Source organism: Empedobacter sp. ULE_I140, assembly GCF_053482575.1.
Genome location: NZ_JBQMTX010000001.1, coordinates 2,998,914 through 3,114,256, shown reverse-complemented (window position 1 = coordinate 3,114,256; position 115,343 = coordinate 2,998,914). Strand labels below are relative to the sequence as shown.

The 115,343-nt window shown below is 32.7% G+C and carries 103 protein-coding genes, 3 tRNA genes, 3 rRNA genes and 2 pseudogenes (2 of these 111 cut by a window edge); 73 read left to right on the top strand and 38 right to left on the bottom strand.

Features of this window, described 5'->3' with window-relative positions; all coding sequences use genetic code 11:
* The 6 genes from atpB to atpG form a co-directional block, all read left to right on the top strand.
* Nucleotides 1–359: the final stretch of a F0F1 ATP synthase subunit A gene (atpB, locus tag ACTS9J_RS15040; RefSeq protein WP_291065329.1), read on the top strand. The gene continues 775 nt to the left of window position 1, outside the view; the window shows 359 of its 1,134 coding nt (coding positions 776–1,134); the start codon falls outside the window, past its left edge; its stop codon occupies nucleotides 357–359.
* Between the two features lie 55 nt (nucleotides 360–414).
* Entirely contained in the window at nucleotides 415–624 is a 210-nt protein-coding gene (gene atpE, locus ACTS9J_RS15035; protein WP_013598300.1) for an ATP synthase F0 subunit C, read from the top strand.
* Between the two features lie 97 nt (nucleotides 625–721).
* Complete coding sequence (locus ACTS9J_RS15030) at nucleotides 722–1,216, top strand: F0F1 ATP synthase subunit B (protein WP_038335122.1); 495 nt, start codon at nucleotides 722–724, stop codon at nucleotides 1,214–1,216.
* A gap of 2 nt (nucleotides 1,217–1,218) precedes the next feature.
* Nucleotides 1,219–1,779, top strand: a complete 561-nt coding sequence (gene atpH / locus ACTS9J_RS15025) for an ATP synthase F1 subunit delta (protein WP_114997871.1) — start codon at nucleotides 1,219–1,221, stop codon at nucleotides 1,777–1,779.
* Between the two features lie 11 nt (nucleotides 1,780–1,790).
* Nucleotides 1,791–3,365 carry a F0F1 ATP synthase subunit alpha gene (gene atpA / locus ACTS9J_RS15020; protein WP_038335134.1) on the top strand — a complete coding sequence of 525 codons (1,575 nt, stop codon included), beginning with the start codon at nucleotides 1,791–1,793 and terminating at the stop codon, nucleotides 3,363–3,365.
* 71 nt (nucleotides 3,366–3,436) lie between these two features.
* The gene (gene atpG, locus ACTS9J_RS15015; RefSeq protein ID WP_448353425.1) at nucleotides 3,437–4,309 is read left to right on the top strand and encodes an ATP synthase F1 subunit gamma; all 873 of its coding nucleotides are present in this window, start codon (nucleotides 3,437–3,439) and stop codon (nucleotides 4,307–4,309) included.
* Between the two features lie 399 nt (nucleotides 4,310–4,708).
* Here atpG and glyA read toward each other — a convergent pair whose 3' ends face one another.
* A complete protein-coding gene (gene glyA / locus ACTS9J_RS15010) occupies nucleotides 4,709–5,983 on the bottom strand; it encodes a serine hydroxymethyltransferase (RefSeq protein ID WP_135834919.1) in 1,275 nt (424 codons plus the stop codon).
* A 563-nt stretch (nucleotides 5,984–6,546) separates the two neighbouring features.
* On the opposite strand from glyA, the gene ACTS9J_RS15005 reads away from it, so the two are divergent.
* From ACTS9J_RS15005 to ACTS9J_RS14925, 17 genes and pseudogenes are all read left to right on the top strand, one after another.
* Nucleotides 6,547–7,602 (top strand): anhydro-N-acetylmuramic acid kinase, encoded by a 1,056-nt coding sequence (locus ACTS9J_RS15005; protein WP_291069036.1) that lies wholly within the window; start codon nucleotides 6,547–6,549, stop codon nucleotides 7,600–7,602.
* A gap of 215 nt (nucleotides 7,603–7,817) precedes the next feature.
* Nucleotides 7,818–8,153, top strand: a pseudogene (locus ACTS9J_RS15000) (alpha/beta fold hydrolase); the annotation flags it as partial.
* A gap of 27 nt (nucleotides 8,154–8,180) precedes the next feature.
* A complete protein-coding gene (locus ACTS9J_RS14995) occupies nucleotides 8,181–8,387 on the top strand; it encodes an alpha/beta fold hydrolase (protein ID WP_291091468.1) in 207 nt (68 codons plus the stop codon).
* A gap of 2 nt (nucleotides 8,388–8,389) precedes the next feature.
* Nucleotides 8,390–9,604 (top strand): sterol desaturase family protein, encoded by a 1,215-nt coding sequence (locus tag ACTS9J_RS14990; RefSeq protein ID WP_448353424.1) that lies wholly within the window; start codon nucleotides 8,390–8,392, stop codon nucleotides 9,602–9,604.
* An 83-nt stretch (nucleotides 9,605–9,687) separates the two neighbouring features.
* Nucleotides 9,688–10,848, top strand: coding sequence for a Na+/H+ antiporter NhaA (gene nhaA / locus ACTS9J_RS14985; protein WP_448353423.1), 1,161 nt, complete (start codon nucleotides 9,688–9,690; stop codon nucleotides 10,846–10,848).
* Between the two features lie 100 nt (nucleotides 10,849–10,948).
* Nucleotides 10,949–12,169 (top strand): bifunctional folylpolyglutamate synthase/dihydrofolate synthase, encoded by a 1,221-nt coding sequence (locus tag ACTS9J_RS14980; RefSeq protein ID WP_416411043.1) that lies wholly within the window; start codon nucleotides 10,949–10,951, stop codon nucleotides 12,167–12,169.
* Between the two features lie 410 nt (nucleotides 12,170–12,579).
* On the top strand, nucleotides 12,580–13,455 hold the full coding sequence (locus tag ACTS9J_RS14975) for an IS982 family transposase (RefSeq protein WP_448353422.1): 876 nt from the start codon (nucleotides 12,580–12,582) through the stop codon (nucleotides 13,453–13,455).
* A gap of 766 nt (nucleotides 13,456–14,221) precedes the next feature.
* Nucleotides 14,222–15,740 (top strand): 16S ribosomal RNA (locus tag ACTS9J_RS14970).
* A gap of 184 nt (nucleotides 15,741–15,924) precedes the next feature.
* Nucleotides 15,925–15,998 (top strand) — tRNA-Ile (locus ACTS9J_RS14965).
* A gap of 15 nt (nucleotides 15,999–16,013) precedes the next feature.
* A tRNA-Ala gene (locus ACTS9J_RS14960) sits at nucleotides 16,014–16,087 on the top strand.
* Nucleotides 16,088–16,293: 206 nt separating this feature from the next.
* Nucleotides 16,294–19,079 (top strand): 23S ribosomal RNA (locus ACTS9J_RS14955).
* A 226-nt stretch (nucleotides 19,080–19,305) separates the two neighbouring features.
* Nucleotides 19,306–19,414 (top strand): 5S ribosomal RNA (gene rrf / locus ACTS9J_RS14950).
* Together the 16S, 23S and 5S rRNA genes with 2 tRNA genes alongside form the textbook arrangement of a ribosomal RNA operon.
* 702 nt (nucleotides 19,415–20,116) lie before the next feature.
* Nucleotides 20,117–21,499 (top strand): NAD(P)-binding domain-containing protein, encoded by a 1,383-nt coding sequence (locus ACTS9J_RS14945; protein ID WP_221856503.1) that lies wholly within the window; start codon nucleotides 20,117–20,119, stop codon nucleotides 21,497–21,499.
* A gap of 127 nt (nucleotides 21,500–21,626) precedes the next feature.
* Nucleotides 21,627–22,235: a trimeric intracellular cation channel family protein gene (locus tag ACTS9J_RS14940; RefSeq protein ID WP_291077216.1), complete on the top strand. Its 609-nt coding sequence runs from the start codon at nucleotides 21,627–21,629 to the stop codon at nucleotides 22,233–22,235.
* Nucleotides 22,236–22,273: 38 nt separating this feature from the next.
* Complete coding sequence (locus ACTS9J_RS14935) at nucleotides 22,274–22,879, top strand: trimeric intracellular cation channel family protein (RefSeq protein ID WP_286495872.1); 606 nt, start codon at nucleotides 22,274–22,276, stop codon at nucleotides 22,877–22,879.
* A 2-nt stretch (nucleotides 22,880–22,881) separates the two neighbouring features.
* Nucleotides 22,882–23,823 (top strand): formimidoylglutamase, encoded by a 942-nt coding sequence (gene hutG / locus ACTS9J_RS14930; protein ID WP_416426711.1) that lies wholly within the window; start codon nucleotides 22,882–22,884, stop codon nucleotides 23,821–23,823.
* Nucleotides 23,824–23,947: 124 nt separating this feature from the next.
* Nucleotides 23,948–24,814 carry a sigma-70 family RNA polymerase sigma factor gene (locus ACTS9J_RS14925; RefSeq protein ID WP_019975176.1) on the top strand — a complete coding sequence of 289 codons (867 nt, stop codon included), beginning with the start codon at nucleotides 23,948–23,950 and terminating at the stop codon, nucleotides 24,812–24,814.
* Nucleotides 24,815–24,852: 38 nt separating this feature from the next.
* Here ACTS9J_RS14925 and mgtE read toward each other — a convergent pair whose 3' ends face one another.
* Nucleotides 24,853–26,172: a magnesium transporter gene (gene mgtE / locus ACTS9J_RS14920; RefSeq protein WP_416410871.1), complete on the bottom strand. Its 1,320-nt coding sequence runs from the start codon at nucleotides 26,170–26,172 to the stop codon at nucleotides 24,853–24,855.
* A 101-nt stretch (nucleotides 26,173–26,273) separates the two neighbouring features.
* Here mgtE and ACTS9J_RS14915 point away from each other — a divergent pair, with 101 nt between their 5' ends.
* The 6 genes from ACTS9J_RS14915 to ACTS9J_RS14890 all read left to right on the top strand — a co-directional run bounded on the left by ACTS9J_RS14915 (nucleotide 26,274) and on the right by ACTS9J_RS14890 (nucleotide 30,090).
* Nucleotides 26,274–26,660 (top strand): hypothetical protein, encoded by a 387-nt coding sequence (locus ACTS9J_RS14915; protein ID WP_291062292.1) that lies wholly within the window; start codon nucleotides 26,274–26,276, stop codon nucleotides 26,658–26,660.
* Between the two features lie 60 nt (nucleotides 26,661–26,720).
* A complete protein-coding gene (locus ACTS9J_RS14910; protein ID WP_291062290.1) occupies nucleotides 26,721–27,308 on the top strand; it encodes a hypothetical protein in 588 nt (195 codons plus the stop codon).
* Between the two features lie 86 nt (nucleotides 27,309–27,394).
* Nucleotides 27,395–28,042, top strand: coding sequence for a ribulose-phosphate 3-epimerase (rpe, locus tag ACTS9J_RS14905; protein ID WP_291062288.1), 648 nt, complete (start codon nucleotides 27,395–27,397; stop codon nucleotides 28,040–28,042).
* Nucleotides 28,043–28,233: 191 nt separating this feature from the next.
* Nucleotides 28,234–28,734, top strand: a complete 501-nt coding sequence (locus ACTS9J_RS14900; RefSeq protein ID WP_280036966.1) for a regulatory protein RecX — start codon at nucleotides 28,234–28,236, stop codon at nucleotides 28,732–28,734.
* Nucleotides 28,735–28,828: 94 nt separating this feature from the next.
* Nucleotides 28,829–29,476, top strand: coding sequence for a hypothetical protein (locus ACTS9J_RS14895; RefSeq protein WP_291091039.1), 648 nt, complete (start codon nucleotides 28,829–28,831; stop codon nucleotides 29,474–29,476).
* A 23-nt stretch (nucleotides 29,477–29,499) separates the two neighbouring features.
* Nucleotides 29,500–30,090, top strand: coding sequence for a hypothetical protein (locus ACTS9J_RS14890; RefSeq protein ID WP_291091041.1), 591 nt, complete (start codon nucleotides 29,500–29,502; stop codon nucleotides 30,088–30,090).
* A gap of 40 nt (nucleotides 30,091–30,130) precedes the next feature.
* Here ACTS9J_RS14890 and ACTS9J_RS14885 read toward each other — a convergent pair whose 3' ends face one another.
* The 3 genes from ACTS9J_RS14885 to ACTS9J_RS14875 form a co-directional block, all read right to left on the bottom strand.
* Nucleotides 30,131–30,763 carry a CatA-like O-acetyltransferase gene (locus ACTS9J_RS14885; RefSeq protein WP_291091043.1) on the bottom strand — a complete coding sequence of 211 codons (633 nt, stop codon included), beginning with the start codon at nucleotides 30,761–30,763 and terminating at the stop codon, nucleotides 30,131–30,133.
* Between the two features lie 29 nt (nucleotides 30,764–30,792).
* Nucleotides 30,793–31,677 carry a DMT family transporter gene (locus ACTS9J_RS14880; RefSeq protein ID WP_291091044.1) on the bottom strand — a complete coding sequence of 295 codons (885 nt, stop codon included), beginning with the start codon at nucleotides 31,675–31,677 and terminating at the stop codon, nucleotides 30,793–30,795.
* A 63-nt stretch (nucleotides 31,678–31,740) separates the two neighbouring features.
* The gene (locus ACTS9J_RS14875; protein WP_448353421.1) at nucleotides 31,741–33,279 is read right to left on the bottom strand and encodes a serine hydrolase; all 1,539 of its coding nucleotides are present in this window, start codon (nucleotides 33,277–33,279) and stop codon (nucleotides 31,741–31,743) included.
* Nucleotides 33,280–33,452: 173 nt separating this feature from the next.
* On the opposite strand from ACTS9J_RS14875, the gene ACTS9J_RS14870 reads away from it, so the two are divergent.
* On the top strand, nucleotides 33,453–34,445 hold the full coding sequence (locus tag ACTS9J_RS14870) for a 2-hydroxyacid dehydrogenase (RefSeq protein ID WP_221856523.1): 993 nt from the start codon (nucleotides 33,453–33,455) through the stop codon (nucleotides 34,443–34,445).
* Here the strand turns inward: ACTS9J_RS14870 and ACTS9J_RS14865 are convergent.
* The 3 genes from ACTS9J_RS14865 to ACTS9J_RS14855 all read right to left on the bottom strand — a co-directional run bounded on the left by ACTS9J_RS14865 (nucleotide 34,440) and on the right by ACTS9J_RS14855 (nucleotide 37,091).
* Nucleotides 34,440–34,784 (bottom strand): DUF4260 domain-containing protein, encoded by a 345-nt coding sequence (locus ACTS9J_RS14865; RefSeq protein WP_286495883.1) that lies wholly within the window; start codon nucleotides 34,782–34,784, stop codon nucleotides 34,440–34,442. The two genes, ACTS9J_RS14870 and ACTS9J_RS14865, sit on opposite strands and share 6 nt — an antisense overlap.
* A 93-nt stretch (nucleotides 34,785–34,877) precedes the next feature.
* On the bottom strand, nucleotides 34,878–36,674 hold the full coding sequence (gene lepA / locus ACTS9J_RS14860; protein ID WP_038332533.1) for a translation elongation factor 4: 1,797 nt from the start codon (nucleotides 36,672–36,674) through the stop codon (nucleotides 34,878–34,880).
* Between the two features lie 126 nt (nucleotides 36,675–36,800).
* Entirely contained in the window at nucleotides 36,801–37,091 is a 291-nt protein-coding gene (locus ACTS9J_RS14855) for a helix-turn-helix transcriptional regulator (RefSeq protein ID WP_219035376.1), read from the bottom strand.
* 263 nt (nucleotides 37,092–37,354) lie between these two features.
* Here ACTS9J_RS14855 and ACTS9J_RS14850 point away from each other — a divergent pair.
* From ACTS9J_RS14850 to prfH, 6 genes and pseudogenes are all read left to right on the top strand, one after another.
* Nucleotides 37,355–37,696 (top strand): annotated as a pseudogene (locus ACTS9J_RS14850) (glycosyl hydrolase 2 galactose-binding domain-containing protein).
* A 67-nt stretch (nucleotides 37,697–37,763) separates the two neighbouring features.
* A complete protein-coding gene (locus tag ACTS9J_RS14845) occupies nucleotides 37,764–37,913 on the top strand; it encodes a glycosyl hydrolase 2 galactose-binding domain-containing protein (RefSeq protein WP_409410977.1) in 150 nt (49 codons plus the stop codon).
* Nucleotides 37,892–39,832 carry a beta-mannosidase gene (locus tag ACTS9J_RS14840; protein ID WP_448353420.1) on the top strand — a complete coding sequence of 647 codons (1,941 nt, stop codon included), beginning with the start codon at nucleotides 37,892–37,894 and terminating at the stop codon, nucleotides 39,830–39,832. Before ACTS9J_RS14845 ends, ACTS9J_RS14840 begins: the two co-directional genes overlap by 22 nt.
* A gap of 357 nt (nucleotides 39,833–40,189) precedes the next feature.
* A complete protein-coding gene (locus ACTS9J_RS14835; protein ID WP_448353419.1) occupies nucleotides 40,190–40,747 on the top strand; it encodes a hypothetical protein in 558 nt (185 codons plus the stop codon).
* Between the two features lie 198 nt (nucleotides 40,748–40,945).
* Nucleotides 40,946–42,337 carry an RtcB family protein gene (locus ACTS9J_RS14830; RefSeq protein WP_291076479.1) on the top strand — a complete coding sequence of 464 codons (1,392 nt, stop codon included), beginning with the start codon at nucleotides 40,946–40,948 and terminating at the stop codon, nucleotides 42,335–42,337.
* Between the two features lie 6 nt (nucleotides 42,338–42,343).
* Complete coding sequence (gene prfH / locus ACTS9J_RS14825) at nucleotides 42,344–42,964, top strand: peptide chain release factor H (protein WP_448353418.1); 621 nt, start codon at nucleotides 42,344–42,346, stop codon at nucleotides 42,962–42,964.
* A 30-nt stretch (nucleotides 42,965–42,994) separates the two neighbouring features.
* Here the strand turns inward: prfH and ACTS9J_RS14820 are convergent, their stop codons facing one another.
* The 6 genes from ACTS9J_RS14820 to ACTS9J_RS14795 all read right to left on the bottom strand — a co-directional run bounded on the left by ACTS9J_RS14820 (nucleotide 42,995) and on the right by ACTS9J_RS14795 (nucleotide 52,191).
* Nucleotides 42,995–47,833 carry a DNA repair ATPase gene (locus ACTS9J_RS14820; RefSeq protein WP_221856599.1) on the bottom strand — a complete coding sequence of 1,613 codons (4,839 nt, stop codon included), beginning with the start codon at nucleotides 47,831–47,833 and terminating at the stop codon, nucleotides 42,995–42,997.
* An 85-nt stretch (nucleotides 47,834–47,918) separates the two neighbouring features.
* Nucleotides 47,919–50,003: a flotillin family protein gene (locus ACTS9J_RS14815; protein WP_221856601.1), complete on the bottom strand. Its 2,085-nt coding sequence runs from the start codon at nucleotides 50,001–50,003 to the stop codon at nucleotides 47,919–47,921.
* A gap of 99 nt (nucleotides 50,004–50,102) precedes the next feature.
* On the bottom strand, nucleotides 50,103–50,795 hold the full coding sequence (locus ACTS9J_RS14810; RefSeq protein WP_125350042.1) for an OB-fold-containig protein: 693 nt from the start codon (nucleotides 50,793–50,795) through the stop codon (nucleotides 50,103–50,105).
* A gap of 19 nt (nucleotides 50,796–50,814) precedes the next feature.
* Nucleotides 50,815–51,012, bottom strand: a complete 198-nt coding sequence (locus ACTS9J_RS14805) for a DUF4177 domain-containing protein (protein WP_125350043.1) — start codon at nucleotides 51,010–51,012, stop codon at nucleotides 50,815–50,817.
* A gap of 69 nt (nucleotides 51,013–51,081) precedes the next feature.
* Nucleotides 51,082–51,786, bottom strand: a complete 705-nt coding sequence (locus ACTS9J_RS14800; RefSeq protein ID WP_125350044.1) for a PspA/IM30 family protein — start codon at nucleotides 51,784–51,786, stop codon at nucleotides 51,082–51,084.
* A 12-nt stretch (nucleotides 51,787–51,798) separates the two neighbouring features.
* Nucleotides 51,799–52,191, bottom strand: coding sequence for a YbjN domain-containing protein (locus ACTS9J_RS14795; protein WP_219034890.1), 393 nt, complete (start codon nucleotides 52,189–52,191; stop codon nucleotides 51,799–51,801).
* A gap of 93 nt (nucleotides 52,192–52,284) precedes the next feature.
* Here ACTS9J_RS14795 and ACTS9J_RS14790 point away from each other — a divergent pair, with 93 nt between their 5' ends.
* On the top strand, nucleotides 52,285–52,944 hold the full coding sequence (locus ACTS9J_RS14790) for a helix-turn-helix domain-containing protein (RefSeq protein ID WP_448353417.1): 660 nt from the start codon (nucleotides 52,285–52,287) through the stop codon (nucleotides 52,942–52,944).
* A 53-nt stretch (nucleotides 52,945–52,997) separates the two neighbouring features.
* Here ACTS9J_RS14790 and ACTS9J_RS14785 read toward each other — a convergent pair whose 3' ends face one another.
* Nucleotides 52,998–54,206 carry an acyltransferase family protein gene (locus ACTS9J_RS14785; protein WP_291064095.1) on the bottom strand — a complete coding sequence of 403 codons (1,209 nt, stop codon included), beginning with the start codon at nucleotides 54,204–54,206 and terminating at the stop codon, nucleotides 52,998–53,000.
* A 108-nt stretch (nucleotides 54,207–54,314) separates the two neighbouring features.
* Here ACTS9J_RS14785 and aspA point away from each other — a divergent pair, with 108 nt between their 5' ends.
* Nucleotides 54,315–55,712, top strand: a complete 1,398-nt coding sequence (aspA, locus tag ACTS9J_RS14780) for an aspartate ammonia-lyase (protein ID WP_291064104.1) — start codon at nucleotides 54,315–54,317, stop codon at nucleotides 55,710–55,712.
* Nucleotides 55,713–55,829: 117 nt separating this feature from the next.
* Nucleotides 55,830–56,063: a hypothetical protein gene (locus ACTS9J_RS14775; RefSeq protein WP_448353416.1), complete on the top strand. Its 234-nt coding sequence runs from the start codon at nucleotides 55,830–55,832 to the stop codon at nucleotides 56,061–56,063.
* A 71-nt stretch (nucleotides 56,064–56,134) separates the two neighbouring features.
* Here the strand turns inward: ACTS9J_RS14775 and ACTS9J_RS14770 are convergent, their stop codons facing one another.
* On the bottom strand, nucleotides 56,135–57,277 hold the full coding sequence (locus ACTS9J_RS14770; RefSeq protein ID WP_448353415.1) for a DEAD/DEAH box helicase: 1,143 nt from the start codon (nucleotides 57,275–57,277) through the stop codon (nucleotides 56,135–56,137).
* 243 nt (nucleotides 57,278–57,520) lie between these two features.
* Here ACTS9J_RS14770 and ACTS9J_RS14765 point away from each other — a divergent pair, with 243 nt between their 5' ends.
* Entirely contained in the window at nucleotides 57,521–58,696 is a 1,176-nt protein-coding gene (locus tag ACTS9J_RS14765) for a trans-sulfuration enzyme family protein (protein WP_416410853.1), read from the top strand.
* Nucleotides 58,697–58,789: 93 nt separating this feature from the next.
* A complete protein-coding gene (locus tag ACTS9J_RS14760) occupies nucleotides 58,790–59,299 on the top strand; it encodes a hypothetical protein (RefSeq protein ID WP_280036982.1) in 510 nt (169 codons plus the stop codon).
* A gap of 38 nt (nucleotides 59,300–59,337) precedes the next feature.
* Here the strand turns inward: ACTS9J_RS14760 and ACTS9J_RS14755 are convergent, their stop codons facing one another.
* Nucleotides 59,338–60,354: a threonine aldolase family protein gene (locus ACTS9J_RS14755; RefSeq protein ID WP_280036984.1), complete on the bottom strand. Its 1,017-nt coding sequence runs from the start codon at nucleotides 60,352–60,354 to the stop codon at nucleotides 59,338–59,340.
* Nucleotides 60,355–60,448: 94 nt separating this feature from the next.
* On the opposite strand from ACTS9J_RS14755, the gene ACTS9J_RS14750 reads away from it, so the two are divergent.
* The 3 genes from ACTS9J_RS14750 (at nucleotide 60,449) to ACTS9J_RS14740 (ending at nucleotide 62,889) form a co-directional block, all read left to right on the top strand.
* On the top strand, nucleotides 60,449–61,120 hold the full coding sequence (locus ACTS9J_RS14750) for a response regulator transcription factor (protein WP_221854497.1): 672 nt from the start codon (nucleotides 60,449–60,451) through the stop codon (nucleotides 61,118–61,120).
* Between the two features lies 1 nt (nucleotide 61,121).
* Nucleotides 61,122–62,396 (top strand): sensor histidine kinase, encoded by a 1,275-nt coding sequence (locus tag ACTS9J_RS14745; RefSeq protein ID WP_448353414.1) that lies wholly within the window; start codon nucleotides 61,122–61,124, stop codon nucleotides 62,394–62,396.
* Nucleotides 62,397–62,460: 64 nt separating this feature from the next.
* On the top strand, nucleotides 62,461–62,889 hold the full coding sequence (locus ACTS9J_RS14740; protein WP_180905227.1) for a PepSY-like domain-containing protein: 429 nt from the start codon (nucleotides 62,461–62,463) through the stop codon (nucleotides 62,887–62,889).
* A 48-nt stretch (nucleotides 62,890–62,937) separates the two neighbouring features.
* Here ACTS9J_RS14740 and ACTS9J_RS14735 read toward each other — a convergent pair whose 3' ends face one another.
* Nucleotides 62,938–63,585: a protein-L-isoaspartate(D-aspartate) O-methyltransferase gene (locus tag ACTS9J_RS14735; RefSeq protein ID WP_038332579.1), complete on the bottom strand. Its 648-nt coding sequence runs from the start codon at nucleotides 63,583–63,585 to the stop codon at nucleotides 62,938–62,940.
* 71 nt (nucleotides 63,586–63,656) lie between these two features.
* Here ACTS9J_RS14735 and ACTS9J_RS14730 point away from each other — a divergent pair, with 71 nt between their 5' ends.
* The 3 genes from ACTS9J_RS14730 (at nucleotide 63,657) to ACTS9J_RS14720 (ending at nucleotide 66,940) form a co-directional block, all read left to right on the top strand.
* Nucleotides 63,657–64,661, top strand: a complete 1,005-nt coding sequence (locus tag ACTS9J_RS14730) for a Gfo/Idh/MocA family protein (RefSeq protein WP_114997742.1) — start codon at nucleotides 63,657–63,659, stop codon at nucleotides 64,659–64,661.
* A gap of 277 nt (nucleotides 64,662–64,938) precedes the next feature.
* Entirely contained in the window at nucleotides 64,939–65,916 is a 978-nt protein-coding gene (locus tag ACTS9J_RS14725; RefSeq protein WP_038337380.1) for an IS110 family transposase, read from the top strand.
* A gap of 133 nt (nucleotides 65,917–66,049) precedes the next feature.
* Nucleotides 66,050–66,940 carry a 3-hydroxyacyl-CoA dehydrogenase family protein gene (locus ACTS9J_RS14720; RefSeq protein ID WP_114997739.1) on the top strand — a complete coding sequence of 297 codons (891 nt, stop codon included), beginning with the start codon at nucleotides 66,050–66,052 and terminating at the stop codon, nucleotides 66,938–66,940.
* Nucleotides 66,941–67,007: 67 nt separating this feature from the next.
* Here the strand turns inward: ACTS9J_RS14720 and tpx are convergent, their stop codons facing one another.
* A complete protein-coding gene (gene tpx / locus ACTS9J_RS14715) occupies nucleotides 67,008–67,508 on the bottom strand; it encodes a thiol peroxidase (RefSeq protein WP_114997736.1) in 501 nt (166 codons plus the stop codon).
* A 112-nt stretch (nucleotides 67,509–67,620) separates the two neighbouring features.
* On the opposite strand from tpx, the gene ACTS9J_RS14710 reads away from it, so the two are divergent.
* The 3 genes from ACTS9J_RS14710 (at nucleotide 67,621) to ACTS9J_RS14700 (ending at nucleotide 70,280) form a co-directional block, all read left to right on the top strand.
* Entirely contained in the window at nucleotides 67,621–68,802 is a 1,182-nt protein-coding gene (locus ACTS9J_RS14710) for a pyridoxal phosphate-dependent aminotransferase (protein ID WP_219034881.1), read from the top strand.
* Nucleotides 68,803–69,005: 203 nt separating this feature from the next.
* Nucleotides 69,006–69,079, top strand: a tRNA-Met gene (locus ACTS9J_RS14705).
* A gap of 148 nt (nucleotides 69,080–69,227) precedes the next feature.
* Entirely contained in the window at nucleotides 69,228–70,280 is a 1,053-nt protein-coding gene (locus ACTS9J_RS14700; RefSeq protein WP_115001902.1) for an NAD(P)/FAD-dependent oxidoreductase, read from the top strand.
* A 61-nt stretch (nucleotides 70,281–70,341) separates the two neighbouring features.
* Here the strand turns inward: ACTS9J_RS14700 and ACTS9J_RS14695 are convergent, their stop codons facing one another.
* Both ACTS9J_RS14695 and ACTS9J_RS14690 read right to left on the bottom strand, forming a co-directional pair.
* Nucleotides 70,342–71,787, bottom strand: a complete 1,446-nt coding sequence (locus ACTS9J_RS14695; RefSeq protein WP_280049431.1) for a DUF5723 family protein — start codon at nucleotides 71,785–71,787, stop codon at nucleotides 70,342–70,344.
* A gap of 112 nt (nucleotides 71,788–71,899) precedes the next feature.
* Complete coding sequence (locus ACTS9J_RS14690; protein ID WP_115001895.1) at nucleotides 71,900–72,691, bottom strand: TIGR00266 family protein; 792 nt, start codon at nucleotides 72,689–72,691, stop codon at nucleotides 71,900–71,902.
* Nucleotides 72,692–72,834: 143 nt separating this feature from the next.
* Here ACTS9J_RS14690 and ACTS9J_RS14685 point away from each other — a divergent pair, with 143 nt between their 5' ends.
* Together ACTS9J_RS14685 and polA are read left to right on the top strand one after the other, a co-directional pair.
* The gene (locus ACTS9J_RS14685; protein WP_180905218.1) at nucleotides 72,835–73,167 is read left to right on the top strand and encodes a 2Fe-2S iron-sulfur cluster-binding protein; all 333 of its coding nucleotides are present in this window, start codon (nucleotides 72,835–72,837) and stop codon (nucleotides 73,165–73,167) included.
* 96 nt (nucleotides 73,168–73,263) lie between these two features.
* Nucleotides 73,264–76,101: a DNA polymerase I gene (polA, locus tag ACTS9J_RS14680; protein ID WP_448353413.1), complete on the top strand. Its 2,838-nt coding sequence runs from the start codon at nucleotides 73,264–73,266 to the stop codon at nucleotides 76,099–76,101.
* A gap of 11 nt (nucleotides 76,102–76,112) precedes the next feature.
* Here the strand turns inward: polA and ACTS9J_RS14675 are convergent, their stop codons facing one another.
* The gene (locus tag ACTS9J_RS14675) at nucleotides 76,113–76,322 is read right to left on the bottom strand and encodes a hypothetical protein (protein ID WP_291091721.1); all 210 of its coding nucleotides are present in this window, start codon (nucleotides 76,320–76,322) and stop codon (nucleotides 76,113–76,115) included.
* A 211-nt stretch (nucleotides 76,323–76,533) separates the two neighbouring features.
* Between ACTS9J_RS14675 and ACTS9J_RS14670 the strand changes: the two genes are divergently transcribed.
* The 3 genes from ACTS9J_RS14670 to ACTS9J_RS14660 all read left to right on the top strand — a co-directional run bounded on the left by ACTS9J_RS14670 (nucleotide 76,534) and on the right by ACTS9J_RS14660 (nucleotide 79,210).
* Nucleotides 76,534–77,055 (top strand): hypothetical protein, encoded by a 522-nt coding sequence (locus ACTS9J_RS14670; protein WP_291091723.1) that lies wholly within the window; start codon nucleotides 76,534–76,536, stop codon nucleotides 77,053–77,055.
* Between the two features lie 367 nt (nucleotides 77,056–77,422).
* Nucleotides 77,423–78,457, top strand: coding sequence for a hypothetical protein (locus tag ACTS9J_RS14665; RefSeq protein ID WP_448353412.1), 1,035 nt, complete (start codon nucleotides 77,423–77,425; stop codon nucleotides 78,455–78,457).
* Between the two features lie 18 nt (nucleotides 78,458–78,475).
* Nucleotides 78,476–79,210 (top strand): GLPGLI family protein, encoded by a 735-nt coding sequence (locus ACTS9J_RS14660; RefSeq protein ID WP_286484275.1) that lies wholly within the window; start codon nucleotides 78,476–78,478, stop codon nucleotides 79,208–79,210.
* A 62-nt stretch (nucleotides 79,211–79,272) separates the two neighbouring features.
* Here the strand turns inward: ACTS9J_RS14660 and ACTS9J_RS14655 are convergent, their stop codons facing one another.
* The 5 genes from ACTS9J_RS14655 to recQ all read right to left on the bottom strand — a co-directional run bounded on the left by ACTS9J_RS14655 (nucleotide 79,273) and on the right by recQ (nucleotide 85,116).
* On the bottom strand, nucleotides 79,273–80,022 hold the full coding sequence (locus ACTS9J_RS14655; protein WP_221411924.1) for a class I SAM-dependent methyltransferase: 750 nt from the start codon (nucleotides 80,020–80,022) through the stop codon (nucleotides 79,273–79,275).
* A 34-nt stretch (nucleotides 80,023–80,056) separates the two neighbouring features.
* Entirely contained in the window at nucleotides 80,057–80,866 is an 810-nt protein-coding gene (gene map / locus ACTS9J_RS14650; protein ID WP_448353411.1) for a type I methionyl aminopeptidase, read from the bottom strand.
* Complete coding sequence (locus ACTS9J_RS14645; RefSeq protein WP_115001885.1) at nucleotides 80,863–81,285, bottom strand: BT0820 family HAD-type phosphatase; 423 nt, start codon at nucleotides 81,283–81,285, stop codon at nucleotides 80,863–80,865. The genes map and ACTS9J_RS14645 overlap by 4 nt, the downstream gene beginning before the upstream one ends.
* A 27-nt stretch (nucleotides 81,286–81,312) precedes the next feature.
* Entirely contained in the window at nucleotides 81,313–82,848 is a 1,536-nt protein-coding gene (gene gpmI, locus ACTS9J_RS14640; protein ID WP_221854507.1) for a 2,3-bisphosphoglycerate-independent phosphoglycerate mutase, read from the bottom strand.
* A gap of 66 nt (nucleotides 82,849–82,914) precedes the next feature.
* Nucleotides 82,915–85,116: a DNA helicase RecQ gene (gene recQ / locus ACTS9J_RS14635; protein ID WP_448353410.1), complete on the bottom strand. Its 2,202-nt coding sequence runs from the start codon at nucleotides 85,114–85,116 to the stop codon at nucleotides 82,915–82,917.
* Nucleotides 85,117–85,280: 164 nt separating this feature from the next.
* On the opposite strand from recQ, the gene ACTS9J_RS14630 reads away from it, so the two are divergent.
* From ACTS9J_RS14630 to ACTS9J_RS14605, 6 genes are all read left to right on the top strand, one after another.
* Nucleotides 85,281–86,246, top strand: coding sequence for a KpsF/GutQ family sugar-phosphate isomerase (locus ACTS9J_RS14630; RefSeq protein WP_125349795.1), 966 nt, complete (start codon nucleotides 85,281–85,283; stop codon nucleotides 86,244–86,246).
* Between the two features lie 4 nt (nucleotides 86,247–86,250).
* Entirely contained in the window at nucleotides 86,251–87,084 is an 834-nt protein-coding gene (gene tatC / locus ACTS9J_RS14625) for a twin-arginine translocase subunit TatC (protein WP_115001876.1), read from the top strand.
* Between the two features lie 68 nt (nucleotides 87,085–87,152).
* Nucleotides 87,153–87,899 carry an electron transfer flavoprotein subunit beta/FixA family protein gene (locus ACTS9J_RS14620; RefSeq protein ID WP_448353409.1) on the top strand — a complete coding sequence of 249 codons (747 nt, stop codon included), beginning with the start codon at nucleotides 87,153–87,155 and terminating at the stop codon, nucleotides 87,897–87,899.
* Nucleotides 87,900–87,925: 26 nt separating this feature from the next.
* On the top strand, nucleotides 87,926–88,882 hold the full coding sequence (locus ACTS9J_RS14615; RefSeq protein WP_115001872.1) for an electron transfer flavoprotein subunit alpha/FixB family protein: 957 nt from the start codon (nucleotides 87,926–87,928) through the stop codon (nucleotides 88,880–88,882).
* Between the two features lie 108 nt (nucleotides 88,883–88,990).
* Nucleotides 88,991–89,623, top strand: a complete 633-nt coding sequence (locus tag ACTS9J_RS14610; RefSeq protein ID WP_038332620.1) for a bifunctional nuclease family protein — start codon at nucleotides 88,991–88,993, stop codon at nucleotides 89,621–89,623.
* A gap of 18 nt (nucleotides 89,624–89,641) precedes the next feature.
* Nucleotides 89,642–90,976 (top strand): MFS transporter, encoded by a 1,335-nt coding sequence (locus tag ACTS9J_RS14605; protein WP_180905208.1) that lies wholly within the window; start codon nucleotides 89,642–89,644, stop codon nucleotides 90,974–90,976.
* 59 nt (nucleotides 90,977–91,035) lie between these two features.
* Here ACTS9J_RS14605 and ACTS9J_RS14600 read toward each other — a convergent pair whose 3' ends face one another.
* From ACTS9J_RS14600 to ACTS9J_RS14590, 3 genes are all read right to left on the bottom strand, one after another.
* Nucleotides 91,036–91,524, bottom strand: coding sequence for a dihydrofolate reductase (locus ACTS9J_RS14600; protein ID WP_115001867.1), 489 nt, complete (start codon nucleotides 91,522–91,524; stop codon nucleotides 91,036–91,038).
* A 67-nt stretch (nucleotides 91,525–91,591) separates the two neighbouring features.
* Nucleotides 91,592–94,126: a M1 family metallopeptidase gene (locus ACTS9J_RS14595; protein ID WP_286495522.1), complete on the bottom strand. Its 2,535-nt coding sequence runs from the start codon at nucleotides 94,124–94,126 to the stop codon at nucleotides 91,592–91,594.
* 89 nt (nucleotides 94,127–94,215) lie between these two features.
* On the bottom strand, nucleotides 94,216–95,010 hold the full coding sequence (locus ACTS9J_RS14590) for a thymidylate synthase (RefSeq protein WP_180905207.1): 795 nt from the start codon (nucleotides 95,008–95,010) through the stop codon (nucleotides 94,216–94,218).
* 43 nt (nucleotides 95,011–95,053) lie between these two features.
* Here ACTS9J_RS14590 and ACTS9J_RS14585 point away from each other — a divergent pair, with 43 nt between their 5' ends.
* Genes ACTS9J_RS14585 through ACTS9J_RS14570 form a run of 4 tightly spaced genes read left to right on the top strand, consistent with a single transcriptional unit; the run spans nucleotide 95,054 to nucleotide 96,961 of the window.
* A complete protein-coding gene (locus ACTS9J_RS14585) occupies nucleotides 95,054–95,317 on the top strand; it encodes a hypothetical protein (RefSeq protein ID WP_221854513.1) in 264 nt (87 codons plus the stop codon).
* 28 nt (nucleotides 95,318–95,345) lie between these two features.
* Nucleotides 95,346–96,095 (top strand): 23S rRNA (guanosine(2251)-2'-O)-methyltransferase RlmB, encoded by a 750-nt coding sequence (gene rlmB, locus ACTS9J_RS14580; RefSeq protein WP_219034413.1) that lies wholly within the window; start codon nucleotides 95,346–95,348, stop codon nucleotides 96,093–96,095.
* A 12-nt stretch (nucleotides 96,096–96,107) separates the two neighbouring features.
* On the top strand, nucleotides 96,108–96,422 hold the full coding sequence (locus ACTS9J_RS14575) for a hypothetical protein (protein ID WP_219034412.1): 315 nt from the start codon (nucleotides 96,108–96,110) through the stop codon (nucleotides 96,420–96,422).
* A 2-nt stretch (nucleotides 96,423–96,424) separates the two neighbouring features.
* Complete coding sequence (locus tag ACTS9J_RS14570) at nucleotides 96,425–96,961, top strand: hypothetical protein (protein ID WP_286495525.1); 537 nt, start codon at nucleotides 96,425–96,427, stop codon at nucleotides 96,959–96,961.
* A 14-nt stretch (nucleotides 96,962–96,975) separates the two neighbouring features.
* On the opposite strand, the gene ACTS9J_RS14565 is transcribed toward ACTS9J_RS14570, so the two are convergent.
* Both ACTS9J_RS14565 and xrtF read right to left on the bottom strand, forming a co-directional pair.
* Nucleotides 96,976–97,422, bottom strand: coding sequence for an exosortase F system-associated membrane protein (locus ACTS9J_RS14565; protein ID WP_125349788.1), 447 nt, complete (start codon nucleotides 97,420–97,422; stop codon nucleotides 96,976–96,978).
* Entirely contained in the window at nucleotides 97,412–97,954 is a 543-nt protein-coding gene (xrtF, locus tag ACTS9J_RS14560) for an exosortase family protein XrtF (protein ID WP_221854516.1), read from the bottom strand. Before xrtF ends, ACTS9J_RS14565 begins: the two co-directional genes overlap by 11 nt.
* Before the next feature lie 95 nt (nucleotides 97,955–98,049).
* Here xrtF and ACTS9J_RS14555 point away from each other — a divergent pair, with 95 nt between their 5' ends.
* The 3 genes from ACTS9J_RS14555 to gyrB all read left to right on the top strand — a co-directional run bounded on the left by ACTS9J_RS14555 (nucleotide 98,050) and on the right by gyrB (nucleotide 101,563).
* On the top strand, nucleotides 98,050–98,496 hold the full coding sequence (locus tag ACTS9J_RS14555) for a GAF domain-containing protein (RefSeq protein WP_038332644.1): 447 nt from the start codon (nucleotides 98,050–98,052) through the stop codon (nucleotides 98,494–98,496).
* Nucleotides 98,497–98,502: 6 nt separating this feature from the next.
* Nucleotides 98,503–99,129 carry a 16S rRNA (guanine(527)-N(7))-methyltransferase RsmG gene (gene rsmG, locus ACTS9J_RS14550; protein WP_125349806.1) on the top strand — a complete coding sequence of 209 codons (627 nt, stop codon included), beginning with the start codon at nucleotides 98,503–98,505 and terminating at the stop codon, nucleotides 99,127–99,129.
* A gap of 490 nt (nucleotides 99,130–99,619) precedes the next feature.
* Nucleotides 99,620–101,563, top strand: coding sequence for a DNA topoisomerase (ATP-hydrolyzing) subunit B (gene gyrB, locus ACTS9J_RS14545; RefSeq protein WP_125349786.1), 1,944 nt, complete (start codon nucleotides 99,620–99,622; stop codon nucleotides 101,561–101,563).
* 89 nt (nucleotides 101,564–101,652) lie between these two features.
* On the opposite strand, the gene ACTS9J_RS14540 is transcribed toward gyrB, so the two are convergent.
* From ACTS9J_RS14540 to ACTS9J_RS14525, 4 genes are all read right to left on the bottom strand, one after another.
* Complete coding sequence (locus ACTS9J_RS14540; protein WP_448353408.1) at nucleotides 101,653–103,869, bottom strand: cation:proton antiporter; 2,217 nt, start codon at nucleotides 103,867–103,869, stop codon at nucleotides 101,653–101,655.
* Nucleotides 103,870–104,027: 158 nt separating this feature from the next.
* Nucleotides 104,028–104,687: a LytR/AlgR family response regulator transcription factor gene (locus ACTS9J_RS14535; RefSeq protein ID WP_416410441.1), complete on the bottom strand. Its 660-nt coding sequence runs from the start codon at nucleotides 104,685–104,687 to the stop codon at nucleotides 104,028–104,030.
* Between the two features lie 31 nt (nucleotides 104,688–104,718).
* On the bottom strand, nucleotides 104,719–105,414 hold the full coding sequence (locus ACTS9J_RS14530) for a sensor histidine kinase (protein WP_291062017.1): 696 nt from the start codon (nucleotides 105,412–105,414) through the stop codon (nucleotides 104,719–104,721).
* A 159-nt stretch (nucleotides 105,415–105,573) separates the two neighbouring features.
* Nucleotides 105,574–107,196 (bottom strand): ABC-F family ATP-binding cassette domain-containing protein, encoded by a 1,623-nt coding sequence (locus tag ACTS9J_RS14525; protein WP_038332655.1) that lies wholly within the window; start codon nucleotides 107,194–107,196, stop codon nucleotides 105,574–105,576.
* Nucleotides 107,197–107,262: 66 nt separating this feature from the next.
* Between ACTS9J_RS14525 and smpB the strand changes: the two genes are divergently transcribed.
* Together smpB and ACTS9J_RS14515 are read left to right on the top strand one after the other, a co-directional pair.
* On the top strand, nucleotides 107,263–107,715 hold the full coding sequence (gene smpB / locus ACTS9J_RS14520) for an SsrA-binding protein SmpB (protein WP_291062019.1): 453 nt from the start codon (nucleotides 107,263–107,265) through the stop codon (nucleotides 107,713–107,715).
* Between the two features lie 66 nt (nucleotides 107,716–107,781).
* Nucleotides 107,782–109,284 carry an OmpA family protein gene (locus tag ACTS9J_RS14515; RefSeq protein WP_448353407.1) on the top strand — a complete coding sequence of 501 codons (1,503 nt, stop codon included), beginning with the start codon at nucleotides 107,782–107,784 and terminating at the stop codon, nucleotides 109,282–109,284.
* 76 nt (nucleotides 109,285–109,360) lie between these two features.
* Here the strand turns inward: ACTS9J_RS14515 and ACTS9J_RS14510 are convergent, their stop codons facing one another.
* A complete protein-coding gene (locus ACTS9J_RS14510) occupies nucleotides 109,361–110,992 on the bottom strand; it encodes an ABC1 kinase family protein (RefSeq protein ID WP_448353406.1) in 1,632 nt (543 codons plus the stop codon).
* Nucleotides 110,993–111,233: 241 nt separating this feature from the next.
* Here ACTS9J_RS14510 and rpsA point away from each other — a divergent pair, with 241 nt between their 5' ends.
* From rpsA to ACTS9J_RS14495, 3 genes are all read left to right on the top strand, one after another.
* On the top strand, nucleotides 111,234–113,066 hold the full coding sequence (rpsA, locus tag ACTS9J_RS14505; protein ID WP_291091147.1) for a 30S ribosomal protein S1: 1,833 nt from the start codon (nucleotides 111,234–111,236) through the stop codon (nucleotides 113,064–113,066).
* A gap of 189 nt (nucleotides 113,067–113,255) precedes the next feature.
* The gene (locus tag ACTS9J_RS14500; RefSeq protein WP_291091145.1) at nucleotides 113,256–113,732 is read left to right on the top strand and encodes an Lrp/AsnC family transcriptional regulator; all 477 of its coding nucleotides are present in this window, start codon (nucleotides 113,256–113,258) and stop codon (nucleotides 113,730–113,732) included.
* Nucleotides 113,733–113,746: 14 nt separating this feature from the next.
* Nucleotides 113,747–114,754, top strand: coding sequence for an EamA family transporter (locus tag ACTS9J_RS14495; protein ID WP_221854523.1), 1,008 nt, complete (start codon nucleotides 113,747–113,749; stop codon nucleotides 114,752–114,754).
* A 56-nt stretch (nucleotides 114,755–114,810) separates the two neighbouring features.
* Here the strand turns inward: ACTS9J_RS14495 and ACTS9J_RS14490 are convergent, their stop codons facing one another.
* On the bottom strand, nucleotides 114,811–115,343 hold the 3' portion of the coding sequence (locus ACTS9J_RS14490) for a gliding motility protein GldB-related protein (protein WP_219034404.1). 781 nt of this gene lie beyond the right edge of the window; the window shows 533 of its 1,314 coding nt (coding positions 782–1,314); the start codon falls outside the window, past its right edge; it ends in the stop codon at nucleotides 114,811–114,813.

Here is a 115,343-nt window from a genome sequence, read left to right as displayed (position 1 = left end):
TAATCGTAATTAATTTCTCAGGAAACAAAGGTTACTGGGGACATATGTTATGGATGCCAGGTGTACCGGTTCCAGTAAAATTAATCTTAGCTCCAATTGAGTTAATCGGGATTATTACAAAACCTTTCGCCTTAATGATTCGTTTATTTGCGAACATTACAGCAGGTCACATTATTATTATGTCGTTAATTTCGTTAATCTTTATTTTCCAAACAGAAGCTATGGCAGGTGGATCTATTCCATTAGCGTTATTTATCTACTGTTTAGAGTTATTAGTAGCCGCACTACAAGCGTTCGTATTCACAATGTTAGTTTCGTTATTCATCGGAACAGCAGTAGCAGAACACGATCATCATTAAGAATAGAACATAAAAAAACAATAAAATAATTTTTTAATAATTAAATACAATTATCATGACAGGAAGTATTGCAGCAATCGGAGCTGGTTTAGCAGTTTTAGGAGTTGGTTTAGGTATCGGTAAAATCGGTGGATCAGCTATGGAAGGAATCGCTAGACAACCAGAAGCGGCTTCAAAAATTCAAACAGCTATGATTATCGCAGCAGCCTTAATCGAGGGTGCAGGTTTATTCGGTATCGTAGTTGCGTTATTAGGTAACGGATAATATTTGAATTAAAAATTAGCTTCAATAACGGTTGGTTGTTGAAGCTAATTCATTAAAAAATTAATTAGTAAAAAATAAAATTTAATACATACACACAATGGATTTAATTACACCTTCAGTTGGTCTTATTTTTTGGACTGCGGTCGTATTTATCATCTTATTAGTATTGTTAAGATCATTAGCTTGGAAACCAATTCTATCTGCAGTTAAAGAAAGAGAACAATCTATCGAGGATGCATTAAACGCAGCTAAAAAAGCGAAAGAAGAGATGGCTTTATTAAACGCTCAAAACGAGAAAATCATGAAAGAAGCTCGTGCTGAACGTGATGCTATCTTGAAAGAAGCGCGTGAAATGAAAGAAAATATCATCAACGAGGCGAAAAATTCTGCAACTGTAGAAGCAAACAAATTAATTGAAAATGCTAAGTCAGCTATCCAAAATGAAAAAGCATCAGCTATGGCTGATATCAAAAATCAAGTTGGACAGTTGTCAATTGAAATTGCTGAAAAAATCTTAACTAAAGAATTGTCAGATAAATCTGCACAAGAAGCTTTAGTGAATGATGTTATTGATCAAGTTAAATTCAATTAATCATGGCAGGATTCAGAGCAGCACATAGATATGCTAAAGGTTTGATGGAGTTTGCGAATGGAGCAAGCCAAACAGACGTAGTGTATGCTGAAATGAATGATGTTCGCAAAGTCATTAAAGAGAATGATGATTTAAGAGTTTTCTTAAATTCTCCAGTGATTGATGCAAAGAAAAAAGAAGCTGTATTGAGTGAGATTTTCAAATCTTTATCAAAAACTTCTCAAACATTCATTTCGTTAGTCGTAAGACATGGTAGAGAAAATATTTTGTCTAAAATTGCAGATCAGTTTATTTCATTATACGATTTAGCAAATAATATTGTAACAGCAGAAATTACTTCGGCAGTACAATTAGATCAAAATACAATTGATAATATTGTAGCAAAAGCAAAACAAACTTTAGCTACAAATAGTCAAGTAAAAGTAGAGAACAAAATTGATGCATCTTTAATTGGAGGTTTCGTTTTAAAAATAGGAAACAATCAAGTTGATTCGTCAATCAAAACTAAGTTAGCTACATTAAAAAAAGATTTTTCGAAAAACGAATACATTCCTAAATTTTAAATATTTCAGAAATGCCAGAAATAAATCCAGCTGAAGTTTCAGCTATATTAAAACAACAACTTACAAGCTTTGATTCATCAGTTGAATTAGCAGAAGTAGGAACCGTTCTAACTGTTGGGGATGGTATTGCTCGTGTTTACGGGTTAGACAATGCTCAATACGGAGAATTAGTAGAATTCTCAAACGGGTTAGAAGGAATGGTACAAAACCTTGAAGAAGACAACGTAGGTATTGTACTTTTCGGACCTTCAAAAGGTATTAAAGAAGGTGACACTGTAAAACGTACAAACAAAATTGCATCTATTAACGTAGGTGAAGGAATGTTAGGACGTGTTGTAGATATGTTAGGAAATCCTATCGATGGTAAAGGACCAATCGAAGGACAATTATATGAAATGCCTATCGAGCGTAAAGCTCCTGGGGTTATCTATCGTCAACCAGTAAACGAACCATTACAAACTGGTATCGTTTCTATTGACTCGATGATTCCAATTGGACGTGGACAACGTGAGTTAATCATTGGTGACCGTCAAACAGGTAAAACTTCTGTTGCTTTAGATGCAATCTTAAATCAAAAAGAGTTTTACGATAGAGGTGAAACAGTTTTCTGTATCTATGTTGCAGTAGGACAAAAAGGTTCTACAGTAGCAGGTATCATGAAAACATTACAAGACCACGGTGCAGATAAATATACAGTAGTAGTTGCTGCTAATGCATCTGATCCAGCTCCAATGCAAGTATATGCTCCAATGGCAGGTGCTGCAATCGGAGAGTATTTCCGTGACTCTGGTCGTCCAGCGTTAATTGTTTATGATGATTTATCTAAACAAGCCGTTGCATACCGTGAGGTGTCTTTATTATTACGTCGCCCACCAGGACGTGAAGCATATCCTGGAGACGTTTTCTACTTACACTCTCGTTTATTAGAGCGTGCTGCAAAAGTAATCAAAGATGATGCAATTGCATCTCAAATGAATGATTTACCAGAATCTATGAAAGGTATCGTAAAAGGTGGTGGTTCTTTAACTGCTTTACCAATTATCGAAACTCAAGCTGGTGACGTTTCTGCATATATCCCAACAAACGTAATTTCGATTACAGATGGACAAATCTTCTTAGAGTCTGATTTATTCAACTCAGGTGTTCGTCCAGCGATCAACGTAGGTATCTCTGTATCTCGTGTTGGTGGTTCTGCACAAACAAAACCAATGAAAAAAGTATCTGGTACATTAAAATTAGACCAAGCACAATACCGTGAGTTAGAAGCTTTCGCGAAATTTGGTTCTGATTTAGATGCAGCTACAATGAACGTAATTGGTAAAGGTGAACGTAACGTTGAGTTATTAAAACAAGGTGTTAACGCTCCAATTCCAGTAGAAGAACAAGTAGCAGTTATTTATGCGGGTACTAACGGTATGTTGAAAAACGTTCCAGTTAACCAAGTGAAAGAGTGGCAAGCTGACTTTGTTGAGTTAATGCGCAACAAATATGCAGACACTTTAACATCTATCCGTTTAGGTAAATGGACTGATGAAATTATGGATGTATTGAAGAAAGTTATCACAGAAACTACTTCTAAATACTAATAAAATATAAATGAAACTTAGAGGTTTCCGAATCTCTAAGTTCCTTTTAATCCTTCATCTCAAATAGAATTATGCCAAATTTAAAAGATATACGTAACCGTATTACTTCTGTAGGTTCTACAATGCAGATTACAAGTGCTATGAAATTAGTTTCTGCTGCAAAACTAAAACGTGCTACAGATTCTATCGTACAGTTACGTCCTTATGCAGATAAATTACGTGAACTTTTACAAAATGTAAGTTCTACTTTAGAAGCTGAAGTAGGAGGTGCATTAACAGAAGAGCGCGAAGTTAATAAAGTACTTTTAGTCGTTATTAACTCGAATAGAGGTTTATGTGGAGGATACAACTCAAGCATCATCAAAAAAGTAAATGCGTTATTAGCTGGCGAATTAGCAAGTAAACACGTAGAGATTTTAGCAATTGGTAAAAAAGCTAATGATACTTTTAGTAAAACACAAACTATCTATAAAAATGCATCAAGCATTTGGGATAATTTAAATTTTGCAGATGTGGCTGAAATTGCAGACGATTTAGTAGAGAAATTTACTGTAGGTGACTTTGATCAAATCAGAATTATCTACAATCAATTTCAAAATGCAGCTGTTCAAATTGTACAAGACGAACAATTTTTACCAGTCGTTTTAGAGAAAACTGAAGAAGAAGCAAACAATTCAGCAGAGTTAGATTATATCTTCAACCCTTCGAAAGAAGAAATTTTAAGAGACTTGATCCCTCAAACGTTGAAAACGCAATTATTCAAAGCCATATTAGATGCTAACGCTTCTGAACATGGAGCACGTATGACTGCAATGCATAAAGCAACAGACAACGCAAGCGAATTACAAAAAGGATTGAAAATTCAATACAACAAAGCTCGTCAAGCTGCTATTACAAACGAGATCTTAGAGATCGTTGGTGGTGCAGAAGCATTGAATGCGTAAAAACAAAGACTTATCTTATTTTTAAATAGAAAAGCAACTTCATCTCGAAGTTGCTTTTTTTTATAATGTTTACTTTAGATTATAAAGAAGTAATAAACACTTTTGAATAATTATTCTTTAACATATGTATTGAAGAAATACTTCTACTTAGTTATTACTTTATTCAGGATGATAATTTTTGTAATCATATATCTAATTAGAATTCTCATTATTTTATTCTTTTTATAAATTAAAATGAAATAAATTATTTCCTCAAGACATTTCAATAAAAACGTCAAGTGATTTTACCTAAAAGCTAAGGTGGTTTTGATTAAAACGTCTCGACATTTTATATCAAACAAAAAGTCCTAAGAAATACTCAGGACTTTTCTATTGTTATCATCGAAACTAAGTTTCTATTTATTTCATTTGAAATAATGGGCGAGAAGACATGAACTCGTTTACACGATCTGCAACTCCATCAATGATTTCTTCGTTATCAATATTCATTAATACTTCGTCAATCAAGTCAGCAACAGTTTGCATATCTGCTTCAACCAACCCACGAGTTGTTACAGCTGCCGTACCCAAACGAATCCCCGATGTAACGAAAGGAGATTTATCATCGAAAGGAACCATGTTTTTGTTACAAGTGATTTCTGCCAAAACTAAAGCGTTTTCTGCTTGTTTCCCAGAAATACCTTTGTTACGTAAGTCGATCAACATACAGTGATTATCTGTACCTCCAGAAACAATGTCATAACCTTTTGCAACCAATGCCGCAGCCAAAGCCTTCGCATTCTTCACAACTTGTACAATATAGTCCATATAACCGTCAGATAAAGCCTCTTCAAAAGCAACAGCTTTAGACGCGATTACATGCTCCAAAGGCCCACCTTGTGTACCAGGGAACACTGCTCCGTTCAAGATTTGAGACATCATTTTCACTTCACCTTTAGGAGTTTTTGCTCCCCAAGGGTTCTCAAAATCTTTCCCCATCATAATGACTCCACCACGAGGACCACGTAAAGTTTTGTGAGTTGTCGTCGTTACGATATGACAATGAGGCATAGGATCGTTTAAGATTCCGCGGGCAATTAACCCAGCAGGATGCGAGATATCAGCCAATAACAAAGCACCAACTTCATCAGCTACCTCACGAAATTTAGCATAATCTATGTCTCTTGAGTATGCCGAAGCACCACAAATTATCATTTGAGGCTTCTCTTTACGAGCAGTTTCTGCCATAGCTTCGTAGTCAATTCTCCCCGTCTCTTTGTCCACTCCATAGAAAGAAGTTTGGTAAGTTAACCCAGAAAAGTTAACAGGAGAACCGTGAGTTAAGTGCCCTCCGTGCGATAAATCGAATCCTAAGATCTTGTCTCCTGGTTTCAAACATGCTAAGTAAACAGCTGCATTTGCCTGAGATCCTGAGTGAGGTTGCACATTCGCATACTCTGCATTAAACAACGCTTTCAAACGATCAATTGCAATAGTTTCTACTTCGTCTACAACTTCGCAACCACCGTAGTAGCGCTTTCCAGGATAACCTTCTGCATATTTATTTGTCAAAACAGAACCCATCGCGCGCATTACGTTGTCCGAAACAAAGTTTTCTGATGCGATTAATTCAATTCCATTCAGTTGTCTTTCTTTTTCTTCTTCAATCAAATCGAAGATTACATCTTGTGCCATGTTTTGTTTGTATTAATTGTGTTTCAAATATAAGCTTTTATCATTAGAATTTCTAACTGATATATTCGCAATAACCTAAGAATTATCAAAACAATTTTTCTAATGATTTGGGCGTTCCCTTCGGGCGGGCTATTCGTTGCAATCTTTGCGTTGCAACTCCGCTATCGCTTCGTTTCACGCAAAGGATTTCCACTACTATCCCTAACGCATCTCGAGTTGTGAGTAATAAGTTCTGAGTTTTGAGTAATAATATTTATACTTTTTTCAGAATCATACCTTATTAATAATTGAAAACTAATTTACTTATTCAAAGGAATTTCAAATGACCTTTCAATAAAAAGGCATTAAAAAAATGAAGAAATTCGAAGCGATAAAAAAGATTTAACCGATAGGTTTTTAAATCTTTTCGCGTAGAATTAATCATTTTCAGCCGATTTATTGAGGTCTTGATTTTTTTGTTTCGTTTTTTCATCAAGGAAAAAATGAAAGATGGTTTCTTAGATATTTAAAATTTCTAATTTCTAAACCAACCAACTATCAATTTCTCTCATTAAATTTACAGCATGAAAAACCCTACTTTTTGCATTGGTTTAATGTCTGGAACTTCGTTAGATGGTTTGGATATTTGCTATGTACGATTTGATGGTAACCAACATTTCGAAATTTTACATGCCGAAACTATAGATTATTCATCCGATTGGCGAACAAAACTAACAGAAGCTTTTCAATATTCGGCAATGGATTTATGCCAACTAGATGTAGAGTATGGTTATTTTCTTGGAGAACAAGTAAAAGAATTTATTCATAAAAATAAGATTAGAAAAGTAGATTTTGTTGCATCTCACGGGCAAACTATTTTTCATCAACCGCAGAAATCATTCACTTTGCAAATAGGAAATGGTTTAGCAATTGCGTCGCGTTGTCAACAAAAAGTGGTGTGCGATTTCAGAACACAAGACGTTATTTTAGGAGGACAAGGAGCGCCTTTGGTTCCGATTGGGGACGAATTATTATTTTCTAACTATGATGCATGTTTAAACCTTGGAGGTTTTTCTAACATTTCGATGAATAGAAATGGAAAACGAATTGCATTTGATATCTGCCCAATTAATATTGTCTTGAATCATTATGCAAAACAACTCGGTTTTGATTTTGATAAAAATGGAGAACGAGCAGAACAAGGACATATTAATATCGCATTAGTTGAAGAATTGAATCTTTTGAATTTTTATCATCAACCTTTCCCAAAATCATTAGGTTTTGAATGGGTTATGAATGAGTTTTTAACAATTGTTGATAAGTACGATATTTCTATCGAAGATAAGCTGAGAAGTTGTGTGGAGCATTTCGTAATTCAAATTAAAAATACCTTTGCTTTATATGATATCAACAACGTGTTGATAACTGGAGGAGGAGTTCGAAATACATTTTTTATCAATCGTTTAGGAGAATTATCAACTGTTGAAATCATTATTCCAACTGATAATTTAATCGATTTTAAAGAAGCCTTAATATTTGCATTCCTTGGTTATCGTCGTGTTTATAACGAAATAAATTGTTTGGCATCTGTAACAGGAGCGAGCAAAGACCATTCGTCTGGAATTATATATCACTTATAAAGTCTATCTAAATAATAGAGTTTAAAAAATATTTTATTTACATTTATTCGATAACCAAGAATAAATGCGATATGAAATATTCGAAAAATAAAGATGTTATTTTACTTCATAGCTTATTTGGAAGCCTTAGTAATTGGGGAAATGTTATCAAGAATATTGAAATAAATTATAATGTTTAAACGCCAACATTTCCTTTATTTTCTACACATTTCAAAAGAAATTCACTTCAAAATTTAGTTCAATTTCTAGAAAATTATATTCAATCTAATAAAATTGAAAATCCAATATTAATTGGAAATTCTTTGGGCGGTCATGTTGTACTGCTGTATGCGTTGGCACATCCAAATTTGTTTGATAAATTGATTTTAGCTGGAAGTTCAGGTTTGTATGAAAGCAATTTGCAGGCTTCTTTTGTGCGTGTGCGAGATTACGAGTATATCAAAAATAAGGTAGAAGATGTTTTTGAAACAAAAAATGTTGTAACAAAAGAGTTGGTTGATGATGTTTTTTCGGCCGCTAATACGCCTACAAAAGCTTTGTCTATAATTTAAATTGCGCGAGATGCAAAGCGACAAAATTTGAAACATCTTTTACATAAAATAGATCAGCCAGTTTTATTGGTTTGGGGAAAACAAGATATTGTGACACCGCCAAATGTTGCTGAAGAGTTTTTTGCACATTTACCTAATGCAAAATTAGCTTATATCGATCATTGTGGTCATGTGCCGATGATGGAGCAGCCGATACTTTTTAATCAACATATTAATCAATTTTTAAGTGCTTAAAAATGAATCATCCCGAGTATTTAGCTTTTGCTTTACCAGCTTTTTTTCTTTTTTTATGGCTTGAATATGTAGTTGTTAAAAAGAAAAAATTAAAGAATATTTATAAGTATGAAAGTTCGGTTTCTAATATTTCAATAGGAATTGCAGAACGATTATTGAATCTTTTTATTACGGTAAGTTTTTACAATTTGTATGTTTGGATTTACGAAAATTATCGTCTTTTAGATATTTCAAATGCTTGGTGGATTTGGGTTGTGATGCTTCTAGCGACAGATTTTGTTTGGTATTGGTATCATCGTTTGGGACATGAAGTCAATATTTTTTGGGGAGCCCATATTGTGCATCATCAATCCGAAGAATTTAATTTTACGGTGGCGGCACGTATAACGACTTTGCAAGCAATTGTTCGCAATATTTTTTGGTGTATTTTGCCTTTTATTGGTTTTCATCCAAATTTAGTGATGACGATTTTGGTGGTTCATGGCGTGTATTCTTTTTTTACGCATACGCAGATTTTGGAGAAACAAAAATGGATTGAATATATTTTTATAACACCTTCTCTTCATGGTGTTCATCATGCTTCTGACGAAAAATATTTGGACAAAAATTATGGAGATGTATTTGTTTTTTGGGACATATTATTTGGTACTTTTCAGAAAGAAGAAGAAAAACCAAGATATGGATTGACGCATCCTATCAATAGTTACAGTTTTTTGTGGCAACATTTTCATTATTATTTAGAGTTGTATGAAGCTGCTCGAAGAAAATCCTCCATTAAAGAAAAATTGACGATATATTTTGGTAGTCCAGCAGTGATGGATCAGGAAATAAGACCAATTATTGAAAAGAAATGGATGTCTAAGAATAAAGTGAATAGTTATCATTTCAAATACAAAGGTTATATTAATTTACAATTGATTTTATCGTTTTTTGCGATGAGTATTCTAACATATTACTTTGATCAATTTGATAATTTAACCAAAGGTTTCTTCGTTGTATTTGTCTTGATTACATTTATAAATATTGGTGCACAATTAGAACAAAAAAGATGGGTACCGTATTTAGAACATATTAGATTTTTAATGTTTTGTAGTTTTTTTATCATTCAATCTCATAATTATTTCTTGCTGATTTTACCTTTCATATTCGTTTTTATCATCGAAAAGATGTTTAATTTTAGTAATTGGTATCAAAAAAGTATTTTGAAGATTATATAAATGATAATTTAGGTCTTATTGTTTCGTTTAGATTAGGCGGTTAAAAACGAGTTCATTATTTTTACCAAACTAAAAAAAATATAATGATAGTTTCTAAACTTTTTAACCAATTTTTTCATAGCCAAACCTCAGGAGGAATTTTATTGATTTTCTGTACTGCGTTTTCTTTATTATTAGCCAATTCACCAATTGCAGAATCTTATGATTCTATTTGGGAAATTAATCTATTTGGTCATCATTTTTCACATTGGATTAATGATGGTTTGATGGCTATTTTCTTTTTCTTGATTGGTTTAGAATTAAAACGCGAAGTTTTTGTAGGTGAATTGTCGGATACTAAAAAAGCAATTTTACCTGTTTTTGCAGCTTTGGGAGGAATGTTAATTCCTGCATTTATTTTCTTTTTTACGAATAAAGGAACGGATACCATTCATGGTTTTGGAATTCCGATGGCGACAGATATTGCTTTTGCTGTTGCTATTATAACTATGTTAGGAAAAAGAGTTCCATTATCATTAAAAGTATTTTTAACAGCTTTAGCTGTGATTGACGATTTAGGAGCAATTATCGTGATTGCATTATTTTATCCAAACCCAGAATTACCTTTAGATTTTACACAATTCGGAATTGCAATAGCCATTTTATTAGGTCTTTTCGCTTTAAATAAATTAAAAATAAAATCAATGATTCCTTATATCATTGGAGGGATTGCTGTTTGGTGGTTTATGTTGCATTCGGGTATTCACGCTACAATTGCGGGAGTTTTGGTTGCATTTACAATTCCATTTGATAAGGACGATTCTAAATCACTTTCAGCTAAAATGGAACATGCTTTACATTTACCAGTCGCATTTATTATTTTGCCTTTATTTGCCTTAGCAAATACAGCAATTAGAATTGATGGCGGAGGATTAGCGCATTTTAGTATTCCATTAGCTTCGGGTATTTTTTTAGGATTAGTTGTCGGAAAACCAGTCGGAATTACATTATTTACATGGATTGCGGTTAAATTAGGATTGTGTGAATTACCTACAGCAGTAAATTTCAAACGAGTTTTTGGTGTCGGAATTTTAGGAGGAATTGGATTTACAATGTCTATTTTTGTTTCGATGTTGGCCTTCAAAGACCCAAGTTATATAAATGAAGCGAAATTGATGATTTTAGTAGCTTCGTTAACAGCTGCTATTGTTGGATTTATTGTTTTAAAAATATTATTAACTACAAAACAAGATTATTCAGATTAAGAATAGTCAATTCATAAATAATAGAATCGAATTTTTCTTCGGAGAAATTCGATTTTTTTTTGAAGATGATTCCGTAACTTCGTGTAAAATTTTTGAATAAATGAGAACGTATCAAGAAACAATCGATTGGTTGTTTACAAATTTACCAATGTTTCAACGTGTTGGAGCATCAGCAATGAAAGCAGATTTAACAAATATTACAGCGTTATGCGAGTATTTGGGAAATCCTCAAACTAAGTTTAAAACGGTTCATATTGCAGGGACAAATGGTAAAGGAAGTACGTCTCATATGTTGGCCTCTATTTTTCAGGAAGCAGGTTATAAAACAGGTTTGACAACTTCTCCACATCTCAAAGATTTCCGTGAACGAATATGTGTAAATGGAGAAATGGCTGATGAAGAATTTGTGATTGATTTTGTGAATAAGCATGAGCAAAAAATAATTGATCAAAAAGCATCTTTTTTTGAAATTGCAATTGCGATGGCTTTCGAATATTTTGCACAACAGAAAGTTGATATAGCGATTATAGAAACTGGTTTGGGCGGACGATTAGATTCAACGAATATTATTTTACCAGAACTTTCTGTGATTACGAACATTGGTTTAGATCATACACAATTTTTGGGTGATACATTGGACAAAATTGCATTTGAAAAAGCTGGTATCATAAAACCAAATACAGCGGTTGTAATTGGTGAAACAACAGCAGAGACAAAAACAATTTTTGAACAAGTAGCGAAAGATAGAAATGCAAAAATCATTTTTGCTGAAGAAAAACATTTTCAAGATTTAGCTTCAGATTTGAAAGGGTCTTATCAAATCAAAAATAAACGTACCGTTTTAACCGCTATTGAACAATTGCAAAAACAAGGTTGGGCAGTCTCTCCTGAAAATATTACGAATGGCTTATTGAATGTTGTAAAGAATACAAATTTGCGCGGACGTTGGGATATTTTAGGACAACACCCATTAATTGTTGCTGATACTGCGCATAATCCACATGGTTTAGCAGAGGTTTCAAAACAAATAAATGAGCAAGCTTATAATCAATTGCATTTGGTTTTAGGATTTGTGAATGATAAAGATGTTTTATCTATTTTAAATTTCTTTCCTAAAAAAGCAACTTATTATTTCTGTCAACCAGATGTTCCTCGAAAATATGACATTGACGACTTGTATAAAATCATACCAGAAGATATTACCGATAAACACTTTTTTGATACTGTAGAAAAGGCATTAATTGCTGCAAAATCAAATGCAACAGAAAATGACATGATTTACGTTGGAGGTAGTACATTTATTGTTGCAGAAGTCATCTAATTTTAAAATAATATGAAATAAATCATGATAGACTCCGCTTGAATAGCGGAGTCTATATTTTTTATAACCTATAATAATTATTTTATGTATTAAATGCATGTAATTCATGATTTTGAAAGTTTTTTTACTGAATTTACGATGGTTTTGTTAACTCAAAAAATATGAAAAAAGTTTTATTTGTTTTTACACTTATAGCAACTGCGACATTTGTAAAATCACAGGTAGATGGATATCCCCTGAATTTTATAGTATAAGTTAAGCTACATATTTTAAAAATTGTAAATTATTATTAAACTCAAAGATCGTATTATAACTAAAGCTTTATACCTGTTATACATTTGATTAATAAATAATAAAGTAGTCCATTTAATTGAAAATAAGTAAATTAATTTGAATACAAAATATTTACAATGAACAACTTACTTGCAAATTACGAAAGAATATTGGAAGTTCTACGAAAAATTTCCACAGATACACTTTTAATTTATCAACGTAGAAGACCTAAACTTTTTAATTTAGAACTCATAAGTCTTGTTTTAACAGCTGAATTTATGGGTATTGATAGTGAAAATCATTTATTTCGAAATCTTCCTAAAGCGCTAAGTTGTAAAATTGAGCGTAGTATTTACAATCGTAGAAAACGTAGATTATCAGAGCAAATTAATAGTATTCGACTTAAATTAGCGAAAGAATTTAATGAATTTGAAAATTGTTTTATTGTTGATAGTATGCCGTTGGAGGTGTGTAAAATAGCAAGAATTAATCGCTCTAAAATTTGCAAAGAACATCAGTATAGCGCACCAAATAGAGGTTTTTGTGCTTCTCAGCAAATGTCTTTTTATGGCTATAAACTTCATGCTGTTTGTTCTTTAAATGGTGTTTTCCAGAGTATTGATATCAGTCCCGCATCTGTTCATGATATTCATTTTTTGAAAGATATAAAATCTCAACTATCAGATTGTGTGCTACTTGGTGACAGAGGCTATTTGTCGCAAACAATTCAAATTGACTTATTTAATGAAGCTAATATTCGATTAGAAACACCGAAAAGATCCAATCAAAAAGAGTATAAACCTCAGTTTTATCCATTCAAAAAGTATCGAAAAAGAATTGAAACTTTATTTTCTCAACTATGCGATCAGTTTATGATTAGACGAAATTATGCAAAGACTTTTGAAGGGTTTAAAACAAGGATACTATCAAAAATACTAACGCTTACTATTATTCAATCAATAAACAGAAACCAAAATAGAAATATTAACAACTTAAAAATTAATATTACCTAAATGCACTACGGGTTATTAATATTATTTAGATAACTGTCCATTCAAATCTTGAAAGAGACAATTATATTATGAAATAAAACAAATTTCTACAATTAAAAACATGATAGCTTTGAAATTTCATATAGAAAACTTGCTGAAAAGGCGAGAGTCAATTTAGCGTAATGAGCGTAAAAATGGCTTACTGTTCGCGCAATCTTCCTCTCGTAAACCCAAAATAGTAACTCAAAAAGCGTGCTTTTCTCGTTAAAAATCTAATATCTCACATCTCATATCTAAAAAAATCAAAAAATATTTTCCATTGTACCAGTAACTTAAGAGTCGAATGTTAAATAAATGTAAAGTATGTTTGGAAGTTCGGAAAAATGGGTTGTATATTTGCAACCTCAATACGAAAGACGAGTAGTATTGTAGTTGACATAAGGACTTATATATCGCTAAAAATTATTTAAAAATAAATTTGCGAGTTTAGAAATAAGTTTTACCTTTGCAAACCGATTCCGAAAGGAGTTTGAAAGTGAGAGTAAATTTGACTTGTTGAAATAAAAACTTTAAAAATTTATCAAAATAAATTTTGTTAGTTAAAAAATAAGTTTTACCTTTGCAACCGCAAATACCGAGAGGATTTGCTAAGATGAGAAGTTCATTTGAAATTATAAAATATACAGAAGAAAAAATAGCCGAATAAAACGAAGTCAATCCTTTAATAATGGAGCTATAGGAAATTCGAAGTTGTAAAAACATAGGTAGCAATACCAAAAGAAAAATTACAATGGAGAGTTTGATCCTGGCTCAGGATGAACGCTAGCGGGAGGCTTAACACATGCAAGCCGAGGGGTATAGTTCTTTCGGGAACTAGAGACCGGCGCACGGGTGCGTAACGCGTATGCAACTTGCCCTACTGAAAAGGATAGCCCTTCGAAAGGAGGATTAATACTTTATAACAGATTTAATGGCATCATTAGATTTTGAAAGATTTATCGCAGTAGGATAGGCATGCGTAAGATTAGTTAGTTGGTGAGGTAACGGCTCACCAAGACGATGATCTTTAGGGGGCCTGAGAGGGTGAACCCCCACACTGGTACTGAGACACGGACCAGACTCCTACGGGAGGCAGCAGTGAGGAATATTGGACAATGGGTGGAAGCCTGATCCAGCCATCCCGCGTGTAGGATGACGGCCTTATGGGTTGTAAACTACTTTTATCTGGGGATAAACCTACTTACGTGTAAGTAGCTGAAGGTACCAGAAGAATAAGCACCGGCTAACTCCGTGCCAGCAGCCGCGGTAATACGGAGGGTGCAAGCGTTATCCGGATTTATTGGGTTTAAAGGGTCCGTAGGCGGATTAATCAGTCAGTGGTGAAATCTCATAGCTTAACTATGAAACTGCCATTGATACTGTTAGTCTTGAGTGATGTTGAAGTTGCTGGAATGTGTAGTGTAGCGGTGAAATGCTTAGATATTACGCAGAACACCAATTGCGAAGGCAGGTGACTAAACATTAACTGACGCTGATGGACGAAAGCGTGGGGAGCGAACAGGATTAGATACCCTGGTAGTCCACGCCGTAAACGATGGATACTTGCTGTTGGGTTTTCGGATTCAGTGGCTAAGCGAAAGTTATAAGTATCCCACCTGGGGAGTACGTTCGCAAGAATGAAACTCAAAGGAATTGACGGGGGCCCGCACAAGCGGTGGAGCATGTGGTTTAATTCGATGATACGCGAGGAACCTTACCAAGGCTTAAATGCAATTTGACAGAACTAGAAATAGTTTTTTCTTCGGACAGAATGCAAGGTGCTGCATGGCTGTCGTCAGCTCGTGCCGTGAGGTGTTAGGTTAAGTCCTGCAACGAGCGCAACCCCTATCATTAGTTGCCAGCGTTTAAAGACGGGGACTCTAATGAGACTGCCGGTGCAAACCGCGAGGAAGGTGGGGACGACGTCAAGTCATCACGGCCCTTACGTCTTGGGCTACACACGTGCTACAATGGTAAGTACAGAGGGCAGCTACTTGGCAACAAGATGCGAATCTCAAAAACTTATCTCAGTTCGGATTGGAGTCTGCAACTCGACTCTATGAAGCTGGAATCGCTAGTAATCGCATATCAGCCATGATGCGGTGAATACGTTCCCGGGCCTTGTACACACCGCCCGTCAAGCCATGGAAGCTGGGGGTACCTGAAGTCGGTGACCGTAACAGGAGCTGCCTAGGGTAAAACTGGTAACTAGGGCTAAGTCGTAACAAGGTAGCCGTACCGGAAGGTGCGGCTGGAACATCTCATATTTAGAGAACGACGAATTTTCTTCTATTGTAAGAAGATTGATTTTGATTCGGCTTTTTATTCTGTAATATTTATAAATATATTAGAAGTTAGATATTAGAATTGAGAACTTAGATAAATCTAAATACTCATATCTCAATACTAAAATCTTACAACTAAAAAGACCACTCTTTAAGAGTATTAAAGAGTCTCATAGCTCAGCTGGTTAGAGCGCTACACTGATAATGTAGAGGTCGGCAGTTCGAGTCTGCCTGAGACTACTAATATAGTAAAGAGGGGGATTAGCTCAGCTGGCTAGAGCGCTTGCCTTGCACGCAAGAGGTCATCGGTTCGACTCCGATATTCTCCACGAAGCGATAAACGAATTTCGAAATTCGTCTAAAGCAGAAGAGTTCATTGACATTATTAGAAACAGATTATAAATTTATTTATAATCGCATACAATCAAAAACAAACAGATTTAGAAATAAATTAAAGTTTTATAAAGGTATACAATTAATCAAGAAAACGAGTAAGATTAACATAACCGCTCAATAATATGACGGTTAAATCGAGAAAAAAGTTACAAAGGGCGTACGGCGGATGCCTAGGCTTTGAGAGGCGATGAAGGACGTGATAAGCTGCGATAAGCTACGGGGAGCGGCACATACGCATTAATCCGTAGATTTCCGAATGGGACAACCCGGCATGTTGAAGGCATGTCACTCTAATTTATTAGAGAGCGAACGTTGGGAACTGAAACATCTAAGTACCAATAGGAAAAGAAATCAATTGAGATTCCGTAAGTAGTGGCGAGCGAACGCGGATTAGCCCTAAAGACTTTATAAGGATAACAGAATAACCTGGAAAGGTTAACCGTAGAGGGTGATAGTCCCGTAAGTGAAATTTTTATATAGTTGATAACGAGTAAGGCGGAACACGAGAAATTCTGTCCGAATATGGGAGGACCATCTTCCAAGGCTAAATACTCCTCAAAGACCGATAGTGAACTAGTACTGTGAAGGAAAGGTGAAAAGCATTTCGAATAGAAAGTTGAAATAGAACCTGAAACCGTACGCCTACAAGCGGTCGGAGCACGTAAGTGTGACGGCGTGCCTTTTGCATAATGAGCCTACGAGTTAATGTTGCTGGCAAGGTTAAGCACTTCAGGTGCGGAGCCGTAGCGAAAGCGAGTCTGAATAGGGCGCTATAGTCAGTAGTATTAGACGCGAAACCTTGTGATCTACCCATGGGCAGGTTGAAGCTTTGGTAACACAAAGTGGAGGACCGAACCGGTTGACGTTGAAAAGTCTTCGGATGACCTGTGGGTAGGGGTGAAAGGCCAATCAAACTGGGAAATAGCTCGTACTCCCCGAAATGCATTTAGGTGCAGCGTTTAGTAAAGTATATTAGAGGTAGAGCTACTGATTGGATGCGGGGGCTTCACCGCCTACCAATTCCTGACAAACTCCGAATGCTAATATATGTTTCTAGGCAGTGAGGGCATGGGTGCTAAGGTCCATGTCCGAGAGGGAAAGAACCCAGACCATCAGCTAAGGTCCCCAAATATATGCTAAGTTGAAAAAACGCGGTTGGATTGCATAGACAGCTAGGATGTTAGCTTGGAAGCAGCTATTCATTTAACGAGTGCGTAACAGCTCACTAGTCGAGCGATCCGGCATGGATAATAATCGGGCATAAGCATATTACCGAAGCTATGGATTAGTACATTAGTACTACTGGTAGGGGAGCATTCTAACGGCGCAGAAGTCATCTGGTAATGGATGGTGGAGCTTTTAGAAAAGAAAATGTAGGCATGAGTAACGATAAAATAAGTGAGAAACTTATTCGCCGTAAGACTAAGGGTTCCTCAGCTATGCTAATCAGCTGAGGGTTAGTCGGGACCTAACACGAACCCTAACGGGGTAGTGGATGGCAAACGGGTTAATATTCCCGTACCTGCACTCAATAAAAGTGACGAATGATTGTAGGAGGTGCGTACTGACGGAATAGTACGTTGAACCTACGTAAAGTAGGGATAGTACACGAAGACTTCGGTTAGAGTGATAATCCTCTGAAAATTGTTCCAAGAAATAGCGAGATGTGCAGCCCGTACCGTAAACCGACACAGGTGGTCGAGGAGAGTATCCTAAGGCGCTCGAGCGATTCATGGTTAAGGAATTAGGCAAAATAGACCTGTAACTTCGGGAGAAAGGTCGCTGACAGCAATGTCAGCCTCAGTAAAAAGGCCCAGGCGACTGTTTATCAAAAACACAGGACTCTGCAAAATAGAAATATGACGTATAGGGTCTGACACCTGCCCGGTGCTGGAAGGTTAAGGAAGGAGCTTAGAGGTAACTCGAAGGTTTTGACTGAAGCCCCAGTAAACGGCGGCCGTAACTATAACGGTCCTAAGGTAGCGAAATTCCTTGTCGGGTAAGTTCCGACCTGCACGAATGGTGTAACGATCTGGGCACTGTCTCAACCATGATCTCGGTGAAATTGTAGTATCGGTGAAGATGCCGGTTAATCGCAACGGGACGAAAAGACCCTGTGAACCTTTACTATAGCTTTGTATTGACTTCGGGTAAATAATGTGTAGGATAGGTGGGAGACTATGAAGCAGTATCGCTAGGTATTGTGGAGTCATTGTTGAAATACCACCCTTTATTTACTTGGAGCCTAACTTCTTTATGGAAGGACAGTGCATGGTGGGTAGTTTGACTGGGGTGGTCGCCTCCAAAAGAGTAACGGAGGCTTTCAAAGGTACCCTCAGCACGCTTGGTAACCGTGCGTAGAGTGTAATGGCATAAGGGTGCTTGACTGTGAGACCAACAAGTCGATCAGGTGCGAAAGCAGGACATAGTGATCCGGTGGTTCCGTATGGAAGGGCCATCGCTCAAAGGATAAAAGGTACTCCGGGGATAACAGGCTAGTCTCCCCCAAGAGCTCACATCGACGGGGAGGTTCGGCACCTCGATGTCGGCTCGTCACATCCTGGGGCTGGAGAAGGTCCCAAGGGTTGGGCTGTTCGCCCATTAAAGTGGCACGCGAGCTGGGTTCAGAACGTCGTGAGACAGTTCGGTCTCTATCTGTTGTGATCGTTAGAAGTTTGAGCGGAGTTGACTCTAGTACGAGAGGACCGTGTTGAACAAACCTCTGGTGTATCAGTTGTGCCGCCAGGTGCACCGCTGAGTAGCTACGTTTGGAAGAGATAAGCACTGAAAGCATATAAGTGCGAAACTCGCCGCAAGATAAGACTTCTTTAAAGGGTCGTTGTAGACTACAACGTTGATAGGCTATAGATGTAAAGGCAGTGATGTCATAGTCGAGTAGTACTAATTACCCATAGACTTTTTCTAAAAAAGTAGAACGAATCAAAGCTAATGATAGCAATATCAAAAATAAAAAAGATTAAATACTAAGATTGATTTAATCGTCATAGAGAAGGTTAGTTAATCTTATTTGGATTAATAGAGTAATACCAAAGATTGTGTGAAGGCTTTAGGCCTAAAGCTTTAAGCTTAATGCATAAAGCTATCTAATAATGTCAAAATATACTAGGAACTAAGACCTATACAAAAATATTAGGGTGACTATAGCTGCAGGGCTCACCTCTTCCCATTCCGAACAGAGAAGTTAAGCCTGCCTGCGCCGATGGTACTGTTACTTACGGGAGAGTAGGTCGTCGCCAGTTTTTATTAAAAGCCTCAAGATTTATTTCTTGAGGCTTTTTTGTATTTATGGTTTTCGCTTTAGGCTGAAGGCTGTAAGCTTTACGCTAACTCAAAACTATGTTTTATAAAACAAGAAGCTTGCTTTCATCCAACAAGAAGCTTCTAATTAGTCAACGAGAAGCTTCTTCTTAATAAAAAGGAAGCTTCCTTTTTACAACTAACTTAAAATTTACTACTCATAACTCGATAACACTCCTAGTTTGTTTAGATTTTTATTGTCAGTCTTAAATCTTACGTCTTATAACTTATTACTCAAAACTCAGAACTTACAACCCGCGTTAGGGATAGTAGTGGAAATCCTTTTGTAGAAATTGGATTTTCCTGTAATCACTTCCAATTTTCTTCTACAAAAGATTGCAACGGATAGCCCGACCGAAGGGAACGCTATAATAATTAAGCTTATTATTATGTTTCATAAATATTTGTACATCTGCTATAATTTTAGTACATTGAAGAATAATTTAATTTTGAATAAAATTTTATTTATTCAGCAAGAGGTTTTCTATCTCTTTATATGTTGTAATCATTAGATTACACATTCTATTCTGTTTTACACAATTTTTATAGATGTTTTTTTCTATATCAGGTCGTTTCAGGCATAAAAATCAATTACTATTGAGAGATAGTTGAGTAGTTCATATAAGTTTAATTAAAAACAATTCATGAGTTTAAAAGTAGGCATTATCGGGGCTGGACCAAGTGGTTTGGCAATGTTAAGAGCATTTGAGTCAGAAGAGAAAAAAGGTAACAAAATTCCAGAAATTAAATGTTTTGAGAAGCAAGACAACTGGGGGGGAATGTGGAACTACACTTGGCGTACAGGAGTAGGTAAATACGGAGAGCCATTGCATGGCAGTATGTATAAATATTTATGGTCGAATGGACCAAAAGAATGTTTAGAATTTGCAGATTATACATTTTCTGAACACTTTGGTCAAACAATATCTTCTTATCCACCTAGAGAAGTATTATTCGATTATATAGAAGGAAGAATTAAACAAAGTAATGCGCGAAAGTACATTCAGTTTAATACCGTTGCAAGGTGGGTAGATTATGTAGAGGATAAAAAACAATTTCGCGTTGTTTTTGATGATTTAAAGAAAAATCAAACTTTCGAAGAATATTTCGATTATTTAATTGTCGGAACTGGACATTTTTCTACACCAAATATGCCTTATTTTAAAGGGATCGAGAATTATACAGGAAATGTAATGCATGCGCATGATTTTCGTGGAGCTGATCCATTTAGAGGTAAAGAAATTTTATTGATCGGTAGTAGTTATTCGGCAGAAGATATTGCGGTACAATGTTATAAACACGGAACTAAATCGGTCACAATTTCTTATCGTACAAATCCAATTGATTGTAAATGGCCAAATGGAATAGAAGAATTGCCTTTGGTGACACATTTTGAAGATAAGAAAGCATTTTTCAAAGACGGAACATCAAAAGAGTTTGATGCAGTAATTATGTGTACAGGTTATCAACACAAATTTCCGTTTTTACCAGATAATTTGCGTTTAAAAACCAAAAATTGTTTGTATCCAGAAGGAATGTATAAAGGTGTAATATCAGATGTAAATGCTCAATTGTTATTTTTGGGAATGCAGGATCAATATTACACATTTAATATGTTTGATGCGCAAGCATGGTTTGCACGTGATTATATTTTGGGACGAATTAATTTACCTTCAAAAGAAGAAATTCAAAAAGATATTCAGAAATGGATTGATTATGAAAAACAATCGATTTCTGCTGATGATCATGTTGATTTTCAAACTGATTATTTGAAGGATTTAATTCATTTAACTGATTATCCTATGTTCGATTTGGATAAAGTTGCTAATATGTTCAAATCTTGGTTAAAAGATAAAGAAGAAAATATTTTAACTTATCGAGATAAAACCTATACCTCTGTTATGGACGAAACGAAAGCAGAAAAACATCACACACCTTGGATGAAAGAATTGGATGATAGTTTAGAACGCTATTTGGATGAAGATCCAATTGATGAAAAGCAATTAGAAAAAACAAATTATTATTAATATTAACAAAAAGACTAACAAATGTGTTGGTCTTTTTTTATTTTCGATTGTATATTTAAACATCGTTAAAAAAGAAAAGTGTTTATTTTTGACAGAGCACAACACAATATGATTTAATACAATAGAAATGGAGATTCAATATTTTTTCGAATTATTTGGTACACTTTTTTTTGGAATTTCGGGCGCTTTAGCAGCAGATGAAAAATCTGGTAACGATTGGTTTGGTGTAACCTTTATTGCTTTCCTAACTTCAATTGGAGGTGGTACAATTCGTGATATTTTACTTTCCGTTGAAATTATGTGGATAAAGGATGTTAATCTTATTTATGCAGTAGGGATTGGTGTTATTTTAGCGGCAATTTTCTATGAGCCTCTGTTGAAACTTCGTAAAACATTTATGCTTTTTGATACGTTAGGAATTGCTTTATTTACGATTGTTGGTTTAGAAAAAGCTCTAAATCTTGGAATTCATCCTGTAATTGCACCTGTAATGGGAATGTTTACGGCGGTTTTTGGATCCATTATTCGCGATATGATGTTGAACGAAGTTCCTATTATCTTCAAGAAAGAAATTTATGCGTTTGCATGTCTTTGTGGCGCAGTTATTTATATGATTTTATGGAAATTGGGACTTGATCGTAACATCAATTTCTTTTTTTCGGGAGCTGTAATTGTCGCAGTTCGTTTGACTGCAATTAAGTACAACTTATCATTACCGAAATTCAAAAGCCATTAATTTATAGATTCGTATCTTAGCGAACTAATTTTTTATAGATGGAAATTCAATACATTTTTGAATTATTTGGGACGGTTGTGTTTGCTATTTCTGGTGCTTTAGCTGGAGATGAAAGACAAAAACATGATTGGTTCGGAATTGCTTGTTTTGCTTTTATAACGGCTGTTGGTGGCGGAACTTTACGCGATCTATTTCTTAACAGTTATCCGTTAGTTTGGATAAATGATATGAATGTCATTTATGCAGTTTTTGTTGGAATTTTATTGGCAGGATTATTTTTCAAATATTTTTCACGATTAAGAGTAACATTAATGCTTTTCGATACTTTAGGAATTGCTTTGTTTACGATAGTTGGTTTAGAAAAAGCACATTCTTTGGGCGCAAACAATTTTATTTCTGTAATGATGGGAATGATGACCGCTGTAATGGGTGGTATGTTGCGCGATGTTTTAATGAACAGAACACCAACAGTTTTTGTAAAAGAAATTTACGCAATGGCATGTATTGCAGGTGGAATAATGTATTTGGTTTTTGATAATTTCGGATTAGATCGAAATATAAATTTCATTGTTTCAGGAGCTATTATTGCGACAATTCGTATTGTAACGGTGAAATATAAATTGTCTTTACCTAAATTTTATTAAGCATGCAAAAAATACCATTTAATCAAGAAAATTGGACAGGAAGAATTGATTCTGAAGATGGAGAATTAGGTTTAAGAATTCATCAAGTAATTTCTAATTATGATAATTTTCAGTCATCATCCGTTCAACCAAAAGTACTATTAGGATTTTGTTCGGAAGTAGGTGTTAAACGGAATAAAGGTAGAATTGGTGCGAAAGATTCACCAGATTTGATTCGAAAAAGTTTAGCGAATTTGCCTTTACATTTTTCCGAAACTGATTTTATTTTTGATGCTGGAAATATTCATTGTAATGATAATAATTTAGAATCTGCACGTGAAGAACAAATCAATCAAGTGGATAAAATCATCCAACAAAATCATTTTCCGATTGTAATTGGAGGAGGACACGAAACGGCTTTAGGAGATTTTTTGGCTTTAGCAAAATCATACAAAAATATTGGAATTATCAATCTTGATGCGCATTTTGATTTGAGAACGCCAAATCCGCAATCAACTTCTGGAACGCCTTTTTACGAAATGGCCAAGTATTGCGAAGAAAATGAAATAGGGTTTAATTACATTCCAATTGGTATTCAAGAATTAGGAAATACAAATGCTTTATTTCAGCGCGCAGAAAATTTAGGTGTTAATTTTATCATGGCAGACGAAGTTCATCTTAATTTGAATAAAGTGATAGATGATTTGAAAACGATTCTTCAACAATTTGATGCGCTTTATGTTTCGTTGGATATGGATGTTTTTGATGCAGCTTATGCGCCAGGTGTAAGTGCAACGACAATTAATGGTTTGACTCCTTTTCAGGTTAAATATATTTTGAAGGTTTTAATGAACTCAAACAAAGTGAAAATCTTTGATTTAGTTGAATATAATTCGCTTTTTGATGTTGATAACTCGACAGCGAAACTCTCTGCACAAATGATTTACGAAGTTTTAAGACATTAATTCTGAAATATTTTACAATATTTTGTAACCTTTTTCAGTTATCTGCGTATACATATATAGTGGTGTTGATAAAATGCCAAAAGAAATCGATAATAATCATTAATAATAGGAGGGTTTTAGTTAAATGAGACAGCTTAAAATTACAAAGCAGGTAACAAATCGTGAAACTGCGTCGTTGGATAAATACTTACAAGAGATTGGTAAAGTAGATTTGATTACAGCGGAGGAGGAAGTAGAGTTAGCACAACGTATCAAAGCAGGAGATCGTGTTGCCTTAGAAAAATTAACAAAAGCAAACTTACGTTTCGTGGTATCTGTTGCGAAACAATATCAAAATCAAGGTTTAAGTTTACCAGATTTAATTAATGAAGGAAACTTAGGTTTGATAAAAGCTGCACAACGTTTTGACGAAACGCGTGGTTTCAAATTTATCTCTTATGCGGTTTGGTGGATTCGTCAATCTATCTTACAAGCATTAGCAGAGCAATCTCGTATTGTACGTTTACCATTAAATAAAATTGGATCGATCAATAAAATTAATAAAGCCTATGCTTTATTAGAGCAAGAACATGAACGTGCTCCATCTGCAGAAGAAATTTCTGAAGTTTTGGATATGTCTGAAGGTGATGTAAAAGAGTCGATGAAAAACTCTGGTCGTCACGTCTCAATGGATGCACCATTAGTAGAAGGAGAAGATTCTAACTTATACGATGTATTAAACATTGGTGAATCTCCATCTCCAGATGTACAATTGATGATTGAGTCATTACGTGTAGAGATTGAACGTGCATTGCAAACATTAACGCCTCGTGAAGCTGATTTAATTCGTTTATACTTCGGATTAAACGGTCAACATCCAATGACGTTAGAAGAAATTGGAGAAACGTTTGATTTAACAAGAGAACGTGTTCGTCAAATTAAAGAAAAAGCAATTCGCCGTTTAAAACATACTTCGAGATCTAAGATTTTGAAAACATATATCGGACGATAATAAAAATAAAAAAATCCAGCCAATTGGTTGGATTTTTTTTATAATAATTTTCCGCTTAGTAAGAATGCAGCAATTGTAAAGTAGATAATCAATCCTGAAACGTCAACCAAAGTTGCGACAAAAGGCGAGGATGCTGTTGCGGGATCAAATCCAATTTTTCTCAAAATAAATGGAACTAAAGATCCAGAAAGTGTTCCCCATAAAACAATAACGATTAAGGATAAAGCGACTGTTAAAGCTACATACAACCAATATTCTCCATAACTATAAATTCCAGTTTTTTGCCAAATTAAGATTCGGATAAAACCCACAAATCCTAGAATTGCACCTAAGATTAATCCCGAAGCAAACTCTTTCTTCATTACATACCACCAATCTTTTAGTTTCAATTCGCCCAAAGCCATTGCTCGGATAATCAGCGAAGCCGCTTGAGAACCAGAATTTCCGCCACTCGAAATAATCAATGGAACAAATAAAGCGAGTACAACCGCTTTTTCGATTTCTTGGTCATAATAACTCATAGCAGAAGCAGTAAACATTTCGCCAATAAATAAGATAACCAGCCAACCTGCGCGCTTTTTAATTAATTCCGCAATAGGTGTTTTAGTATACGAAACATCCAATTCTTCCATCCCTCCGAATTTCTGAATATCTTCTGTATCACGCATTTTCATTCGATCCAAGATGTCGTCGAAGGTTACAATTCCGACCAAAACATCATTCTCTGTCACAATTGGGATCGCAGAACGATCGTATTTATCAAAAACTTCTAACGCATCTTCTAAAGGAGTCGTCGTCTTGATTGAAACAAAATTATGATCGATCAAATCTTCTACTTTCGTATCTTCATCAGCCAAAAGAATTTCGCCAATTTTTAAATCATCAATCAATCTATTTTTTCCATCAACAATAAAAATATACGTCAACGTTTCCGCTTTTTTTCCATATTTTTTGATGTGCGCCAAAACTTGTTTTACAGTATAATGTTCTTTTACCTGAATATAATTTGGCGTCATCAAACGCGCAATCGAATCTTCTTTGTATCCAATCAAATTTAGTGCTGTAGCGCGTTCTTCAGGATTTAAAAGATTAATGGAATGTTTGATTAATTGATCTGGGAAATTTTCAAATAGTTCTGTTCGGTCATCAGGATCAAGATTGTTCAAAACTTCAGCTAAATCTTCGTCCGTCAAACTTTTTACAATTTCGTACTGAATATCGGGTTCAAAATAGGAGAATACTTCAACTTTATCATCATTCGAAAGCGAATAAAAAGCGATATTTCTTTTCTTTACGTTCAGTGCAGTCAATTGTTCGGCAATATCTGCTGGATGTTGATTAAGCATATTATTTTCCATAAATTTGTTGTTTTTATCCCAAGCTGCAAATTAAGTCTTTTTGAGATGAGAAGAAGTATAGATTGGCTACTTTTAAGCTAATTTTAATATAGAAAATCATTATGAACAAAGCTGATCAAAACCAAATGAAAGAGTATATAAAATCTATGGATGTAGATGACAGATTCGTTGGAATTTGGTCTGGAACTGATCATGGGAAATTTTTTAAAGGAGAAACAAATAGTTGGATGGTCAATAGAAAAGCTGACGGCACAATGACGGTTAACTTTAAAACGATTTATAGTGATGATCGTGTAACTTTTTCTGAAGACGAAGGTGTTTGGTGCACGATTGGTGATGAATATTACGAGTTTAGAGATTCTGATGAGATGGCAGATATTTATACTTATATTTTTATGTCAAAAGATTCGATTCATTTTATTATCAACGAAGAATTGAAAGACGAAGAACCTTATAACTTTATTGACAATAGAGTTTTCTTGGATTAAAAATAATTTTTCTGAATCATTTTTTCAGTTATATTCGTATTGAATTAATTAACACTGAAAATGAAAAAACTAATATTTACTTTCTTATTATCATCTTCTCTTTTTGCTCAAGAAAAAGCAACAGATTTGTTTAATGCAAACGTTAGTTTTATTGGAATCGGAATTCAATATGAAAAAGCTTTATCCGAAAATTTCACAGCTGTTGGATCTTTAGACTATTTGGGAGGTTTTAAATACAGTTATAGCGATTTTTATGGAAGTGATTTTGAGTATATTTTAACAACAAATATAGCTTTAGAAGGACGTTATTACTATAATTTTGACCGAAGAATTGGCAAAGGAAAAAATACCAAGAATAATTCTGGGAATTATATTGCTGTAAAAGGAACTTATACGCCAGATTGGTTAACAACTTCTAATAGTGATAATTTAGGTGTTAATCCACAAGGTTCTATTACGTTCAATTATGGATTTAAACGTTCTTTTGCTCAAAACTTTTTTTATGAGTTTTATACGGGATTAGGACTTTCTCTTTATCAAGAAACATATACAAACTATGATTTTGATAATTATACAACATCAGAAGTAAAGAGTACAAATACAGGAGTTGCCTTAGATTTAGGTTTTCGAGTTGGTTACAATTTCTAAAAAAAATATAAATCGTTGAGTTTTCAACGATTTTTTTATTTCATTACCTTTGCACCACAAAATACAAACAAACAACAAATAAGATTATGCCAATAGTAGCACCATCAATTTTAGCAGCCGATTTCGGGAATTTAGCAAAAGACATCGAAATGGTTAATAATTCTCAAGCCGAATGGTTTCATTTAGATGTAATGGACGGCGTTTTTGTTCCAAATATCTCTTACGGAATGCCAATTATTGAGAAAATTAATTCGTTAACAGAAAAAGTTTTAGATGTACATTTAATGATTGTTGATCCAGATCGTTACATTTCAACTTTCAAACAAGTTGGTGCAGATATTTTGACTGTTCATTACGAAGCGTGTACACATTTACATCGTACAATTCAGGCTATAAAAGCTGAAGGAATGAAAGCAGGAGTGGCGCTTAATCCGCATACACCAGTATCTGTTTTAGAAGATGTGATTAACGATTTAGATTTAGTTCTAATCATGAGTGTTAATCCAGGTTTTGGAGGTCAAAAATTCATCGAGAATACATACAACAAAGTATCAAAATTGAAAAAAATGATTACAGAAGCAAATGCAAATGTTATCATCGAAATTGATGGAGGAGTTGGAGTACAAAATGCATCAAAATTGGTAGAAGCTGGTGCAGATGCTTTAGTTGCTGGTTCGGCAGTTTTCAATGCTGAGGATCCAACAGCATATATCGCGGAATTACAAAAAGCTTAATAAAAATAGTATTGAGATGTGAGAAATTAGAATTGAGAAGTTCATATTTTTTCCTTCAACTATTTAAAATAAATAATATAAAAACTGAATCAGAAATGATTCAGTTTTTTTGTTGATTAATCCTGAACTTTTTTCAGGATCCTCATCAAGTTAATCAAACAATTTTCTTATTAAAATCTTAACTTTGTTGCATGAATTTTTCGAAAGACAACCCAAAAAAGATTTATACGATTGATGAAATCAAAGATAAAATGGCAAAATATTGCCTTTATCAAGATCGTTGTCATTGGGAAGTAGAGAAAAAACTACGCGATTTTGATTTGATTCCAGAAGCGAAAGATGAGATTCTTTTTAAGTTAATTCATTACGGATTTCTAAATGAAGAACGATTTGTTCATAATTTTGTTCGAGGAAAAGTCAATCAAAAAATGTGGGGAAGAAATCGTCTTCGTCAAGAATTAAAAATGCGTCAAATTGATCAAAAATTAATTGAAAAAGCATTTAAAGAAGAAATTGATTTGGATAAATATTGGAATAATTTATTGCATTTAACACAAAAAAAGTTCAATTTATTAGCTTCTGAGCGAGAATCTTTCAAGAAAATAAACAAAGTAAAAGCATATTTAGCGTACAAAGGTTACGAGTTCGATTTGATGAATGATGCTATAGAAACAGTGAAAACAAAAGAGTAATACAATTCATCCTTAAAATTCGACAATTCGGTCAACTATTTTTAAAATTAAAAACGACTTCACTTAATTTTATTCCATAATAAATAAACACATTATGGAAAATTTAGTCAAAATCATTATTTACATTCACGCATTTTTTGGAGGAATTGGCTTGGTTGCTGGAACAGCTGTTATGATTATAAAAAAAGGAAATTCGACACATAAAAAAGTGGGAAAAATATTTTCGATTGGTATGTTAGTCAGTTCTATTCTTTCGTTAATCATTTGTGCTTTTCCAAATCACCACAATTCTTTTCTTTTAATGATTGGTATTTTCACGATTTATATGATTTTGATCGGAAATAGAATTCTAAATTATAAGCGCAAAAACTATTCGAATAATTTGGATAAAATCATTTCTGGAGCAATGTTTATCACATCTATTGTGATGATTGTTTTTGGATTACTTCCTCTTTTCACAAGCAATGCAATTGGATTATTGTATTTAATTTTTGGGTTTTTAGGAGGGTTTATGTCTTATCGAGATTTTGTTTTTTACAAGAATACAGAGAATTATAAAAAATGGACAATGAATCATGTTGGAAAAATGGTTGGTGCTTATATCGCTTCAGTAACAGCGTTTTTGGTTGCAGGCGCTGGATTTGGAGATAATATTTATTTTTGGATTGTGCCTTCAATTATCGGAACGATTTATATTTTTTCTTGGTCAAAAAAACTAAATAAAAAAGTTGCAGTGAATTGATTATCTTTAATCAAAACACTTATATGAAGAATTTATATTTTTTACTCTTATTCATTCTTTTTGTTCAATGCGAGCAACCGAGCAGTCAATCTGCTAAAGGTTGGGAAAAGAAGAATGAAATAAAAGCAGATTCAGTTTTTAAAGATGAGAATGTAAATGAAGTTATTGAACAAGCTATTGATATTACAAAAAGTAATCATATACCAATTAGAACAATCTCTCTCTTTTTCGCAAAAGAAAAATTTTATTTATATATTTCTTCGACTGGACAAGACTGTTCAATAGGGAATTATTATACATTACCAATTACTATTCAAAATACAGATTATACTATTCTTTTAGATAAAAATGAAGTATTAGATGAATATATCGATATCTCAAATTTAAATTATATCCCTTTAGATAAAGAAAAAATAACATTCTACTGTGAAATAAAAGGTTACGCTTTTCGATTTCATAAAGATGAAGAAGGAAAGTATCAACTAAGAGAGTTGGAGCATTTTTATAATTATACGGATGATTTTGTTTTAGAAGAAGATAAAAAATATTTTCCTATTCAATATGAGGAAATTCCAGAACCAGAACCATTTATTCATCCTGATGATGTAAAATAAAAAAACGAATTTCGAAACTCGAAATTCGTTTTTACTATTTCTAATATTTACCTAATTCGTATTCAAATTCTTGCAGATAATTCGCCAAATGAAAACCGTCTACAAAACCATGATTCGCTTCAACCGAAACAGGCATATACATTTTATCATTTTGCGTATACGCTTTTCCAAAAATAATTCGCGGAATAGATTCTCCTGTTCCAAAATTACTTGGTTGCACTAATCCCGTAAATCTCGACCATGGAAACGTAGAATGACGAACCAAACCAATGGTAATTTCTTCATTTTTGATGTGTAAACCAACCGAGTTTTCTACACTTTGTATTTGCTCTTGAAGTTGCGCGTTAAATGCATCAAAATCTTCGGTAAAATTCATCAATGCAAAACCAAAAGTTCCGTCTTTTCTTCCAATTGTTGTTCCGCAATCTAAATGATCGTACACAAAAATTTCATCATCTTCGATGCGATATTTAAACTCATTAATCTTATTTTCTGCCAACATCGAGCAATGTAAATAGACTGCGAAAAAAGACAATTTATTTGCTTTGGCAAATTTGTACGTTTTAGAACATTCAACCTCCGCAACAACTCCGACATACGGATTATCCATTTTCGAGAACATATTAAAATGCTCTATACGATTCCAACCTTCAGGATTAAATTTCTGTTTCATTGATGCAAAGTTAAAAATAGGATTTACAATTACTTCAATCTTTTTTGTTGATATGCATCACCAATTACATTCAGAGTCACGCCTAGAATAATCATAAAAATTCCTAAAGCCAAACTCAACGAAAAATCTTCACCAAATATCATAACACTTACAGTAACGGCAACCACAGGTTCTGATGCGCCAAGAATAGAAGTGGCTGTAGAACCAATATTTTTAATCGCATAAATCAATGCGATGCTCGAAACAACTGTCGTAACAAACGCAAATGTAAAAAAGTTGAAGGTTAATTCTAATGAAGGTAAAATGAAGGATTCTTTGTGAATAATCATTTTTGTTGCGTAATAAATCGTTGTAAATAGAAACGAATAAAAGCTTAATGTAAAGCCTTTTATATCTCGTACTTTCGATTTGTTGACTGTCACAATATATAATCCGTAACCCAAAGCACTAATAAAAACAATTCCTAATCCGATTGGATTTAGCTCGAATTTTCCTTCTTTAAAACTTAGTAAAATTACACCAGCCAGTACAAAAACAATGGCTACAATAGTTGAAATTGTAATTCTTTCTTTGAAGAAAACAGCCATTATGATGGCAACAATCAACGGATAAACGAATAATAATGTGGAGGCAATTCCAGGAGTTAAATAATCATAACCTAAAAATAAAGCATCCGCTGAGATTCCGTACAATAATCCTAAAATGATTAAAAATGGAATCTGTTTCACATCTATTTTGAATGATTGTTTTTTGATGAATAAATATGTTCCGACAATCAATGCAGAAAAAAAGAATCGATAGAATAATGTAGTATCCATCGAAAAATTTGCCTGTTTTATAGGTAGGATAAATAATGGAATTAATCCATAAGATATGGAAGAAATTAGTCCATATGCGTAACCTTTGAATTTCATTTTTAATAGAAAAAAACGAAGTTCGAATTTCGAACTTCGCATTTGATTAGTATTTATTAAAATTTATTTTCTCGTAAAATCTAAATCTTGGAAATCGTAACTGAAATCTGTTAACGGAGAAATGGCTTTCATTTTGAAACCTGTCATTTTTCCATCTTTCATTTCTGCATAAACAAAAGCGTCTGCATGGAAATAACGATTGTACCATTTTACCGCAAACGTATTGTCTTTGTAAAAAAGCATTTCACCAGTTAATTGAGGCGAACGTTTCGATTCGAAAATGATTTTTCCTTTCTTTTCATAAATTACAACATCACCAAACCAATTGTCCTTATACGTTCCGATTACACTTTTTGAATCAAATTTGATGGCTTTATTTTTTTGATTTGCTTCAACTGTTTTCCAAACTTCATCAGTTATAACATCGGCTTCTTCCACATTTTTCTTCATCATATCATCATACGTTTTTACCCAATCTGTAGATGGATTTTTTAAGTAAAAATCTTTGATTGTATTCGAAATTGCTCGGAAAGCTGCACCCGATTGTTGGTTAGTCAAAATCACAATTCCTAATTTTTCTTGAGGATAAAACATCGTTTGTGTTACAATTCCTTCCAATCCACCAGTATGCGAAACTTCCAATTTTCCGTTCATATCCTGCAATTGCCATCCCAAACCATACGTTTTGAATAATGAATTATAAGGTGGAGTAGTACGATTTGGTTGTAAAGTTTGTGGTGTAATCATTTCGTTCATTTGTTTTTCCGAAATAATTTGTTTTCCATTCACTTTTCCTTTATCTAAATTGAATTGCAACCATTTTGCAAGATCATCTACATTCGAATAAATTCCTGCAGCTGCATCAAAAATGGTGTTCGTATAACGATCAATCACTTGTAATTTTCCGTCAATTGGAACGTGCGGATTAATTGCATTTTTCTTGTCTTTTAGCAAATGCCAATTCGCTGCAGTATTCGTCATTCCAATTGGTTCCAACAATCTTTTTGTTACAAAATCTGTCCAAGATTGCCCCGAAACTCTTTCAATCACAACTCCTGCAATAATGTATAATAAATTATCGTAATCATATTTTACACGGAAATCTGAAACTGGTTTTAAAAACTGAATATTAGAAATAATATCTTTTGGAGTGAAATTATGTCCATCAGGCCAAACCATCAAATCTCCAGCACCCAAACCTAATCCACTTCGATGCGTTAATAAATCACGAATTGTAAACTCTTTGGTTACATAATCGTTGTACATCTTGAATTCAGGAATGTGCGTAATCACTTTATCATCCCACTTTATATTTCCTTCATCAACCAAAATCGCCAAAGCAGCTGCTGTAAAAGCTTTCGAGTTAGAAGCAATGCCAAAATTTGTATTCGACTGAACTTTTTCTCCCGTTTTAAGAGATTTTAAGCCATAACCTTTCGAATGCACAATTGTCCTGTCTTTGATAACCGCAACAGACATTCCAGGAACATCAAATGCTTTCATTGCATTTTCTGTGACTTTATCAATAGCTTGATTCGAAATATTTTGTCCAAAAGCTGTAAAAGAAGCTAATGTAATCGTTGATAAAAGTATATTTTTCATGTGTGAATTTGAATTTTCACGAAGTTAGAAATTTTTATTCATCAGCTTATAGCTTTTAATAAAATATCAAAAATAGAGGATGAATTAATTTTGAATGATTTAAAATTTTATAATAATCAAGTAGAAAGTAAATTACAATTAATTAAAAACATAAATTAGTTAAAAATAATTCAATGAAAATAGCTTTCTTTTCGTCTAAGCCTTATGACAAAACTTTTTTTGAGGCTGAAAATAAAAATTACGGTTTTGAACTTAATTTTTATGAAACACATTTAGGTCCGCATATCGTAAACGCGATTGAAGATGAGCATGCTGTTTGTGTGTTTGTGAATGATAAAGTGAACCGACAAGTCATTGAAGTTTTAGCAAAAAAAGGCGTTAAAATTATTGCATTGAGATGTGCTGGTTTTAATAATGTCGATTTGGAAGCTGCGAAAGAATTTGGAATTAAAATTTGTCGTGTTCCTGCATATTCTCCCGAGGCTGTTGCTGAACATACAATGGCGATGTTGTTAACATTGAATCGAAAAACACATAAAGCTTATAATCGTGTTCGTGAACAAAATTTTGCATTGAACGGTTTACTTGGTTTTAATCTTTTTCAGAAGACGATTGGAATTGTTGGAACAGGAAAAATAGGAAAGGCTTTTATCAATATTGCGAAAGGTTTTGGATGTAAGATTATTGCTTATGATTTGTATCCAGATCAAGAATTGATGAATAATGGCGTGGAATATGTTGAGCTGGATAAGTTGTTTAAAACTTCAGATATTATTTCGTTGCATTGTCCGCTGACGCCAGAAAATCATTACATGATTAATCAAGAAACGATTGCGATGATGAAAGATGGCGTAACGATTATTAATACGAGTAGAGGTGGATTAATCAATACACATGAAGCGATTGAAGCTTTAAAAAATCATAAAATTGGTTATTTGGGAATTGATGTTTATGAACAAGAAGAAAAATTATTCTTCAAAGATTTATCAGCAGAAATTATTCAGGATGACATGATTCAGCGATTGATGAGTTTTCCAAATGTTTTGGTAACTGCGCATCAAGCTTTTTTTACACAAGAAGCGTTGGAACAAATTTCAGAAATTACGATGCGAAGTATTTCAGAAATTTTAGAAAAAGGTTCAACAGATGAGGTTGTGATGTTATAAATTATCTAAATGAGTGGATTTGAAACCATCATATTTTTTGAGACCAAATCCTAAAAAACGATCTAACGCAATATGAGCGGAAAAAATTAATCCAATCATTAAACACCATTCAATGTGTAAAAAATAACCAATGAGAATCAATGAAATTGTCGTAAAATAATTATGAATAAAATTATAAGATATTGCGCCAATCTTATTTCCAAAAAGATAACCCAACATAAAAATATCGGGAGCAAGAAAAAGAATTGCAAACAAAAACAAGGAATAATCAAGTTTATAATAGATGATTAGCGTTACAATTAAAATTGCTAATTGTTCTAATTTTAATAAATTTTTCATAATGTTGATGCTTAATTTATTAGTATAAATATTTTACCAATTGTTACAAAAAAAGCCGTTCATTAGAACGGCTTTTGGTATATAAAAAGAATTTTAATCATTCAATTTCAAAACAGCTAAGAATGCAGATTGGGGAACTTCTACACGTCCAATTTGACGCATTTTCTTCTTACCAGCTTTTTGTTTTTCTAATAACTTACGTTTACGAGAAATATCACCACCATAACATTTTGCAGTAACGTCTTTACGTAATGCTTTGATTGTTTCACGCGCAATAATTTTTGCACCAATCGCGGCTTGAATTGGAATATCAAACTGTTGACGAGGAATTAATTCGCGTAATTTTTCACACATTTTCTTTCCAATATTGTAGGCATTATCAACGTGAATTAAGGCAGATAAAGCATCTACAACTTCACCGTTAATCATGATGTCAACTTTTACCAATTTTGAAGCTTTCATTCCAGAAGGTGCATAATCAAACGATGCATATCCTTTTGAAATAGATTTTAATCGATCATAAAAATCGAATACAACTTCAGCCAAAGGCATATTGAAAATCATTTCTACTCTATGTTGAGTTAAATAATTTTGAGATTGTAATTCACCACGTTTCTCAATACATAAACTCATTACAGGACCTACGAATTCAGATTTTGTAATGATTGCTGCTCGAATATATGGTTCTTCAACACGATTTAATCCTGATGGATCTGGTAATTCAGATGGATTATGAACCGGAATCATTTTTTCTGGATCTTTTTCCAAGTACGCTTCATACGAAACGTTAGGAACAGTTGTAATTACCGTCATGTTGAACTCACGTTCTAAACGCTCCTGAATAATTTCTAAGTGTAACATTCCTAAGAATCCACAACGGAAACCGAAACCTAAAGCAGCAGAAGATTCAGCTTCAAAAGTTAATGAAGCATCATTCAAACGTAACTTTTCGATAGAAGCACGCAAATCTTCGTAATCTTCTGTGTCAACCGGATAAATACCAGCGAAAACCATTGGTTTTACTTCCTCGAAACCATCAATAGCTTCGCTTGCAGGATTCTCAACTAATGTAATTGTATCTCCAACTTTTACCTCAGAAGCTTCTTTAATTCCAGAAATAATATAACCTACATCTCCAGTTTTAATGACTTTCTTCTCAACTTGATTCAGTTTTAACGTTCCAATTTCATCGGCACCATATTTTTTGTTAGTAGCCATAAATTTTACTTGATCTCCTTTTTTGATTTCTCCATTTACCACTTTGTAAAAAGCTTCAATTCCTCGGAAAGGATTATAAACAGAGTCAAAAATCAAGGCTTGTAACGGTGCATCTGGATCACCAACTGGTGCAGGAACTTTCTCGATAATTGTGTGTAACAATTCTAACACACCTTCACCTGTTTTTCCACTTACACGCAAAACATCTTCGGGATCACAACCAATCAAATCAACAATATCGTCTGTTACTTCTTCTGGATTTGCAGAAGGTAAATCGATTTTGTTCAAAACTGGAATGATTTCCAAATCATTTTCTAAAGCCAAATAAAGGTTAGAAATGGTTTGTGCTTGTATACTTTGTGCAGCATCTACAATTAACAAAGCTCCTTCACAAGCGGCAATCGAACGAGAAACCTCGTAAGAAAAATCCACGTGACCAGGAGTGTCAATTAAATTTAAAATATATTTTTCACCATCTTTTTCATATTCCATTTGGATGGCGTGCGATTTAATTGTGATTCCGCGTTCGCGTTCCAAATCCATATCGTCTAAAGTTTGATTTTGTAACTCACGATCAGAAATCGTGTTTGTTACTTGCAATAAACGATCGGCCAAGGTACTTTTACCATGGTCAATATGGGCGATAATACAGAAATTACGGATATTTTTCATATTCTATTTGTCGAATAGGCAAAAATAATCTTTTCCGTGCAGACTGCAAGTATTTTGAAAAATATTATGAATTATATTTTAATAAATTAACGAGAGTTGAAGTGTGTTTTTTACTAAAAAATAAATCTAGGCAATTATCCGATGAAAAAAAGTATACAATTTATCTTCTTTTACTAGACCAAATTTTTGTTTCAAACGATACTTTGTTATTCGTACACTTTTTGGTTCAATATTAAGAAGAGTTGCAATTTGTTTGGTGTCTAAACCAAGATAGATATACGAACAATATTTCAAATTAAGAGGTGTTAGTTTTTGCTTAGAATGCTCGTTTAGCGTTTTGAAAAAGTTTGAATGTAATTCTTGAATTCTAAATTTAGCACTTTCAAAATCATAATCCATTAAATTTTCTTCTCGCATAACTTGTTTTAAATTGATAGAAGAATCATTTCCATTTTTTTGTAGTTTCCGCTTGATCTTGATTGTACAAATCGATTGAATAATCAGTTGCTTTTTTCTGAAATTCAAATATAGCCGAGTCAACCTAAGTTTAGCATATTCGTTATTCCCATAATTAACGAAGCCTATATTATGTATTCAACAAAAGAAATTGTTTTTAATAATCTCTTTTGTGTTTATATGAATTTTAAACCTAATTTTATCCTTATGAAAATCAGCACAAAATGAGGAGATTACTATTTTTTGTTATTACTTTTTTTACATTTATTCAACTTTCTGCTCAAACGACTCGAAATTTGAATTTAGAGAATTGGACTTTTCAACAAAAAGGAGATTCAAAATGGCTGAAAGCTGAGATTCCTGGTTCTGTTCATACCGATTTGATGTTAAATAATATTATTCCAAATCCTTACAAAGACGTTAATGATGCAAAAGTGCAATAGGTAGAAAACGAAGATTGGAACTACAAAACTTCTTTTGATTTGACTGAAGCCGAACGAAAAGCGCAAAACATTCAGTTAAAATTTAATGGATTGGATACATATGCAAAAGTTTTTCTGAACTGAAAATTAATTCTGGATGAGATTAATATGTTTCGAATGTGAGAATTTTCGATCAAAGATTTACTGAAAGATAAAAAAAATTCTCGAAATACAATTCAAATCGTCGCCTAATGAAGGAAAACGATTAGCAAATCTTCTTCCATATAAATTACCAGAAGGTGAGCGTGTTTTTACTCGAAAAGCGCAATATCAGTATGGTTGGGATTGGGGATCAGATTGACTACGGTTGCGATTTATAAACCAATTGAACTTATTTCTTGGAATAATTTAAAACTGAATGACTTGTCTTATGAAATTATCAAATTGGATAAAAATCAAGCGAAAGTAAAGTTTAAATTTATTATCCAATCGGAACAAAATACAGCTGTAGAAATTAATTTTAATCAGAAAATAATCACTCAAAAATTAACCAAAGGAATTAATCATTTTTCGATTGATGAAACGATTCACAATCCAAAATTATGGTGGCCAAATGGAATGGGCAAACAGTATTTATATGATTATCAATTCAAAATTAAACAAGGGAATGAACAAATATCTAAGTATTTAAAATTTGGTTTACGTACGATAGAATTGGTACAAGAAAAAGACGAAGTTGGCTCTAGGTTTTATTTTAAAGTGAATAGGGTTCCAACTTATATGAAAGGTGCAAATTATATTCCGCAAGATAATTTTGTTTCACGAGTTTCAAAAAATGATTATGAAAAGTTGATAAATAGTTCGGTTGAAGCCAATATGAATATGATTCGTATTTGGGGTGGTGGAATTTATGAGGACGATTATTTTTATGAATTATGCGACGAAAAAGGTTTGTTGGTTTGGCAAGATTTTATGTACGCTTGTGCTTTTTATCCTGGCGATCAAGATTTTCTTCACAATGTAAAACAAGAAACAATTGATCAAGTGAATCGCCTAAAAAATCATACTTCTATTGCGCTTTGGTGTGGAAATAATGAAATTGATGAAGCGTGGAAAAATTGGGGATATCAGAAACAAATGGGCTGGTCGAAACAAGATTCGTTGAGTATTTGGAAAGATTATCAAACGACTTTTCATCATATTATTCCGAATGTTTTAGATTCGATTTTACCAAAATCAGAGAATCGCTATTGGCCGTCTTCACCTTCGATTGGTTGGGGAAGAAAAGAAAGTTTGACGCAAGGAGATTCGCATTATTGGGGCGTTTGGTGGGGAATGGAACCGTTTGAAACGTATGAAAAAAAAGTTCCACGTTTTGCTTCTGAATATGGTTTTCAAGGAATGCCAACGTTGAAAACGGTGAAATCAATGTTTTCTGAAAAAGATACATTGAGTAAAAATTCTGCAATAATTTTAGCGCATCAAAAACATCCAAAAGGTTGGGAAACAATCAACGAATATATGCAGCGAGATTATGTTGTTCCGACCGATTTTGTGCAGTATAACTACGTTTCTCAATTGTTACAAGCACGCGGAATTCAGTTGGCAATTGAAGCACATCGACGTGCAAAACCTTATAATATGGGAAGTTTGTATTGGCAATTGAATGACGTTTGGCCAGTAACTTCGTGGTCGTCTTTGGATAAATTAGGAAATTGGAAAGCGTTACATTATCAAGTGAAAAGAAGTTTCGAAAATGTGTTGATTTCAGTAGAAAAAGAAGAAAATGTGTACAAAATTTATATCGTAAATGACTTATTGAAAGATTTGAAAGGAAAAGTAAAATTTTCTGTGGTAGATTTTAATGGAAATAAACATTGGACTAACGATAAAGATGTAATTATTTTATCAAATTCTTCAACCAAAATAATGGAATTAACTGATGAAATTTTAAAAGGATCTTCTTCAACTAAAGCTTTTCTTCGAATTGAATTTGAATCAAATGGAGAAAAGTATTCGAGAAATTATTTCTTCGAAAAACCGAAAGATTTAGCTTTAACAAAATCAACAATTAAAATCAAAAAGATCAGTCATAACCAATTCGAAATTTCGACAAATGTTTTGGCAAAAGATGTTTATTTACTTGATGAAAATAATCAATTTGATGATAATTTTTTTGATTTAATTCCGAATGAATCTCGTATTATTAGTGGAAAAAACACAATTCAGAATCTAAAAATTTATTCGTTGTATGATACAATGAATGTTAAAAATCAATAATATTTTTCTCCCTATTTTTAGTGAAATTTCACAAAGGATTTGGAAATGTGAATTTTATTGACTTAAATTTGCACTGATAAAAATCATAACGTATAACAATTTAATAACGAAGAAATAAAATGTTCAAAGAAACGACATATCAGTTTTTAGCTATTGCAACAGATTTTGCAATGAGCATTCTTCGTGCTTATAAATCGTAAATAATTTACTTATTATATCAAAAGCCCGGAGGATTCTTCGGGCTTTTTCTTTTATTATTCCATTCTAGATTCAAAATAACTTCTAAAAACTTCCGAAGAAGAAATAGTTAGCGCTAATTATTTCAAAATAATTATTTGCAATCAAATAATCCATGTTATGGAAGATTCAATTTTCTTTTCTACTCGATTACGTACAAAAAGAGCAAGGAAAAGAAGTGTAAAAACAGCGAAAGAAAAAAATGTAAGAGAGAAATATAAACGTCGAAAAGAAATTTTTAAAGAGCAAAAAGCGATCCTGCTTGTTTCTTTAAAAGAGCCGTATCAAAAAGGTTTTGAGCGTTATTTTGTATTGAGAGAAGATATTAAAAAGGAAAATGAGATTGAATTTTTTACTCAGATTCTGAAAAAAATTAATACTTCTCAATATGCAGAAACACGAAAGTTTATAAAAAAACGAAATGGAAAGCGAATTTATGTTCCGAGAATTCAAGAGTTGAAACAATTGCAACCTTACGAATATTCAGGTCCGCATTCAATTTTGAATGATGAAGAACGTAGATTTTTTGCGTGTATTCAGGTGTATGATCCAAAAACAAAACGTTTCAAAGGAATTTATGAATTTCTACAACCGTGGCGTTTTCGATTGATTATAAAACCTAATATGATTACGCATTGCAAACCGCTTGATATTGATTTGATGCGCGAAGAAGCGTAAATGATCACTTTTTTGACAAGTATAAAAATCAAGGAATCCTCTTAAAGAAAATAATTAGAGGAGGTTATTCGTATGAGCGAAAACCAAAATTTAAAAATCCTTTTACCAAAAGGAAATTTTTAACAACAAAAATTCAGCGACAGAAATCGCTGAAATGCTGATGGAACAAGAGCATCAGCTATCTAAAAGATATTAATCATGGGAAATAAAATCTCTGGAAAGGACTTTATAAAATTAGGCTTTCCAAAAAATAATTCAATCAATATTGCAATTGGGCAAATTCATCGATACAGAAAAAAAGAAAAGAAACAAGCGATTCTTAATGAAGCAAAAGAAGTTTTGCTCGAACCAGAAAAGTACATCGGTCACGGAATTTGGGGAAAAGTTGCAGAAGGATTGATAAAACCAATTGAGGTTAGATTACAAGAGTTGAAAACGAAGCGTTCACCTTTTTCGATTTTTGGAGAAAATGAAATTGACGAGCAAGCAAAATTTCAATTATATGATGCGTTGAAATTGCCAATTTCGGTAAAAGGAGCTTTGATGCCAGATGCGCATTCTGGTTATGGATTGCCAATTGGTGGCGTTTTGGCGACGGATAATGCAGTGATTCCGTATGGAGTTGGAGTGGATATTGGTTGTAGAATGAGTCTTTCTGTTTACGATTTACCAGCAAGTTTTTTGAAAGGGAAATCGCATCAATTGATTCAGATTTTGCAAGATCATACCAAATTCGGAATGTATGAAACGCATAAACTAAAAGTGGATTACGAAATTTTTGAGCGCTCTATTTTTGATGAAATTCCAATCTTGAAAAGTTTAAAAACAAAAGCTTATCAACAATTAGGAACTTCTGGTGGAGGGAATCATTTTGTTGAATTTGGGATTGTGAAATTAGATGAGGTAAAACCTGAATGGAACTTGATTCCAGGTGAATATTTGGCTGTTTTATCGCATAGTGGTTCGCGTGGTTTGGGTGCAAATATTGCAAAACATTACACGTATTTGGCGGCGAAACAATGTCCGCTTCCGAAGCAAGTTCAGCATTTGGCTTGGTTAGATTTGGATACACACGATGGCCAAGAATATTGGGCTGCGATGAATTTGGCTGGAGATTATGCCAAGGCTTGTCATGACGATATTCATCGAAGAATAGCGAAAGCTTTAGGAAAACGTATCGTTTTTAACATCGAAAATCATCACAATTTTGCGTGGAAAGAAATGGTTGATGAAACGGAACGAATTGTTCATCGTAAAGGAGCGACGCCAGCTGGAGAAGGAGTTTTAGGAATTATTCCAGGTTCGATGACAGCAAATGGTTACATTGTTGAAGGTTTGGGAAATGAATTGAGTATTAATTCGGCTTCGCATGGTGCGGGAAGAAAAATGTCGCGTGCGAAATGTAAATCAACAATAACGAAAAGCTTTATGAATTCACAATTGAAAGATGCAGGAATTGAGCTGATTGGCGGAAGTGTAGATGAAGCACCATTTGCATATAAAAACATCAAAACGGTGATGAATTTGCAAACAGAACTAGTGAAAGTGTTGGGAATTTTTACGCCAAAAATTGTAAGAATGGATAAATAAATGATGATGAAAAAAATTATTCAACTTACATCGGGTAGAGGACCTGCGGAATGTAATTTTGTGGTGACCAATGTTTTTAAAAAGTTTTCGGAAGCGTGTACAAAATCAGACATTAAGTTTGATGTGATCGAAAGAGAAATTGATAAAGATTTTAATCAACTTTCATCTGTAGTTATAGAACTTGAAGGAAATGATTTAAACAGTTTTTTGAAAGAATGGATTGGAACAATTTTATGGATAGGTAAAAGTCCTTATCGAAAATTTCATCAACGAAAAAACTGGTTTATAGGTTGTTTTGAATTAGAAATTGTGAAAGAAAATTTAATCAATTCAAATGAAATTGTTTACCAAACAATGCGAAGTTCTGGGAATGGAGGACAAAATGTAAACAAAGTAAATTCGGCTGTTCGAGCAACACATCAACGAAGTGGAATTTCAGTTGTTTCGATGGATTCGCGTTCACAACATCAGAACAAAAAAATTGCAACAACTCGTTTGTTATTGAAATTACAAGGATTTGAAACCAATAAATTGAAGGACTTGGTTCAAAAAAAATGGAATAATCAAACGTCTATTGCAAGAGGAAATCCTGTGAAAATATTCAGAGGAGATAAATTTAGTGAATAAAAAAAAGCCGCTCAATGAGCGGCTTTTAGTTTATTTCTTCAAAATAGCTTGGATAATTCCTTCCAAATTTTCATTGAATTCGAGCAATTGAGCAAAAACTTTATCGTCTTTATTCAAGCCACCGTGTTTGTTATTTTTTACAAAGGTTGCTTTTATCGTTTCCCAACGTTCTTTTTCTTTAGCAGTTATCAAACCTGCAATTTCTTTTAATCGCAACAAATTCGATTCTGTATCTGTTGTCAATGTTTGCGATTCACTTTCGTAATGCGCTAAAATAGTTTCGTTAATTTCTTTTTCGTTCATCATTGGAACAATTTTCGAAACCAATTTTGACATATTTCTGTACGAACCTTGCATTTTGAAAGGCGGTTCCGTTCTGTAATCATCTTGCATTGCTGCGCTCGAAATATAATTTTGATTGACTTTTACGACAATATTTCTAATCTTAATCACATGTTTTAGAACTGCAATAAAATCATCAATTTCTTGTTTCAAATAATTGCCTTCCAAATCCGGAAGTTGTTCTTGATTTTCGGTTACAAAATTTGTTAACTTGTAAAAATCTGTCAAACTTTTTGAAGCAATTTTATCCAAATAAGGATTATCTCCTGTTGCATTTTCAATCAAACTTAAATTGAACAACGTTTCCGTATCACCAATTACATCACCCAAATTATAAACATCAGCACGATTAGCCAACATATCTGGAATCTGAAATTTAGAGCCGCTTTCCGTATATGGATTTCCTGCCATTACAATGCAAAAACGTTTTCCGCGTAAATCGTAGGTTTTACTTTCTCCTTCAAAAATTCCATCAATTTTTCGCTGTCCATCGGCTAATGAAATAAATTTCTGTAAAAATTCGGCACTCAAATGCTGAATATCGTCCAAGTACAACATTACATTATCTGCCATTTCAAACGAAAGATTTATCTTTTTTAATTCCTCTCTTTCTCCAGAAGTTTTGGCTTCTATTGGATCGATTGATGTAATATTATGTCCAATTGTTGGTCCATTTACTTTCACAAAATGTAGGCCCATTGTTTTTGCTAAATACTCCATCAACGTCGTTTTTCCATAACCAGGAGGCGAAATTAACAACAACATTCCCATTCGTGCAGTACGCTTGTTATCGCCTGCAGTTCCCAATTGTTTGGCTAAATTATTTCCGATTAAAGGAAAATAAACTTCGTTGATTAATTTATTTCGAACAAATGATGTTAAAACTTTTGGTTCAAATTCTGCGATTTTTAAATCCTTTTCATAAGCTTTCGAAATTTCTTCTTTTAACTTTTGGAATGATTTAAAATTTGGAACATCAACAGTTGAAAAATGCTCTAATTTAGAAATGATTTCATGATAATTTTGTGTATAAATACCATCAATTATTACGGTATGATTTCCTTTTAAATCTTCAATTATAATAGATGAATTTCCATTTATTAACTGAAATTTATCTTTAGAAAACAATAACATCGTTGCTACTTCATTTACAACATTTCTGTAAGTTGAAAAATTTTCATTTTCATCGATAAAAGAATGAATCCAGTTTTCGATCAAGTAAAATTTTTCGGTTGAAGAAAATTGTTCATCTGCAATCAACGCATTAAAATCATCTGAATTTTTATTTTTCTCTAAGTAATTAATGAATTCTTTTCGAAAATTTTCAGCTTCATTACTCATCGAAAAAGCTTGATATTTTGTGAAAGTTCTAAACAAATAATTGGCAACTTTTTCTGAAGTTGTTATTGTTTTATCCCATTCAGTTTCCCAATTTTCAAAAAGCGATTTGATTTCATTTAGAATATTTTCAAATCGAGTTGAATTCGGAAAATTTTTCAAAATTAATTGAGCCGAATTAATCATTGCATTCAACTTATCTTGCAAATTCTTTTCTAAAGAATGGCAAAAAATTTGAGCAGTTGTACGAGTTGGCGCATCAAATTGCAACACATCTAATTTCGAATTTATGTTGACCAATTCAGTAAAAATTCGAAACGCATCAAAATTGTGAACGCCTTTTATATAACCTTCCGAATAATTTTGTTCAATGATTTGATTGATAAATTTTTCAGCATCAAAATCGTTTTCATTTCTTGCTAAAAAAGCTTGATAAGCTAAATATTCAGCACGATAAACCAATTGATTTTCCGAAACAAATTCTTGGTTCCAAATATCTTGGTAACGATAAATCTCATCGTTTTTAACTTTTTGATAGAAACTTGTACCTGTTAAATGATAAAATAATTCGTTGTTACGATTCAACAATGTCAGCGCTAATTGCTGCGTATTGACCGTAAATTTATTTTGACCAAGCGCAATAATATTTTGCCCATCAACAAAAAGTTCAGTTTTATCTCGTAAAACACGAAGCGTATCTTCTTGCGATTTTTTTAATAGATTTTCAAGGTTTTCGGCTTTCGAAACATCTTTTAAATCCTTCAATTCTTGAATGATTTGACGCATTTTGTCAATCATTAAATCCGAAGAATAAAACGCTAAAATTTCTTCTTTCTCAGAAAAAGTTTTGGCTTTATTTTCGATATTTTTCAAGACGCGCAAGCCAATTTGTTCTAATGAATTGGTGCGTTTGTTGGTTTGTTCAACTAATTGTTCACGTTTCGAATTGAATGCCTTGATAATTTCGTCGCGCTTATCTGCAATTTTCAAGGCGAAATCATCAAAATCAGAAAATTTACTTTCTAATTCTTCAAGTTGAACAATTATTTTTGTATTGTATTCTTCCGTTTTTTCGGCAGTTGTTGATAATTCTAAAAAGTTAACCACACTTTGTTCTAACAACGTGATTTGAGCAGAAAATTCTGCAACAGCTTCTTTGCTTTTTAACGCAGAAGTTTGACGTGTTAATTGGGCACGAACTTCGTTAAGCGAAGCAAAAATAACCGAGATTTTCTCAATGATTTTTGTTGTTTGTGTTGCGTCTTCAATTTTTAAACTGTTCAGAATATCAATCAATAATTCTAATTCTGAGGCAATTTTAAGACAGGCTTCTTCGATAACTTTCGCATCAATGACTTTTTCGATAGAAGCTACTAAGTTTTTCTGTTCAGCAACTTTTTCTTCGTATGGAATTAGTGCTTCATCCAATAAAAGAAACTCAATTGTTTTGGTTGATAAATTTTCGTTTACCTCTTGCAATCGGTTTTCTAATTCTTGAACACGCTCTAAATTGATGTAGCGAATTGAACGTAAATCAATAACTTTTCCTTGAATTTTACGAGCCTCAGCTAAATGTTCAACCAATAAATCCAATTGATTGTACGTTGTGCTATTTACTTTGAAAACGATTTCTTCAATCGATTCTTCCGTTTTTTCTAAGGTTTCTTGCGCAAATTTTTTCTGAATTTGAACTTTAGCAAATTCATCAATCGCTGTATTGGCAACTGTTTTTATTTCTAATAAAGGAACAGCAAGCTCAAAAGTCTCTTGATCATTAATCCAAAAATAGCCATCTACAATATTATTCGCTTTTTTTACAATGTCCTCGTATAAACCTTCGTACGAATCTTCTTTGTTGATTAATTGAATAACCTCCTGAGATTCAGCCATTGCTTTCACAATGTCTTTGTTCCCAATTTTATATAATGGATGATTTGTTTTCTCTGTATTTTCAATCAAACGTTCAACATAAGGTGTTTGCCAAATTTGAACTTGATGATGTCTTGTCGCTTCTTCTTCGGTGCGGAAATAAATTAAACTTCCATCTTTAAAAATCGTAAAACCATTACAAACTATAGGTGTTTCCACAGTTTGTTGAATGATATTGTACGATAAAAGAATGTATGTATTGGTTTCATCTTGATTGAAAATGTACATAAAATCTTCTCCGTTCGGAGAATTTACACGACGGAAAAATTGAAAATGCTCTAAATTATTATTATCGAAAAGATGATACGTTCCGTTTTGTAAATAATAACCATTCGAAAAAATTAAACCTTGATTATCGGGTAACAGAACTGCTGCATCTAAAAGTGCAGGAATGTTGATAACTTCTTTGGTGCGAACATTGTAAATATAGGCTCTGAAATCTTCTTGAAACGGTTTTATTTTAACCGCAATTAGATTTCCTAAATCGGCATAATAATATTCGGCATCGTCTAATTGTTGATCTAAATGTGTCACTTTTTCAGTGAAAATTCCTTTTCCTGAATCCGTATTATCTTCAATTTTAAAAGTAATATCACCACCAATTGCTTCGATAAAAATCTTATCTAAAATAGAAATATGTGGAAACTTTCCTAATCGACGATCATCGATAGAAGTTTTTTGCCATTCAAAATCAAATTGATCTGCTTTTTTTACTTCGTGAATGCTGCGATCATCTTGATAAATTAATTTTCCGTCTTTGATTAACCATTTAAACGCTTTCAAATCTTGTGCGCTTTTACTGGTTTGGAAAACCATGTATAGATAATTATCTGTTCTACGAAATTTAGAAAAGATAGAATCGCGGTAATATTTATATAAATTCTGAAAATCTGTAAAGAAATTCTGATCGTTTATTAAGTCGAGAGGTTGAGGAATAAATTGATTTTCTTGAAACAGATAAATACTAAAAACATCGCTCAACTGAATGTCTGTGCGTAAACCGAAATGCACGTTGTAACCAAAAATACACAATTTATCGAACGCGATAATTCCACGTGCGACGCATGTATTTTCTGTCGTAATTCTTTGGTTTGCGCTTAATGCAAAATTGGTAGAATTGAAGACTTCTTTTCGAGCATCATTCAATTTCGTTAATCTTTCCGAAAGAAAATCTTTTTGTGTAAGAAGTCTTTTTCGGATGATTTCGTACGCGCCTGCATCAAGCGTTTCGGTAACGTTAATATTTTTTTCTTCTTGCATTAAATTAAAATCTAGAAGGTGATTAAACTGTAATTAAGAGCGATTGAAACGAATAGATTCAATCACTCTATTATTGTTTAATGGATTAACCTATTTTTTTATTTGAAACACCTAACTGATTCGCAATTCCGAAAAGAGAATTTATAAATCCTGTGTCTTCGCTGTTTCCAGAAGCAGAAGCAGCTTGCTGTAATTTAATTAATGCCGCAGTAATTGTTAAGTTTTTGATGTCGTTTGATGAAATGCCATATTTATCGGCAAGACTTCTCACTTTTCCAGCTAAATCGCTTCCGCCATCTTCGTCAATCAATGCATTTTTGATATCTGTTGCATGTTTCGAATTGTCGATTAAATGATCGAAACCTTTTGCATTCGAAACTTGTTTCACAATATTTTCGAAGAACATTGTTTCTCCACCAACAATGTCAATTTTCGCAGATTTCAATGCATTTGATAACACCTCAGCTTGGGCTCCAGCAATATCTTTTTGAATGTTGATATGAGCCAATTCGATATCTTTTTCTTTTTGTAATTGAAGTTTGAACTCTTCGTGCTCTTTTCCAACACCGTCCAGTTTCTTCATAGCTTCTGCTTTTTCTTCAATTCCTTTTGCTTCTGCTAATGCTTTTTCACGAACAACTTCTGCTTGTGCTAAGCCTTCTTTACGTAACGCTTCTGCTTTTTTCTCGATAACAGATGCTTCTACAGTTCCTTGTTTTTCTTCTGCTTCTGCTTTTGCAACCATTACTTCTGCTTCAGATAGACCAATTGCAGCTTCTTCTTTTGCTTGTGCTTCAGCAATTATTTTACGAGCTTCAGCTTCTTTTGCAGAAGCTTCTTTTTTAGCTTCCGCATCAATTAATAACTCTTGCGCTTTGCGTTCTGCAACTTGTTTTTGTGCATCTGCTTCGATAACTTGACGAGCAGCTTCTTGCTCTGCCGCAATTTTTGCCGCTTCCGCAGCTTTTACAGTTTCGATTAAACGCTCTTCCGCTTCTTGCGATGCAGCAATAATTCCGGCTTGTTTCTGACGCTCAACTTCACGGTAAACTTCAACATCTTTCACACCTTGTTGCTCTTCAATCACGCCTTTTTCTAAAAGAACGCGTTCTTTGATAACGCCTTGAATATTTTTCTTCTCAACTTCGATAGACCTTTCTTTATCAATCTGAGCTAAAGTCACAATTCGCTCACGTTCTGTTTGCTCTAATGCACGATCTTTTTCAACGCGTTCCGTTTCGATTGCATCAGTACGAACTTTATTTTTTTCTGCGATAATAATTTGACGCAATTTATTTTCTTCTTGTACCGCCAATTGCTCTTCTGTTGTAATACGAACAGATTCAGCTTTTAGACGTTCTTCTTCGCGAACTTTTGCAATTTCTGCCTCTTCGCGCGCTTTTATATTTTCGATTTCTCTGCGTTGACGCTCTTCTTTTTCGGCTAATTGTCGCTCTAATTCTAAGATTGCTTCGCGCGCTTCAACGTTTTGTTTTTTGATTACTTTTTCTTCTTCACGACGAATTAAGTTGGCGTTCATATTTTGTTGAGCCGTTAATTCCGTGATTTTTTTAATACCTTCCGAATCTAAAATATTATCAGGGCTCAAGAATTGTAATTCAGTTTGTTCTAAATAATCAATCGCACAGTCATCTAAAATATATCCATTCAAGTCTGTTCCGATGATATTTAAAATTTCATCTCTAAATTCGCGACGAGCTTCGTATAATTCGATAAAATCGAATTTTTTTCCAACTGTTTTTAAAGCTTCTGAGAATTTTGCTTCGAAAATACTTTTTAATGTTTCTGGTTCTGATGCTCGTTCTGTTCCTAAGTTTTGTGCAACATTGATTACATCATTCACCGATTTATTAACGCGAACAAAAAATGCAACTTTGATATCTGCACGAATGTTGTCTTTACAAATTAAACCATCGTGTTGTTGACGAGTAATATCAATTTTCTTAATCGAAATGTCCATAATTTCCATTTTGTGGAAAACAGGAATTACATACATTCCTTTGTTGAAAGCTACTTGCGATCCACCAACACCAGTACGAACGATGGCTTTTCCTTGCGGAACTTTTTTATAGAAAACGCTTAAAACGACGATGAAAGCAATAAAGATGAAAACGATAACACCAACTGCTAAAAGAATAAAATTTGTCATGAGATTTTTATTATATTTTGATTGATTTAGTGAATAATTAAGATTAAAATTTCTTCGATAAGAAACGAAGTAAGTTGAAATATTAGTGTCATAATAGTGTTAAATGTTGTTTAAGGTTATATGTTTGATGACGAAATAATAATGATTTGAAGGCGATTCGTCGGTGATAATAATGGTATCTCCAAAATTAATTTCTTCGCCATTTTGACTTTTGATGTTAAGCGTAATAATATCTTTCTCGATTTGAAATTCCGCAGAGCCTATTTTATCTCCTGTGATTTTAGATTTTGATTTTCCGACTCTTCCGATAAAATCAGTTTCTTCTTCTCCATGATAACCTAATTCTGAATACATTTTAACTAATGGTTTAGTGATCCAATGCATCATAAAATAAGCGATGATGAAAACCGGAATTAAGATTAAAACTGAATACAATCCTAATTTGCTTAATCCAAAAACAATCGAAGAAATAATGGTAATCACCCAACTGATAAATTTGAACAAAGTAATAATCACCATTAACGGAACTTTACCAACATTGATGAATTCTAAACATTTTGCCCAAAAACCTGGTTCGTGATGCACGTCTGCATCAGCATCGTGATCAGCGTCAATTTCGTGGTGGGCATCAACATCATTGATGTCTCCGATATGAAAATCAGAATCTGTTCCAAGATCAATTCCGTCACCAGCTAACAGTTGAAATACCCAATAGACAAGAGAAAATCCCATCAAAATGGTCATAATTCCGTTGGCCAATGGATTAAAAAGAAGGTCTAAAATTTCGGTCATTTAGTGTTAATTTTTAATGTTAAATAGCTCTTCTGAATGTATAATAAATAATTTTCGTTGTGCTGTTGATGGAAAGCGGAGTGGAAGTGATTAATTCCCAGCCTTCATTTCCATATTTATTTAGTAAATCATCCAAAAATGTTTTATCTATTTTGATAGAAAATAAGCCAGCGTTAGGCATTATTTCTATTGTTTTGTATTCATATTTAGATGCCATAGTTTTGATTTTTTAAAAGAGATTAATTTACTAAAAATTTTATAGAAATAATTCACTATAAAAAGTGATTTATTCTTGATTTTTCGACTGAATTTTTAGCTTTAAAGCTTCTAATTCATTTTGAATCAAATCACCTTTCAAGGTTTCGTTAATTTCGTCATCAGCGGTTTTCGAATTGTCCGCTAAACTTCCGTAAGCTTGTGCAAGTGCTTCGTCTTCTTCTACTTTGGCTTTCATGCGTTCTAACATGCTAATTGTGCTATTCGCATCAATTTTTGCCATTTGTTTGTTTACTTGTTTTGTGGCATCAGCAACTTTTACACGAGCTTTTAATGTTGTTAATTCATTTTCCCATTTATTAATGTTGAATTTAAGAACCTCAACGTTTTTGTGCACTTCATTTGCAGATTTTTCATGAATAATCACTTGATTTTCTAATTCAGTAATTTCTTCTAACAATTGATTTTTTAAGCTCAAAGCTTCTTTCGCTAAATTTTCGGCTTGTTCAATTGTAATTTCATTTCGCTCAGCTTTTTCTAACAAAAGAATTGCTTTTCGTTCATAATCTGCAGCTTCTTCTTTCTTCTTGTCGACGCTATTTTGCGAACGAATTGCCATTGCTTTTACCTTTGCGTAAGCCTCTAATGATTGATTAAGATCATCGCGCATTTCGCGAATTCCTTGTTCTGTCATTTTGATTGGGTCTTCCATTTTTTCGACAACCGAATGTATTTCCGCTTGTCCAATTCTAAAAATACGTTTGAAAATATTCATAGTGATATTGTTTTATTGTTTAGAAAATTCGATTAATTGAGCAGAATATTCGCTCATCAATAAGCTCAAAGAATTTAACGTTGCTTCAAATTCGTTTTGATCAAGATTCGCAATTTGAAGTGTGTAACGATAAATAACTTTTTTTCCGTCTTCTGTTATTGCAAAAGCACCATGAATGATATCGCGATTTTTCATCAACAACGCTTTTAGCATTTCCAGATTATCATTTGTAATTGTAAATAAATACAACTCGAAAATGATAACAGGTGGTGCAATTCCTACAATCAGATTTTGAACACCATCCAATAAATTTTCAATCATAAAAACACCCTCTTTTTCGTCTTTGTAAGTGATGGTGTAATTGATGTTTTGAATAAAATTTTCAATCTTCGAAAAATAATTCATTTTGTTGTTATTAGTGTTTTTTGTAATTTGTTTCCATAAAATTAAACAATTTGCTAAAATAATTAGCAAATAAAAGTGTTAAAATTTTAAATAATGACAAAAATAGGTGAAAATATAAAGAAATTAAGACAAGTTAAGAACTTAACTCAACAGGCTTTTGCTGATTTGTTCGAAGTTAGTAGAGGGAATATTTCATCTTATGAAGAAAAACGTGCAGAGCCACGAATTGAAACAATTTCTCAAATTGCTAAATATTTTAGCATTCCAATAAATCATTTGATCGAAAAAAACTTAACAGTTAACGAAATATTACACTTTGATAACTATTTTGAGGAAGCTGATATGTTACGAAATGTTAAAAATTTGAGCGCGATTCCTTTTTTATCACGAGAAATAATTCAGTTAAAAAAAGAATTATTTTCTAATATAGAAAATTATCCGTCGATTTACTTTCCAATCTATAATTCGCATCAGTTTATTGCGTTAGAATATTCTTCGAGTATCGCTTCACCTATCGATTTTACAGAAGAAGAATCGTCTATTTTATTTTTTGAACATTTGGAAGTGGAAAATTTACATTTGGTCAATGATAAATTTGGTTTGTATTTGAATGATGATGAAATTTTTGTCGGAAAATTTATTCAGCACGATAATCAGTTGATTTTGGAATTAAATCAATGGAAACAAATTATTTTTGATGTTGAGAATATTAAACATTTTTATCAGTTTTATGCGGTTTATAAGAAAGTTTAAAATAAGAAATGTTGAGACATGTTTTGTCACTCAAGACTTAAGACTCAAAATTTTTACACCTTTATATAAATCTTCTTTTTATCCAATAAATAAGCTAACCACCAAAAGAAAGCTAAGAAAATTAGCGAATAAACAAATGAACCAATTTCTGGGATTCCAGAAATCTTTGCGCAAATATTTTCGTAAAACCAGCCTAATGGAGAAGTGAATTTGATTTCTCCTTTGTCATTTAAACCAGCTTCAATTCTGATTAAACCTAATAATCGAGGTAATAATCCGCTCAGAACAAAGATGAATAAAGGGTTTTTTCCGAAAACATCAAAAAATTTCATAAAACCATTTTTGATGCCTAAAATCTCGATGAACCAAATCATTGCGCCAATTGTTAAAATTGCTAAACCAGTTGTGTTGAAAACATAAGAACTGCTCCAAATCTTTTTATTGTACGGAAAGTCCCATTGCCAAACGTAACCAATTGTCAATGCAATTGTTCCTAAAACAAATAAACCAGCTAACATTTTATATTGCGGATTGTCAGTTTTTGGTAGCGGACGATTCAACCAATTGATATTTCCTTGTTTCTGAATATAATCACCAACCAAATACCCAAATAAAACCTGTGGAATAGTAGAAATTGTACTGAAAATTCCTTCGGGATCAAACGGAACACCTTCTCCTTTGTAAATATGCGCTAAACCAAGCAATTGATTATCAATTTTAGTCCCTATAAAACCTTCTAATGAATAAGGGTCAGAAGTTCCAAGTCCGAAAGTTAAAACCCAATAAAGTAGAAGAATCGCACAACTTATCAATAAAACTTGTTTTTGTTTAAAATAAAAAGCAATCACCGAAGCGAAAAAATAAGCAATTGCAATTCGTTGTAAAACGCCCATTATTCGGATTCCGCTTTCTTCTGAATCTTTCCATGCTTTGAAAATAAGGTCATTATTATCCCACTTGAAAAATGGCCACCAATTGATGAATAATCCAATTCCGAAAATTAAAATTGTTCGTTTAATTACTTTTTGCCAGAAAATTTGTTGAGGTTGTTGTTGTAATTTTGGAATCACAAAAGCCATTGCATTTCCTACAGCAAACAAAAAGAACGGAAAAACCAAATCTGTTGGCGTACATCCGTGCCATTCTGCATGCTCCAAAGGATCGAACATAGCCGACCAAGTTCCTGGATTATTTACCAAAATCATCAACGCAACAGTTGCGCCACGAAAAACGTCTAATGAATAATAACGAGCTGCTTTCATCTCTTTTGTGTTAATGTTTTAAAGATATAGATTTTTTGAATTTTTTGACAAAATGCTTTTCAAAAAGATACTAGATTATTCCTTACCTTTAATTGTCGATAACAAACAATAAATAAAATGAGAACGGAGTCTGATTTATTAGGAGAATTACAAATTCCTGAAACGGCTTATTATGGTGTGCAAACGCAACGCGCCATTAATAATTTCAAAATTTCCAATAATTATTTGTCACATTATCCCGAATTTGTAAAGGCACTTGGTATTGTGAAATTAGGTGCTGCACAAGCTAATCACGAATTAGGAATTTTATCGAAAGAATTATTTGATGCGATTTCTTTCGCTTCAAATGAGTTAATTGCTGGTAAATATACAGAGCAATTTCCAATCGATATGATACAAGGTGGTGCGGGAACTTCTACAAATATGAATGCAAATGAAGTAATTGCAAATATTGCTTTGGAGTATTTAGGAAAACAAAAAGGAGAGTATCAATTTTGTTCGCCAAATGATCATGTGAACCTTTCGCAATCTACGAATGATGCTTATCCATCTGCTTTGAAATTAGCATTATTTAATATGAACAAGCCTTTGGTTGAGGCATTAACTTCGTTGTATGAGGCTTTTGATAAAAAAGGGAAACAATTTAGTAATGTTATAAAAATGGGACGTACACAATTGCAAGATGCGGTTCCAATGACACTTGGGCAAGAGTTTGAAGGTTTTTCGAATACGTTGCATAAAGAAGTTGATAATTTGAATCGAATAGCTGCTGAATTATTAGTGATAAATATGGGTGCAACTGCGATTGGAACTGGATTGAATGCTGTTCCTGGTTATGCACAATTGTGTACAACTAAAATTGCTGAGATCATGAATGAAGATGTTTCGTTGGCTGATAATTTAGTGGAAGCAACTTCGGATACAAGTTCATTTGTTGATTATTCATCTGCTCTGAAACGTCTTTGTGTGAAGTTGTCTAAAATTTGTAATGATTTACGTCTGTTGACTTCAGGACCGAGAACAGGTTTGTTCGAGATTAATTTACCTCCGAAACAACCGGGATCTTCGATTATGCCAGGGAAAGTAAATCCTGTAATTCCAGAAGTGGTAAATCAGGTTTGTTTTAAAGTCATTGGAAATGATTTATCAATAACAATGGCTGCCGAAGCTGGTCAATTACAATTAAATGTAATGGAACCAATAATTGGTTTTTCGATTATGGAATCGATTCAATATTTAACAAATGCGATGAATACGCTACGCGTTGAATGTGTAGATGGAATTACAGCAAACGCAGAACATTTGAAAAATGAAGTACAAAATAGTATTGGAATTGTTACAGCTTTAAATCCGTATATTGGTTACAAAGCAAGTACAAAAATTGCGAAAGAAGCTTTAGAAACAGGAGGAAGTGTTTATCAATTGGTTTTAGATCACGGTTTATTGTCGAAAGAGCGTTTGGACGAAATCCTTGATCCTAAAAATATGCTTGGTCCACATATATAGAAGTTGTGAGTCAATAGTTATGAGTTTTGAAAAATAAATTAATAATGAAACCTTCGAATCTTCTAAAAATAGAAACATTAAAAGATGAATGGTTAGATAAGGATATGGTTATCTTACATGCTTGTTTTTCAGATTTTATCCGATTGTATTGTAAAAGAAAATTTATTTACAAGTCATGTTGATTGGATGTATGATGATGAACATAAAAATGCAAAAATTGAAATTGAAAACTTATATAATTGGTGGAATAAACGTAAGCTCGATAATGATAATTTAGAAAATAATCAATATGAAGAAGATAATCAAATGTTGAAAAAATTAATAGAGTTTAGACAATATCTTTGGACTTGATTTAATTAAAAATTATGAGTAATGAGTTCAGAGAAAACTTTGAACTTATTACTCATAACTTAAAACTTATTTTAATATCCGTGTAAATTCACATTATCAGTTGGAAGTAAATCAACTTTTTTACCCATTTTTTTCTGAATGATTTTGAAATGATGCAAATCTTCTTCTGTAATCAAACTAATGGCTTTTCCGTTTGCATTTGCACGACCTGTACGCCCGATTCTGTGCACATAATCTAAAGGAGAACGAGGTAATTCATAATTAATAACAGTTGGTAAACCTTCGATATGAATTCCGCGTCCAATCAAATCTGTTGCAACCAAAACTTTAATATCACCTAATTTAAAATCTTCCAAATTATCCATTCTAGCGCCTTGGGATTTCTTACTGTGAATCGCCATTGCAGAGATTTTATTCTTTTTTAATTTTTCTACTAAATTATCTGCAGTTCGTGTCGAAGAAACAAAAACCAAAACTTGTTCTAAGTTTTCAGATTTGATTAAATAACGTAAAAAAGGACCTTTTGTTTCGGCATCAACTTTATAAGCAACTTGTTCGATTTGTTCCAAATCAATTTCTTGTTTTTTGATTTCGACAACAATTGGATCAATACTTAATGTAGATTTTATTTCATCAATTTTATCATTCAAAGTCGCAGAAAAAAGAATCGATTGTTTCTTTTTCGGAACACTTTTCAAAATTAGGTTCATCTCATCTCCAAATCCTAATTGAAACATTTTGTCTGCTTCATCAATCACCAAATATTGCAATTGATCCAATGATAACGCATTATGATCCATCAAATCCAATAAACGACCAGGAGTTGCAATCAAAATTTCTGTTCCATACAAATTTTTCATCTGTGGATTAATCGAAGTTCCTCCATACACCGCTTGCGTTTGTACCTCACGGCGTAAAGCAGTTTGCAATCCTGCAAAAGTTTGTTCAATCTGAACTGCCAATTCACGTGTTGGAACTAAAATTAACGCTTTTATGTTACGAGATTTTTCGTACGATTGATGCTGAATTTTTTGTAGCAAAGGCGTAACAAAACACAAGGTTTTTCCAGAACCAGTTTTTGCAATTCCCATAACATCTTTTCCTTTTAAAATTGATGGAATTGTTTCGGTCTGAATTTCAAAAGGTTTTAAAAATCCAAGTTTTGTAATTGCTTTTGATAAATATGGTGATAATCCTAAATTTTCGAATGACATAAATTGATATAAGATTGCAAAGGTAGAGATTAAATTTGAATGAAATTTTAGGAATAATTACTCGTTTAATTATTTTTAATCGTGATGAAAATGAAAGTTTTAAAATCGTTTCTGAAATATTTCTAAAAATCTTTTTAGAAACAGTCAAATTATCGAAATAACAATTGAAAATAGAAATAATTTCTGTTTAAAACTTTATTAAAAGCTTTTTGCTTAATAAAACTATCGTTAACTTTGATTCTTATGAAAAAAGATCAGTCTAAGATAATTCGTGAGCAAGCGCCAAGATCTGCTACTCGCGAGCATTCGGTTCCATTATATTTAACATCAAGTTTTATTTTTGATAGCGCAGAGCAAGGACGTGCAATTTTTGCAGAAGAAGAGCAAGGTATGGTTTATTCACGTTATGCAAATCCAAATACAACAGAGTTTATTAATCGCGTTTGTGCTTTGGAAAAAGCAGATGCAGGTTTAGCTTTTGCTTCGGGAATGGCTGCTGTTTTTGCATCTTTTGCTTCGTATATAAAAAGTGGAGATCATATTGTATCGAGTCGTGCAATTTTTGGTTCTACGCATCAATTAATTACGCAATTATTTCCGCGTTGGGGCGTAACTTATACATATGTAGAAACGCCAAATATCGAGGATTGGGAAAAAGCAATTCAACCAAATACAAAAATTGTTTTCTTAGAATCGCCTTCAAATCCTGGATTAGAATTATTTGATTTAGAAGCTTTGGCAAAATTGAAAGAAAAACATCCGAATGTTATTTTTGCAATTGACAATTGTTTCGCAACGCCATATTTACAACAACCTTTGCAATTTGGATTTGATTTATCTATTCATTCTGCAACAAAATATATGGACGGACAAGGTCGAGTTTTGGGTGGAGTAGTTGTAGGAAAAGAAGAATTAATCAATGAAATGATGTTTTTTATTCGTCATACAGGTCCGGCGATGTCGGCTTTTAATGCGTGGACAATTTCTAAAAGTTTAGAAACGTTGCCACTTCGTATGGATCGTCATTGCGAAAATGCGTTGGCGTTGGCAGAAGCTTTGGAAAATCATGCTGAAATTGCAGATGTGAAATATCCATTTTTACCATCGCATCCGCAATATGAGTTGGCGAAAAAACAAATGAAAGGCGGGGGTGGAATCGTAACATTTGAAGTGAAAGGAGGAAAAGAACGTGCTTTCAGATTTATTGATGCATTAGAAATGATTTTATATACGTCTAATTTAGGGGATTCGAGATCGATTGCAACGCATCCAGCAACTACAACTCACGCAAAATTATCAGATGCAGAACGTGCAGATTTGGGAATTAGGCCAGGCTCTATTCGTTTATCAGTCGGTTTGGAGGATAAAGTGGATATTATCGAAGATATTTTGCAAGCGTTAGAAAAAACTAAGGTTTAATTAATTTATTGATTAGTTGTTGATTAAATATAAATTTTAATAATTTATTCATTTCAGCACGGACTTTGCATATTCTAAACGAAAGTTTAGAATATGAAGAAGTTTTTAATTTTTGGTTTTGCATTGTTTACAATTTCAAGTTATGCGCAAAATAGACCAAATGATGGAAATAATAGAAATGTCGATATTTTAATTGAAAGATCTGATTATTACGGAATATCATCAAGTCAAAAAAATAAAATAATTGCTTTAAAAAAACAAGCAAGTAAAGATTTCGAAAGAGTTGGAAGAGATCGTAATTTATCTGGTTACGAAAAAGGTAGAAGAAAAAGAGAGATTTCTTACAATTTACAACGTGATATTGATAAAATCTTAAATGATAATCAACGTTATAAATGGTCAAATTCTCATCGTGACGATTATTACAAAGACCGAATTGATGATCGATTAGAGCGTTTAGAAGACGAATACGAAAGAGATATCAAGCGAATAGAACGTAATTATTCTCACGATAAAAATTTGATGAAACGTAAAAAAGAAATCAGAAAAGCAGAATATAAACGCGCGAAAGAGCGTTTGAAAAATGTGAAAGATTATTATTAAAATAAAAGGATCCAATAATTTATGGATCCTTTTATTTTTTATATTGATTTGATAAAATTTTCTACTTGTTCCTCTGGTGTTGTCCAAGAAGTGACTAATCTAATTGCAGAATTTTGTTCATCAATTTTTTGCCAAATATAAAACTCAAAATCTTGTTGTAGTTTTTCGATAATTGAATTTGGTAAAATAGGGAAAATTTGATTGGAAGATGGTTCTGTCAAAAAGTTGTGACCTTTTGCTGAAATAGCATTTGCTAATTTTTCTCCCATTTGATTGGCGTGTTTTCCCATCTCGAAAAATAAATCATCTCGAAACATTTCCGAAAATTGAATTCCTATCAAACGTCCTTTCGCTAACATTCCGCCTTTTTGCTTAATATGATAACGAAAATCTTCGTCCAATTTTAAATTATTTATCACAATTGCTTCACCTAAAAGTGCACCATTTTTAGTTCCACCAATGTAAAAAACATCTGCAAAATTTGCCATATCTTCTAAGTTTAAATCACATTTAGAAGAAGTTAAAGCAGAAGCTAAACGTGCGCCATCAACAAAAAGGTATAAATTATTTTCTTGGCAAAAATGATAAAGCTTTTGCAATTCCTTTTTTGAATAAACACTTCCAACTTCCGTAGAATTAGAAATATAAACCAATTTTGGCTTTACCATATGCTCGTCCGTATGTGTGGCAAGAATAATCGAAATTTGCTCAGGAGTTATTTTTCCATTATCCGTCGCAATGGTATTTATTTTATGTCCTGTTGCTTCTATCGCGCCCGTTTCGTGAACGGCAATATGCCCGCTTTCGGCTGCAACTACAGATTCGTGTGGTTTTAGAATAGAAGAAATTACAATTAAATTGGCTTGTGTTCCACCAGAAACAAAATGAATTGCTGAATCTTTTTTCAGTCTTTTTTTGATGAACTCTCTTGCTTCATTGCAAAATTCGTCTTCGCCATAACCAATAGTTTGTTCTAAATTTGTATCGATTAATCGTTGCAAAATTGCTGGGTGAGCACCTTCGCTATAATCATTTTTAAAGCTATATTTTTTCAAAATTGAAATCTTAAATTTTGAGAATAAAAGTAGGAGTTTTCCTAATTCTTTCCTATTTTACTATCTATTTTTACCAATTATTTAAACTGAAGTTATGAAGATTTTAGTCGTAGAAGATGAAATAAAATTGCAAGAAACAATTGTTGAGTTTTTAGAAAAGGAAAAGATGATTGTCGAAACAGCAGATAATTATCAGCAAGCTTTGGATAAAATAATTTCGTTCGATTATGATTGCATTTTATTGGATATGATGTTACCAGACGGTGATGGAATGTCTTTGTTGAAGGAATTGAAGAATCTTCATAAAGAAACTTCGGTGATTATTTTGTCGGCGAAAGATTCGGTTGATGATAAAGTAGAAGGATTATTGGTTGGCGCGGATGATTATTTAGCGAAACCATTTCATTTTGCTGAATTATTGGCTCGAATTAAAGTTGCTTTGCGCAAAAATCTACAAAAAGGAGAGGATGTTTTGAGTTATAAAAATATTCAAATTTTTCCCGAAGATCGTTTGGTAAAAGTAAATAATATTGAACTGAAATTAAACAGAAAGGAATATGATTTGCTGTATTATTTTATGTTGAGACCCGAACGTGTTTTTCAGAAAACAACTTTAGCAGAAAGTGTTTGGGGAGATCATATTGAGCTATCTGATAATTTAGATTTTATTTATTCGCAAATAAAAAATCTAAGGAAAAAAATGAAAGAAGCAAACTCTGAAGCCGATTTACAAGCGGTTTATGGGATTGGTTATAAGTTGATTTAAGATGAAAATATCACTAAAAAATTATACATTTCGTTACCTCACATTTTGGTTGCTTATCGTTATTGCGATTTGGGCATTTCTTTTTCATTCCTTGATTTTGGATGAAGTTTATGACAATGTAGATGACGGGTTGAAGAATCAAAAAATTGAGATTATTCGAGAAGCTTATCGCGATACGAATTTATTAAATACAACTGAATTTGGATTAAGTCAATTCAAAATTACCAAAGTTGATCCAAGTAAATATGATGAAAGAAATCATTTTTCAAATGAGTTAGTTTACATGAGATACGATGATGATATGGAGCCTTATCGTATATTGAGAACTGGTTTTTATGACAAAGAAAATCATCCGTTTTCATTAGAAATTAGAACGTCAACCGTCGAAGAAGATGAATTTATTTATGATTTATCTCTTTCTTTGGTTGCGTTGTATGTTTTTATTTTGATTAGTATTTTATTGATTAATCATTTTGGATTGAAAAAAGCTTTCAAACCTTTTGGGCAAATTATTTCTCAATTAAGAAAATATGAAGTAGGAAATAACGAAAAACCAAAACTTGTCGAAACGAATGTGAAAGAATTTTCTTATTTGCAAAAAGAAATTGAGCGAATGATTAATCGAAATGATGAGGTTTTTAATTCACAAAAATTGTTCATCGAAAATGCTTCCCACGAATTGCAAACACCTTTGACAATTGCGCTAAACAAACTTGATTTGCTAATAGAAAATTCAGATTTAAAAGAAAAAGAGGTGATGAGTTTGGTAGAAACCAAGCAAATACTTTGGAGAATGGTGAATCTTAATAAGTCGTTGTTAATGTTATCTCGAATCGAGAATAATCAATACAAAAATAATGTTGAAGTTAATTTTACAGCTTTGACAAAAGATTTGATCGAAGATTATGAAGAAATTTTAGAAGCAGAAGAAATTAAATTAGAAACGAGTTTTAAGGCAGATTTTATTCTTGATTTTAATATCGATTTAGCGCGAATTTTAATTTCAAATTTGATTCGAAATGCGATCAAACATAATAATGATGAGAAAATTATTAAGATAGAAAGTGACTCAAATCAATTTATAATTTCGAATACAGGGAAAAACGCAACATTGGATTCTAATCTTATTTTTAGTCGTTTTTATAAACAAGGAACAAGTGATGGAAATAATGGATTAGGGCTTTCGATTGTGGACACGATTATCAAAAATCAACAAAATTTGACGTTACATTACAATTATGAGTTTCCTTTTCATCAATTTATTTTGAAAAAATAAATTTTTCCCAAATCTTTCCTAATTCACTTTGCAACTTTGTCTTATAATTATAAAATCAAACAAAATGAAAAAGTTTTTAAGTGTTATCATGTTAAGTGCAACGTTGATTTCTTTTGCTCAAGATAAAGCAATAAAATATAACCAAGTTCCAAAAACGGGACAGCAATTTATCAACAAATATTTTGGTGCAAAACAAGTTGGTTCTGTGATGTTGGACGACGATTATTTTTCGAAAGAATATAAAGTGTATTTGGCAAATGGAACAAAAGTAGAATTTGATGGAGACGGAGCTTGGAAAGAAGTCGATGGAAAACGAAATGCTATTCCAACAGGATTTATTCCAGCTAAAATTTCGAATTATGTGAAAAGAAGTTTTCCGAATACTACAATAACAAAAATTGAAAGAGACCGAAAAGAAATTGAAGTGAAATTGAACAATGGACTTGAATTAAAATTTGATAAAAACGGAAATTTTAAGAAAATTGATGATTAATAAATAAAATAAAAAACTCCAACTAAACTTTAGTTGGAGTTTTTTATTTTATTTATCTCGGCTTTCTAACATTGGTACAAATTTGAAATCTCCAAATTCGTAATGCTCAAATTGATCTTCTGATAATCTCATAATGACAATCATTCGTTGCGATTGTTCACCAACTGGAATCACCATTATTCCTCCAATATTCAATTGTTTTTTTAATTCTTCTGGAATTTCTGGCGCACCAGCCGTTACAATAATTTTATCAAAAGGAGCAAAAGAAGGTAAACCTTTGTAACCATCTCCATACGTTTGATAACGTGGCTCGAAATTGATTTTTTTCAACATGATTTTCGAGAAATCAAACAAATCTTTTTGTCTTTCAATCGTAAAAACTTCAACACCCAAAGCAACCAAAACAGCAGTTTGATAACCAGAACCAGTTCCGATTTCTAAGACTTTTTCATTAGGCTGAATGTCTAATAATTGTGTCTGAAAAGCAACTGTAAACGGATGCGAAATCGTTTGTCCAGCAGCAATCGGAAAAGCTTCGTCGCGATATGCGAATTCCGTAAATGCGCTGTCTAAAAATAAATGTCGTGGCACTAAATTAATAGCTTCCAATACGTTTTCATCTTCAATTCCTTTCGAGCGCAACAAATCAACCAACATTTTGCGTCGTCCTCTGTGTTTAAAATCGTCTACAGACATATTCCAAAATTTTTACAAAAATGCATTAAATACAACTTATTCTCATTAATTTTAACGGCAAAATCTACCAAATGTTAAAAGTAGGAGTGATCGGTGCTGGGCACCTTGGAAAAATCCATTTAAAGTTATTAAATCAATCGGAAAGATACGAATTAATTGGCTTCTTTGATTCTTTTGAAGAAAATGGAAAAAAAGTTGAAGCTGAATTTGGGTATAAATATTTTAGTTCGATGGACGAATTGATTGATGCTGTTGATGTTGTCGATATTGTGACACCAACGTTATCACATTATGAAGTGGCATTGAAAGTGATCGAAAAAAATAAACATTTTTTCATCGAAAAACCAGTTACGCATACCTTAGAAGAGGCAGATCATTTGTTGAAATTGACAAATGAAAAAGGTTTGAAAGCGCAAGTTGGACACGTAGAGCGTTTTAATCCTGCATTTACAGCGGCTGCACCTTTTATCGAAGAACCATTGTTTATTGAAACGCATCGTTTGGCAGAATTTAATCCGCGCGGTACAGATGTTCCTGTAGTTTTAGATTTGATGATTCATGATTTAGATGTGATTTTATCGATTGTAAAATCAGAAATTAAATCAATTCATTCGTCTGGAGTTTCGGTAATTAGTGATACACCTGATATTGCAAATGCTCGAATTGAGTTTGAAAATGGTTGTGTGGTGAATGTTTCGACAAGTAGAATGTCAATGAAAAATATGCGAAAAATGCGTGTTTTTCAACGAAATGCGTATATTTCAATTGATTTCTTGACGAAAAAGACTGAAATTATTAAAATGCACAAAGCGCCAGAAAATCCAAGTGAATTTGCGATGATTTTGGAAAACGATAAAGGAGATCGTAGAGAAATTTGTTTTGAACATCCAGAAATTTTACCAAATAATGCAATTTTGGATGAATTAGAAAGCTTTGCAGATTCTATTGTGAATAATTCACCAATTAAAGTTTCGTTACAAGATGGACGAAATGCATTGAAAGTTGCATTGGAGATTATTGCTTATTTTGAAAAAGAACAGCAAGTCATCAAAAATCAAACAATCGAGAAAGAATAAATCGATGTTAGATTTTAGAAGTTCGAATTTCGCTAAACGCATGAATATGATGTGATTTTGAAACAAGTTCCTTTAGATTTGAAAATCTTAAATTGTAGTATAAAAAGAAGAGAAAAGAGTTTGAGTACACTATAACGAGTTCAGAGCTATATAATCTCATATTCTGATTAAGACTCAACTCTTTCTTATCAAATTCTCAAATAGAAATTCGGGTTAAAAACCCATTAGTAAGGAATCGAGTTATTGATAAGTTTCTCTTCTCATTAAATTCAAATTTATGGAAAAAATTGTTATTGGTATTGATGTGAGTAAATTAACTTTAGACATCTGCATTCAAGAAAATGGAGTGAATCGTTTTGATACTATTGCTAATACTGAAAAAGCTATCAAATCTTTTTTGAAACAATTTGTTAAGAGACAAAATATTCTAATTGGAATGGAGAATACAGGGAGATTTAACATCCTTCTTTACAACGTATTAATTCAACATTCTTTTGCTGTTTATGTCATCAATCCTTTGCATTTGAAAAAAAGTATGGGATTAGTTAGAGGTAAAAATGATAAAATTGACAGCGAACGTATTGCTGTATTTTTACTTAAAAATTATATGGATCTTCAACAGTGGAAGCCTAATTCGAAAGTCATTGAAAAGATAAAATTATTGAATGCTGAAAGAAAACATCGCGTTAAAATAAGAGCAGGATTACTAGCTCAAGCAAAAGATGAACAATTCTTAAAATCAACTATGGATAAAGCTGTATTACGCTTAAACACTAAGCTTATTGATGTCTTAACGAAACAAATTAATGAAATAGAAGAAAGAATCTATCAATTAATTAACGAAGATGAACAGCTTCATAATCATTATAAAAGAATACAATCAATTCCTGGTGTAGGAAAAGTTTTAGCATTTAATATGTTGATTAAAACAGATGGTTTTACAACCATAAATACACCTAGACAAATGGCTTGCTATGCTGGAATAGCTCCATTTGATTTTCAATCTGGAACTTCCATAAGGCGAAAACCGAAAGTTTCATCAATGGCTGATAAAGATTTGAAGAAACTATTGCATTTAGCTGCAATGAGTGCTATTCGTTTAGATAATGACTTGGCTATTTATTATCATCGAAAGGTAGAAGAAGGGAAAAATAAAATGTCGGTCTTAAACGCAGTCAGAAATAAAATAATTCACAGAATTTATGCACTAATTAAAAATCAAAATATTTATAAAAATAACTTGGTTTTGTCATAGAAATCAGAATGACGAAAATTTGTCAAGCTGAATTCATTTCAGCTTCTCATTCTGAAAAATCAAATTTCGCAAAACTCATTTCGAACTTCGAATCTCGAAAAAAAATAAATAATAAAAACAAACATACAAAAAGATGAAAAACATTACAGTTATTGGAGCTGGAACGATGGGGAATGGAATTGCTCACGTTTTCGCACAATCAGGATTTGCAGTGAATTTGGTTGACGTTTCTCAAGATAGTTTGGAGCGTGGATTGAAAACAATCGCTGGAAATTTGGAGCGTATGATCGCCAAAGAAAAAATTACGGAAGCTGACAAAACAGCAACTTTAAATAATATTACAACATTTACAGATACTGCGGAAGCGGTAAAAAATGCGGATTTAGTTGTAGAAGCTGCAACAGAAAATTTAGATTTGAAATTGAAAATCTTCAAACAAATTGATGAAGCTGCGCCAGCAAATGCAATTTTAGCGTCTAATACTTCTTCTATTTCGATTACAAAAATTGCGTCTGTTACAAGTCGTCCAAAACAAGTGATTGGAATGCATTTCATGAATCCAGTTCCGATGATGAAATTGGTTGAAATTATTCGTGGTTACGATACAACAGACGAAGTAACGAAAGCGATTATGGAAATGTCAGAAAAATTAGGAAAAGTTCCAGTTGAAGTGAATGATTATCCAGGTTTTATCGCCAATCGTATTTTAATGCCAATGATTAACGAAGCAATTTATTCTTTATATGAAGGAGTTGCGGGCGTGAAAGAAATTGACGAAGTAATGAAATTAGGTATGGCTCATCCAATGGGACCATTACAATTAGCAGATTTTATCGGTTTAGACGTTTGTTTATCAATCTTAGAAGTGTTGTACGATGGTTTCAAAAATCCTAAATATGCACCTTGTCCATTGTTAGTTAACATGGTAACTGCTGGTAAAAAAGGAGTAAAATCTGGAGAAGGATTCTATGATTATTCAGAATCTAAAAAAGCAGAAAAATTAGCTGCTCAGTTTGCGAAGTAGTTTATCTTACACAAAATAGTCAAAACAAAAAGCGTTACTTTTCGGGTAACGCTTTTTTTTATTTTGATTACTTAATTGCAGCTAAAGCATGTGTGTAATCTGGTTCTTGTCCAATTTCAGGAACTTGTTCTGCATAAGCAACTTCTCCATTTGGATTAATTACTACAACTGCGCGAGATAATAATCCATTTAATGGTCCATCAACCATTTTAACACCATAAGCATTTGCGAATTCTTCATTTTTGAAATCAGATAAAGTGACTACATTATCCAAACCTTCGGCAGCACAAAAACGAGATAAAGCGAAAGGTAAATCTTTCGAAATACATAACACAACTGTATTTGCAGCAGAAGAAACTTCTTTGTTAAAAGTTCGTACAGATTGCGCACAAACACCAGTGTCAACACTTGGAAAAATATTTAAAACAACATTTTTTCCAGCATAATCAGCCAATGTTTTGTCGCTTAAATCTCCTGCTGTTAAAGCAAAAATCGGCGCTTTTTCACCAATTATAGGTAAATCTCCGCCTGTATGAATAGGATTTCCTTTGAATGTAATTTCAGCCATAATTTTTTATTTTATTCTTAGATTTTTAATGATTAAAAGTAACAAAATTCTACGGAGAAAAAAGTATCTTCGCAATAATAAATTGTTACATTACAAATAACACACAAATATTATGCAACTTTCAAAGCGTTTACAGAATTTGAAACCATCTGCAACTATTGCAATGTCTGCGAAAGCAAGAGAATTAAAATCACAAGGAATCGATGTGATTAGTTTAAGTATTGGAGAACCAGATTTCAATACACCAGATTTTATCAAGGAGGCAGCTAAAAAAGCTATCGACGAAAATTATTCAGGATATCCTCCAATTGCAGGGTATGCAGATTTGAAGGAAACAATTTGTAAGAAGTTTAAACGTGATAACAATATTGAATATACAGCAAATCAAGTTGTTGTTTCTACTGGAGCAAAACAATCTATTTATAATGTTTTACAAGCAATTGTAGACGAAGGAACTGAAGTAATTATTCCAACACCTTATTGGGTTTCTTATTCAGATATCGTAGAATTATCAGGAGGAACGCCAGTTTTTGTGGAAGGAACTTTAGAAGCTGATTTCAAAATTACACCAGCACAGTTAGAAGCTGCAATTACAGATAAAACTCGTGCTATTATTTATTCATCTCCTTGTAATCCGTCAGGATCAGTTTACACAAGAGAAGAATTGAAAGGTTTGGCTGAGGTTTTAGCAAAATATCCAGATGTGATTATTATTTCGGACGAAATTTATGAGCACATTGTTTACGGAGAAAAAAATGTTTCGATTGCATCTTTCCCAGAAGTTTATAATCAAACAGTAACTGTAAATGGTTTAGCAAAAGCTTTCGCAATGACAGGTTGGAGAATTGGTTTCATTGGAGCGCCAGCTTGGTTAGCAAAAGCATGCGAAACGTTACAAGGACAAGTGACTTCGGGAGCAACGTCTATCGCTCAACGTGCTGCAATTACGGCTTTAGAAGCAGATCCAAGTTCTGTTCAATACATGGTTGATGCGTTTGCAGAACGTCGTGAATTGATGTTAGGTTGGGCAAGAGAAATTCCAACGTTCAAAGTAAACGAACCAAAAGGAGCTTTCTATTTATTTCCAGATGTTACGGCAACTTTCGGAAATACATACAATGGCGTTACAATTAACAATGCAGATGATTTAGCTTTATATTTATTAGAGCATGCACAAGTTGCAGTTGTTTCTGGTTCGGCTTTCGGGTCTAAAAATTGTATTCGTATCTCGTATGCGGCGTCTGTAGAAGAGTTGAAAGAAGCAATGACACGTATCAAAAATGCTTTAGCGTAAGTAGAAAAATAGATAAAATATCAAAATCCTCAAGTTTTACTTGAGGATTTTTTTGTGGATGATATTTTCTTAAAAAAAATGTGATTTTAATTTTAATGAAATTCAATTGATTAGCCTATTTAAGCGACTTTTTATTGAAAATATTTCAAAAAAGATTTGTTTTAATCGAAAATAACCTCTTATATTTGCACCACTAAAAACAAGGCGAGGTAGCTCAGATGGTTAGAGCGCAGGATTCATAACCCTGAGGTCGGCAGTTCGATTCTGCTCTTCGCTACAACTTCAAAAGACAAATTCATTATTGAATTTGTCTTTTTTATTATCAATAAATATTATTAGACTTCTGATGATAATCATCGATTAATCCTTTCAAATTCATTAAATTTGCATTCAATTTAGTAACGTTCTAAATAAAATTCAAAAAAATGATTCAAACAGATATAGTTATAATCGGAGCTGGACCAACTGGTCTTTTTGCCGTTTTCGAAGCAGGTTTATTAAAAATGAGATGTCATATTATTGATGCACTTCCTCAACCTGGAGGACAATTGACAGAATTGTATCCAAAAAAACCAATTTTTGATATTCCTGGTTATCCTTCTGTTGGTGCAGGTGAATTGATTGATAATTTGATGGAGCAAATCAAACAATTTGAGCCAGGTTTTACATTGAACGAACAAGCTGCAACAATCGATAAGCAAGAAGACGGAACTTTTATTGTAACAACTAATAAAGGAACGCAAGTGCAAGGAAAAGCAGTTGCGATTGCAGGTGGTCTTGGATCTTTTGAACCTCGTAAACCAATTATCGAAAACATCGAAGCATACGAAGAAAATGGAGTGGAGTATTTTGTAAAAAATCCTGAATTGTTCCGTGATAAAAAAATCGTAATTGCTGGTGGTGGTGATTCTGCTTTGGATTGGTCTATTTTCTTGGCTGATGTTGCTGCCGAAGTTACGTTGGTACACAGAAGAAATGAATTCCGTGGAGCCTTAGATTCTGTTGATAAAGTAATTGAATTGAAAAAAGCAGGAAAAATTAATTTGGTTACTCCAGCTGAAATTACTGGAATCAAAGGTGAAGGAAAAGTGGAAAGTTTGGTAATTGAAAAAGAAGGTGAAACTTTTGAACTTGAAACAGATTATTTTATTCCATTGTTTGGTCTTTCTCCAAAACTAGGTCCTATTGCAAATTGGGGATTGGAGATTGAGAAAAATGCAATCAAGGTAAATAATGCGTTAGATTATCAAACAAATATCGAAGGAATTTACGCGATTGGTGATGTAAATACTTATCCAGGAAAATTGAAGTTGATTTTATGTGGTTTCCATGAAGCAACGCTAATGTGTCAGTCTGTTTACAATAGAATGAATCCTGGGAAAAAATTTGTCTTGAAATACACAACAGTTTCTGGTGTTGATGGTTTCGACGGGACAAGAAAAGAAGCCGAAAAAGCGGTTGTCAAAGCTATTGACTAATTTTAACAAAATAAATAGAAATATTTTTTAAATCTTTTACGTTTTGCGTAAAAGGTTTTTTTTATTCACATTCACAAGGTTCTCTACTTCGTCTTTTGGCTTCATTGTCCCAAAAAGGATAAAATTTTAATCCAAAATAAAAGTTCGCAGAAGTTAATTTTTTCTGTTTAAAAACGATTGGAATTGCATTATCACTGCCCAAAATTAGAGGGCCAATTCTTACATACCCACCAAATGTTATATTTTCAAAATCATAGATAGAAAGGGAAGGTCCAATTCCAAATCCATTTTTTTGGATAGTATAAGAAGTTTGTAGCACATTGATACGTTTCAAACTATTTTCAAAAACTGGAATTCGTTGCATCAAATTGAAATTTAAGTAATGATTTTCAATAATTTTTTTACTCAGATTAAGATGTAAACTCGTTGGTAAACCGATCGAAAAATTATTTCCCGTTTTAGATTTTGTTTCATCACCATAAACTTCTTTGCTCAAAAGTCCTAAATATTGATCAACACTTTCAAATTCAACTCCATCTAATTTTGGATTATTACGAATTTGAACTCTTTGCGAGGGATTGTAGAAATGATGGTTATCGCCTCTGAATTTTACTAATCCAACATCTAATAAATTTGCCGAAAATTTGAAATCATATAATTCATCATTCGCTCTTCTGTTCACAAAAGAAATTCCTAAATCTATTCCAACTCCATTTCCTCTATTTCGTAAAACATATTTATCTCGATCAAAATCATAATTGGTAGAATATCCTGCTTTTATATCATAATTTGACGCATAAATATTTGCATCAGGATTGTCGATTGTACTTGTTATAGTTGGTTCAGCTTCTAATTTTATCGCGTTTTTACTTTTGATATACGCGCCATCTAAACCCAAAAGATATTTAATATTTGCCCCAATAATAACTTCAGAAGTATTAGTTGTATACAAATTTGTCGAAACATTTAAGCCTAATTCAGCCCAATTCATTGCATTTGTCTTTGTAGGTTCAAACTCATAATTTTTTGGTTCTATTTCATTCTGATTACTAAAACGAAAATAATTATCTAAATCTTTAATAGAACCTTGTGTACGAAGTCGGGTGAAAATTCCAAGACGATAAGTTTGATTATTAATTTTCTTTTTAAAAGAAACGGAAGGTCCCAGAAAATCATTTTCCAAATGATAAGAAATCGTATTTCTAGTTGCGAAATCTAAAATATTAGAATGCGTTTCTCCTCTTATTCCAGCTTTTATATTTGCTGATTTTGTTTCACCTTTTATTAAACCTAATACGTTTTGATCGGATACGTAAGCGTAATCATTTCTGAATAAAATATCCTCAGAAATAATATTAATATCCCATTTATTCGGGTTAAAATATGAAGTTGTCGGAGAAAAAACACTACCGTTAATCCCACTATATTGATCATTACTAAAAGATAAAATATTTTGTCCAAACGTAAATCCTGAACAAAAAATAACGGTTAATAGAAGTTTTTTCAAATGATAAAATTTTTATTATAAATAAGAAAAATCAATTGAAATAAATTACGGTTTTACGTACAGCTCAAAAAAAAGAGTTTCAATTTGAAACCCTTCTTTATAAAATTAAATTTTAATCACCATCAATTAATCTTCCTAAACCTCCTAAAATAGAACCTTCACCTTGTGAAGAACCGCCTGCAGAAGGTGCATGTGCAATAATACGATCAGCCAATCGGCTAAAAGGTAAAGATTGTATATATACAACACCAGGACCTCTTAATGTAGCAAAGAAAACACCTTCTCCTCCGAAAAATGTATTTTTAATTCCGCCTATAAATTCGATATCGTAATGAACAGATTGTTCGAAACCAACGATGCAACCTGTATCAACTTTCAGAACTTCGCCAGCTTGTAAAACACGACGATGTAATGTTCCGCCAGCATGAATGAAAGCCATTCCGTCACCTTCTAATTTTTGCATAATGAAGCCTTCACCTCCAAAAAGTCCAGTTCCTAATTTTCGATTAAATTCAATTCCAACTGAAACACCTTTTGCAGCGCAAAGAAAAGCATCTTTCTGACAAATAAATTTTCCGTTCACTTCTGGTAAATCAATCGGAACAATTTTTCCTGGATATGGCGCAGCAAAAGACGCTTTCTTTTTTCCTTGTCCGTAATTTGTGTACGAAGTCATAAACAAACCTTCACCAGTCAACATGCGTTTTCCGGCATTTAATAATTTTCCGAAAAGTCCACCTGTTTGTTGTGATCCGTCCCCAAAAATTGTTTCCATTTTTACGCCATCATCCATCATCATAAAACTACCTGCTTCTGCTACAACAGTTTCTTGTGGATCTAATTCAATTTCGACAAATTGCATTTCTTCGCCGTAAATTTTATAATCTATTTCGTGTGAATTCATTTTTTTAATTTTACTAATTAGTTGACAAAATTCGTAATTCGTAACAGTTCTTATTTAAAATTAGTATTAAATATGAACCAATGAGGTATATTCTTTTTTTGAAAGTAAACAATCCGTATTTTTGTTTAACTTGAAAAAGTATTATGGCAGATATTAAAATTACAATTATAGATAGAGAAGGTGTTTCGCACGAAGTTGACGCGCCTACTGATATGAATATGAATATCATGGAGCTTGTGCGCGCATACGAATTAGCACCAGAAGGAACCATTGGTATTTGTGGTGGAATGGCGATGTGTGCCTCTTGTCAATGTTATGTGTTGACTCCAGAAATTCAATTACCAGAAATGACGCCTGATGAAGATGCGATGTTAGCAGAGGCATTTAATGTGAAAGATAATTCACGTTTAGGTTGTCAGTTACATCTTTCGGATGAAATGGATGGATTGGTTGTTGAATTAGCACCAGAATATTAAATTTTAGTTTTACGTGGTACGTTACAAGTTCTACGTCACAATTTTGTTATTATCGTTTAACGTAAAACGTTTGGCGTAATACTTAAAACTTATTAAATGAATCAATTAGATAAAAGACTTTTTTTGTTAGATGCTTATGCCTTAATTTTTAGAGGATATTATGCATTTATCAAAAATCCACGAATCAACTCAAAAGGTTTCAATACATCGGCAATTATGGGATTTACGAATTCCTTGTTCGATGTCATTCGACGTGAACAACCAACGCATTTGGCGGTTGTTTTTGATGTTGGTCAAGCAACAGTTCGTACAGTAGATTATCCTGAATATAAAGCAAATCGTGATGAAACGCCAGAAGCCATTCGTCAAGGCGTTCCGTATATTCAAGATATTTTACGCGCGTTAAAAATTCCAGTACTTTTTGCCGAAGGTTACGAAGCAGATGATGTGATCGGAACATTAGCACAGAAAGCAGAGAAGGCTGGTTATACAACTTATATGGTAACGCCAGATAAGGATTTTGCGCAATTGGTAACGGAAAAAATTAAAATGTATCGTCCTGCTGCAAATGGAAAAGGTGTTGAGATTTGGGGAATTGAAGAAGTAAAAGAAAAATTTGAAATCGACGATCCAATTCAAGTTATCGATTACCTTGGAATGATGGGTGATGCTGTGGATAATATTCCAGGTTTACCAGGTGTTGGAGCAAAAACGGCAAGTAAATATTTGAAAGAATTTGGATCATTGGAAAACCTTTTAGCGAATACAGATAAGCTGAAAGGGAAAGCTAAAGAAAAGATTGAAGAGAATAAAGAGCTTGGAATTCTTTCGAAGAAATTAGCAACGATTATTACAGATGTTCCTGTAGAATTTGATGAAGAAGATTTAACGGTTTGCCCGCCAGATATAGAAAAAGTTACTGAACTTTTCACGGAGTTAGAATTCCGTCGTATGTTAGAAACGGTTTACAGAATTTATGGTTTGGATGTTTCGGGAATTATCAAAGAAGCGCAAGAAGAAATTTCTGCGGCAAGTCAGATTTCTTCGAATCAAGTGCAAATGGCTCAACAATCATTGTTCGATTTTACGTCTGATGAAGAAATCGTTCCACAAAATTCAGCTTTTACAGATATTTCAACAACCAATCATTTGTATCAATTAATCGATACGAAAAAAGGAAGAGAATTATTGTTGAAAAATATTCTGAAACAAAAAGAAGTGACTTTCGATACAGAAACAACGTCTTTGGATGCGTTAGAAGCAGAATTGGTTGGAATTTCATTTTCTTGGGAAAAAGGAAAAGGTTATTATCTTCCTTTTTCAACAGATTTTGAAGAAACAAAAGCAATTATCAACGAATTTAAACCATTTTTTGAAGATGAATCAATTTCGAAAATTGGTCAAAATCTAAAATATGATATTAAAGTTTTAAACAAATATGACATTGTTGTTTTAGGTCAAAATTTTGATACGATGATTGCGCATTATTTGATTAATCCAGATATGCGTCACAATATGGAAGTGTTGTCAGAAACATATTTGAGTTATCAACCAGTTTCAATCGAAAGTTTGATTGGAAAAAAAGGAAAGAATCAAAAGAATTTCCGTGATGTTCCGTTGATGGAGCAAACCGAATATGGAGTAGAAGATTCTGATATTACAAATCAGTTGAAAAATCTTTTCGAACCAGAATTAATCAAATCAAATACACACAAATTATTCACTGATCTTGAAATGCCATTGATGCAAGTTTTGGCTGATATGGAATTGGAAGGTGTTAATTTGGATGTTCCGTTCTTGAAAGAACTTTCGGTAAAACACGAAGCGAAATTAAGAGAATTAGAAACAAAAATTCACCAAGATGCTGGAGAAGAGTTTAATCTTAATTCGCCAAAACAATTGGGAGAAATCTTGTTTGATAAATTACAATTAGATCCAAAAGCGAAGAAAACTAAAACTGGTCAGTATGCAACAGGAGAAGAAATTTTATCAAAACTGAAAGATAAGCATCCAATTATCAATGATATTTTAGAGTACCGTCAATTACAAAAATTAAAATCGACTTATATTGATGCGTTGCCAGAATTGGTGAATCCAAAAACGGGTCGCGTGCATACAACATACGCGCAAACGGTTGCTGCAACGGGACGTTTGTCTTCTGTAAATCCGAATTTACAAAACATTCCGATTCGTTCAGAAGAAGGTCAGCAAATTCGTAAAGCCTTTGTTGCGCGAGATGAAAATCATGTGATTATTTCTGCCGATTATTCGCAAATTGAATTGCGTTTGATTGCACAAATGTCACAAGATCCTGCAATGGTAGAAGCTTTCAAACATGGAGAAGATATTCACGCTTCTACTGCCGCAAAAGTTTTCAATGTAGCTTTAGATGAGGTGACGCGTGAACAACGTAGTCAAGCGAAAACGGTAAACTTCGGAATTATTTATGGTGTTTCGGCTTTTGGTTTAGCAGATCAAGCAAATATTTCGCGTAAAGAAGCCAAAGCATTGATTGATGCGTATTATGAAACTTACCCAACGTTGAAAGCGTATATCGAAAAACAAGTTGAGGTTGCTCGTGACCAAGGTTTTGTAGAAACGTTAATGGGACGTCGCCGTTATTTGAAAGATATCAATTCGAGAAATGCAGTAGTGCGTTCGCATGCTGAGCGAAATGCTGTAAATGCGCCAATACAGGGTACTGCGGCGGATATCGTGAAAATGGCCATGATTCAAATTCAGAAAGAATTGAAGAAAAATTATAAAACCAAAATGATTTTACAAGTGCATGATGAGTTAATTTTTGATGCACCAAAAGATGAGGTTGAAAAAGTTTCTGAATTAATCAAATCGACTATGGAAGCTGCAATGCAAATGGATGTTCCGTTAATTGCAGAAGTCGGAGTAGGAGCAAATTGGTTAGAAGCGCACTAAAATTTTAACTGTTACAATATTTTATAAACGCCACTCATTGAGTGGCGTTTTTTTGTTATTATTTTTCGTTGGATTGGTTGTAATTGTTTTTTTGGTTGGTTTTCTAATTTTTTCATTAAATACTTATCAAATAAATTCCATCCAGTTGTTATTATCATTTGAATGATTTTCGGAGTATATTCCGAATCAATTATCATAGAGATTAAATTTTCAAAATCCATTTTCATTTTATTTTATATATAAAAAAGTCAACAGATTGATTTTTTTACTGCTGACACAATATCAAACCTATGTAAAAGGATTTTTTTGAAAGGACACAAAAAACACACACCATTATTTTTCTTTTAAATAGAGGATGAAAGGTTTTTTAGCATTTCTAACAAAACAATTATTTTTTTATTATATTTATAACTAGTTATAAATTAAATTATTATGAAAAAAGTATTATGTTTTATTTTTACGTTTATTATGTTATTATCATGTGAGACTGCTGAATATATAACAGCAAAAAATATTGATACATTAAAACCAATGGAAAATAATTTTTCTTCATCAAAATTTAATGTTGAAAATATTTTAAGTGGTGAAGAAATTATAAGTAAAATAAAAAAAGATGTTAATTTAAAGGAAGAAGATCAACTTAAGAATATTTCTTTAAGAGAATTATCTAATGATGAAAAATCAGAAGAACAAAAATCAAAAAGAATGTATGTTTTAAGAGGTAAAACAGATAAAGGTGTAAGTATTGCACATGTTTTTACAGCAAATCCTGATAATACTCTTTTAATGAGCGAAGGATTAACTTGTAAATGCACATCTACAAATTGTTCACAAGGTTGTGATGCTTCTATATGGGGAGGTAATTGCAGTTGTTCTCATTGTTCTTCAGAATGCAAAAAGGAATCAACAGTTACTCAAGAATTTGAAGGTTTGGGTTTTAAATCAAAAAAATAAGTGAAATTTTAATAACAAAATAAGCTTGGTTAAATTTTAACCAAGCTTATTTGTTTCGTTACCATGTCCTCACGTTGCCTCTTTCTCCTTCCTTTTTGGTAGAACAAATTTAACAATTTTTTTATCTTGTAAGAGTAATTTTGAATTAAAGTATTCTTTTCCATAACATTAGTTTTCTGACAACACTCCTTTTTTCTTTATATCGCTTTTATTGTACTGCTCATGAGAAAAATATTATTTACAATAATTATAAAGAGTTACTTTTTAGTAGCGCTTTTTTTTGTTAAAATATCTATAAAATATTCTGATTAACAAATTCTTAACGAGATTAAAATATATCTTTAATTCATTATTGATTTTAAATTATATGAAAAAACTATTTTACTTATTTACATTGTTTACGATTTGTTTAAATGCTCAAATTGTTAATCTAAAAATATTAGACCTTTCTGATAATTTACCACTTGATGATGCGGATATTTATTTCAAGAATTCGACAAAGAATTTTGTTTCGGATCAAGAAGGAAAAGCTGTTGTTGATTTAAGTAATGTTACGCAAAATGATGAATTAATCGTTTCGAAAAAAGATTATCAAGATGCGATAATTAAGGTTTCAGAATTGAAACCAGAAATGATCATCAAACTCGAAAAAGTTTCCGAAGTTGAGTTAAAAGAAGCTTTTGTTACAAATCTGAAAGCTGAAGATATTTTACAAAAAGTAATCGAAAATTACGATAAGAACTTTAATATTGAACAATATTATTTCTTAGTTAATTTTCAACAAGATTTGTTATTTAATAATAATGAACGGGATTTTATTGATGCAGATTTACAGTTTAAATTTAAACGAGGAGATTTGAAAATTAAATCAAAAGGAATTGTAAACAACGAAATAAAAAGTGGACGAGAACCAAATTCAAATATTCGTTTGATTTATTATTTGGAGAGTATTTATTTGAAAGAAAAATATATTAAGCAATTTGTATACTTATTAAAGGAAAAGAAATATGAAGAATCTAATTTATCATTAACAAAATATGGAGATAGTTTTGTTTATGAAGTTACAATAAAAACAAAATCAAGAGATGTATTTCTGACAATTGATAAAGATACATTTGCTGTTGTTGAGTTTTATTGGGAAACGACTATTCCGGAAACTAAATATTCAGAAAATGAATTTTTAAGAGAAGCAAAAGTTGTTTATAAATATCGTCCTCATAACGGGAATTGGTTGTTGAAAGAAACGTCTGCAATTTGGAACACTACTTATGAAAAAGATGATGAAAAAACAGATTTAGATATGAATTTTAGTATAATCGTAAATGATTATAACACGCAACCTTTTTCAGAATTCAACAAATCGGTGAATGAAAAAATGGATATCCGTAGAAGTTTTAAATAATAAAAAAATCACAATAAAATGAAAAATATAATTGTAGGAATTACATTGTTTTTAGGAGTTAATCTTTTTGCTCAGTCAGAAAAAGAAAGTATTAGAGCGACGTATAAAGCCGAATTTATTTTTGATTACGAACAATCCAAAGATATGTTTCCCAAAAATTTACAAACCGCTTTCAAGTCTGCAATTGACCGAGGTATTTTTGTAGATTTTATTTTAGAAAGTAACAATGTGTTATCTATTTTCAAAGCTGATACGAAAATAAATAATGCACAAGATGAATCGGATATGGTTGTGCAAGAGATTTTGAAATCGGAACAAAATCCTTTGTATAAAGATTTTTCAAAAAATGAATATTATAAACAATTTGATATTAACGTCAAAACGTATTTGGTTAAAGAAAATATACCTGATTTTAATTGGCAATTATCGAAAGAAAAAGCGGTGATTAATGGTTATAATGTCGTGAAAGCGATTGGAGAAGATAAGGAAGGAAATACATTTATAGCTTGGTATTCGCCAGAAATAAAGTACAAAGATGGTCCGTATAATTTTGCGAATTTGCCAGGTTTGATTCTTCAAACTGAAATTATTACACCATATTTCAAAACGATTTTTAAAATTAATCAATTGGAAATTTTGACTAAAAAACTTGATATCACTTTACCAACAAAAGGTAAAATCTTAACCTTTCAAGAAATGCAAGATGATTTAAACTCGATAAGAAAATCATCAAATGAGGGTGTAGAAAAATAGTTTCCAAAATAAAAGCGTTACCCATAAAAGGTAACGCTTTTGTTTTGACTATTTTTTTTGAATTATACCATTGGTTTGCGAACAACTGGTAAAATTTCTCCTTTTTCTAAACAGTATTTTTGAACATCTTCTGACGGAATTTGTTTGGTATAATCAACTTTTTCTACGATAAACCCTACATCTTCTAAACGTTTGTAATAATCTAAACCATAGACACGAACGTGGTCATATTGTCCAAATTTTTCTTTTCGTTCTTCTTTCGATGTTACCGTTGGATCTTCATAAGTCACATCACGTTGATACGAAATAGGAACTTGAAAAATTCCCCAACCACCAGGTTTCATCACACGAAATAATTCACTCATGGCTTTGTGATCATCAGGAATATGTTCTAATACGTGATTACAAAAAACAATATCGAATGTATCATCTCCAAAAGGTAAATCGCAAATATCAGCTTTTACATCGGCTAAAGGCGACTCGATATCACTTGTAATGTACTCAAGGTTTTTCATTGAGCGAAAACGCTTGATAAAAGATTGTTCAGGTGCGATGTGCAAAACTTTTGCTTTTTCTGTAAAAAAAGAAGTTTCATTTTTGAGGTATAACCACATCAAACGATGTCTTTCTAACGAAAAAGTTCCTGGAGAAAGCACGTTATCGCGTTGTTTTTCGTAACCATAAGGCAACAAACTGTAATAACCTTGTCCATCTATTGGGTCTACGAAACGATTTCCTTTCATGAACCAAACCAAAACTGGACGAATAATATAACTACCTTGAATCAGTAAAGGACGAGGTAGAATATTCATGATTTTTTTTAAAAGCTTTTTCACAAAAGTTTTCTTAAGGTTTGAATAAAAATGGTTTTTCTTCGTCAGATTTGATACCTAAAGCATCGTAAATAAACTGATAAGTTGACAATAATTTTGGTTCGCCATCTACTACACAGACATCGTGCTCAAAGTGAGCCGAATATTTGTCATCGCGTGTAGTAACTGTCCAACCATCTGGGTGAAAGAAAACTTTTTCAGTTCCCATATTTACCATTGGTTCGATTGCTAAAACTAAACCTTCTTCAATTTTTTTACCTGATCCGCGACGTCCATAATTAGGAACCTGAGGTTCTTCGTGCATTTTGCGACCTAATCCATGACCTACCAATTCACGCACGACACCGTAACCTTCTTTTTCACAATGTTGTTGAATGGCAAAACCAATATCACCTACGCGATTACCTTTTTTCATTTGTCCAATACCTTTGAACATAGATTCTTTTGTAACACGAAGTAATTTTTCTGTTTCAGCATCAATTTCTCCAACCGCAAATGTATAAGCGTGATCTCCGTAAAAATCATTCATATAAACACCACAATCTACCGAAACAATATCTCCTTCGTTAAGTGGTTCATCGTTTGGAATTCCATGAACAACTTGTTGATTTGGAGAAATACAAAGGTTTTTAGGGAAATCGTACATTCCTAAAAATGCAGGATATCCACCATTGTCGCGAATAAATTCGCCTCCTAATTTATCTAAATGATTTGTTGTAACACCAGGCACTACTTCTTTGGCTAACATACCCAAGGTTTTTGAAACCAATTGAGCGCTTAGGTACATTAGTTCTAATTCTTCTTTACTTTTTAAATGTATCATAATCCGAAAAATCCTCTTTTCTTTTTCTTCTCAGGAGCTTTTTGTCCGTTTGCGTGAACACTTAATTCAATCTTTTTTGTGATGATTTGATAAACGTCACTCCAACCTGGGAAACCTCCTAAATTTCTGTCGTCGATAAAGATATCGGCATTTATTTTTCGACTTTGTGTATTTTTATCAAAGTCTTCTCCATCAAAACTATTGTTGATGGCATAAAACTCTATACCATTTTTTTTACAGAATTCTACAGCCTCATCTAAGTATTTACCACTACGATAAGTCCATAAAGTAAGGCGATATCCGTCGTTTTGTAATTGTTTCAATGTTTCGAAAGCGAAGATTTTAGCTTTTCCAATTTCTGGATATTTATCATCTACCACAGTTCCATCAAAGTCAACAGCAATAATTTTATTAATCATGTTTGTAAGTATTTAAAGTTATTTAGGTTATTTTTTTTGAACTATAATGTTTCCAGTCATTTCAGTTGGAATTTCAATTCCCATCAAAGTTAAGATAGTTGGCGCAATATCTCCAAGTTTGCCATGTTCAACATTCCATTCGATATTTTTCTGAGCCAAAATAAATGGAACAGGATTCGTTGTATGTTGCGTATTCGGTGATCCATCTTCGTTCATCATAAAATCTGAATTTCCGTGATCAGCCAAAATCACCACATTGTAACCATGTTCTAAAGCTGCATTTATAATTTTTTCCGCACAAGAATCTACTACTTCAGCAGCTTTTATTGCCGCAGACATAACACCTGTATGTCCAACCATATCTGTATTAGCGAAGTTAAGACAAATGAAATCCGCTGATTCTTTTTCGATTTCTGGTACAATTGCATTTGTAATATCATATGCTGCCATTTCTGGTTTCAAATCGTAAGTAGCAACATCTCTTGGCGAAGCACATAAAATACGAGATTCACCAACGAAAGGTTCTTCGCGACCACCATTGAAGAAAAATGTTACGTGTGGATATTTTTCAGTTTCAGCAATACGAATTTGCTTACGACCAGCATTCGCAATAACTTCTCCTAACGTATTTACAATATTTTTCTCATCAAAAATTACCGCAACTCCAGTATATGTAGCATCATATTCTGTAAGAGTGATATATTTTAGATTTAATTTATGCATTCCAAATTCTGGAAAATCATGTTGCGTTAAAACTTCTGTGATTTCACGTCCACGATCAGTTCTAAAATTGAAACAAATCACTACATCACCATTTTCGATTTTAGCTTTTGGTCGACCATTTTCATCCGTTACAATAATCGGTTTGATGAATTCATCTGTTACGCCTTCATTATAAGATGCACGAATTGCTTCTAATGGATTTGTTGTTGTTTCACCAACTGCATTTACCATTGCATCGTATGCTAATTTCACACGTTCCCAACGTTTATCACGATCCATTGCATAATAACGACCAGTAATCGAAGCGATTTCTCCTGTTGATTTTGTCATGTGGTTTATCAATTCTGTGATAAATCCTTCGCCAGATTTTGGATCTGTATCACGACCATCTGTGAAAGCATGTACAAAAACATTTTTTTGTAAACCTGATTGATTTGCTGCATCCAACAAACCTTTCAAATGATTGATATGTGAGTGTACACCACCATCAGAAACTAAACCGATGAAATGTACTTTTTTGTTATTCTCTAAAGCATATTGAAAAGCATCTTTTAAGATTGGTTCGTTTTGTAATGTTCCGTTTTCAACTGCCATATTGATTCGAACTAAGTTTTGGAAAACCACTCGTCCAGCACCCAAATTCATATGTCCAACTTCCGAATTCCCCATTTGACCTTCTGGTAAACCAACGGCTAAACCAAATGTATCCAACGTAGAATGCGGAAATTTCTCGAAACAACTATCTATAAAAGGTGTATTTGCTTGCGCGATTGCAGAAACAGCAGGGTTTGGTCCAATTCCCCATCCGTCCAAAATCATTAATATTGCTTTATTGTTCATTTTTCTTGTAATAATTAAGCCCAAAGATAAGCATTCCTTGGGCTGAAAGTTTATTTTTTGTATGGTTTAATTTGCGACTTCACTGATGAATTTGATACGCATTAAACGTAATTCTTCTTCATCATAATCGTCACCAAATTCATCTAACAATGATGACATTGAGTCGGTATCTGCATCCATCAAGAATTCATAAATTTCCTCTTGTTGGTCTTCGTCCAAAACTTCGTCAATGTAATAATTGATATTTAATTTTGTTCCTTGATAAACGATACTTTCCATTTCTGAAAGCAAATCGCTCATCGTCATATTTTTTGCTTCCGCAACATCTTCAAGATTTAACTTTCTATCTGTTGATTGAATGATATAAACTTTGTGGCTCGATTTGTCCGCAACTTGTTTAATCACCATATCTTCAGGACGAATGATATCATTGTCTTTTACATATTGCGCAATAAAATCTACAAATTCTTTCCCAAATTTTTGAGCTTTTCCTTCTCCAACTCCAAACACATTTGTTAACTCCTTAACTGTTGTTGGGTATTGCATTGTCATATCATCTAAACTTGAATCTTGGAAAACAGCAAAAGGTGGAATCTGATGTTTTTTTGAGATTTTTTTACGTAAATCTTTCAATTGTTTCAATAAAACATCATCAAAAGCAATAGGAGTAGAAGACGTTTCTTCTTTATCAAAGCTACCTTCTGATAACAATTTTTTGAAATCAATATCTTCGGCAATTTCAAAAGAAGTTGGCTTACTAATGAAATCTTTTCCAGATTTGGTAATTTTTAAAATACCATATGATTCGATTTCTTTCTCTAATAAATTACGTACAATTAATTGGCGTAAAATAGATTTCCAATAATAATCTTCTTTTGCTTTTCCAATTCCGAAGAAATCTTCAGAGCTCAAATTATATGATTTTGTAATAGAAGTTTCTTTACCAACTATAACATTTACAACATCATTTAATTTTAATTTTTGATTTGTTTTCTGAACAACATCTAATGCAATTACTGCATCATCTTTTGCTTCAATCATTTTTTTAGGATTGCGCATATTGTCGTCCATATTTGCCCCTTCGCCGTTTTTGTCGTCGAATTCTTCTCCAAAATAATGTAACAAAAATTTACGACGCGACATCGAAGTTTCGGCATATGCTACAACCTCAGAAAGTAATTGCATTCCAACTTCGCGTTCTGCAACAGGTTTACTTGCTAAGAATTTTTCTAACTTTTCGATATCTTTATAATCATAGAAAGCAATACAAACACCTTCACCACCATCGCGACCTGCACGACCAGTTTCTTGGTAATAACTTTCTAACGATTTTGGCATATCGTAATGCATCACAAAACGTACATCTGGCTTGTCAATTCCCATTCCGAAAGCAATTGTAGCGACAACGACACTTGCATCTTCCATCAAAAACATATCTTGATGTTTGCTACGTGTTTTGGCGTCTAAACCTGCATGGTAAGGAATGGCATTGATTCCGTTTACTTGTAAAAGTTGCGTAATTTCTTCAACTTTTTTACGACTCAAGCAATAAATGACACCAGATTTACCATCGTTTTGTTTGATAAATTTGATGATTTGTTTGTCTTGATCAACCTTTGGGCGGATTTCGTAAAATAAATTCGTACGATTAAAAGAATCTTTAAAAACTTTAGCGCTTTGCATTCCCAAAGTTTTCTGAATATCTTCTTGTACTTTTGGTGTTGCTGTTGCAGTTAAAGCAATAATTGGCGCATCACCAATTTTGTTGATAATCGCTTTTAGATTACGATATTCTGGTCGAAAATCGTGTCCCCATTCAGAAATACAGTGCGCTTCATCAATAGCAAAAAAAGAAATTTTTACCGATTTAAAGAAATCGATGTATTCTTCTTTTGTCAAAGATTCGGGTGCAACGTACAACATTTTAGTTACTCCATCTTTAATATCTGTCATAACTGTTTTCGTTTCTGACTTGTTTAAAGATGAGTTTAATACGTGGGCAATTCCATCATTTTCAGAAATTCCACGTATAGCGTCTACTTGATTCTTCATCAGCGCGATTAAAGGGGACACAATAATCGCGACTCCATCTGACATTAATGCCGGTAATTGATAACATAAAGACTTACCTCCGCCAGTTGGCATCAAAACAAATACATCTTCTTTATTTAGTAAGCTTGTAATGATTTCGTGCTGCTGTCCTTTAAATTGGTCGAAACCAAAATATTTTTTTAGGTAAGATGTTAAGTTTTTCGAAGTGGCTTCCATCTACACAAAAGACTAAAATTAATATTATAAATTAAATAGTTCCTATATTTGATAACTCTTAAATATACACATAAATTTTATATGATTTATATATAATTGAGTGTAAATAAAAAAGGAGAGTAAAAGTACGAAAAATTTTAAAAATAGACAATAGAAATTTTATTGTGGAAAATTCAGAATTAATACAAATAGCGCAAGGGGTATTTCGAGAAGAAATTCAAGCGCTGGAAGCAATAGCTTCTCGTATTAGCGAGTCTTTTGTTGATGCGGTAAATGCGATATATAACACGAAAGGAAAGTTGGTAGTTGTTGGAGTAGGAAAGAGTGCACACATTGCAAATAAAATTGTAGCAACCTTAAATTCTACTGGAACTCCAAGTCAATTTTTACATGCGACGGAAGCTATTCATGGCGATTTGGGTCTTGTACGACCAGAAGATGTGGTGATTTGTATTTCGAAAAGTGGAAATACGCCAGAGATTACATATTTGGCTCCGATTCTTAAACAATATGCATCAGTTTTGATTGGTTTAACATCAAATTTGAAATCAGAATTAGCAAAAAATTCAGACATTGTTTTGGATGTTAATATTGATAAAGAAGCTTGTCCCGTAAATTTGGCACCAACAACTTCTACAACGGCTCAATTGGTAATGGGTGATGCATTGGCGGTAGCTTTGATGAAATTGAGAGCGTTTACACAAAACGATTTTGCAAAATATCATCCAGGTGGAGCTTTAGGAAAACGATTATTGTGGACAGTAGAAAATATTGTTGATCCAGAAAGAAAACCTTCTGTGCATCCAGATTCTTCGATTACAGAAGTCATTAATTCATTAACATCAGGTCGTCATGGAATTACAGTTGTGATTGATAATGATAAAATTGTTGGTGTGATAACAGATGGAGATTTGCGCCGAATGTTATTAAATAATGAAACTTTTGCACATTTAACTGCGAAAGATATTGCTTCAATGAATCCGAAAACAATCAAAAAAGCTGAAAAAGCAAGAGAAGCTTTAGCGATTCTTCGTCACAACAGTATTGGACAATTGGTGGTGGTTGATGAAGAAAATCATTATTATGGAATTTTGGATATTCACTCAATTTTAAACGAAGGAATCGAATAAGCGTATGGCAGATAATACAAAATCGAGTATGTCATTTTTGGCTCATATTGGTGAGTTGAGAGGACATTTGGTTCGTTCTATTTTATCAATTGTGATTACATCTATTGCAGTCGCTATTTATTGGGACGAATTGGTGGAACATGTGATTATGGCTCCATTAAAATCAACTTTTCCAACGTTTGATATTTTTAATCAATTTGGTGAATTAACAGGTTTCGGAAAAATTTATACCGAATCATTTGATATTTCGAAAGAATTGACCAATCTTAATCCATCAGGACAGATCACTTCACAATTTTTTGCAGTAATTGTGTGTGGTGTAATTATCGCAATTCCTTATATTATTTTTGAAATTTGGCGATTTGTAAAACCAGCACTAAAAGAAGCTGAACGAAAATATGCAGGATTTACCATTTTCGCTGTTTCGTTTTTCTTTGTAACAGGAGTCTTATTTAGTTACTATATGTTGCTACCATTGTGTACACAATTTTTATTCACTTACGATCCTTTTGGTGTAGGAAATACATGGACGTTGCCAAGTTATATCGATTTATTTGTTCAATTATTATTATCGATGGGAGTTATGTTTTTGATGCCAGTTTTCGTTTACTTCTTAACGAGTATTGGAATCTTAACTCCAAAATTCTTGAAAGAATACCGTAAACACGCATTTATCGTTGTATTAGTGATTGCAGCTGCGATTACACCAAACGATGTGTACAGTATGATTTTAGTTACAATTCCTCTTTGGTTATTGTATGAACTAAGTGTATTGGTTTCAAATTCAGTTTATAAAAAACAACTGAAAGCGAAAAGTAACGACTTAGTAAAGAATTAACAATGTTATGCTTGCATAATAAAATAAATTAGTTATTTTTACATAAAAGAAAAAGTAAACACAAAATTATGAAGATATTAGTTTGTATTAGTAGTGTACCAGATACTACAGCAAAAATCAACTTCACAGCTGACGGAAAATCATTTGACAAAAATGGCGTTCAGTTCGTTATTAACCCGCACGACGAATTTAGTTTAAACAAAGCAGTAGAGTTACAAGAAAAACAAGGTGCTACTGTTACCATTTTAACTGTTGGAGATGCAACTGTAGATCCAGTTATGCGTAAAGCTTTAGCAATTGGTGCGAATGATGGAATTCGTATTGATGCTGATGCTCGCGATGATTTCTTTGTTGCTACACAAATCGCAAAAGCTGCTAAAGATGGTGGTTTCGATTTAGTATTGACAGGAAAAGAGTCAATTGATTATAATGGAGGTTCTGTACCAGGATTAGTTGCAGCAATGTTAGATTATGGTTTTGTAAACGGATGTATCGGTCTTGATGTAGAAGGTTCTTCTGCAAAAGCTGTTCGCGAAATTGATGGAGGAAAAGAAACCGTAGAGGTTGCCTTACCAGCTGTTATCGCAGGACAAAAAGGATTGGTTGATGAAGCTGCATTAAGAATTCCTAACATGCGTGGAATTATGCAAGCGCGTACAAAACAAATCGCAGTTGTTGCACCAGAAGCGACAGAAACTAAAGTTGAAGTTGTTGGTTATGTAAAACCTGCTGAAAGAGGTAATGTAACATTAATCGACAAAGACAATGTAGCAGAATTGGTAAGATTATTACACGAAGAAGCTAAAGTAATCTAATTATTCACCTAAAAAGAAATTAAAAAATGGCAATTTTTGTATACGCAGAGTCACACGACGGAAAATATAAAAAAGCAGGATTAGAAGCAGTTTCTTACGCAAAAGCTACAGCTGATGTTGCTGGAGATACTGTTACAGCAATCGTTTTTGGAAATGCTACTGCTGACGAATTATATAAATATGGAGCATCTAAAGTAGTTAAAGTTGATAATGCAGCTTTAGCAAAATTTGATGCAAATTCTTACGCAAAAGCTTTGGCTGAAGTTGCTCAAGGAGATGTTGTGGTTTTACCATCAACAAACGAAGGAGCGACTATAGCACCAGTTTTAGCATACAAAACAGGAGCATCTTTAGTAACAAATGTAGAAAAATCTCCAACAGCAGTTTCTCCATTCACAGTTGCACGTAAAGCATTCTCTGGAAAAGGAGTAGAAACTGTTGCAGTTTCAGGAAAAGTTGTAGTTACAGTTCTACAAAACGCATTCGGAGCAAAAGAAAATGCAGTTTCAGGTTCAGAAGAATCAGCTTCAGTATCAGTTTCTGATGCAGATGCAAAAGTAAAAGTTGTTTCAACAGAAATGGCTTCTTCTGATAAAATCGATTTGAAAGAAGCGGATATTGTTGTTTCTGCAGGTCGTGGAATGAAAGGTCCTGAAAACTGGGGAATGATCGAAGATTTAGCAAAAGTTTTAGGAGCTGCTACAGCATCATCTAAACCAGTTGCTGATATTGGTTGGAGACCGCATGCTGAGCACGTAGGACAAACAGGAAAAGCAATTGCGCCAAATTTATATATCGCAGTTGGTATTTCAGGAGCTATTCAGCACTTAGCTGGAGTTAATGGATCTAAAACAATTGTTGTCATCAACAATGATCCAGAAGCGCCTTTCTTTAAAGCGGCTGATTACGGAATCGTAGGAGATGCTTTTGAGATTGTTCCTAAATTAACTGAAGAGTTAAAAAAATATAAAGGTCAAGCTTAATCATTTTAAGATTATAAATTCAATCCGAATCATTTAGGTGGTTCGGATTTTTTTTATTCATTAAAAAAAGATTAAATATTCATCAGTTTTTCATAGATTTACGCCCAAATGGACAATTTAATTAGATTAAATATTAAAGGAATATCTTACAGTCAAACTCAGACTGGCGCATATGCGTTGATTCTAGAGGAAAATGTAGGAGGAAGAAAGTTGCCAATTATTATTGGGAGCTTTGAGGCACAATCAATCGCATTAGCTTTAGAGAAAGATATTAATCCACCTCGTCCATTAACACACGATTTGTTTATTTCATTAGGAAAAGAATTTCAATTGAATGTTGATTCTATTTATATTTATAAATTAGAAGATGGTGTTTTTTATTCGAATATTGTTTTTGTGAATGATGATGGACAACGTGCCGAGATTGATTCGAGAACTTCTGATGCAATTGCATTGGCTGTTCGTTTCAATGCACCTATCTATGCCTATGATAATGTTGTAGAAAAAGCTGGAATTCATTTGGACGTTATTGAAGAAGAAGAAAATATACGTCGCGCAGCAAATAACTTCGAAGATGATTTGGATATCTTGGCTGGTTTGGAAAATGATTTGTCTGATATCAACGAATATGAAGGTTGGACAAAATCTGAACTTGAAACTGAGATGGAAAAAGCTGTGAAGAATGAAGATTATGAATTGGCAGCTCGCCTTCGTGATCAAATCGATAACATGGGAAACTAATAACTATTTCAAATAATTATGTCTGTAAAGCTTAGACTTACAATCATGAGTTTCCTTGAGTTTGCGGTATGGGGAGCATACCTAACCTCTATGGGAAATTACTTAGGATCAGTTGGCTTAGGTCCAAAAATTGGTCTTTTTTACGCGATGCAAGGTATTGTGTCGATTTTTATGCCCGCAATAATGGGTATTGTAGCGGATAGATGGATTCCTGTACAACGTTTGTTGGGATTGAATCATTTATTAGCTGCGATTTTTATGTTTGCAGCAGGTTATTACGGAATGACAGCTGGAAACGATGTAGATTTTACAACAATCTTCGCACTTTATTCGGTTAGTGTGGCGTTCTTTATGCCAACAATCGCCCTTTCTAACTCAACAGCCTACACAATTTTAAAACAAAATAATTTAGACACAATCAAATCCTTTCCTCCAATCAGAACGTTTGGAACAGTTGGTTTTATTGTAGCGATGTTATTTGTTAATTTCTCTGGATTTAAAGATGGTGTTTTTGGATTTAACTTTTCAAGTGATCCAACATTCGTAAGTTTTCAATCCAATTATTATCAGTTCTTTGTATCTGGATTTTTAGGAGTTATATTGTTTTTATACAGTTTCTTATTACCTAATTGCCCAGTTAACAAAAGTTCTGAAAAACAATCTATTTCTGATGCATTTGGTTTAAAAGCTTTTGCATTATTTAAAGATAGAAAAATGGCAATTTTCTTTATCTTTTCAATGCTTTTAGGCGTTTCTTTGCAAATTACAAATGGATATGCAAATCCATTTATCACAACGTTTAAGGATATTCCAGATTATGCCAATACGTGGGGAGCAAGTAATGCAAATGCTTTAATTTCGTTGTCTCAAGTTTCTGAAACATTGTGTATTTTATTAATTCCTTTCGTGCTAAAACGATTCGGAATCAAAATCGTGATGTTGATGGCAATGGTAGGTTGGGTCTTACGTTTCGGATTATTTGGATTAGGAGATCCAGGATCTGGCGTTTGGATGTTTATCTTATCAATGATTGTTTACGGAATCGCTTTCGATTTTTTCAATGTATCAGGTTCGTTGTATGTAGACAAAGAAACAAACGAAGAAATTCGTTCTTCTGCACAAGGAGTTTTTATGATGATGACCAATGGTTTTGGAGCAACAATCGGAATGTTAATTGCACAATACATCGTGAATCATTTAGTGTATAGTCAAACTGATTTGACATTGCAGCTAGAAGGATGGAGACATTCTTGGTTTATTTTCGCAGGCTACGCATTAGTTGTTACGGTATTGTTCGCAATTGTGTTCAAATACAAACACAATCCAGACGAAGTACAAGATGTAAAACATTAAGGTGTAAAAAATATAAAAGCAAGAATCAAAATTCTTGCTTTTTTTATGCACGAAAGTTTCTAATCTATTCTTTTATACGTCACAAACGAGTAAGCATATGGATGTTTTTCATCTTTTTTGAAATCTTCTCGTTCTACTTCTTCCCATTCGTCCAAGTCTATTTCTGGGAAATAAGTGTCTCCATCAAATTCGTGATGAACTTCTGTGATGTACAAAATATCAGTAAATTCCATCGCTTGTTTGTAAATATTTCCACCACCGATAATGTAAATATCATCGTCAATTTTTTTCGCAACTTCTATTGCTTTTGGTAAAGAAGACGCAATTTCGATACCTTCTGTATTCCAATTCTGATCTCTTGTCACAACAATATTGGTACGATTTGGTAAAGGTCTACCCAATGATTCGAACGTTTTTCGTCCCATAATAATAGGATGCCCAGAAGTTATACTTTTGAAATGTTTCAGATCATTTGGTAAATGCCAAATCAAATCATTTTTTGCACCAATTACGTTGTTGCTTGCTTTTGCTACTACAATGTTTATCATAAGTTATAAGGTAAAAAAAGCTATCCTCTTGCAAGGATAGCTTAACAAATATAATAATTTTAGTGAATTATTTCATTTTATTTATAGCATCTTGTAATTGCTCCACTTGTTTTGCAATAGTTGCTGATTTAATTGTTTTTGCAGCATTCGTTTTTACTTGCAATGCTTTTTCAGCCATCATTTTCACAGCTTGTCCTGCTTGTGGATTTTGTTCTTTCAAATATGGATAATAACGCGAATATGTTTTAGCAATTTCAGCCGTTGCATCTGGTGTGTCATTGTTCATAATCCAATTGAAAGCTTGTTCAGCAATTTTTCCTTTTTCTGGATCTTGGAATTTTACGAATTCATACATCGCAGCAGATTCCGAAATTAAAGCAGCTTTATCCAATTGATTATTTTTGATCCAAGTCGGAACTAATGCCATTGCTAAATCTGGTGAACCTTTAATCACTTCATTATCAAGATTAGTTGTTAAATCATTAATTTTTGAAGGATTATTTTTTAAGATTCCAGTTAACGAGGCTCCTTGAACACTAAATGAAGGGCTTTTTGAAGCTTTCTCGAAAATTGCTACATCATAAATATTGGCATCATTCAAAGCACTTAAAGCAGCCGCTTGAACCAATGTTTTAGGATCATTAGAAGCCAATTGTTTTAATTTTGATGAAGCTTTATCAACAATCGTTTTTGATTTTGTGTCCAATTTATGAATCGCATAAATTCTTAATCCATCAAATGAATCATCTAAAGCATTAACCAAGGCATCAGCCGCTTTTGGATTAGTTGCTTGCGCATTTGCCATTGCTTCAATCGCTAATAAACGTGTCGTGTAATTTCCTTTTCCAGCTTTGTATTGCGCAATAAAATCTTCAACAGGTTTTTTATCGTCGATATCTGCTAATAAAACTTGATCCGCATTTGGAATAACGACATCAGGTTTTTGGTTTGCTGCAAATTCGAAAACAGTTTCGGCTTGTTTTGGAACCCAAACTTGTTGACGCGTTGTTTTTCCATTTTCGACAATATCAATCGCAAAAGGAAATTCAAATAATTTTGAAGCATCTTGACGAACAACAACTTTTATTTTTTTATTTGCTGAAGAATAATCTGAAACAACTGTTAATTTTGGATGACCATTTTCGTAATACCATTGATTGAAAAACCAATTTAAGTCACGACCAGAAACTTCTTCCAAAGCCAATCGTAATTGAGTAGATTCAGCTTTTCCGTATTCATTATCTTTCAAATATTTGTTCAAACCTTTGAAGAAAGCATCATCTCCTAAGAAGTTTCTCAACATATGTAAGATAATTCCACCTTTGTTGTACGAAACACCATCAAACATGTCTTCGCGAGAATTGTAATGAACTCGAACCAAATTTTTCGTTGGTCCATCGCCTTGTTTATAACCAAACATTTCGTTGTAACGATGCTCATCCGCTTTCTCTTTTCCGTATTTATATTCAAACCATAAATATTCAGAATAATTAGCAAACGATTCATTCACTGTTAAATTTCCCCAACTTTCAGCCGTAACTAAATCTCCAAACCAATGGTGAAATAATTCGTGCGCAATAACATATTCAGCAGTGTTTTCATCGACTAATTGACCAGCTTTTTGCTGAACACCATCATGAAATAAAGAAGCTGTTGTATTTTCCATAGCTCCAGAAACATATTCGCGAGCCGTCATTTGTGCATATTTATCCCAAGGATAAGGATAGTTTAATCTATCAGAAAAGAACTGAATCATTTCTGGTGTATTACCAAAAATTTGCTTTGCAACATCTTTATATTCTGGTTCTACGTAATAATCAACATTGATATTTTTCCATTTATCATTGATGACTGCGTAATCTCCAATCCCGAAAAAGAATAAATATGGCGCATGTTTTTTATCAAATTTCCAATAATCAGTTTTTGTTCCGTCCGAATTTTTCTTCGAAGATTTCATTGTTCCATTTGATAATGAAACATATTTATCAGGATATGTTAACGTGATTTCTTGTGAAGTTTTTTGATTCGTTTTATCAATTGTCGGGAACCAACAAGAAGAAGATTCAGTTTCGCCTTGTGTCCAAATTTGAGTTGGATAATTTGGTCGTTCACCTTTTGCATTGATAAAATAAACACCTTTTGCATCGTTTATGGCCGCACTTCCTTCTTGTTTTACTTCGTTTGGACGCGCTGTATACTTGATGTAAAGTGTATATTCTTGATCTTTTTTGTATTCTTTATCCAAATCGATGACTAATTGTAAATCATCGTATTTATAATTTAATTTTTTTTTTGTAGCACCATTTACCAAAGCGACTTCGCTAATCAACATTGCTTTTGCGTCTAATGTAACTTTGTTTGTAGCATAGAAATGTGGTTTCAATGTTACCCAAGCTTCACCTAAAACGTGCTCTTTTGCATAATCAAATTTAAGATCCAATTTGGTATGAACAAGATTATTAATTCGTTCTGCTTCTGCACGATAAATATCTAATTTGTTCGTTTGGTTTTCGTTATAACTCGGCGGTGGCGTCATTACTTGCGCATAAGTAAGACTTGATATAATAAAGGCTGATGAAAGCCAAAGGATTCGTTTTTTCATCGTAAAAATTTATTTCTATTGGTTGATAATTTTCTCGAAAAGTTACAAAAAAAGCCTCCAATTTGGAGACTTTAAGTGTTTTTTTATGATTAAACTGCTACAATTCCTTTGATGTGAGGATGAGCTTGATAATTTTCTAATTCGAAATCTTCGTATGTAAAATCAAAAATATCCTTTACATTCGGATTGATTTTCATTGTTGGAAGAGGAAAAGGTTCGCGTGTTAATTGTAGTTCAACTTGTTCAAAATGATTTTTGTAAATATGTGCATCTCCAAAAGTATGCACAAAATCGCCGACTTCTAAATCACAAACTTGTGCAACCATCATTTGTAATAACGCATATGACGCAATATTGAATGGAACACCTAAGAAAATATCTGCACTACGTTGATACAATTGCAACGATAATTTTCCATCATTCACATAAAACTGAAAAAATGCATGACATGGAGCTAAAGCCATTTGATCTAATTCTCCAACATTCCAAGCAGAAACTATAATTCTACGTGAATCAGGATTATTTTTTATTTGATCAATCGCAACTTTAATTTGGTCAACAACTTCTCCATTTGGTTTCCCCCATGAACGCCATTGATGACCATAAATAGGACCTAAATCACCATTTTCGTCAGCCCATTCGTTCCATATTCTTACACCATTATCTGTTAAATATTTGATATTCGTATCACCTTTCAAAAACCACAACAATTCGTAGATAATCGATTTTAAATGTAATTTTTTAGTCGTCACCAAAGGGAAACCTTTCGACAAATCGAAACGCATTTGGTAACCAAAAATACTTTTAGTTCCTGTTCCCGTTCTGTCTTCTTTAAAAGCGCCTTCTGCTAAAACCTTTTTACATAAATCGTGATATTGTTGCATTTTGAGTATATTTAACCTTTCAAATTTAGTGATTTTTTTTAGAATGAAAATTAGTTTAATTTTTACAATTTTAGTGCTTTTTATGTTTTTTGCTTCGTATAGCAAATCAGATTTTGGACGAAAAATTGCGCAACATTTTTATTTCCAAACTTTATTTAATGTTGTTTTGGTGGTTGTTTTTGTGTCAAAAATTGTTCATATCAAACTAAATTTAATCTCAATGATTTCGCTAATTGTTATTGGTTGCATGTTGTATATGAGCTTTCCAAATTATTTACAACAATTGAAGAGAAGGATAGGTAAATAGTTACGTATAATTTTTTATCTTTGCACTTATGAAAAACGAAGCGGGAATTTTTGGTTTAAGACCAGTAATAGAAGCGATTGAAGCAGGGAAAACAATCGACAAAATTTTTATTCAAAAAGGTTTACAAGGTGAAATTTTTTCTGAATTGAGAAAATTAATCACTGAATATGAAATTCCTGTAAGTTATGTACCTGTAGAAAAACTAAATCGTTTTACAGGAAAAAATCACCAAGGAGTCTATGCATTTATTTCGCCAATCGAATTTGATTCAATCGAAAATGTATTACCTCAAATTTGGGAACAAGGAAAAACACCTTTTATCTTGATTTTAGATCGTGTTTCTGATGTTCGTAATTTTGGTGCAATCGCTCGTACAGCAGAATGTGTTGGTGTTGATGCAATTATTATTCCAGCAAAAGGTTCGGCTTCTGTAAATGCAGATGCGATCAAAACTTCGACAGGAGCGTTGTACAATATTCCGGTTTGTAAAGAAGGAAATTTAGTGAATGTTATTAAATATTTACAATCGGCTGGAATCTCAATTTTTAGTGCTTCTGAAAAATCAGCAGAATTTATTTATGATGCAGATTTCTCTGTTCCTGCAGCTATTGTGATGGGAAGTGAGGAAGATGGAGTTTCGGATTCTATTATTAAAATTTCGGATAAAATTATTAAATTGCCTATGGCTGGACAAACTGCTTCACTGAATGTTTCGGTTGCGGCTGGAGCGATTTTGTACGAAGCTGTTCGCCAAAGAATGTTACAAGATTTATTTTAAAAACATATAACGATGACCTATTCTACTTTTATTGGATTTTTGTTGATTGCGATTAGCGTTGCAATGTACTATTTTACAAATTTAGATATCTCAAGATTATTTGCGGACAAAGAATTTTTAGTCGGAATAACAGGAGGTGCTGGAGTTGGATTTATACTTGGTGGATTCTTAGGTTGGTTGTACAAATACAAAGCAGTGAACAAAGCGAATGCAGAAATTGCAAACGAAGAAAAACGTAAAGTTGCAGAACAAAAAGCACAAGAAGCAGCTGCAAAAGAGCAAGCAAAGTTAGATGCGCAACAAGAAAAAGAAGAATCGGGATTGTAATTATGAAAGCAAATAGTTTTTTAAAAATTACATTTCTTTTTGTAATATTATTTTTTTCAAATTTTGTTAATGCTCAAAAAGTTTCTCATTATATCATTAATGAAGAATATTTTGAATTCCCTGGAAAATGGGAACATAAAGGACAACTTAAAAGTTCAAGTCAATATCATTTTGTTAATAAGAAAACCGATGTTAGCTTAATGATTGTCGTAGCGAAACCAGAAAAATATGAATTTTATGAAACAGGTTTGTCTGAAAGTGAACTTTTAGAGAAATATTATAAATGGGAGACTGATTATTGGAAAACCGGAGAAAAAGTATTAGTATCAGAATTAAAGAGAAACTCTAATTATATAATTTGGAGAATATTTAAGGAGAAAGTAAAAGGAAATATAGATTTAAATTCATATTTATTATTTTCGGTTCGTAATAATAAATTAACAGGGATTACTTTAAATGATAATGGAGAAAAACCGATGTCTGAAGAAGAAAAAATAAAATTTTTGGAAGATATTTTTCAAAGTCAAAATAAAAAATAAAAAACGGTCGAAAATTAATTTTCGACCGTTTTTTTATGTTGTATTTCTTGGTAATAAAAACAAGGAACTAAAATTAATAAAAACATGGGCTGAATGAGAAATCTTCTCACATAAAATAAAACCATTTCGCCTGATGAAAAATGTGTTGAAATCAAATAATTATAGATTGGTAAAAGAACGATTAATCCGATAATCATAATAATGATAGAGAATTTAACGTAACTTTTTTTCCAGAAAATAAACCAAACAATTAATACCGTTAATAATGTATTAATTAGATAGCGAACCATCAGACTTGCGTTTAATTTTGGTAAATCAATTTCAGGAAATTTTGAATGTCCAACAAAATGAAAGTATTCTAAGAAAGGATCATAAAATAAAATATCTTCAAATTTTCGGACTAATATTAATCCAAAAACAAGTAAAACTGCAATTGCATAACGTAAATATTTATTTAGCATTTTGCTTATTGTATTTTGTTACAAAAAATTTGATCCAAACAATCCAAAGAATCACGATTGAACCATAAATAATTGCAGGGAATAGATAATCGTGCGCCATTTTACCATATTCTGCGTGGTATCTAAAAATATAATTTAACAACATAATTCTCGAAATATTCATCACAAAAAGAATTGCTAAACCAGACAAAATAAACAAAAAAGTTTGTTTGAAATTCGTGTAAAAAGCAACGATAAACGCTATGAAAATTATCAAAATAGAAATCGCATTACAACCTTCATTTACAATAGACGCCACTTGTCCGTCCATTACCAAACGCATCCAAGGCTGATTTTCTGCAATATTAGAAAAAGTAAAAAAACCACATTTGTTCAAGCCAAAAGCTGTTACATCTGACGTTAATTTTGTAAACGGATCAGGGTTATTGTGCGGTAAATATTGATCCAAATACAATTTATAAGCTAAACTTAAAATAATGTAAGTTCCTAAAAAACGTGCAAGGAATAACAATAAAGGTTTAAATTCTTTCATTTGGTTAAAAAATCTTGAACAAATATAAATGAAAAACGTCAACTTTTGATTAAGTTATGATTAATCAATAAATTTGCTTTTTTAGAAGTAACAAAATGCAAGATTTACATAAACGCGTGGATGTCATAATTGATAGCGCAATTTCTACGGAAGATAGATTACAAAAGATTTGTCAATTGTTGAGTGACGAAGTTGAATACTATAATTGGGTGGGATTTTATTTCAAGAATGGAGATAAAAATGAACTAAAACTTGGACCTTATGTTGGTGCAGCTACCGATCATACAATAATTCCTTATGGTAAAGGAATTTGTGGGCAAGTGGCAGAATCTAACGAAACTTTTGTTGTGCCAGACGTTTATGCACAAGATAATTATTTGGCTTGTTCAATAGAAACGAAAGCTGAAATTGTTGTTCCAATTTTCAAAAATGGAGAAAATATTGGTCAAATTGATATCGATTCGCATAAAATTAATCCGTTTACAGAAGACGATACAAAGTTGTTAGATTACGTTTGTCAGCGAGTTTCAGAAATTATTTAAGCAATGATTGATTTAATTTTAAAATATTTTCCTGATTTAACGGAAAAACAAATCGAACAATTTTCGAAAGTTGGTGATTTGTACAAAGAATGGAACGATCAAATCAATGTTGTTTCTCGAAAAGATATTGATGAAATTTATACGAACCATATTTTACATTCTTTAGCGATTGCAAAAGTGATGGAATTTGCAGATGGTTCTTCTGTTCTGGATGTAGGAACTGGAGGTGGTTTACCAGGAATTCCGTTGGCAATTTTGTTTCCGAATGTTCAGTTTCATTTGGTAGATTCTATCGGAAAAAAAATCAAGGTTGTAAAAGGTGTGGCTGACGGTTTAGGTTTGACGAACGTAAAAGCAGAACAAAAACGTGCCGAAGAATTAACAGATAAATACGATTTTGTGGTTTCTCGTGCGGTGACAGCAATGCCAAGATTCGCAGAATGGATTCGAGGAAAATTTAAAAAAGAAGCGATTAATCCTTTTCCTAATGGCTTATTATATCTAAAAGGAGGTGATTTGACAGAAGAATTAGCAGGTTTTCCAAATGCTGTTTTGTTTGATATTCAAAACTTTTTTGACGAAGATTTCTTCGAAACGAAGAAAGTCGTTTATTTAGAAAAGAAAGATATTTAATTTATAGAAATTATATACTTGAAAACCGAAATCAATTTGATTTCGGTTTTTTATTTTAACAATAATCTTGTTTAAACTTTCAAATAGTGATTTTTAATTATTCAGCTATTTTTCTTTTTTTTAAGGTTTAAAAATAATGGTATTTAAAGCTTTGACGTTAATAAAATTGAATAAGCGTAGGTTATAAATGATTTAATGAACGTATGTGAATTTTTAAATCATTATCGAAGTGTTGATAATTTTTAGTCAAAGATTTATAACCTTGATTTTTTTGTTTCGTTTTTTTATCAAGAAAAAAATGAAAATAAAAAGAGATTAAAGAGTTATATCACGTTTTGCTTAGTAAAAAAGTTTAAACACAATAATTATTGAATTAATCCAAAAATTAAATTTTAAAACGTTATTTTATCCAATACTTTAAGTTCTTTTTAAGAGGTTTTCTCGTCAAAATTCACTATATTTGTTTGTTTTAAAAAGTTAGAGACATATTATGAGTAATAACACATATACGGCGGATAATATCCAAGCGTTAGAAGGAATGGAGCACGTACGTCTTCGTCCATCGATGTACATTGGAGACGTCGGAGTTAGAGGATTACACCACTTAGTTTACGAGGTTGTTGATAACTCTATTGATGAAGCTTTAGCAGGATACTGTGATACAATCAAGGTAACAATTTTAGAAGGAAACTCGATTCGTGTCGAAGATAACGGACGTGGTATTCCTGTCGACTTACATAAAAAAGAAGGAAAATCTGCATTAGAAGTTGTAATGACGAAAATTGGTGCAGGTGGTAAGTTTGATAAAGATACGTACAAAGTTTCTGGAGGTTTGCACGGTGTTGGAGTTTCGTGTGTTAATGCACTTTCTAACCATTTATCGGCAGAAGTTTTCAAGAACGGAAAACAATATATTCAGGAATATTCGAAAGGGAAACCTTTGTACGATGTAAAAGAAGTTGGAACGACTGATAAAAGTGGTACAACAGTAACTTTTACGCCAGATGATACAATTTTCCAAGAAGTACAAACATATAACTATTCTACTTTAGCAAATCGTTTGCGTGAGTTAGCTTTCTTGAACAAAGGAATCAATATTGTATTGGTTGATGAACGCGAAAAAGATGCTGATGGAAATCCTGTAACAGAAACTTTTCATTCTGAAGAAGGATTAAAAGAATTTGTTGAGTTTATCGACGGTAGCCGCGAATCTATTATGGACAAAGTAATCTTCATGGAAGGTGAACGCGATGGAATTCCAGTTGAGGTTGCAATGCGATACAATACATCGTATAACGAAAATGTACATTCGTATGTAAATAACATCAATACACACGAAGGTGGAACACATTTATCTGGTTTCCGTCGTGCATTGACACGTACATTGAAAAAATATGCTGAAGAAAACTTTAATCTTGCAAAAGAAAAAGTTGAAATCGTTGGAGATGACTTCCGTGAAGGATTAACAGCAGTGATTTCGGTAAAAGTAATGGAGCCTCAATTCGAAGGTCAAACGAAAACGAAATTAGGAAACTCTGAGGTTTCTCCTGCGGTTGATAAAATCGTGGCAGAAATGTTAACGAATTTCTTAGAAGAGAATCCAACAGAAGCAAAACAAATTGTTGATAAAGTAATTTTAGCAGCAAAAGCTCGTCAGGCAGCGAAGAAAGCTCGTGAAATGGTACAACGCAAAAATCCTATGGGAGGAAGCGGATTGCCAGGGAAATTAGCGGATTGTTCTTCTCGTAAGCCAGAAGAATCTGAGTTATTCTTAGTCGAGGGAGATTCTGCCGGAGGAACGGCAAAACAAGGTCGTGATCGTCATTTTCAAGCAATTTTACCATTGCGTGGTAAGATTTTGAATGTAGAGAAAGCGATGGCGCACAAAGTTTTGGATAACGAAGAGATTAAAAATATTTATACAGCTTTAGGTGTAACAATCGGAACTGAAGAAGATTCGAAAGCACTTAATATTTCAAAATTACGTTACCACAAGGTTGTAATTATGACCGATGCCGATGTCGACGGTTCTCACATCGCGACATTAATTTTGACATTCTTCTTCCGTTACATGAAAGAATTGATTGAGCAAGGACATATTTACATTGCAACGCCACCTTTATATTTAATCAAAAAAGGAGCGAAAGCAGAATATGCTTGGGATGAAAAAGATCGTGAACGTTTAACTGCAGAATTTTCTACAGATGGTTCTGGTAAAGGAGTTACAATTCAACGATACAAAGGTCTTGGGGAAATGAACGCAGAGCAATTATGGGATACAACTCTTAATCCAGAGCACAGAACGTTGCGTAAAGTAACGATTGACAATGCAACAGAAGCAGATCGCGTGTTCTCTATGTTGATGGGTGATGATGTACCGCCTCGTCGTGAGTTTATCGAGAAAAATGCACACTATGCAAAAATTGATGTTTAATCGATTTGAATAATATAAAGTAATAAATCCAGCTTTTAAGCTGGATTTATTTTTTGTAATTGAATATATAAATCTTGAATGAAGAAGATTTACTCCGAAATAATCAATGTTGTTGGTACATTGGAAATCCAAATACTTTTTGTTTCGATTAAGTTTTTCCAACTTTCCATACTAATCATCATCAAATCCATTTCATCTAAAAACTCTTTATCCAGTTGTTGTTTGTACGAAAGACTAATATGATTTGGAGCAATATTTTCGATACTACGAATAATTTCTTTTACTTCTGAATGACGTTTTGTGTAACCGCTCACGTCTACAATAATAATTTGAGATTCGCTATTCGAGATTAAACGTTGTGCATATTTCAGTAAATCGGCATCTTTATTTCCGAAAAGAGGAAGAAAAACTTTCTCAGCTTTTGTGAAATTTTTGTCCAAAACAATTCCAACAGGAACAGTTGATTTGTTCAATAATTGTTTCGTTCTTTCGTTGAAAATTGAATGATCAAACATGTTTTCTTTTCCAGTAACTTGACCAATCAAAATATCAGGATCAATAATTTTTGTCGTAAATCCTAAAATATTTCCTAACAACGAACCTGAATAAATAGAATTTCTTACACCCATCAACATCAAATCGTAATCACCTTTTTGCGCAACATCTATTGTCTCAAAAACCATATCGGTAGAAACTTTGAACATGGTTGTTACATCTTGGTGTAACTCTTCGGAAACCTCAATAATCGGTTCGAAAATTTCTGCTTCTCTATCCTCAAGATTGAAATGTTGCACTTCGCTACTTTTCATCACATGAATTGCAGAAACAAGTGAATTTTCGTCTTGTTTTTTGATAAAGCTATTAGCTATTCGCAACAATTCAGCACCTTTTTCGGGTGTTTGAAAATCAATTAAAATTTTATATTTCTGACTTTGACTAATTTCAGAAAGTTCATTTTCTGTTTTTTGTTTGCGGAAAATCCAATTGATTAAATCCAAAGCTGGACCTGTCATAAAAGTTGTGACCAAAGCCATTATGACCATCATAGCGAAAACTTCTGGTGTTAAAACCCCTAAATCATATCCAATGTTTAGCACGACTAATTCCATCAAACCTCGTGTATTCATCAAAGCACCAATAGTTAAACTATCTTTCCAGTTTTGTCCAACAAACTTGGCGGCAATTGCACTTCCGATGAATTTTCCTGTTACAGCTACCAAAATAATCAATCCCGCTGTTTGCCATAAATGTGGCGTATCCAATAATCCAATTTGTGTTCTCAAACCTGTAAAAACGAAGAACAAAGGAAGTAATAAAACCAATGAAACATCTTCTATTTTTTCGATGAATAAATTTCTGAATTTTACATTTTCAGGCATAATTGTTCCAGCTAAAAAAGCTCCAAATAATGCATGAATTCCAATGATTTCACTTAAGTATGAAGAAATAATTAAGACCAAGAAAAAGATTCCTATGATAGGTTTTGTAAGCGTTGTTTTGCTTGAATGTACGTCTGCAATTCGTTTTAGGAATGGACGAACGAAACGAGCCATCGCGATAACGTAAACAATTGCTAGTAATATAACATATAATGAACTGACGAATGATCCAGCTTTTACGATGGCGATAACCGCAGCTAATAAACACCAAGCCGTGATGTCGTCGGCAGCTGCACAAGTAATTACAATAGAACCTAAGCGAGTTTTACTAATTCCGCGTTCTTGTACAATACGAGCCAAAACGGGGAAGGCTGTAATACTCATCGAAATTCCGATAAATAGAGCGAATGATAAAAAGTTAATTCCTTCTGGTGCGAATTCCATATAAATTAATCCAGCTAGAGCTAAACCAAGTGTAAATGGAATAATGATACTTGCATGACTAATAACTATGGCATCTTGTGCATTTTTCTTTAGCACTTTCAGGTCTAATTCCATCCCGATAACATACATGAATAGGATCAAACCTATCTGACTGATAAATTCTAAGTTTCCTAACGATTCTTTAGGGAAAAGACCTCCAAAAAATTCTGGGAAATGCATTCCAATGAAAGAAGGACCAAGGAATATACCTGCAATAATTTCTCCAATTACAGTTGGTTGTCCAATTTTATTAAAAATCCATCCAAAAACCCTTGCAGTAAATATAATGGTTACAATTTGTGCTAATAAAATAGCAAGAGGGTGTCCAATATTATGTGTAATACTGTTGATGAAATCATTGAAGTAATTGCTTCCATTTGCAGCATGAACAACATGTTTCCCAGCTTCCATTTCTTCTGCTTTAATCACAATAAAATACATCATGATTGAACAAAGTAGAATGATTATTATATAAAAAATAGAATTTCTTGTCGATTTTTTCATGGCGTTAATTTTCAACAAAAGTCAGAAATTAATTTACAGAAAAATATCAATATTTTTTAAACTTGAGTAAAATGTAATGAAATGGATTTTTTTTGTAATCAAATTGAAATTTGAGCAATAAAATTAGCTTTGTAAACTTCACTTAACACCAAATTAATTACTTTATTTTCTTTTGATAAAACATCTAAAGTAACATTGTCTGAGTGAAAATATTTAATATGATGTAAGCTAATTATTTCTCGTTTATTGATGCGAACAAAATCTTTTTCGGGTAACATTTCTGATAATGCATCGAGTGTGATATTTTTCAAAATCAAGAACGATAAATCTTGATAATAAACCATTTTATCACGGCTGTCAACGGTAGAAGTTGTAATGTACAAAATTTGATTAAACTGCAACAAAATTTTTCCTTTGTCTGAATTTAATTGTACAAAATTATTTTGTGTCGAAAAATTATTTTGTAAACGTTTTTTTACTTTGTCAACAGCTTGTTGTAAACGCTCTTTTTTGATTGGTTTTTGAATATAATCTGTCCCATCTAAATCAAAAGCATCAACAGCATATTCCTTATAAGCAGTGGAAAAAATAAACGGTTTTTCTTTTAATAAATTAGCGATCTGTAAACCATTTATTTTAGGCATTTCGATATCTAAAATACAAAAGTCAAAATCAAGATTTTCAATTTCGTTAATGAATAATTCAGGATTAACATAAGCTTTCACAACTTCAATGTCTTCCATTTGTTCACACAACATTTTCAGGTACTTTAAACCAAGAATTTCGTCGTCAATTAGTATGCATTTTAGTGTAAAACTCATGTAGATTTATTTTTAAGTTGGCTACAAAAATATCTTGTTCAATAGTTTTAGAAAGTGAAAAATCGTCGTCGTAAACCATTTTCAAGCGGTGTTCTAATGATTGACTTCCATGTCCGCCAGTTTCTTTTTTCAAACTATTTTTTGGAGAGATTTTATTGATGACTTGAATTTGAAATGATCTATTATTCAATTCAAGCATAATTTTTATGAATGAATTTGCTTGTTGAAAATCGGTATGTTTGAAAGCATTTTCAATAAAATCAATACTTAATAAAGGTAAAATAATTTTTTCTTGATAGTAAGGTGAAGTTTCATCAATTTTGGTTTTAACTTGAAAATCAAACAAAGGCGAAACTTTTACTTTATTAATTTCAATAAAGTTTTTAGTGAAATCTATTTCATCTTTTATCGTCACAAAATTGTCTTTGCTTTCGTACAAAATATAATCCAACACATTTGCCAATTTATCAATCGTATAATAGGTTTGGTACGCATTGGATTGAATCGAATTGAGAATATTTTTGAACAAATGTGGATTCAATTTTGCTTCGTATGACTCTAGTTTTAACTCGTCAACTTTTATAGATAAATTGTCTAAACGTTGCGTTTGTTCATGACTTATTTTTTTCTCAGATTTTAATGAATGGATTAAATATGTAATCATAATGATTAGAAAAAAAATCAATGCAATAATGAGATAAAGTAATATGATAGGAAGTTGAATCATGCGAAAAATTCTAACTCAAAGATAGAATAATTTATGAATAAAAAAATCCAGAAAGTAGAACCTTCTGGATTTTTAGAAATATGGTGAAAGAAATTATTAAGCGTAATATTTTGCTTTTAATTCTTTTACTTTTGGATCATCTAAGAATTCATCATACGTCATATAACGATCGATGATTCCGTTTGGAGTTAACTCGATAATACGGTTACAAGTTGTTTGAATCAATTCGTGGTCATGAGAACCCATTAAAATTGTTCCTTTGAAATTAACCAAAGAATTATTCAATGCTGTAATCGATTCTAAGTCTAAGTGACCTGTTGGCTCGTCTAACAATAATACGTTTGCACGTAATAACATCATGCGAGAGAACATACAACGCATTTTTTCACCTCCTGATAAAACAGAAGATTTTTTAAGAGCTTCGTCTCCAGAGAATAACATTTTTCCTAAGAAACCACGCATAAATTCTTCGTGACGTTCATCGTCTGATTCTGTATATTGACGTAACCAATCAACCAAGTTGATATCTTCTTTGAAGAAATCTGTATTATCTAAAGGTAAATACGCTTGTGTTGTTGTAATTCCCCAAGTAAAATCTCCAGAATCTGGCTGAGCTTTTCCTGAAAGAATTTCGAAAAATTGAGAAACCGCTTTCGAGTTACGAGAGAAAATACCAATTTTATCACCTTTTTTCAAGTTGATGTTTGCATCTTTAAATAAAACTTCTCCATCTACAGAAGCAGATAAATTGTTTACTTCTAAGATTTGATCACCAGCCTCACGCGATTGTTCCCAGATAAGTGCTGGATATCGACGAGAAGAAGGTTTGATATCTTCGATATTTAATTTCTCGATCATTTTTTTACGAGAAGTCGTTTGTTTTGCTTTAGCAACGTTAGAAGAGAAACGAGCAATGAAATCTTGTAATTCCTTTTTCTTTTCTTCTGCTTTTTTGTTTTGTTGCGCACGTTGTTTTGCAGCTAACTGAGAAGATTCGTACCAGAATGTATAGTTACCTGAATATAAATTTAATTTAGAGAAATCTAAATCACAAATATGCGTACAAACCGCGTCTAAGAAGTGACGGTCGTGCGATACAACGATTACAGTATTCTCGAAATTACCTAAGAAATCTTCTAGCCATTGAATTGTATTAACGTCCAATTCGTTGGTAGGCTCATCTAAGATTAACACGTCAGGATTTCCAAATAAAGCTTGTGCAATCAAAATACGAACTTTTGCTTTATTATCTAAATCTCCCATTAATGTATAATGCATATCTGAATCAATTCCTACATTCGATAATAATGTAGCTGCATCAGATTCTGCATTCCATCCGTTCATTTCTTCATAAACGACACCTAATTCTCCTGCTTTGATACCATCTTCTTCAGAAAAATCTGGTTTTGCATATAAAGCATCCATACGTTCTTTAATATCGTATAATACTTTATTTCCACGTAAAACAGTATCCAATACTGTGTATTCGTCATATTTGAAGTGGTTCTGTTCTAAAACAGACATTCGTTTTCCTTTTTCAAGACTAACTTGTCCTGAAGTTGGATCGATTTCACCTGATAATATTTTTAAGAAAGTAGATTTTCCTGCTCCATTGGCACCAATTATCCCGTAACAGTTGCCATTTGTAAATTTTATATTAACTTCGTCGAAAAGTACACGCTTGCCGAATTGAAGCGATAAATTAGAAACATTTAACATAATTTTTGGTATGATGTTTGTTTGACTTTCCGGCAAAGTTACAAATTTTAATTGGAATAAAATAAAGTGCAGAAAGAAGTTACGATTAAGAATAAACGTGCAAGGTTTGAGTATGAATTATTAGATTCTTACGAAGCCGGCATCCAATTATTTGGGACTGAAATAAAATCTATCCGAATGGGAAAAGCTTCAATTACTGAAAGTTTTTGTCAAATAAAGGATGGAGAACTCTATATTGTCAATATGTTTATTGACGAATATGATTGGGGAACATACTTTAATCATAAAACTAGACGAGACAGAAAACTTTTATTACAAAAATCTGAGTTGCGAAAATTAGAACGCAAAACGAAAGAAACTGGATTAACAATTGTAGCAACCACGCTATTTATAAACAATAAAGGGTTGGCAAAATTGAAGATATATTTGGCAAAAGGGAAGAAACTTTTTGACAAAAGAAACACAATAAAAGGAAAAGATTTGAAAAGAGATTTGGATAGAATGATAAAGAATTCTTAAATTTGTCTTATAATTGTATAAAAATTAAGTAAAATTTAATATATTTAAAACGCTAAATATTTGATAATGAAAAAGTTTAATCTATTATTATCTGCAGTAGTATTATTCCTAGCGGGTAATTCTTTTGTAGATGCTCAGAATTCTAAGAATCCTTGGGCAATTACAGTTGGTGCTCATGCAGTTGATCACAACTCGATCACTGGACCATTCAACCAGTATTTCAAAACAGATAATTGGGATATCGTTCCTCCTTTATCTAAATTATCTATTATTCGTAACTTAAACAGATCTTTTGATGTTGATTTAACTGCTTCTGTAGGTGAAGTTGATAACAACAGATTACGTGTTAAAGATGAATTATTTATTAATGCTGGTTTAGGTTTACGTTATAAGTTAGCTAATGGTTATATCTTTAAAGAAGATTCTTGGTTTGATCCATATATCCGTGTAGGTGCTGGTTACCACAGATACGATTACACAGGATTACAATTCCCATTAACTGCTTATTATGGTAATGGAGATGGAAACGAAACATACCAATTAACTGAAGTTGAAGATTTAGAGAAAAATCATTTTGTAGCATCTTTAGGAGCTGGAATTAACTTTTGGTTTACTAAAAACTTCGGTTTAAATGTTGCTTCTGATTACAACTGGTTACCAGCTTACGGAGGAAACAATTATTTCGATTTCTTCCAACACACAGTAGGTGTTACTTTCCGCTTCGGAAAACAAGATAGAGATAACGACGGTATTCCTGATGACGAAGATGCATGTCCAGATACTCCAGGTATTGCTACAGGAGATCCTGCAACAAACGGATGTCCAGATACAGATGGAGACGGAATCTTTGATAAAGATGATGCTTGTCCAAACGAACCAGGTTTAGCTGAATTCCAAGGTTGTCCTGATACAGATGGTGACGGTGTTCCAGATAAAGATGATGCTTGTCCAGAAGTTGCTGGTCCAGTAGAAAATAACGGATGTCCATGGCCTGATACAGACAATGATGGAATCTTAGATAAAGATGATGCTTGTCCAAACGAAGCTGGTTTAGCTGAGTTCCAAGGTTGTCCAGATACTGACGGAGATGGTATTCCAGATAAAGACGATGCTTGTCCAACAGAAAAAGGACCAAAAGAAAACAACGGATGTCCTTGGACTGAAGTTCACGTAGCTAAACGTTTATCTAACATTTTATTCGAGTACAACTCTGATAAAATCGTTCCTTCTTCTTACGAAGATGTACGCGTTGCAGCTCAAATCTTAAATTCTGATGATTTAAAAGCTAAAAACTTCTACATCGATGGTCACGCTGATCAAAGAGGTAAAGATGCTTACAACAAAACATTATCTTTAAAACGTGCACAAGCAATTGTAAACATTTTAGCAGAAAGAGGTGGAGTTGATAAATCTCGTTTAACTCCTCGTGGATTAGGAAAAACTCAATTATTATGTACTGAAAACACTGAAGAGTGTTACCAAAGAAACAGACGTGTTGAGGTTTTACCAAAAACTACAGTAGTTACAGAAACTAAAGTTGTAAAACCAGCTACAAAAAAGAAAAAATAATTCTTTGAATAGCTTACAATAAAAATAGCCACCTCATTGAGGTGGCTATTTTATTTTTATGAAATTAGGATTAAAATTATTTCTTTCTAAAAACCAATATAATGATACAACCAGCTGTAAAAATAGATAACAAATAGCCTATCCAAGAAAGTAACGGCATATCCAAAACTATGGGACGAACAGTCGTATTCGCAAGCATACTTGCTCCGATTCCAAAAGCTAAAGTAAGAATTGCTAAAACTAGTTTATTAATACTGTCTTTTATTAATTTCTGAATATTATCTATTTGATCAATCTTGAAGTTTAAAGCCAATTTATCATTGTTTACTTTTTCAATTAATTTTAAGGTGTCTTCTGGTAAATCGTTGATTAAATCTTGAATATCTTTGAAATTATCAATTGCTTTTTTGCTCAAATATTTTGGATGAAATTTTTGTCGAGCCAATTTTACCGCATATGGACGCATTGAACGTTGCACATTAAGATCAGCGTGTAATTGTTGTCCAATTCCTTCTATAAGCGCAATTCCACGTAGTAAAATGTAAACATATTCGGGTAATAAAACATGATTTTGCTGTAGAATATTATTGAATTTTTTGATGATGATTTGAACTTCTATCGTATCAACGGTATTGTATTCTAAGTAATCAAAAATATCTGCAATATCACGTTCCAATTGTTTTTCGTTTTCGATATAATGTTTAATCGCCATTTTTTTGAGTGAACGAACAATGCGTTTCGGATTTTTTAATCCAAAATCAATCACTACATTTTCTAATGCTTCTTTTTCGTTGATGGCTAAAATTCCCATCGAACCAAAATCTATAAAAGCTAAACGTCCATCTTTTAAAATAAAAATATTTCCGGGATGTGGATCAGCATGAAAAAATCCATCATCAAGTAATTGTTTCAAATAAATATCAAAACCTTTCTGTACGATTTTTTTCGGATCAACTCCTAAAGCATCTAACTGTTCAACATCATTTACCTTGAAACCATCTATGAATTCCATGCAAAGAAAATTATTGTTCGAATAATCTTCGTACGTTTTTGGCACATAAACATCTTTACTATTCTCAAAGTTTTTCCTGAATCGTTCAATATTTTGAAATTCATTGGTTAATGAAAGTTCTTTCAGAATTGAATTTTCAAATGATTTTTCGATTTCAGAAATGAATAATTTTTGAAGTTTCTCATATTTTTTTTCCAAAAAATGAACAATATCTCGAATCAGGGCTAAATCAGATTCAATTATTTTCTGAATATTAGATCGTTTTACTTTGAAAACAACTTTTTCACCATTCAATAAAGTTGCGCGATAAACTTGCGAAATACTTGCTGCAGCAAAAGGTTGTTCTTCTATAAAAAGAAAATGTTCGTCAGGTTCTATTCCAAATTCGTCTCTAATTTTTTGTTTGATGTCAATTTCTTCTGGCGGAACATTATCTTGTAATTTTTTTAGTTCTTCAACCAAAGATTCAGGAACCAAATCTTTTCGATTACTCAATAATTGTCCAAATTTTATATAGGTCGGACCAAGTTCTTCCAAAGCCATTCGGAAACGTTGATTGAATGATTGGTTGAAAAATTCGGTATTGTGATCAGAATGAAACAAATCATTTCCGCGAGAAAGAATTTCTTCAAAACCATATTTAGAAACGACTTTTACGATTTTAGAAAATCGTTTTATTTTCTTTAGACTATCCATAAAGTTGAGATTCGATTACAAGTTACGAATAAACAAGTGTGTAATTTCTTTATAAAATCTTAAATTTCTTTGAGTTGAATCTAAAATTATTCCAAATATTAAAATATAATTGTTTATCTTTGCACTCGCTAAAATGGTTTAGGAATCAAGCGATTAATTATTAAGTTAAACATCTCTCGGTCATTTATTTGCATTTGAAGATTCCGAAATAAAATAGATTGAGATACAAATTTTTAGAATTATGTCTAAAGAAACAAAACAAGAGGAGGTACAAGAAGTTGTATTAAACACTCCAGTATTAGATGCGTCTGCTAATGCAAACGTAGCGCCAGAATCATTTGATTGGGAATCTTTCGAATCAGGATTAAACGAAGAAGATCGTAAAGAAAAAGCTGAATTAGAGCAAATGTACGATACAACTTTAGAAGACTTACATGAGAATGAAGTATTCAAAGGACAAGTTGTACGTATTACAGATAAAGAAGCTATCGTAGATATCAACTTCAAATCAGAAGGTGTTATTTCATTAAACGAATTCCGTTACAACTCAGACTTGAAAGTTGGGGATATTGTTGAAGTAATGGTTGATCAACGTGAAGATAAAAATGGTCAATTAATTTTATCTCACAAAAAAGCTCGTACATTAAATGCATGGGATGCTGTTAATAAAGCACACGATTCTCAAGAAATCGTTAACGGTTACATCAAAGCTCGTACTAAAGGTGGTATGATCGTTGACGTATTCGGAATTGAAGCTTTCTTACCAGGTTCTCAAATCGATGTTAAACCAATTCGTGATTACGAACAATTCGTAGGAAAAACTATGGAGTTCAAAGTTGTTAAAATCAACCCAGAATTCAAAAACGTAGTAGTTTCTCACAAAGCGTTAATCGAGGCTGATATCGAGGTTCAGAAAAAAGAAATCGTTGCTCAATTAGAGAAAGGACAAGTATTAGAAGGTGAAGTTAAAAACATCACATCTTACGGTGTATTCGTAGACTTAGGAGGTGTTGACGGTTTAATCCACATCACTGACTTATCTTGGTCTCGTATCAACCACCCATCTGAAATCTTAGAAGATGGACAAAAAATCAACGTTGTAATCTTAGATTTCGACGAAGATAAATCTCGTATCCAATTAGGTATTAAACAATTAGAAGCTCATCCATGGGATGCTTTAGATGCTGATATCAAAGTTGGTGATAAAGTTAAAGGAAAAGTAGTTGTTTTAGCTGACTACGGTGCATTCGTTGAGGTTGCTCCAGGTGTAGAAGGTTTAATCCATGTTTCTGAAATGTCATGGTCTACTCACTTACGTTCTGCTCAAGATTTCGTAAAAGTAGGTGATGAGGTTGAAGCAGTAGTTTTAACTTTAGATAGAGAAGAAAGAAAAATGTCTTTAGGTATCAAACAATTAACTCCAGATCCTTGGACAGATATTACAACTAAATACCCAGTAGGTTCTACTCACAAAGGTAAAGTTCGTAATTTCACTAACTTCGGTGTATTCGTAGAATTAGAAGAAGGTGTTGACGGATTAATCTACATCTCTGACTTATCTTGGACTAAGAAAATCAAACACCCATCAGAATTCTGTGCGGTTGATGATATCTTAGACGTAGTAGTTTTAGAATTAGACGTAGAAGCTCGTCGTTTATCTTTAGGTCACAAACAATTAACTGAAAACCCATGGGATCAGTACGAAGCTAAATATGCTGTAGGTACTACTCACACAGGTGTTGCAGTTGACGTTTTTGATAAAGGTGCTACAGTACAATTCGAAGATGCTGACGTTGAAGCTTTCGCTCCAGCTCGTACATTAGAGAAAGAAGACGGATCTCGTATCAAAAAAGGTGAAGAAACATCTTTCAAAGTTATCGAGTTTAACAAAGAATTCCGTCGTGTAGTAGTTTCTCACACAGCAACTTTCCGTGAGGAAGAAGTTAAAGCTGAGAGATCATCTAACAACAATAACAACAACAACAATTCATCTAACACGATCGAAACTTCTACATTAGGAGATATTGATTCATTAGCTGCATTGAAAAAGAAAATGGAAGAAGGAGGAAACTAATTCTCTAACCGAAATTTTTAAATAACATAAGCTGTCCAGTAATGGGCAGCTTTTTTTATGAATAATGATTAAATATATTTAGTATAAAAATGAATTTAATTTATGGTTTAAAATCATATCAAGAATAACGTACAATTTTTGATATATTTTTTGAATATTATTCAAAATAGTCTTAATTTTGCAGTCGAAATGGAAAAGATAGAATTTAATTTAGATGCTACTGATTTGAAAATCATGCGATTAATGCAAGATAATGCACGTATTAACAATGCAGATATCGCAAGAGAATTGAGAATGGCACCTTCTGGAATATTAGAACGTGTGAAAAAGCTTGAAAATAAACAAGTTATTTTGGCTTATCACGCAAAAATAAATCCAATGGCAGTTGGACAAAAATTACTTTCGTATATGTTTATCAAAACCGTAGATATTATCGGTGATGAAACAGTAGGAAGACAACTTGCCGAAATTCCAGAAGTTTTAGAGGTTCATGATATTGCTGGAGAAGATGGTTATCTAATCAAAGTGAGAACTTCTGATAACGAAGGTTTGGTGGAATTGATGCGCAAACATTTGAGTAAAATTGGCGGAATCACTTCTACGCGTACAACTATAGTTTTACAAACAATAAAAGAAGAACAAAATATCGTTATACCAACGATTTAAAAAATAGAGATTGAATGAAAGGGAATCAACCAAGTAAGTGGCTGATTATTGCAGCATATTTCGTGGTTTATGTAGTTTGGGGATCAACTTATTTTTTTATAGATAAGGCTTTGCATGGTTTTAGTCCGTTTATTTTGGGTTCGTTTCGCTTTATTGCGGCGAGCACAATGTTGATGGGATATTGTAAGTTGAAAGGTTACAAGCTGTGGGATAAACAAATTGTGAAACAATGTATGTTTACAGGTTTTATGTTGTTGTTTATTGATATGGCTGGGATTATTTGGTCCGAACAATTTTTACCAAGTGGAATTGTTGCAATTATGGCAGCATCGGCAGCAATTTGGTTTATTGTGTTAGATAAACCGAAATGGAAACAAAATTTTTCAAGTATTCCTACGATTTTAGGCGTTTTGTTAGGTTTTGTTGGGGTTTTGATGTTATTCTATGAACAAACAACCACTGTGCACGCAGATGCAGATCAGCAGTTCTTAAATATGATTGGGTTGATTGTTCTGATCTTTTGTTCGATTGCTTGGACGTTAGGTTCTTTGTATTCAAAATATGTAACAGAAAAGCAGAAAAAAGAAGTTACAAAGCCAAAAGAAGATTTGAACATCATGGTCAAAACGGCTTGGCAAATGATTACTGCTGGAGTTTTGTTTAATACAGTTGCAATCTTCAATGGAGAATATGCTAATTTCAATTTTGCGAATGTTGCGATAGAAGATTGGTTGGCAATGGCTTATTTAACAACTTTTGGCTCTATTCTTGCTTTTGGTTCTTACGTTTGGTTGTTACAATATCGTCCAGCTGTAGAAGTTTCTACTTATGCGTATGTAAACCCTATTGTAGCCGTTGCATTGAGTTATTTTTTTACAGATGATGTCGTAACTCATTTGCAAATTTACGGTTTGGCAGTAATTTTGTTCAGTGTTTTATTAATGAACTGGAATCTTTATAAAAACACGAAATTAGTTCAAAAAATTCTGCATTTTGTTTCTCGTAAACATTATGCGCATTAAATATTATGATGATTATTAATAAGAAAGCTTCTCGATTTCGAGAAGCTTTTTTTGTATTATTGAGTTTTAAAATTAATAATTAATTCATTGTTGTCTAATTTTAATGGGTAGCCATCTTCTGATTTGAAACCATTTGAAATTACAAATTCATATTCTTTAGTTGGAGTTAATTCCATAGTTATTACGAATGTAGTGTTATCATTAGAGAAATTGATTTTTGTAAACTTAGGACTATACTCTTTTCCTTTTTTTGAGAATCTTATTGAATATTCTTTTGGATTCATTGGTTTAGAAAATATAATTTTAAATTCTTTGATAGATGAATCTATATTTGTTGAACCATTTTCGAAAGGCTCAATTTTTATGATATAAGGTTGTTTTTTTTCGTATTCTTTTATTAATTGATCTTTATCAAAACCTTCTTCGTAAAAACCAGATTTTCTTAGAAAATTTTCAACTTCTTTTTCATCTTGATAATTCAGTTCAATAATATCTTTTATCGCTTGTTTTTTATTTTTAGCTTGATTGTAATATGATTTACATATTTCATATCCAATAAAATATCCCAGATCAGCAGCTTCACCCTTTT

Coding starts and splice junctions, on each gene's coding strand:
- atpH (WP_114997871.1), top strand. CDS start 1,219: ATGGCAGGATTCAGAGCAGCACATAGATATGCTAAAGGTTTGATGGAG.
- ACTS9J_RS14805 (WP_125350043.1), bottom strand. CDS start 51,012: ATGGCATCTAAATATGAATACAAAACAATAGAAATAATGCCTAACGCT.
- ACTS9J_RS14620 (WP_448353409.1), top strand. CDS start 87,153: ATGAAGATATTAGTTTGTATTAGTAGTGTACCAGATACTACAGCAAAA.
- ACTS9J_RS14820 (WP_221856599.1), bottom strand. CDS start 47,833: ATGCAAGAAGAAAAAAATATTAACGTTACCGAAACGCTTGATGCAGGC.
- gyrB (WP_125349786.1), top strand. CDS start 99,620: ATGAGTAATAACACATATACGGCGGATAATATCCAAGCGTTAGAAGGA.
- ACTS9J_RS14870 (WP_221856523.1), top strand. CDS start 33,453: ATGAAAATAGCTTTCTTTTCGTCTAAGCCTTATGACAAAACTTTTTTT.
- rlmB (WP_219034413.1), top strand. CDS start 95,346: ATGAAAAACGAAGCGGGAATTTTTGGTTTAAGACCAGTAATAGAAGCG.
- ACTS9J_RS14515 (WP_448353407.1), top strand. CDS start 107,782: ATGAAAAAGTTTAATCTATTATTATCTGCAGTAGTATTATTCCTAGCG.
- ACTS9J_RS14735 (WP_038332579.1), bottom strand. CDS start 63,585: ATGTCTGTAGACGATTTTAAACACAGAGGACGACGCAAAATGTTGGTT.
- ACTS9J_RS14665 (WP_448353412.1), top strand. CDS start 77,423: ATGAAAAAACTATTTTACTTATTTACATTGTTTACGATTTGTTTAAAT.
- ACTS9J_RS14615 (WP_115001872.1), top strand. CDS start 87,926: ATGGCAATTTTTGTATACGCAGAGTCACACGACGGAAAATATAAAAAA.
- ACTS9J_RS14880 (WP_291091044.1), bottom strand. CDS start 31,677: ATGAAATTCAAAGGTTACGCATATGGACTAATTTCTTCCATATCTTAT.
- ACTS9J_RS14975 (WP_448353422.1), top strand. CDS start 12,580: ATGAACAACTTACTTGCAAATTACGAAAGAATATTGGAAGTTCTACGA.
- ACTS9J_RS14525 (WP_038332655.1), bottom strand. CDS start 107,196: ATGTTAAATGTTTCTAATTTATCGCTTCAATTCGGCAAGCGTGTACTT.
- ACTS9J_RS14895 (WP_291091039.1), top strand. CDS start 28,829: ATGGAAAATTTAGTCAAAATCATTATTTACATTCACGCATTTTTTGGA.
- rpsA (WP_291091147.1), top strand. CDS start 111,234: ATGTCTAAAGAAACAAAACAAGAGGAGGTACAAGAAGTTGTATTAAAC.
- ACTS9J_RS14865 (WP_286495883.1), bottom strand. CDS start 34,784: ATGAAAAATTTATTAAAATTAGAACAATTAGCAATTTTAATTGTAACG.
- ACTS9J_RS14765 (WP_416410853.1), top strand. CDS start 57,521: ATGAAAAAAGATCAGTCTAAGATAATTCGTGAGCAAGCGCCAAGATCT.
- xrtF (WP_221854516.1), bottom strand. CDS start 97,954: ATGAAAGAATTTAAACCTTTATTGTTATTCCTTGCACGTTTTTTAGGA.
- ACTS9J_RS14700 (WP_115001902.1), top strand. CDS start 69,228: ATGATTCAAACAGATATAGTTATAATCGGAGCTGGACCAACTGGTCTT.
- ACTS9J_RS14835 (WP_448353419.1), top strand. CDS start 40,190: ATGGAAGATTCAATTTTCTTTTCTACTCGATTACGTACAAAAAGAGCA.
- ACTS9J_RS14555 (WP_038332644.1), top strand. CDS start 98,050: ATGCAAGATTTACATAAACGCGTGGATGTCATAATTGATAGCGCAATT.
- lepA (WP_038332533.1), bottom strand. CDS start 36,674: ATGAAAAATATCCGTAATTTCTGTATTATCGCCCATATTGACCATGGT.
- ACTS9J_RS14785 (WP_291064095.1), bottom strand. CDS start 54,206: ATGAAAGCAGCTCGTTATTATTCATTAGACGTTTTTCGTGGCGCAACT.
- ACTS9J_RS14945 (WP_221856503.1), top strand. CDS start 20,117: ATGAGTTTAAAAGTAGGCATTATCGGGGCTGGACCAAGTGGTTTGGCA.
- ACTS9J_RS14885 (WP_291091043.1), bottom strand. CDS start 30,763: ATGAAACAGAAATTTAATCCTGAAGGTTGGAATCGTATAGAGCATTTT.
- ACTS9J_RS14605 (WP_180905208.1), top strand. CDS start 89,642: ATGTCTGTAAAGCTTAGACTTACAATCATGAGTTTCCTTGAGTTTGCG.
- ACTS9J_RS14745 (WP_448353414.1), top strand. CDS start 61,122: ATGAAAATATCACTAAAAAATTATACATTTCGTTACCTCACATTTTGG.
- glyA (WP_135834919.1), bottom strand. CDS start 5,983: ATGGCACAAGATGTAATCTTCGATTTGATTGAAGAAGAAAAAGAAAGA.
- ACTS9J_RS14910 (WP_291062290.1), top strand. CDS start 26,721: ATGAAAAAACTAATATTTACTTTCTTATTATCATCTTCTCTTTTTGCT.
- tpx (WP_114997736.1), bottom strand. CDS start 67,508: ATGGCTGAAATTACATTCAAAGGAAATCCTATTCATACAGGCGGAGAT.
- ACTS9J_RS14770 (WP_448353415.1), bottom strand. CDS start 57,277: ATGTCATTCGAAAATTTAGGATTATCACCATATTTATCAAAAGCAATT.
- ACTS9J_RS14675 (WP_291091721.1), bottom strand. CDS start 76,322: ATGGATTTTGAAAATTTAATCTCTATGATAATTGATTCGGAATATACT.
- ACTS9J_RS14740 (WP_180905227.1), top strand. CDS start 62,461: ATGAAAAAGTTTTTAAGTGTTATCATGTTAAGTGCAACGTTGATTTCT.
- ACTS9J_RS14645 (WP_115001885.1), bottom strand. CDS start 81,285: ATGATTAATAAAATTATTGCTGTTGACTTTGATGGAACTGTGGTAGAT.
- ACTS9J_RS14790 (WP_448353417.1), top strand. CDS start 52,285: ATGACAAAAATAGGTGAAAATATAAAGAAATTAAGACAAGTTAAGAAC.
- ACTS9J_RS14685 (WP_180905218.1), top strand. CDS start 72,835: ATGGCAGATATTAAAATTACAATTATAGATAGAGAAGGTGTTTCGCAC.
- ACTS9J_RS14570 (WP_286495525.1), top strand. CDS start 96,425: ATGAAAGCAAATAGTTTTTTAAAAATTACATTTCTTTTTGTAATATTA.
- ACTS9J_RS14750 (WP_221854497.1), top strand. CDS start 60,449: ATGAAGATTTTAGTCGTAGAAGATGAAATAAAATTGCAAGAAACAATT.
- ACTS9J_RS14940 (WP_291077216.1), top strand. CDS start 21,627: ATGGAGATTCAATATTTTTTCGAATTATTTGGTACACTTTTTTTTGGA.
- ACTS9J_RS15005 (WP_291069036.1), top strand. CDS start 6,547: ATGAAAAACCCTACTTTTTGCATTGGTTTAATGTCTGGAACTTCGTTA.
- ACTS9J_RS14600 (WP_115001867.1), bottom strand. CDS start 91,524: ATGATAAACATTGTAGTAGCAAAAGCAAGCAACAACGTAATTGGTGCA.
- ACTS9J_RS14710 (WP_219034881.1), top strand. CDS start 67,621: ATGCAACTTTCAAAGCGTTTACAGAATTTGAAACCATCTGCAACTATT.
- prfH (WP_448353418.1), top strand. CDS start 42,344: ATGAAAAAAATTATTCAACTTACATCGGGTAGAGGACCTGCGGAATGT.
- ACTS9J_RS14990 (WP_448353424.1), top strand. CDS start 8,390: ATGAATCATCCCGAGTATTTAGCTTTTGCTTTACCAGCTTTTTTTCTT.
- atpA (WP_038335134.1), top strand. CDS start 1,791: ATGCCAGAAATAAATCCAGCTGAAGTTTCAGCTATATTAAAACAACAA.
- ACTS9J_RS14980 (WP_416411043.1), top strand. CDS start 10,949: ATGAGAACGTATCAAGAAACAATCGATTGGTTGTTTACAAATTTACCA.
- ACTS9J_RS14690 (WP_115001895.1), bottom strand. CDS start 72,691: ATGAATTCACACGAAATAGATTATAAAATTTACGGCGAAGAAATGCAA.
- ACTS9J_RS14655 (WP_221411924.1), bottom strand. CDS start 80,022: ATGAATATTCTACCTCGTCCTTTACTGATTCAAGGTAGTTATATTATT.
- map (WP_448353411.1), bottom strand. CDS start 80,866: ATGATACATTTAAAAAGTAAAGAAGAATTAGAACTAATGTACCTAAGC.
- ACTS9J_RS14530 (WP_291062017.1), bottom strand. CDS start 105,414: ATGATTACATATTTAATCCATTCATTAAAATCTGAGAAAAAAATAAGT.
- ACTS9J_RS14855 (WP_219035376.1), bottom strand. CDS start 37,091: ATGCGAGAAGAAAATTTAATGGATTATGATTTTGAAAGTGCTAAATTT.
- rpe (WP_291062288.1), top strand. CDS start 27,395: ATGCCAATAGTAGCACCATCAATTTTAGCAGCCGATTTCGGGAATTTA.
- atpE (WP_013598300.1), top strand. CDS start 415: ATGACAGGAAGTATTGCAGCAATCGGAGCTGGTTTAGCAGTTTTAGGA.
- nhaA (WP_448353423.1), top strand. CDS start 9,688: ATGATAGTTTCTAAACTTTTTAACCAATTTTTTCATAGCCAAACCTCA.
- hutG (WP_416426711.1), top strand. CDS start 22,882: ATGCAAAAAATACCATTTAATCAAGAAAATTGGACAGGAAGAATTGAT.
- ACTS9J_RS14760 (WP_280036982.1), top strand. CDS start 58,790: ATGAAGAAGTTTTTAATTTTTGGTTTTGCATTGTTTACAATTTCAAGT.
- ACTS9J_RS14890 (WP_291091041.1), top strand. CDS start 29,500: ATGAAGAATTTATATTTTTTACTCTTATTCATTCTTTTTGTTCAATGC.
- ACTS9J_RS14935 (WP_286495872.1), top strand. CDS start 22,274: ATGGAAATTCAATACATTTTTGAATTATTTGGGACGGTTGTGTTTGCT.
- ACTS9J_RS14720 (WP_114997739.1), top strand. CDS start 66,050: ATGAAAAACATTACAGTTATTGGAGCTGGAACGATGGGGAATGGAATT.
- ACTS9J_RS14510 (WP_448353406.1), bottom strand. CDS start 110,992: ATGGATAGTCTAAAGAAAATAAAACGATTTTCTAAAATCGTAAAAGTC.
- recQ (WP_448353410.1), bottom strand. CDS start 85,116: ATGGAAGCCACTTCGAAAAACTTAACATCTTACCTAAAAAAATATTTT.
- gpmI (WP_221854507.1), bottom strand. CDS start 82,848: ATGAACAATAAAGCAATATTAATGATTTTGGACGGATGGGGAATTGGA.
- ACTS9J_RS14925 (WP_019975176.1), top strand. CDS start 23,948: ATGAGACAGCTTAAAATTACAAAGCAGGTAACAAATCGTGAAACTGCG.
- ACTS9J_RS14800 (WP_125350044.1), bottom strand. CDS start 51,786: ATGAATATTTTCAAACGTATTTTTAGAATTGGACAAGCGGAAATACAT.
- ACTS9J_RS14670 (WP_291091723.1), top strand. CDS start 76,534: ATGAAAAAAGTATTATGTTTTATTTTTACGTTTATTATGTTATTATCA.
- ACTS9J_RS14585 (WP_221854513.1), top strand. CDS start 95,054: ATGAAAATTAGTTTAATTTTTACAATTTTAGTGCTTTTTATGTTTTTT.
- ACTS9J_RS14900 (WP_280036966.1), top strand. CDS start 28,234: ATGAATTTTTCGAAAGACAACCCAAAAAAGATTTATACGATTGATGAA.
- ACTS9J_RS15030 (WP_038335122.1), top strand. CDS start 722: ATGGATTTAATTACACCTTCAGTTGGTCTTATTTTTTGGACTGCGGTC.
- ACTS9J_RS14725 (WP_038337380.1), top strand. CDS start 64,939: ATGGAAAAAATTGTTATTGGTATTGATGTGAGTAAATTAACTTTAGAC.
- tatC (WP_115001876.1), top strand. CDS start 86,251: ATGGCAGATAATACAAAATCGAGTATGTCATTTTTGGCTCATATTGGT.
- ACTS9J_RS14730 (WP_114997742.1), top strand. CDS start 63,657: ATGTTAAAAGTAGGAGTGATCGGTGCTGGGCACCTTGGAAAAATCCAT.
- ACTS9J_RS14610 (WP_038332620.1), top strand. CDS start 88,991: ATGGACAATTTAATTAGATTAAATATTAAAGGAATATCTTACAGTCAA.
- ACTS9J_RS14535 (WP_416410441.1), bottom strand. CDS start 104,687: ATGTTGTGTGAACAAATGGAAGACATTGAAGTTGTGAAAGCTTATGTT.
- ACTS9J_RS14815 (WP_221856601.1), bottom strand. CDS start 50,003: ATGACAAATTTTATTCTTTTAGCAGTTGGTGTTATCGTTTTCATCTTT.
- ACTS9J_RS14810 (WP_125350042.1), bottom strand. CDS start 50,795: ATGACCGAAATTTTAGACCTTCTTTTTAATCCATTGGCCAACGGAATT.
- ACTS9J_RS14660 (WP_286484275.1), top strand. CDS start 78,476: ATGAAAAATATAATTGTAGGAATTACATTGTTTTTAGGAGTTAATCTT.
- ACTS9J_RS14500 (WP_291091145.1), top strand. CDS start 113,256: ATGGAAAAGATAGAATTTAATTTAGATGCTACTGATTTGAAAATCATG.
- polA (WP_448353413.1), top strand. CDS start 73,264: ATGAATCAATTAGATAAAAGACTTTTTTTGTTAGATGCTTATGCCTTA.
- ACTS9J_RS14590 (WP_180905207.1), bottom strand. CDS start 95,010: ATGCAACAATATCACGATTTATGTAAAAAGGTTTTAGCAGAAGGCGCT.
- mgtE (WP_416410871.1), bottom strand. CDS start 26,172: ATGGAAAATAATATGCTTAATCAACATCCAGCAGATATTGCCGAACAA.
- ACTS9J_RS14540 (WP_448353408.1), bottom strand. CDS start 103,869: ATGATGTATTTTATTGTGATTAAAGCAGAAGAAATGGAAGCTGGGAAA.
- ACTS9J_RS14775 (WP_448353416.1), top strand. CDS start 55,830: ATGCTTGTTTTTCAGATTTTATCCGATTGTATTGTAAAAGAAAATTTA.
- ACTS9J_RS14575 (WP_219034412.1), top strand. CDS start 96,108: ATGACCTATTCTACTTTTATTGGATTTTTGTTGATTGCGATTAGCGTT.
- ACTS9J_RS14915 (WP_291062292.1), top strand. CDS start 26,274: ATGAACAAAGCTGATCAAAACCAAATGAAAGAGTATATAAAATCTATG.
- atpG (WP_448353425.1), top strand. CDS start 3,437: ATGCCAAATTTAAAAGATATACGTAACCGTATTACTTCTGTAGGTTCT.
- ACTS9J_RS14595 (WP_286495522.1), bottom strand. CDS start 94,126: ATGAAAAAACGAATCCTTTGGCTTTCATCAGCCTTTATTATATCAAGT.
- ACTS9J_RS14875 (WP_448353421.1), bottom strand. CDS start 33,279: ATGAAAAATATACTTTTATCAACGATTACATTAGCTTCTTTTACAGCT.
- ACTS9J_RS14565 (WP_125349788.1), bottom strand. CDS start 97,422: ATGCTAAATAAATATTTACGTTATGCAATTGCAGTTTTACTTGTTTTT.
- ACTS9J_RS14495 (WP_221854523.1), top strand. CDS start 113,747: ATGAAAGGGAATCAACCAAGTAAGTGGCTGATTATTGCAGCATATTTC.
- ACTS9J_RS14830 (WP_291076479.1), top strand. CDS start 40,946: ATGGGAAATAAAATCTCTGGAAAGGACTTTATAAAATTAGGCTTTCCA.
- ACTS9J_RS14795 (WP_219034890.1), bottom strand. CDS start 52,191: ATGAATTATTTTTCGAAGATTGAAAATTTTATTCAAAACATCAATTAC.